Origin of the sequence: Burkholderia sp. lig30 (genome assembly GCF_000687455.2) — a bacterium.
Lineage (GTDB): Bacteria > Pseudomonadota > Gammaproteobacteria > Burkholderiales > Burkholderiaceae > Burkholderia.
On the sequence record NZ_JGVW01000076.1, the window covers coordinates 1 to 115,343 of the forward strand.

Sequence of the window (115,343 nt, forward strand, 5' to 3'; positions counted from 1 at the left end):
TGGGCGGGCGCGATCGACGCGGTACGGGCCGCGATCGAGCCGATGATGCACGGCGCGGCGGAGTGACCGGATAGCCGTGTCGCACGGGGCGAGGAAGAGCGAGCGCGGGGGCGGGGGCGGGGGCGGATCGCGTCGATCCCTTTGCCGCCAAATGGTTCGTAACATTCGTCATACGGTTGTTACGGCTCGTTCGCTAGTCTGAATGCCGCGACGATGCGCCGGCCCGTGCGGGCTGCGGGTCTGGCGCACGGTATGCGCCGGTGATCAGGAACCGAATCCCGCGCGAGCGCCGCGCCCGCGGGGCCGTGGTCGCCGATGACGTCCACGCCGCCCGCATTGGCTCCGGTGCCGGCACGCCAGTTTCTGGATCCGTCGCGCCGCATCACCGAAACCGATGGCCACCGGCCACGCCATGCAACAGGACATCGTAGCGACAACAGGGGCCAGACGATGAGTTCGAATGGGGAAAGGGCCGGATTCGCGAGCCCTGAAGCCGCGCCGTGTCCGACGGCAATCCACTCGCCCGACGCCGAACAGCTCGCGCGGCTGCTCGGGCGCGCGCGCGTCGCGCATCACGACGGTGCGCTCCAACAGGCGGAGAAGGCCTACGCCGAACTGCTCGAACTCGATCCCGACCATCCGGAGGCGTTGCATCTGCTCGGGGCGCTGCGATTCCAGCAGGGACGGCTCGAGGACGCCGAGCCGTTGATGCGGCGCTCGATCGAACGTCAGCCGGTGCCGCTGTCGCTCGCGAACTATTCTGCGGTGCTCGCGGGGCTGGGCCGCGAACAGGATGCGCTGGCCCGGCTCAACGAGGCCCTTTCGATCAATCCCACGCATCCGCGCGCGCTGTTTCAGCGCGCCGGCCTGCTGGCGCAGCTCGGGCGCCACGACGACGCGTGCGCGAACTACGACGCGTTGCTCCGGCAGGCGCCCGGCTTTGCCGACGGCTACGTGAGGCGCGCTGAATCGCACCGTGCGCTCGCTCGCCTCGACGATGCGCTCGCGGATTGCGATCGCGCGCTGGCACTGGCCGGACGCACGTTCGATGCGCTGCGCGCGCGCGGGCTCGTGTTGCGCGACCTCGGGCGTTACATCGACGCGGTCGACAGCTACGGCCATGCGCTCTCCATCACGCCGGGCAGCGCGGACGTATTGTTCCTGCGCGGCGTCGCGCATCTCGACCTGCACGAGCCCGAACGCGCGCTCGCCGACTTCAACACGGCGATCGCCGCCAGCCCTGCATTCGTCGACGCGCTCTTCAACAGCTCGATCGCGCTTGAACTGCTCGGTCGGCATGACGAGGCGCTCGTGCGCTGCGACCGCGTGCTCGCGATCGATCCGCATCACGTGCGCTCGCTCGCGAATCGCGGCAACGCGGCGAGCCACCTCGGCCGCCATCGCGAGGCGGCGGACAGCTATGCGCGCGCGCTCGACATCGAGCCGGACAATCTCGGCGTGCTGTGCAACCACGCGCACGCGCTGATGCGCATCGAGCGTCACGACGACGCGCTCGACGCATGCGACTGCGCGCTGCTGACCGATCCGCGTTACGTGCCCGCATGGTCGACCCGCGCGCAGGTTCTGCTGGACCTGCACCGCTACGACGACGCGCTCGACGACCTCGAGTACGTGATCGACGCGACGCCGCGCGACAAGCTCGCGCATTTCCATCGCGGTCATGCGCTGCGCGCGCTGCGGCTTCACGAGGAAGCTCGCCAGGCTTATGCCGACGCGATCGACATCGATCCGGACTACGTGCTCGCGCACTGCATGCGCGCGTTCCTGTGCCTGTCGATCGGCGATTTCGAGGCGGGCTGGGCGGAATACGAATGGCGCTGGCGCGACAGCCAGCTCGACAGCAGCCGGCGCGCGTTCGCGCAGCCGCGCTGGACCCGCGACCTGCCGCTCGACGGTCGCACGATCCTGCTGTACGCGGAACAGGGGCTCGGCGACACGCTGCAATTCTGCCGCTACGTGCCGCTCGTGAAGGCGATGGGCGCGCGCGTCGTGTTCGAGGTGCCCGCGGAGCTGAAGACGCTGCTCGCGACGCTCGACGGCGTCGACGTGCTCGTCACGCGCGGCGCGCCGCTGCCCCCGTTCGACCTGCATTGCCCGCTGCTGAGCCTGCCGCTCGAATTTCGCACGGACCTGTCGTCGATTCCGGCCGACGTGCCGTACCTGCGGGCGGACCCGGCACGCGTCGAGCGCTGGCGGCAGCGGCTCGGCGCGCGGCAGCGGCCGCGCATCGGCCTCGTCTGGACCGGCAACCCGCTGCACCTGAACGACCGCAACCGCTCGATGACGTTGACCGATCTGCTGCCGCTGCTCGACGATCGCTACGAGTGGATCAGCCTGCAGAAAGTGGTGCGCGACGACGACCGCGCGGTGCTGGAATTGACCCCGATCCGCTTCGTCGGCGACGCACTCGGCGATTTCGCGGACACCGCGGCGCTGGCCGAGACGATGGACTGCGTGGTGAGCGTGGACACGTCGGTCGCGCACCTCGCGGGCGCGCTCGGCCGGCCGCTCGTCGTGATGCTGCCGCACACGCCGGATTTCCGCTGGCTGCTCGATCGCGACGACAGCCCGTGGTATCCGCGCGCGCGGCTGTTCCGCCAGCCGGAAGGAGGCCAATGGGGGCCGGTCGTCGAGCGGATCCGCGCGGCGCTGCCGGACATCGTCGCGGGAGGTGCGCGATGAGCACGCGTTCGCGGGAGCACGCGCGGCTGGGGCCGATCGACGCGCCGGGCGCGGGTGCCGACGCGTTGCGCGCGGCGCTCGACGGTGCGTTGCGCCAGGCACGCGCGCGGCTCGAACAGCGCGATTTCGCCGGGGCACGGCGCCTGTACGAGGGGGTGTTGACGATGATGCCCGACAACGTCGAGGCGCTGCACCTGCTCGGGCTTGCCCATCTGCGTCTTGGTGAGCCGGCGCGCGCGGAGCCGCTGATCGCGCGCTCGATGCAGCTCGGGCTGAATCAGCCGTGGAACCTCGCGAATCACGCCGCGGCATTGACGGGCGTCGGCCGCCACCGTGAGGCGCTCGCGCTGGCGGAACGCGCGCTCGCGCTGGTGCCCGGTCACGTGGCGTCGCATGCGGCGCGCGGCGATGCGTTGCTCGCGCTCGGCCGGCACGGCGACGCCATCGCCGCGTACGAGCGCGCGCTGACGCAAGAGCCTGCCAATGCGCATGCGTGGAACCGGCGCGGCGAGGCGCTGCGGCTGCTCGGCCGGCCCGCCGACGCGCTGATCAGCGTCGAGCGCGCGCTGGCCATCGATCCGAACGATTCCGCCGCGCACATCGAACGCGGCCACGCGCTGCGCGCGCTCGACCGTCGCGAGGAGGCGCTGCACTGTTTCCAGCTCGCGATGGTCGTGCGCGGCAAGACGCCGGAACTGGTGTACGCGTGCGCGTACGTGCTGACCGAGCTGGGGCGCCCGGCCGACGCGCTCGGCTATCTGGACGAAGCGCTCGAGCGCGTGCCGGACGACATGCAGCTGCTGTTCGCGAGCTGCGTCGCGCTCGACCTGCTGCACGCGCGCGACGAACTGCTGAAGCGCAGCGACCGGCTGCTCGCGCTGAACCGCAATCATGTCGGCGCGTGGGTGGGGCGGGGCAATGCGCTGCTCGGCCTCGAACGCCATGCCGAGTCGGCGCGCGCGTTCGCCCAGGCGCTCGCGCGCGCGCCGGACGACGTCGATGCGCTGCGCAATCGCGCGGCCGCGCTGCGCGGGCTCGGCGAGTACGGCGACGCGCTCGCGCATTACGATCGTGCGCTCGCGACGACAGGGCCGCATGTCGAGGCGTTGTACAACCGCGCGCTGACCTTGCAGCAGCTCGGCCGCTACGACGATGCGTTCCGGAGCCACGCGGCGGCGGCGGACGCGCCGGCCGAGACCGCGCAGGCCCTGTTCACGCGCGCGGTCGCGCGCCAGCAACTGGGCGAGCACGACGCGGCGCTCGTCGATTACATGCGCGCGTGCGAGCGCGATCCGCACCACGGCGCCGCGCGCCGTTCGGAGGCGTTCTGCCGGCTGCTGATGGGCGATCTCGACACCGGCTGGCGGCAGCACGAGGCGCGCTGGGAAGCGGCCGACGTGATGCTGCACCGCCGCCACGGCGATCGGCCGCAATGGCGCGGCGATGCCCCGCTCGCGGGCCGCACGGTGCTGCTGCATGCGGAACAGGGTTATGGCGACGCGCTGCAATTCTGCCGTTATGCGAGCCTCGTCCACGACAAGGGCGCGACGGTGCTGCTGGAAGTGCCGGAGGCGCTCGGCGAGCTGGCCGGTACGCTGCGCGGCGTGAGCCGGGTCCTGACCGAAGGGCAGCCGACGCCGGCGTTCGACCTGCAGTGTTCGCTGATGAGCCTGCCGCATGCGTTTCGCACGACGCTCGACACGGTGCCGGCCGAGGCGCCGTATCTGCGCGTCGACGCGCGACGGCGCGACGTGTGGGCCGCGCGGCTCGACGCGCTCGGGCCGCCTGGCCGTTTGAGAGTCGGCCTCGCGTGGTCCGGCAACCCGCGCCACGCGAACGACGAGAACCGCTCGATCCCGTTTTCGTTGCTCGCGCCGCTGCTCGCGCTCGACGCGACCTTCGTGAGCCTGCAGCCGCAGGTGCGCGCGCGTGATGCGGACGCGTTCGCCGCGAGCGGCGTCGTGTCGTGCGGCGACGCGCTCGCGGATTTCGCCGATACTGCCGCGCTCGTCGACCTGCTGGACCTCGTGATCAGCGTGGACACGTCGGTGGCGCATCTGGCGGGCGCGCTCGCGCGTCCGCTGTGGGTGCTGTTGCCGTGCGTGCCGGACTGGCGCTGGCTGCTCGATCGCGACGACAGTCCGTGGTACCCGACCGCGACGCTGTTCCGGCAGACCCGCCCCGGCGACTGGCCGGCGGTGATCGCGCGCGTCGCCGCGTCGCTGGCGGCGCGCGAACCGGCGTAAGCCGACCATGACAAAAGGTACGGACCTTTCGGATACCGGCGGAATGGTCCGTAACACCCGCCACGCCGCTGCCTTTCGCGCTTCGTATGTTCTCGTGCGTCCAACACTGTTTCGGACGCAACGATACGCGCGACAGCGGATCGACGCCGACCTCGGCGCGATCGCCGCCATGCGCAACTTCATAGGATTCGGGGTGGAGAATGGCAGCACGCGCAACGACGACACGACAATCTGATGCGGCCCGCTCGCGGCCGGTTCTGAAATCGGAGCTGCGCCCGCTATACCGGGCGGTTGCGCTGATGCTGGCGGCCGGCGTGACCGCGCATGCGCACGCGGCGGGCATCATGAACCTTGGGCAGGCGAGCGCGCGCGCATCGGGCGGCGGTGCGGGCGGCTTGGGGGGCTTGCCGAATCTGGGCGTGTCGCCGCAGCAGGCGCTGCAGGCGAGCCAGCCGTCGATCCGCAACCTCGGCCATGCGGCGCAGGCGATTGCCGCGCAGATCGCCGCGCAGCAGAGCGCGGCGGCCGCCGCGGCCGGGATTGCCTCCAGCGTGCCGAACGGGCTTGCCCCGGGCGGGCTGCAGGTGGCGCCGGGCGTGACGTTCGTGAGCGACGGCAACGGGAATCTGGTCAGCCAGAATACCGATCCCACCAATGCGGTGCTGTGGATCAACGCGCACGGGCCGCAGCAGAGCGTTGATTCGAGCGGCCATGTAACCGTCGACATCCAGCAGACCGGACAGAACGCGGTGCTGACGTGGCAGACGATGAACATCGGGCGGCAGACGACGCTGAATTTCGATCAGTCGAAGGGCGCGCAGACGACTGGCGCCAACAACTGGGCGGTGCTGAACCGGATCAACGACCCGAGCGGCCTGCCGAGCCAGATTCTGGGGAACGTGACCGCGCAAGGGGCGGTGTACGTGATCAACCGCAACGGCGTGCTGTTCGGCGCGGGCTCGCAGGTCAACGTGCATTCGCTGGTGGCGTCGTCGCTGAACCTGCTGGACATGAAGAACCAGTCGATGCCGACGTCGGACGGCATCGCCGCGAGCAACCAGCAGTTCCTGAGCCTGCCGGCCGGCACGACCGGCGGTCTCGCGTATCCGGAGTCGGGCAGCTCGACCAGCCTGACAGGCACCACGGGGCGTCCGAACGAAGTGCTGGGCCTCGGCAACCAGACATTGGTCGCGCCTTCGTCCTATCAGTCGCCCGGCGACATCACGATCGAACCGGGCGCGTCGATCACGACGCACACCAACGGCACGGTCAGCGATGGCGGGTTCGTGATGATCGCCGCGCCGAACGTGACGAACGGCGGCAGCATCACGGCGACGGCGGGGCAGGTCGTGCTGGCGGCAGGCGTGGGCGTGAGCCTGCTGCCCAATTCGTCCGCGACGAAGAACCCGCAGGTGCTGCTGCCGCAATTGAGCGGAACGATCATCACGGTAGACCCGCAAACCGGCACGACGATCGACATCACGCCGGCCGGCACGCTGACCAACACCGGCATCGTGCAGGCGGCGCGCGGCAACGTGAACCTGCTGGGCAGCCGTGTCGCGCAGAATGGCGTGGTGGGCGTGACGACCAGCGTGAACATGCCCGGTACGATCACGATCTCGACCGTCGACGAGTATGCGTCGAACAATCCGCTGGGGAACGCGTATCCGGGGCAGCCCAATCTCGTGACGAACTCGACCGCCGTGAGCCGGTCCGGCCTGCTGAGCTTCGGCCCGGACTCGGTGACCACGGTGCTGCCGGACGATAACGGGCAGACGACGCCATCGACGCCGGGTGCGGTGTTTACGCCGGGCAGCATCGCGATGACGGCGGGCTCGGTGTGGTTCCAGGGCGGCTCGCTGATCGAGGCGCCGGGCTCGGGTGTCACGGTGACCGCGCTGACGCCCGCGCAAGCCGGCGCCGTGCCGCCGGGCCAGACCGCAGTGCCCGGCCGGATCTATCTGGACAGCGGCGCGACGATTGACGTATCCGGCCTCGCGAACGTGGAGCTGCCGGTCGCGAACACGCTCGTCACCGTCGCGCGCATCGGCCAGAACGAACTGGCGGATTCGCCGCTGCTGCGCAACAGTTTCCTGTACGGACTCCAGAACGTCGTGTTCGACAGCACGCTGACGGGTACGCGCAGCGACGGCGTGCAATGGGTCGGCAGCCCGATCCTGAACCTGTCGGGCTACGTGAACCTGATTCCGCGCACGGTCGATCAACTGCTGACCAACGGCGGCACGATCACGCTGTCGGGCAACGAGGTGATGACCGCCACGGGTTCGTCGATGAACCTGAACGGCGGCTACGTGCATTACGACGGCGGCTACGTGAACACGACACGGCTCGTCGATGCGAACGGGGCAATCGTGCCGATCGGGCAGGCGAGCCCGTACGATACGTATGTCGGGATCGCCGGGCAGTTCATCGAACGCCATCCGCGCTGGGGCGTGACGAAGTCGTGGTACAACACGCTCGAGACAGGCAGCATGTACGAGAGCGACTATATCGTCGGCGGCAATGCGGGCACCCTCGACATTTATGCGACGAAGGCGCTGGTGCTCGACGGCGACATCAGCGCGCAGGCGTTCGGCGGCGCGAAGCAGATGCAGGGCAACAGCCTGCCGTCGGGCGGCACGTTCAATCTCGGCGTCGATCCGAAGCTGGCCAGCAGCGCGTTGATCGACCTCACGTGGAACGCCAGCAGCGGCGCACCGTCCGGAGTGTCGGGACTCACGATCCTGCAGGACCAGGCGCCGCAGCTCGCCGGCCTGATGCCGGGCTTTTCGATCGACACCCCGCTCGACGCGACCGCGCTGCAAGCCCTCTCCAGCACGGATCCGGGCAACGTGCTGACGACGATGGTGGTGCCGGTCGCGACGCTGAACAGCGGCGGGTTCGCAAACCTGACCGTCACGCAGGACATAACCGGCGGCAAGGGGATCACGGTCGCGCCGGGCACGCAGTTGAGCCTGCAGCCGGGCGGCGCCATCACGCTGAAGAGCGGCGGCGTGTCCGACGTGAACGTCGCGGGGAGCCTGAGCGCACCGTCCGGTTCGATCACGATATTGAGCCATGGCAATGTGATCGTCGGTCCGCAGGCGGTGCTCAGCGCGGCCGGCCAGTGGGTGAACAACGACGTGCAGGCTTCGCCGGGCACGACACCCGGCAACAGCCAGTTCATCAATGGCGGCAGCATCTCGCTGTCGACGGGGCAGTCGTCGGCCCTGTCGAGCGACGGCAGCTACATGGACACGTCCGGCTCGATCGTGCTGCAGCCCGGCAGCGTGCTGGACGTATCGAGCGGCGGCGAGCTGCTGGCGAACGGGCAGATGCTGATGCGCAACGGCGTGCCGGCCGGACGCGGCGGCAACGTGACGTTGCAGACGTACGCGGCATCCGTGTCGAGCCAATTCGGTAACACCGCCAACGGCGGCGCACATCTGCCCGGCACGCAACCGATGGCCGGCACGATCGCGATGGACGGCACGATCCTGAGCGAGGGTTTCTCCGGCGGCGGCACGCTGACGTTGCAGGCGCTCGGCTTCCGGATCGGCGGCGATCCGTCGGCGGCGTCGCCGTGGGACGTGACCCTGCCGGAGAGCTTCTTCTCGCAGCAGGGTTTCGGCAATTACGTGCTGAACGCGTATTACGACACCACCGTGGCGCCGGGCGCGACGATCGCGTTGACGCAACAGAACCGAATCCCGCAGGTGCCGGCGCTGCAGCAGGCCGGTACGGACACGAACCTGTCGGCCACGGGGCTGACGACGAGCGGGCAGCTCGATGCGTATCACCGGCAGCCGACGGGCCTCGTGATGACGGCCGGCGCTGCCGTCGGGTGGGTGAACGAGGTGACGAAGACGGTGCCGTCGTACCCGGGCGTGACCGGCGCGGTCACGCTGTCGGCGGGCGCGTCGATCGTCGCGGATGCCGGCGCCAGCGTTGGCCTCGGTTCGCCGACGCAGGTGACTGTGCTGGGATCGATCGCGGCGCCGGGCGGCTCGATCACGCTGAGCGCGGATTCGGAAGGTACCCATGCGGTGACGGGCCAGTATTCGAATGGCTATTTCAGCATTGACAGCAAGTCGGTGTGGCTGGGCCCGAACGCCGTGCTCGACGTGTCGGGCGTCGCGCTGACGAATCCGCTCGCGGCGCCGGTCAGGATCGGCGCCACGGTCGCCGTGCCGAACACCGGCAAGGTGCTGCCGGGCGGCTCGGTGGTGCTCTCCGACGATTCGGGCTATGTGGTCGCGCAGGCGGGCTCGGTGATCAACGTATCGGGCGCGTCCGCGAACTTCGACCAGCCGCAGTCGAACGGCATCTATGCGTCGCAACCGGTCTGGAGCGATGCGGGCTCGATCACGCTGGCCGCCGCGAACGGCCTGTTCGCGGATGCGACGCTTGCTGCGCAGCCGGGCGCGGCGCAGGCACACGGCGGCACGCTGGCGATCCTGCCGGAGCAGAACAGCGGGGCAGCCGGCGCGACTGCGCTGGTCGTGCGGCAGAGCGGCCTGCTGGTACCGGCCGGCCTCGCGCCCGGCCAGGATTTCTCGACCGCGATCGATCCGACGACGGGGGCGCCGATCGGGCAGCCGACCGGGGTAATCCAGTTCGCCGCCGACCGCCTGAGCGGATCGGGAATCGCGAACCTGGTGCTGGGCAGCAGTGCGCCGTCCACTCACTACCATCTGCCCGTGCCGACAATTGCGTTCGCTGGCAACGTGAACCTGACGCTGCCGGAATCGGTGACGCTGAATAGCGGCCAGATCGCGGCGATCGGGATGGACCAACTCGCGACGGTGCTGTCGACGGCCGCACAGTTTTCAGGCGGCAATCCGTTGACCTCGGGGGCGCTGTACACGCCGCTCTCCCAGCCGCCGCAGAATCCGCTCGGCACGACGGTCACGATCGACGCGCCGTACGTCGCGGTGGCGGGACCGACGCTCACGTCCCAATCGCCGGCGTTCACACAGGTCGCGACGGTCGCGGATGCGACGCTGAACGTCAACGCGTCGTTCATCGACCTGATGAACCAGTTCCAGCTGAACAACTTCGGCCAGGCGAACTTCACCAGCAGCGGCGACATCCGGCTCAGCTCGACGAATCCGTCGCAATCGGTAGCGAACGCGCTCGCCCCCGGCGTGCTCTACACGCCGGGCAACCTGACCTTCATGGCGGCGGACCTGTACCCGGCGACGGGCAGCACGTTCATTGTCGCCGCAGTCGGTCCTGCCGATCCGGTCACGGGCACGCCGGCGCCGACGACGGTCACGTTTGCGTCGAACGGCACGTCGGGCACGCCGCTGTCGGCGGGCGGCACGCTGCTGATCGATGCGACCGACATCGTGCAGGGTGGCGCGGTGCGCGCGCCGTCCGGCACGCTGGTGTTCGGCGTCGGCGACCCGACGAACAGCACGACACAGGCGCTGTTCACCCCCCTGTCTTCGCTGGTGGCGACGGATTCGGTGAGCTTCGCGAACGGCAGCGTGACGTCGGTCTCGAACGGTGGGGCGATCATTCCGTACGGCACGACGATCGACGGCGTCGAATGGCAGTTCAACCAGTTCGGAGGCAATACCGCACCCGACCTGACCGCGCCGCCGGCGAAGACTATCGGCGTGAACGCCGGCAACGTCGCGTTGAACAAGGGCGCGACGATCGACCTGTCGGGTGGCGGCAACCTGCAGGCGGCCGAATGGGTGCCGGGCACGGGCGGCACGCGGGACGTGCTGTCGCAGTACAACGTAAGCTATGCCAATAGCGCGACCGGGGTGGCCGTGCCGGTGACAGTGGGCGCGGGGAACGTGTATGCGATCCTGCCGGGCACGCAGTCGCCGGTGGCGGCATATGACCCGGTGTTCGCGCAGAGCGTGCAGCCGGCCACGAATGCGAACGGCACGGCGACGACTACGACGGCGACGCTCGGCGTTGGCCAGGCCGGCCTGAACGATGCGATCGGCAAGGCGGTGTACCTGTCCGGCGTGCCGGGACTGGTGGCCGGGTATTACACGCTGCTCCCGGGCAAGTATGCGACGCTGCCGGGCGCGTACCGGGTGACGGTGTCGGCCACGACCGGCAACGTCGCGGCGGGCGCGAGCCAGGTGCTGCCGGACGGCACGGTGATGACGGCAGGGTATTTCGCCGATGCGGTGACGGGCGGCCGCAGCGCGACGCCGACGGTGTTCAACGTGCAGTCGGGCGCGGTATGGCAGTCCTATTCGCAATACACGCTGAGCGGCGCGAACAGCTTCTTCACGACGCTGGCAGCCGGCAAGGGCAACGTGACGCCGCCGCTGCCGGTGGACGGCGGCCAACTGGTGCTGGCGGCGACGAAGGCGCTGACGCTCGGGGCGACGCTGAACACGGCCACGGGCACGGGCGGTGCGCCGGCCGAGGTCGACATCGCGTCGCAGGACATCCAGATCACGGGCAATGGCGGCACTGCGCTGCCGGGCTACCTGCAGATCGGCGCAAGCGATCTCGATACGCTGAACGCGGGGAGCCTGCTGATCGGCGGCACGCGCGCGGCGACGGCGATCGGCGTCACGATCACGCCGATCGCGAACAGCGTGGTGGTGTCGAACGACGCGAGCACGTCGCTGACCGGCCCGGAAATTCTGCTGGTGACGAAGACCGACGCGAGCGCCACGGATCCGGGCGCGGCAAACGGCTTGCAGATCGGCGCGGGCGCGTCGGTCACGGCGTCGGGCGCATACCCGGCGGCGAAGGATCTGCCGATCGCGATCGCGGGCGACGGCGCGCTGCTGCGCGTGTCGAATGGCGCGCCGGCGCCGCTCACGCGCACGGGCGGCACGGGCACGGGCCTGCTGACGGTCGGCGCGGGCGCGACGCTCGCGGGCGGCCAGGCACTGACGCTCGACTCGTCGGGTAACCTGAAGGTCGATCCGACCGCCGTGCTGTCGGCGCAGTCGATCATGGCGGACGGCGCCGCGATCACGTTCACGAACGCGAATGGCGCAGCCGCGGCGAGCCTGCCGGGCTTCGTGATCGATCCGGCGGGGCTCGCACAACTGGCGAACGCGCAGCAGGTGACGTTGCGCAGTTACGGCGCGATCGGCTTCGTCGGCGACGTGAACGCGACGTTCGGCAACAGCGTGGACCTGAGCGCGGGCACGTTCACGAGCGACGGCGGCCACGTGACGTTGAACGCGCCGCAGATTGCGTTCACGAACGAGACCGGCGCGCCGAACGGCGCCGCGACGCCCGGCAGCGGCACGCTGTCGGTCAACGCGGGCGAGATCGATTTCGGCACCGGCAGCAAGACGCTGAGCGGCTTCGGCAGCGTGTCGATGAGCGCGAGCGGCGGCGTCGTCGGGCAAGGCACCGGCACGTTCGATTTCGGGGCGCTGCCGGTGACGTTGTCGGCACCGGTCTTCCTTGCCGACACCAGTTCGGCGTCGACCGTGAAGACGACGGGCGTTCTGGCGCTGAATGGCGCGTCGGGCACGGCGCTGATGAAGGTGCCGGTGGGCGGTGCGTGGCGCTTCGTCGGCGGGACGATCGCCGACAACGGCGCGACGATCAGCGCGCCGGCGGGCAACGTGAGCCTGGAGGCGACGAGCGGCAACCTGACGATCGGCAGCGGCTCGACGGTGAGTGCGGCGGGCGTGTCGAAGCAATTCTTCGACGTGACGGAATATGCGCCGGCGGGCGCGATCACGCTGACGGCCGATGCGGGCACGGTCGACGTGCAGCCCGGCGCGACGCTGGACTTCTCGGGCGCGAACGGTGGCGGCGCGGCAGGCAGCCTCACCTTGTCGGCGCCGCAGCAGGTCGTGAACCTGAACGGCGTGATCAAGGGGAATGCGGCGAGCGGCTACGCGGGCGGCTCGCTGTCGCTGAACACGGGCGGCGCGGCGAACCTCGACGCGCTCGCAGCAACGCTCGCGTCGAGCGGCGTGAACCAGTCGATCTCGATCCGTACGAAGGCGGGCAACCTGACACTGTCGGCCGGCAACACGCTGGCGGCGCGGAACGTGTCACTGACCGCGGATGGTGGTGCGGGCAACGCGTCGGATACGGCGAACGGCAACGTGAACGTGTTCGGCACGATCAACGCGTCGGGCGCGGCGGGCGGTGAGATCGACCTGTACGGCCGCAGCGGCGTGGATGTCGAGGGAACGTTGCTCGCGCTCGGGGCCGATCCGACACAGCGCGGCGGCAAGGTGAACATCGGCACGAGCGCGACATTCGACCCGACCGTGGCGAATCCGTACAACGCGACCTACGGGTACGAAAACATCGATCCGTCGCGCTCGGGGCTGATCCGGGTCGGCGCGAACGCGCTGATCGACGTATCGGGTGGCACGGCGGGCGGATTGTCGGGCGGCACGGTGAATTTCCGCGCGCCGCTGCTCGCGGATGGCAGCGTCAATGTCCAGTTGCCGGCTGCGTTCAATAGCGGGAAGGGCATTGCCGGTTCGCGGGCGACGACACTGGAGGCGTATGCGGTCTGGAGCACGACGGATGCGACGACGGGTGCGCAACACTTCGACGGCATCGTGGATCCGGCCGGCTGGTTCGACAGCAGCGGGCATCTGCTGGCCGGCACGTTCACGGCCCAGGGCGCCAATGGCACGACGTTCAGCTTCATGCCCGACGCGAGCGGCGACGGCGGCGGCACGCTGACGAACAACGCGACCGGACAGCAGGCGACGCTGAGCGGCGATGCGGCGGATCTCGCGTCGCTGTATTCCGGCGTCACGTCGATCGGGTTTCCCGGCATGGACAGCACGTACTTCGTGCCGACCAGCCCCAATACCGATCACCAGTCGTATTACGGCGGGCAGATCGTGACGGACAGCAACGGCAAGTCGACGATAACGCCCGGCACGCTGATGGGATTCATCCAGAATGGCCTCGGTGCCAACGGGCCGACGCTTATCGGCCAGATTTCGGACATCGCGAATTTCCGGATGGCATCCGGTATCGAGTTCGTTAATCCGAGCACGGCAATCAACAGCGGCAACATCTCGATCCTGTCGAACTGGAATCTCGGTGCGGGGCTACCGAACAATAGCGGAACGATAGTGCCCGTCTACCGCTACCAGACGACGATTGCGCCGATGCTGACGTTCCGGGCGGCAAACAACTTCGACGCGCAAGCGAGCATCACCGACGGATTCTTCCAGAACGAGGTGGCGACGATCCTTGGGGCGGCGGGGACTGCGACCCCTACTACGACTTACGGGGATGCGTCGTCGTTGTACACGAGCCTGATGTCTCTCGATGATCCGACGTCGATCGCGGTGCAATTTACCGACGGGACGAGCCGATCCCTGACTTCATTCAGCAGCAATCCGGTGGATCCGCTCTATGATCCGAATGTCGCATTGAGTGCCCCGCTCTCGAATCAGACGCATCAATACTATGCTGATTATCTCCAGTATGCGAATTCATGGGGAACGTATTACAGCGACTGGGCTGGTGGCAGGTATGCGTTCCATATTTTGAATTATATCCCATTGCAAACCCCGGCTCCCGTAATTTCCGGGTACTCGTCATATCAAAATTATTTGGCGGCGTATTATACCGGATCCAGTGGCTGGCTAAGCGGTTATTGGAGTCGCACTGTAGACGGCTTGATCTATAACGGCAGAGTTTATAATCTCCCGTTTGGCACGCCGACTCCGCCGATTCTTTCGTCGAATTCCGCAGATTATGGGCAATATATATCGACATATGGAAAATATCTTGATCAAGTATCTACAACATCAACGCCTTCGTTTTCGTGGTATACGCCGAAAGGGGCGTATAGCTTCTTCTTCGCGCCGACAGCCCCATTGACGATTCCTGACACGGGAGTGGTTAATATCGGCAATTTGCCGGGCAATGTGCCGGCGAACGTCGCGACGGCCGACAACCCGTTGCCGATCAGTTACGCGGCGCTGCTGGGTGGCGAGAGCGCGTCGTATCGAATCGTTGCCGGCGCCGACGTTACCAGCGCCAATCCGCTTGCGGTTCAGCCGATTGCGGTATTCAACTCCGGCAGCATGCCGGCCGGCACAGTGGTGCTGAGCCAGCATACCGCGTACGTCGAGGCGAACGGGATGACCCTGCTGCAGCCGACGACGATCCGTACCGGCAAGGGGGCGATCGACATTGCCGCGGGCGACGATTTCACGCTGTCGGATACGACCGCGCCCGGCGTGGTGTATTCGGCTGGCGCGCCCTCCCACAGTGCGCCCGCATTGGGTCTTGCCAACGGGGTCATGAAAGCCGGGACGGGGAAGCCCGACATTCTGGTCACGTCTGCCGTGAATCCGGATTCGGCCGGCGACATCACGATTCACGCGCAGGGTGACATCCAGGGAATCGAATATACGACCGACATCACGGGGACGCTGACCGGCCAGGCGGGCGCCAATACGAGTCAGTTCTGGTGGCAGTGGATGGAAATCACGCCCACCGCGACTTATATCTATAACGGCAGCGTCGCGACGCTCAAGCCGCTCGCCCGCACGTCGATCGACTTCGGCGCGTTTGACCAGGGCATCATGAGCGTCGGGGGCAACGTATCGGTCAGCGCGGGCGGCAATATTTCCGATCTGGCGGTGTCGTTGCCGACTACCTGGTACAAGGACGGAAACGGAAATCCGGTGACTGTGGGCGGCGGAAACCTGACGGTTCGGGCTGGCGGCGACATTCTGAGTGGCGGCTACTTCGTGGCCAGAGGGCAAGGTAATCTGACGGCCGGTGGCGGTATCGGGGCGGATATTACGCTGCAGTCCAGAAACCTGGGGCAGGCGCCCTTCGCGGTGTCGACGGTGCTTGCCGCGCAAGATGGCATATTCAATGTGACCGCGCGACAAGGTGCGAATATCGGCGCGGTGCTTGATCCGTCCTATGCGAGCGCCTTTCAGCAGGCGGGTGGCGTGCCGAACGGGACGATCCAGCCTCTCGACTACTTGCAATACCCGGACGGTCAAGGCTATTCGTTGACTTCCGCAGTGAACGTACTGTCGACGACGGGGGACGTTCAATTCGGCACGCTGGCCGGCATGTTGACGGGCGCCAATGGCGTGCTGCCCGCGAGCGTGAACCTGGTTGCGTTCGACGGCGGCGTCGATGTCGCGTCGGGCGGCACGATGTTTCCGTCGCCGACGGGTCAGTTGAACCTGATCGCGGCACAGTCGGTGAATCTGTCCAATGTCGCAGGCATTCGCACGGGTGCGGCCTTGGACCGCACGTTCGGGCTGTCCGATGCCGATCCTTCGCAGATGCCTTCGCCGACGAATCCGTTGGCGACGGTTCCGGCGCTGACGGACACGACGCTTGCCGCGCATGCAGTCGATGCGCTGCATGCGAATGATACGACGCCGGCGCGGATTTACAGCCTGGATGGCAGCATCGTCAACGGGACTCTGGAGACAAGCGGCGGTAACGCGGGTTTGTACGACAACCTCGTCACGCTGTCGGTCGACAAGCCGGCACTCGTGCAGGCGGGGCAGGACATCGTCGACCTGGCGTTCTGGGGCCAAAACCTGCGCAGCTCGGACGTGACCCGCATCGTGGCCGGCCGGGACATTTACGATACGCCGCTTCTCGGAAACGCCGGCGCAGTGCCGGTGCTGGAGATCGGCGGGCCGGGGTGGGTCGACGTGCAGGCGGGCCGCAACATCGGGCCGCTGACGAGCCAGGCGGAGCTGTACTACAACCACGTGAATACTGGCTCGGTTACGCAGGTCTTTACCGGCATCGATGCGGTCGGGAACGCGAACAACCCGAACCTGCCGCATGCGAGTGCGAACATCAACGTGCTGTTCGGGATTGGCCCTGGTGTCGACCTGCCGGGCTTCATCGCAACGTATATCGCGCCGGGCAGCTCGGTGGCGGGCGTGCCGAGCGCGATGCCGGCGCTGATCGCGTTCATGGAGCAGTACGACGCAGGGTTCGCGGTCAACACGGGGCTGCAGAGCGACCAGCAGGCCGCGCAGAACGCGGTGGGCCAGTTGAGCGCCGACGAAGCGTGGAAGCAGTTCCAGGCGTTGCCGACGCACGTGCAGCAACTGTTCGCCGAGAAGGTGCTGTTCAGTGTGCTGACGCAAGTCGGGGAGAACTTCAACGATCCGGCAAGCCCGTACAAGGGGCAGTACGCGCGGGGCTATCAGGCGCTCAACACGCTGTTCCCCGCCGCGTATGGCTATACCGCGAACAATCTGGGCGGTGGCACGAACGGCGCGAACCAGCTGGTCGGCACGGGCAATCTCGACATTCGCAACTCGACGATCCAGACGCAGCAAGGCGGCGACGTCACCATCCTCGGGCCCGGCGGGCAGGCGCTGGTGGGCAGCGCTTCAGCGCCTCCGCAAATCGTCGATGCCGCGGGCAACGTGATCGTCGGTCCGGGGAAGACGGGTATCCTGACGCTCGAGCAGGGCTACGTGAACATCTTCACGGACCAGAGCGTGTTGCTCGCGCAGAGCCGGATCTTCACCGAGCAGGGCGGCAACATGACGATCTGGAGTTCGAACGGCGACATCAACGCGGGCAAGGGCTCGAAGTCGTCGGCGGATACGCCCGCGCCGCAGTACGTGTGCGATGCGAACCACTATTGCACGGTGGATGCGCACGGCGAGGTGACCGGGGCGGGGATCGCGACGCTGCAGAGCGTGCCGGGCGTGCCGCCGGGCACGATCAACCTGATCGCGCCGCGGGGCACGGTGGATGCGGGCGACGCGGGGATTCGCGCGGGTAACCTGAACGTGGCTGCGCTGCGTGTCGTGAACGCCGACAACATTCAGGTGACGGGCAAGACGACCGGCGTTCCGATGGTGCAGGCGGTGAACACGGGTGCGTTGACGGCCGCAAGCTCGGCAGCTTCGGCGGTTAGCCAGATCGCGCAGGACCTCGCCCGCAACGGCGCAAACGGAACCGCGCCGCGGCGCTGGACCATCTCGGTGCAGGTCGAAGGCTTCGGAGATGCCGACAACGACGGAGCCAGCAAGAATCGCCGCAAGGATCAGGTCGGCTACGATCCGTCGAGTGCGGTATCGGTGCTCGGCTTCGGCCCGGCGGGGCGCAGCCAGCAAACGCAACTCAGCAGCGCGGAACTGGCGCGGCTTGGCAAGCTGTGATGTTGGCCGGCATGTGCCGGCCAATTTGCATCTGATGTGGGGCAGATCGGGCGCCGTGCGCGAATGTGCACGGCGCCCGATTTCCAATGAGCGATACCCGTATTGCCGGGGCCGCTTGCCAGGATCGAAATCCCGCCATGACGAATGAAGCGGACAAAAAAAACCGCACCCCGGTGCGGGGTGCGGCAATAGGGAATGCGTTTGCTGGGTGGCGGATGGATCAGCGACCCGCGTAGCCAGGGGCGCCGCAAACGTTCGAATCGTCGATGTCGAGATTCTTGCCGCTGGTATTGGTCAGGAAGTTCGAGGAGATCGCCGTCTCGAAGCCCGACGGCACGGTGTCGAAACCGTTGCCGTGGACGATCGACGCGAAGCTGGCGTTCGTGTAGTGGCTGTTCAGGAAGTCATGAACGGCCGTGCCCACCGACGAGCTGGCATAGCACTGGCTCACGATGATTTGGCTCGTGCCGGAGATCGGGTAGCCGGACGTCGGGTTGGCCACGTTCGGCACCCATTGCGTCGGGTCCGCGGCGTTGCCGCCGGTCGGCAGGCTGACCGTGCCGAGCGCCGTCGTCGCGTTCGCGTAGGTCGGTGCGTAGTACGCGCTGTTCTTCGCATTGACCAGGCTGGCCAGCGGGAGCTGCAGCGCGCCCGACGACGTCACGACCGTGCTCGACGGCGCGAGGAACGTGTTCGTGTAGTCCGGGCTCAGGTAGGCGATCGCCGCGGTGCCGGCCGACGACAGGCTCGTCAGCGAGTTGCGCACGCCGCCGCTGCCCGACGCGCCGACGAAGTTCGACGGCACGCCGCTCGGGAAGGCCGTCGTGTTCGCGAACGTCAGCGAATCGACGAACGTGACGCCCGTCGCGGTGTTGGCGGTCGTGCAGACGGCGGCCAGATGGCGGGTCAGCAGTTCCGTCGTGCCGCTGCCGTCCGTACGGTAGACGACCTTGATCGGCGCATTCAGCGAGTACGTCGTGCTCGTTTCCGGATTCGTGACCTGGTTCCAGTTCGTGAGCTTGCCCGAGAAGATGCCGCACAGGTCGTTGTCGTTCAGCGCGATGCTGTGTGCCTGACCCGGCGTCGTCTGCGGCGTCGTCGTGCTCGTCACGGCCGGCGCGTTGACGACCGGAACCGTGATCGGCGTGACGATGTACGGGATCTGGATCAGCGGGCCGTTCGTCGCGCCCAGGCCGTTGTTGTAGTTCGTGACCTGCGAGGCGCTCAGCGCCGCATCGCTGTTCGCGAAGTCGACGGTGCCGGTGACGGTGGTGCCGAAGTACGTCGGCTGGTTGTTCAGGAACGCGTTCTGGCCGGCGCCCGAGCCGACCGAGTAGTACGTGAACGAGCCTTCGCTGGTGCCGAACAGGCCGATTTCGGTGGCCGTGTTGCCGATCGCACCGATGGTCGGCGCGACGAGCGACGAGCCGCCGCCTTGAATCACCGGCGACGCCATCGCGATCGATGCGCCCATGCCGGAAATGACGAGAGCCAGGACTTGACAGATCTTGCGCTTGCTGGATTTCATGAGATTTTCCTTGAACGAAGATAAACGGGAAGCCTGTTGCCGCGGCCGACATGCGTTATCGACCGCCGAATAAATGTAGGATGAAATGCGTGCGGCACGTGTGAATTTTTCATAACCAATGGTACGGAACATTTGTGCTCGTGACCTGCTTCCATTTCTTTCAGAAGTAATTCGTGGAATTCGTAAATCTTGCAAAAAAGATCGATATTCCATGAATCAATTCAGGCGTGCCCGCATGGGCGATTCGAACATGCCATTGACGGCGCATGCGCGTGTGACACGATGCCGTGACGATGAAATGCATCGGCGCGTCAGCGTAAGAATTCGTCGGTTTCGGTCACGTCTTCGCGACACTGTGATGGCAAATGCTACGGAACATTTACGCCGCCGAGAATGTTCGCGCTTCAATCGGCACTTTTTGGTCGATATGCATGGCGAGAATTGAAATTCGCGTGGGTCTCTTTTTTTGAGTCAAGGCAATCCCCATGCTTTAATCGCCAAACATCGGAGTTTCGATCAATACAAAATCCGCAAGATCAATCCGCGCATCAAAAATCCGGCACAACATTTTTCACGAGCACGCTCCGGTCCACCATTTACTCCCGCTAGAAAATTTCTCGTCGCTCTATGCAATACCGGCGTCAACTGACTGTCACAGTCCCCGCTCACAATGCGGTGTTCGGTTGCTACGAGGCCGATTCCTGGGCCGGCTGCGCGAATGGCCGTGCCGCACCACACATGACCGGGAATTCATGACACGTTCACGGGCGCCGCGAGGTGCCGTGGCGCTGGCCGTCTGCATGCTGCTCGTCGGGTTGCCGATGCGCGGCGTGCACGCACAGGCGCCCCGCGGCCATCAGCCGGGCGTGCCCGCGCACTTCACTCTGCCCGCGCAGCCGCTCGCGAAGGCGCTGCAGGATTTCGCGCGGATCACCGAATTGATCGTGCTCGCGCCGGCGCCGCTGCTCGAAGGGCGGACAAGCGCTCCCGTGCAGGGCGATTTCCTGCCGCGCGATGCGCTCGAGCGCGTATTGCTCGGCACGGGTTTGAAAGCAGAATTTACGCAGCCGGACGAAGCGATCATCGTCGCCCAGCCGGCAACGGCGGAAGCGTCGGGCAGCGGAACGGACCCGACACCATCGAGCGACGAGTCGCCGATCGACGGTGTCGGCAATTCGGACCAGCGGCTCGCGTATGCGGGGTTGGTGCAGGCGCGTCTGATCGACGCGTTGTGCGCGCAGCCAGCCGCGGTACCGGGCCGCTATCGGCTCGTCGCGCAACTGCGCATCGACGACAGGGGGGCGGTGGTGGCAGTCAACATGGTGGCATCCAGTGGTCTTGCGGTGCGCGACGCGGCGATCCTCCGCGTGCTACGCTCGCTGAAGCTCGACGAGGCGCCGCCGGCCGGGCTGCCGCAGCCGGTCACGATCCTGCTGAGGCCGGTGGGCAACGGTGTGCATTTCCGCTGCCCGCCGGCAGCCGAACGGAACTAGGCGGCCATGTCCGAGACTACCCGCGCCGGCCTGAGGAAGCTGCTCGCGTCGCGCTACGCGTACCTGGTCCGACGGCTCGAACGCGTGACCGGTTCGAAGGACAGCGCGGCCGACGTGCTGCATGAAACCTGGCTGCGCCTCGACAACGCGAACGTGTCGACCCAGGTCGGCAATGCGGACGCGTATCTGCTCGGAATGGCGAGCAACGTCGCGATCGATCAGCATCGCCGCGAACGGCGCCATCTGCACGAGGACGACGCCGACGTGCTGCTCGAACTGCCCGACGAGCTGGCCGATCCGGAGCGGATCGTCGCCGCGCGCCGCAAGGTGGATGCGCTGAAGGAGGTGCTGCGCGGCCTGACGCCGCGACGCCGCGCGATCCTGATCGCCGCGCGCGTCGACGGGTTGCTCAACCGCGAGATCGCCGAGCGTTTCGGCATCTCGCTGCGCCTCGTCGAAAGCGAGCTCAGCGCGGCGATGAAGTATTGCCTGCAACGGATGCAGGAAGAAGGCGATTCGTACCCGGGTTCGCGCGGCGGGCCCCGAAAATTTTGAGCATCCCGACGATGATGAAACCCGAGCCCGATTCCGCCAACGACGCGCACGATACCGCCAGCGCGTGGCTGGTGCGGCTGCGCTCCGGGAACGCGAGCCCGGCCGAGGCCCAGGCGTTCGAGCACTGGTGCGACACGCATCCGCGCACCGCGCACGAGCTGCGCGACACGTGGGGCTCGCTGCGCACCGCCGCGGCGGAGATCGCGCAGGAGGAGCGCGCGCAAGGCGGCGCGTGGACGGGCGTCCCGAAGCGGGAGCGCGCGATGCGCACCGGCCGCCGCGCGTTCGTCGGTTTCGCGGTCGCGGCCGGCGCGTCGTGGCTCGCGTTGCGCCCTCCGCTCGGCCTGTGGCCGTCGCTTGGCGAGTTCGCCGACGATTACCGGACGGGCACCGGCGAGCAGCGGCAGGTCGCGCTCGAATCGAACGTGACCATCGAGATGAACACCCAGACGCGGCTCGACCTGCTGTCGTCGTCGGCCGGGCGCGGCATCCGGCTGGTTGCCGGCGAGGCGGAGATCGACGCCGCGCCGCGCGCGTCGGACGGCGAGGGCGGCATCCGGCCCGTCACGGTCGTGGCCGGCAGCGGCCGGCTGCGCGCGCGGGTCGCGCGCTTCAACGTGCGGCGCACCGACGGACAGGTGTGCGTCACCTGCCTGTCAGGCACGGTCGCGCTCGACCATCCGCGCGGGCGCCGCCTGCTCGATGCCAACCAGCAGGTAACCTACGACGAGCATGGCGTACAGACGGTGGCGCCGGCCGATCCTGCGGCCGTCAGTGCGTGGCGGCGCGGGATGCTGGTATTCAACGACATGCCGCTGTCGAGCGTCGTCGACGAGATCAACCGCTACCGGCGCGGCCGCGTGATCCTGCGCAGTGCGTCGCTCGGCGAGAACCGGATCCAGGCGCAATTCCCGCTCAACCGCCTCGACGACGCGATCGACATGGTCGGCCACCTGTACGGCGCGCACGTGACGCGTCTGCCCGGCAACATCGTGTTGCTGAGCTGATCCGTGCCGGCCCGGTTCGACCCGGGTCCGGCCTCGCCTGCCCGCGCGTGCCCGCGCGGCATTCCCGGCACATCTGCGGGTTTGGCCCGCTCGACCCGACATTATCCGTGGGGGCCGGCGCACGCCCGGCCGCGTGCCGTGCGCGCGGACCGGATGCGTGGAACTTCAGGCAATGGGCGTGGAGATGACCAGGTCGCAACCGGATCACTTGCCGGCGGCCGACGAGGCCGTGCGCGACGGCGCCGTTCGCTGGCTGCTGTGGCTGCGGGCCGGCGACGCGAGCGCGGCCGAGTTCGACGCGTTCGAGCGCTGGTGCGCGCAGAGCAGGCGGCACGCAGACGCCGTCTACGACGTGATGTGGCTGTGGGCCCTGCTCGGGATGCTCGGCACGCAGGATGGCGGGCCGATCGTGCACTGACGTGGTGCGTGCCCGTCCGCCGGGCTGGCCGCCACAACAAAGTCTGCGGGTTATCCGTGGGCGTTCCGACCTAGTAGATGAGGGCCGTGCAACGGGCCTGTGTGCCGAACGAGGTCGGCACGCAGCACCCCGCGTGTGGCATTGACCGGGAACGTCGGGATCACGACAACGCCGACGCGGTCAGTTCGGCGCCGGACCGTCGTCGCGTGCGTGCGCGCGCGCGGCGGCCCAGGCGGCGTCGAGCGGGTCGTCAGCGTGCCGGTAAGGCTCCAGCAGAAACGGAAAGCGCGCGGCGAACGGTGCGGATTCCTGCAAGGCCACGATATGGTTGACCATCCACTGCAACAGATCGCCGCCGTGCCGGATCTGCTCCGGCGTCCAGTCCGGCATCGCGGCGAACAGCTCGGCGAATGCCTGCCAGCGGGACGGGCGGTCGTTGTCGCCGGGCCGGAAATACGTGTTCAGGCACACGTCGTCGGCGTCGCTCAGCGCGCCGACGAACAGCCCGCGCGCGGTCGGCACCGCGACCTGCTTCCAGTGCTCGGCAAGCGCGAGTGCGCGCATCACGCGCGCGAGCACGAACGCGACCTGCGTCTCGTGCCCGATCGCGTCGACCGACGGCGCGCCGTTGCGCTGCATGCAGCGCGCGACCGCGTGCGGGCGGATCGCGGTCGACGCGAAGCTGCGCAGCACGAGGCCCGGCACCGTCAGATCGAGCTGGAATTCGCGCAGCCCGTGCTCGGCGCTCATCGTCGAAAAATTCACGAACAGCCCCTGTCGCGTGCCGAGGATGCCGACGTACGGCTCCAGTCCGAGGCGCGCGAGCTTCGGCGCGATCTGGCGCGCGAGAAGCCGCATCAGGTTGCGCGGCGTGCGCTCGCCGGCGAACGTGTCGAGCGCGTGCGTGATCACGTCGCTGATTTCCCACCGCCGCGCGTCGGCGAGCAGGCGCGGCGAGCGGCTCAGGTCGAACCGGGCGCGGCCGTGCGCCACGCGTGGGTCAACGTACATGCAGGGGCCTCGTGATGACGTTACGGGACGATGGGCCATATCGCGCGTTTGACGCCGATGCGGCCGTACCCGATGCTCATGCGCCGAAAGCGGCGCGTCAAGTGCGTCGGCGTGCGCCGATGCTCAATCCACACGATGAGGTGATCCGGTGATACGCACGGTGTTGGAGCGATTTGTCGAACACAGCCCGGTGGCGATCATGACGCGGCTCGTGATGCAGTGCGCGGTTCACGACGACTGGATCGACGATGCAGCCGGAATGGACGACGAAACGGACGCCGAGCTGCTGCGCGAAGCGCTGTTCGCCTGCGTCGTCGACGCGCTCGTCGCGCTCGCCGACCACGCGGGGTCGCGCAGCGGCACGCGTGCGGCGCCGGCCGCGATGCCGGCGGAATTCGCGCCGGCCGTCACGGCGCTGCACGACCGGATGAGCCGGCTGCGCGGCGGCTGGGGCCGCGCGTTAGTGAAGGACAGCGCGGACCTGCTGCGGCCGTTCGCGATGCCTCCGGCGGGTGAACGGGCGCTCGCCGCCGGCTGGCGGCTGCGGGTGCTGGGCGGCCGCGACCTGCCGGACGGCTTCGCGTGCGTGCAGGACGGGACGCATGCACTGCCGGTGCACGATCCGGAACTCGAGACGATCGTCGACCTGTTGCCATGCGAGCGCGGTCGCGCACACGAACGGGCGTTCGTCGGCGCGCTGATCGAATCGGTGCGGCCCGGCGAGCTGTGGGTCATCGATGGCGGCGTGAACACGGCGGCGATCCTTGCGGCGTGGCCGTGTCGCGGTGGCGCGCTCCTCGTGCGCGAGCAGGAGGGGGCCCCGGCGTGGCGCGTGCTCGAAGACGCACGTGACGCGGGCGTGTTCGAAGGCGGCCGCGTGTTCGAGCAGGCCGTCGCGATGGCGGACGACGACGATGCGGAGCTTGCATGCCGGCGCATCGAATGGCGTCAGGATGGCAGCGCGGGCGCCTCGATGCAGACGACGAGCGTGCTGACCAACGCGCCGGCTGCGCAGTTCGACGCAGTGCAGATAGTCCGGCTCGCGCAGAGCGCATCGCGCACCATGCTGCCGCCGCACGTCGAGGCCGCGTCGGACGCAGCCGCCGCGAGCGGCGTGCCGGCGCGTGCCGCGCTGCTCGCGCGCGGTATCGTCGCGGTCGCATACAACGTGTTCGGCATGATGTCGCGCGCGGCGTGCGCGGCGCTCGCGCTCGACGCGCGCGAAGCCGAACGGCTGCCCGCGCACATCGCGGCCGGGGTGCGTGCCGCGTACGCGGGAATGATGATCGCGCTGCCGCCGGAATGGTGGCGCCGCTACGACCAGGTGCCCGCAACCACGCTTGGCCATCTGGTGCATCTGCTCGCGACCCATGTCGATCCGCGCAGTGAGCGCCGCAAGCGACGCGACCACCGCGTTTCAGGGAAGTCGCACGCGCTGCGGCGCGCGGCGACGCTCGACCGGCTGTTGCACGACGACGGCGACGATCCCGCGTCGAACCCGTTCAGCCCGCGCACGATCTCGATGGCGACGCGCGATTTCAGCAGCAATCCGTCGAAGGCGCTGCGCGACGCGACCAAAGCGCTCGTGATGGTGACGAAGTACAACCGGCCGATCGCGCTGCTGGTATCGATCGACGACTGGAACCGGCTGTTATGCGAGGTGCGCGAATCGGGCATGAGCCGCTGGTCCGGCGATGACGCGGGCATCCCGACCGCGCGTGCCGAGCGATTGGCGGCGCGGCGCGCCGGTGCCGGGGCGTCCGATCTCGCCACACAGTGGGGGCCGGTCGCCACGATCGGCGGCGTCAGCTCGTGATCCGGTGCACCCAGATCACAGATGTCCACGCGAAATTGCCGGAACCGTAGCGCGCGACCAGCGTGTCGACCCGCATGTTGATGCGCGCGGAATGGATCCGGCAGTGCACGAGGAAATAGCCGCTGTTCACGGTGGCGATCGCGCCATCCGGCAACGTCGTGCTGCCCTGTACCGGCGTCAGGTATTCGGCGATGTCGCCGGTGCTCACGAAATACGCGCTGCCGCGCCGCTCGATCAGGCGTTGCGCCTGGCTGTCCGACAGTGACGGAATCGCCGCGAGAAGGACCGGCTTGAGCGCAGTGTTCACGTTGATCGCGGTGCGGTCGGGCAGCACGGTCACGAGCGGCGCAAGCGCCGCGATCGCCTGCGCGTCGTACCCGGGAACCCGCGCGAGATCGTCCACGCTCACGAGCTGCAGCGGCCAGCCGCCCGGCCCCTGCGCGTCGCGCAGCGAGCGCAGCATGTAGTCGGCGGTCGTTTGCGCGAGCGCGGGATTGAGCGAGAGCGCGCCGAGCAGGCGCCGGTACGCAAGCACGCCTTCGGCGTTGGTCTGCCACGGCTGGCCCGGGGCGATGCGCGACACGAGGTTCGACAGGTTGAAGCGTGCCTGCGCGTCTTCGACGCGGCCGGAGATCGACGCGCTCGCCAACTCCGCATTGAGCTCGGCGGCCTCGGGCGGCAGCAGGTCGGCGAGCCGCACCTCGTCGACGGGCGCCGACCATGTCTGGCCCACGAACGTGACGATCGACGTCGCGCTCTGCGCGCGCAGCAGCGCGCGCGCCCACTCGACCGCCGCGCGCTCGGCCCACATCGTCTGCGTGGCCAGCCGCTGATTCTCGACGTCGCGCGTCGCGACCTGCTGGCGCCACAGCACGCTTGCCGCGAGCGTCGCCGCGAGCGCGACGACGAGCAGCACCGTGACGATCGCGATTCCGCGTTCGCGGCTGGCGCGCGCGTGCGCGGCGCATGTGATGCGAGGACGGCGTTGTGCACCCATGTGACGGATCCCGGCGATGTGTAGCGCGTGACGCTCAGGCTTCGAAAGCGAGCCATGCGTGCAGCATGCTCGCATGCGCGGATGACGATATGCCGAAGCCGACGATCAGCGTCGCGATCCACGTGTCGAGTGCGGCGTCGCGCGCGCTGGCGGACGTTTCTGCGAGCGGCCTGACCAGTGCGTCGATCGCATGTGCGTTCCACATCAGCAGCGCGAACAGGGTGCATGACAGCAATATCGCGACCGCGAAGTAATGCGCGGCGACCGCCCGGCGGTTCGTGAACGGTGTGCGATGGTGGCGCTGGTTCGCGGCGACGATCGCGATGCCGTTCGCGACCGGCACGATCGCCATCGCGGCCGCCCAGAAGAACGGCGCGTCGCTCGACGGATCGATCAGCAGCAGCGTGCCGATCGCCCAGAACGGCGGCGCGAGCAGGGTCAGCGCGAGCCACGACAGCAGTTGCCAGTGCAGCCAGGGCGTGCGCCAGCGCAGCGGGGTGGCCCCGCCGTCGTGCGCACGCGTGTGCGCCGGGATCGCGTGAGCGGCCAGCTTTTCCGTTAGCCACCGCTTGAGCAGCGTCGCAATCGACATGAAACGTTCCCGCCATTGACGTCCTCGTTATTCATTAAGACGTTTTGGAGGCTGCAATACCGCAGCGTCGGGCACGCATCGCGTAGCGAATGATGAATCTTCAGACAAGTGTCACAAAAAATGACCGATTGGGAGCCGACGATGTGCGCCAACAGACCACCGCCCGGCCGAACGCGTCGCGCCAGTGCCGGCGCGGCCGCCGTGCCAACGGCGAATGCGCCGCTGAACCGGCGGTCGACGCGCGCGCGGGAGAGGGCGTGGCGCGACATCATGGTCACCATGCGGGCTGTCTGACGGCGGTTCGCATGCGCACGCATCACTGACGTGGAACGCCGCGGCGACGGGCGCAGCCTGTCCGACAAGCGTTCGGCAATGCACCCATTTCCGGCCTCACGCGCGCGGCAACCGGTGCAGGCATCACACGTCCGTTTGGCATTTCATTCCCTCTTCCGATGCGAGACGCCGTCGCGATTGCGATGCGTCGGCGGCATCGTGCGTCGCCATACGTTGCTTAAGACACGTCTTTGCCGCAACGCAAAAAAATTTGCGGTAATGCGTGAGTCGTTCCGTCTAGGTAGTTGTGAGCGCTGGAGAGGCCCCGTTGCCAAGCGGACCCGCCCGCCGGCGCATGACGACATGCCGCGCAACCCGTTGCGTAGTCAACAAGGTGGATGGATGAACGTGAAACACCTCGAACACAGTCGATCGGCGAATGCACCCGCGGCCACGCAAGCGGGCGCGGCCACGGCTTCGCTCCCCGCGGACGACGATGTCGCGGCACCGTTCATCAATCTGCGCGATACCGGGCGCTTTCTCGAGGTGCTCGCGTCGCTGCGATGCTCGCTGGCACTGAGCCGTCGCCCGTCCGGCGTTGCGCTGCTCGGCGTCGACAACGGTGTCCCGACGCTGTCGGCATGCTTGCTGCCGCGTTCGATGGGGATGGCCGTCGCGGGCAACCGGCTCGCGGTCGCGACGATCCACGAACTGATGATCTTCGCGAACGTGTCGACACTCGCCCCGCACTACCCGTCCTGTCCCGGGCACTACGACGCGCTGTTCGTGCCGCGCCAGTCGTATTTCACGGGCGATCTCGACCTGCATGACATGGCGATCGACAAGCAGGTCGTGCTCGCGGTCAACACGCGTTACTCGTGCATCAGCGTGATCGACGGCTATTTCAATTTCACGCCGATCTGGCAACCGCCATTCATTACGGCACTGGCGCCCGACGATCGCTGTCACCTGAACGGCATGGCGTTCGTCGACGGCACCGTCCGTTACGCGACCGCGCTCGGCCATTCCGACATGCCGTTCGGCTGGCGCGCGGGAATGGCCGACGGCGGCATCGTGATGGAGGTGCCGTCCGGGCGCATCGTCGCGTACGGCTTGTCGATGCCGCATTCGCCGCGCGTGTTCGGCGGCGAGCTATACGTACTCGAAGGCGGGCGCGGCCAGGTGCTGCGGATCGATCCGCGCACCGGCGACAAGCGCGTGCTCGCGAAGCTGCCCGGCTTTACGCACGGGCTCGCGGAATACGGCGGTGTGTTGTTCGTCGGTCTGTCGAAGCTGCGCCAGAAGCGTGGACCGCAAGGACTTCCGATCGAAGGCGAGGCCGACGCGCTGGTCGCGGGCGTTGCCGCGCTCGATGCGTCCAGCGGCGAGGTGCTCGGCATCCTGCAGTTCTTCAACGGCGTCGACGAGATTTTCGACGTGCAGGTGATGCCGAACGTGCTGCGCGCCGAGATCCTGAGCCCGCAGCAGTGGAGCGAGACGCCGTCGATCGTGACGATGACGGGCGGGTTCTGGCAAACGCATCCGCGTGAAGCGGACGAGACGATGAACGCAGAAGCGTCGAACGCACGATGAACGTCACGCATTGCGGGTTTGCACGATCCGTTCCGTCCTTAACGGAGGATGCATGCGATGACGGCGCGGTGCAAGGCGGCGTGTCGTGGCTGACCGTCGATGCGTGCGGCGATGCGCTGCTGCACGTCGCGATCGCGACGTTCGGCATAGGCCGCGCCGGGCGCGCGAGGCCGGGCGCGCACGGCTGAGGAGGATCATGCAGCGAAAGTTGAACATGCAGACATCGTATTAAGGATCACTGATCGAATGTCATCGAAGTGAAATGTTGCCTTGATAGCGGGGCGTGCGAGGTAAGTGCCTCGCGCCCGGACGACACGCAATAAGAAGGGGAATGGCGCATGCCGCCGAGAGTAGACCGAAAACCACACGACGAACGCCGATCGAGACGGCGCCGCCTGGCCGGCATCGCACTGGCCGGCGGGTTGAGCCTCGCGGCCGGCGCGCGTGCGCAGGCGCAGACGCCGCCCGCGTCCGGCGCACCGCAGACGTTCGACGTCAACGAGTTCATCGTGCGCGGCAACACCACGTTGCCGGCCGTCGACATCGAGAAGGCGGTATATCCGTTCGAGGGGCCCGGCCGCACGCTCGCGGACGTGAACGCGGCACGCGAAGCGCTGCAGAAGGTCTATCAGGACCGCGGCTACCAGTCGATCGTCGTCGAGCTGCCGCAGCAGCAGGTGAAGAACGGCGTGATCCTGCTGCAGGTGGTCGAGGCGAAGGTCGGCCGGCTGCGCATAGACGGCGCGAAATACAACTCGCCTCAGAACATTCGCGACGCAGTCCCGGCGCTCGCCGAGGGCACGGTGCCGGACTTCAACGCGGCGCAGCAGCAGCTGACCGACCTGAACCGCTCCGCCGACCGGCAGGTGATTCCGGTGCTCAAGCCGGGTGCGCTGCCGCAGACCGTCGACGTGGACCTGAAGGTCGACGATCACAGCCCGCTGCACGGGACGCTGGAACTGAACAACGACAACAGCCCCGGCACGTCGACGCTGCGCACGAGCGCGACGCTCAGCTATTCGAATCTCTGGCAGCTCGGTCACGTAATCTCCGCCACCTATGTGGTGGCGCCGCAGCATCCGACCGACGCGCGGGTGTACTCGTTCTCGTACCTCGCGCCATTGAAGGACACGCACTGGAGCCTGCTTGCGACCGTCGTCCACTCGGACAGCGACGTCTCCTCGCTCGGCGGCACCAGCGTGCTCGGCCGGGGCACGAGCTATGGCCTGACCGCGATCTACGCGTTGCCGTCGACGGACACCTATGCGCACTCGGTGAGCGTCGAGATCGACCACAAGCATTTCAACGAGGACGTGAGCCTCGTCGGGCAGACGTCGTCCGCGCCACTGACCTACGTGCCGGTGACGTTCTCATACAACGGCCAGCTGAGCCTGAAGGCATCGCAGACGTCATTCTCGGCGGCGCTCACGACCACTATCCGCGCCTTCGGCAGCGACTGGAACGCGTGGGACAACAAGCGCTACAACGCGACGCCTGACTTCGTGTACGGCAAGTTCGACGTGAATCACACGCAGCACTTCACGAACGACATCCAGGCCAACGCGCATGTGAGCGCGCAGCTGTCGAGTGCGCCGCTGATATCGAGCGAACAGTTCGCGGCGGGCGGCATGACGAGCGTGCGCGGCTACATGCAGGCAGAGGACACCGCGGACAGCGGCGTGGTCGGCTCGCTCGAGCTGCGCACCCCGTCGCTCGCCGGCCATCTTGGCAGCGGCGTGAACGAGTGGCGCTTCCACGCGTTCGTCGACGCGGCGCACCTGTGGCTGTTGAGTCCGCTGCCGGAACAGACATCGAGCTTCAACCTGCTGAGCGTCGGGTTCGGCACCCGGCTGCAACTGTTCAAGTATGCAAGCGCGGATTTCGAGGCGGGCTGGCCGCTGAAGGCGGGCGTGTACACGAAGCAATACAGCCCCCGGTTCGATTTCTACGTGCGACTGGGTTTCTGACGGATTTTTGTTCGGGCCGCGCCGGGCGACCGGGCGGGTCCATACGGGGAGTGGATCGTGAAGCGAGTCATGGTTTTACTGTTGGCGGTGCTGCTGGGGGCGCTGCCGGGTATCGCGAACGCGTGGTGGCAGAACGACTGGTCGTACCGCAAGGCGATCACGATCGATGCGAGCCCGAAAGGCGCGAATCTCAACGAATCGGCCGGCCGCTTGCCGGTGCTGATCCGCCTGCATTCGGGCATCTTCCAGTTCGACGGCCTCGCCGAGAACGGCGCCGACATCCGCTTCGTCGCGGCCGACGACAAGACGCCGCTGAGCTACCACATCGAGCAGTACGACCCGGTGCTCGGCGTCGCGCTGATCTGGGTCGACATACCGGGCATCAAGGCCGGCACCGCGCAGTCGATCTGGATGTACTACGGCAACAAGAAGGCGCAGGACGGCGGCAAGCCGGCGGATACCTTCGACGCCGACTACACGCTCGTCTATCACTTCGACGGTGCGTCGGGCAAGCCGCCCGCGGATGCGACCGCGTACGCGAACAACGCACCGGCCGCGTCGGTGCGCACGATCGAGGACGGCATCGTCGGCAAGGGCGTGCGTTTCGACGGCAACGGCTCGATCACGCTGCCGGCATCGCCGTCTCTGAGCGTGACTGCCGCTGGCGCGTTGACGTTCAGCGCGTGGGTGAAGCCGTCGGCGCTCGCGCCGAACGCGCTGCTGTACAGCCGCCGCGATGGCGCGAATGCGCTGCTGATCGGGCTCGACAACGGCGTACCGTTCGTGCAGGTCGACACGGCCGGTGTGCCGCTGCGCACGCCGGCCGCCGCGCCCGTCGCGGCGAACCAGTGGACCCACCTGGCCGTGACGGCCGACGGCAGGAGCCTGACTGTCTACGTGAACGGCAAGCAGGCGGCGCAGGTCGCCGCGACGCTGCCCGCGCTGTCGGGCGCCGCCGTGATCGGCGCCGACGCGCCGGGCGCGCCGGCCGGCTTCGGCGGGTACGCGGGCGCACTCGACGAGCTGCGGCTGTCACGCATCGCGCGTTCGCCGCAGACGATCGCGATCGACGCGCTCGCGCAGGGCTCGGAATCGAAGCTGGTCGCGTATGGCGCGGACGAGAAGCAGGCGGGTTTCGGCTTCGGCTACTTCGGCGTGATCGTGCAGTCGGTGACCGTCGACGCCTGGGTCGTAATCACGATCCTGCTCGGCATGGCGGTCGTGTCGTGGATCGTGATGTGGCAGAAGGCCCGCTATGTCGGCACGGTCGACAAGTCGAACACGTACTTCGTGGAGCGCTTCCGGGAAGTCGCCGGCACCCATCTGGTCGGGCTCGAGCATGTCGACGAGGCCAGCGACGAAGGGCGCTGGCTTCGCCAGTCGTCGTTGTACCGGCTGTACCGCGCGGGCGTGCGCGAAATCAACCGGCGCGTCGACGGCAACGGCCGCACCGTGATCACCAGCGAGTCGATCGAGGCGATCCGCGCGTCGATGGACGCGACGCTCGTGCGGGAGAACCAGCGGCTGGCGAAATCGATGGTGCTGCTGACGATCGCGATCTCGGGCGGGCCGTTTCTCGGGCTGCTCGGCACGGTGGTCGGCGTGATGATCACGTTCGCCGCGATCGCCGCGGCCGGCGACGTGAACGTGAACGCGATCGCCCCGGGTATCGCCGCCGCGCTGCTCGCGACGGTGACGGGCCTGTTCGTCGCGATTCCGGCGCTGTTTGGCTACAACTACCTGCTGATCCGCAACAAGAACGTGACGGCGAACATGCAGGTGTTCGTCGACGAATTCGTCACGCGCCTGGCGGAAGTGCATCGTGCGCCGGATCGCGCGGTGCTGGCGGACTGAGTCCACAGGGGGAACCACCATGCAGGTTCAGGACGACGACAAGCCGTACGACGACATCAACATCACGCCGATGCTCGATCTGGCGTACGTACTGCTGATCATCTTCATCATCATGACGACCGCGTCGGTGCAGGGCATCAAGGTCGATCTGCCGAAGGCAAGCTCGTCCGCGAGTCTCGCGAAGCCGAAGACGAAGGCGATCACGGTCGCCGATTCGGGGCAGATCTTCCTCGACGCGTATCCGGTCACGATGGACGAGCTGGAGAGCCGGCTGCGCACCGAGAAGGCGAGCAATCCGGCGTTTCCGATCGTGTTGAAGGGCGACGCCGCGGTGCAGTACCAGCGCGTGATGGACGTGCTCGACCTGCTGCGCCGGCTCGATCTGTCGCAGGTCGGCCTCGTGACCGGCAAGGCGAAGCAGGGCAGCTAGGGGCCGGCAATGGAAATGACCTACAACGGCGGCCCGCCGCGCAAAGGCCCCCGCCGCTATGTGAAGCCGGTCGTGCTGGCGCTGGCGCTGGCCGGCGTCGCCGCGCTGATCTGGCATTTCGCCGGGGATACCGCCGGCGTGAAGCGGGTGAGCGCGCCGCAGGTGACGACCGTGATCCCGCTGCCGCCGCCACCGCCTCCGCCGCCAAAGCAGAAACCGCCGCCCGAGACGGTGAGGGAGGAGGTGAAGACGCCGGTCGATCGGCCAACCGTTGCGCCGAAGCCCTCGGAGACGCCGAAGCCGTCGGACGACCAGCCGAAGCAGATGACGATGAACGCGCCCGCGCAGGCGGGCACCGACAGCTTCAACATCGGCGCGGGCGATGGCTCGGGCATGGTCGGCAGCGGCGGTGGCGGACGTTTCGGCAACGCGGGCTATTCGCAGTACCTGGGCAGCGTGCTGCAGCGCGCGGTCGAGCAGGACAAGCGGGTGCAGGACGCTGGCGGGTTGCGCTTCTCGGCCAGCCTCAATTTGTGGCTGGACCCGGCCGGACGCATCACCCGGGTGGCGATCGGCCAGTCGGCCGGAGATCCGAGGCTTGACGCGGCGCTGATCGCGGCCGTCGAGTCTCTCGGCAAGATCGACGAGCCGCCGCCGCCCGGCGTGACGTACCCGAAGTGGGTCAGGTTGTCTGGACGGAAGCCGGGCTAGGCGGGCGACGTGACAGGAATCATGGGGCAGGTCCGGCGAGAGGACGGTGCCGTAAAAATTCAGCAGATACGCGGAGAGCGGGAATGATTTGGAAGACGAAGATTCGTGGGACGCGCGACGGAGGCGGCGGCAGGCAGATGCAGCGCACCCGCATCAGCGCGGCGGCCGTGATGCTCGGCCTGACCTGCACGGGGGGCGCACATGCGCAATCGCTCGAGACGCAGGCCGCGATGGGGAAGGCGGCGCCGACGGAGAGCGTGGTGGTCAACCTGATCAACCTGCTCGTCAAGCGTGGCGTGCTCACGCAGCAGAACGCCAACGAGCTGATCAGCGAGGCGCGCGCCGAGGCCACGCAGGCGAGGGCCGCGCGCGCGTCCGGTGGTGGTGCCGCCACGGCGGTCGTCAACGCGCCGACGCAGCCGGGCGACGTCGCGGTGCCGTACGTGCCGCAGGTCGTGCGCGACCAGATCCGAGACCAGGTGAAGCAGGAAGTGGTTGCGCAGGCGAAGGCCGAGAACTGGGCGCTGCCGAACACGTTCCCCGACTGGGTATCGCGGATCAAGCTCGACGGCGACTTGCGCGTGCGTGACGAATACCACTTCTATGGCAGCCGCAACGCGAACAACGTCACGAATTTCAGCGCGATCAACCAGGGTGGCGGGTTCGACATCAACCCGAACACCAACATGACGCAGTTGCCGACGCAGAACACCACCGCGAACCGCAACAATCTGCTGCGCTACCGCGCGCGGCTCGGCGTCACCGCGCTGCTGTCCGACGAGATGTCGGCCGGCATCCAGCTCGCGAGCGGCAACGACACCGGTCCGGTGTCGACGACGGCGACCGCCGGCGGCGGCTTCGCGAAGAAGAACATCTGGCTGAACAAGGCGTTCTTCTCGTATCAGCCGACGCCGTGGCTGAACCTGAAGGCCGGCCGTTTCGACAATCCGTTCTTCCGCTCCGACCTGGTGTTCTCGGACGAACTCGAGATGGACGGCCTGGCCGCGAGCCTGCGCCATGCGATGCCGTGGAACCCGGACCTCACGCTGTTCGGCACCCTCGGCGTGTTCCCGATTCAGTACACGAGCGAAAACTTCCCGTCGAACAGCACCGGCAAGTCCGGCAGCGACACCAAGTGGATGTTCGGCGCGCAGGTCGGTGCAGACTGGAAGATCAATGCGCAGAACCGCCTGAAGGGCGCGGTCGCCTACTACGACTTCCAGAACATGCGCGGGACGCTGTCGCAACCGTGCGCACTGTATCTCGGCGCGACGAGCTGCAGCACCGACAACGAGGCGCCCGCGTTCATGCAGGGCGGCAACACGATGATCGCGCTGCGCAACATCGTGCAGAACCCGAACCTCGCGCCCGGTTTGACGCCTGAGCCCCAGCTGTTCGGCCTGGCGTACAACTACCGGCTGCTGGACCTGAAGGCGCAATGGGACACGGTCGTCGCGGACCGCTTCAAGCTGCGGCTCGACGGCGAATTCGTGCGCAACCTCGCGTACAACGAGAACAAGGCGTTCAGCGAGGCGTCGCTGCCGGTCAACAACTACGACACGACGTCGGTGAACGCGACCCGCGCCGACTATCGCAGCGGCCCGAACGGTTTCCTCGCGAAGGTGACGATCGGCGAGCCCGAGCCGTCCACGAAAGGCCAGTGGAACTTCTCGATCGCCTACAAGTACCTGCAGCCGGATGCGGTGCTGGACGCGTTCAACGATTCCGACTTCCATCTCGGCGGCACCAACGCGCGCGGCTACGTGATCGGCGCCGCGTACGCGGTCGCGCGCGATACGTGGGTGTCGGCCCGCTACCTGAGCGCGAAGGAAGTGTACGGGCCGCCGGTGTCGATCGACGTGCTGCAGCTCGAGCTCAACGCGCGCTTCTGACGGAGTCCCGCATGAAAACACTTCACCACGCGCTGCTCGCGGCGGGCCTCGCCGGTGCGCTGCTGTCGGCCTCCGGCGCCGCCGGCGCGCAGAGCGTCGAGGACAAGCTGCGCGGCCAGTTGCGCTCGACCGTGCAGCAGCTGCGTCAGTTGCAGGACAACCAGGCGCAGCTGGAGGCGGACAAGGCGGCCGCCGAGACCGCGCGCGACCACGCGCTCGCGCAGTTGAAGGACGTGCAGGCGCAGCTCGCGGCCGCGAAGGGCGAGTCGAGCGGCGAGGCGGCCGCGAAACGCGCGCTCGCGCAGGAAAAATCGACGCATGCACAGGATCAGCAGGCGCTCGCCAAATACAAGTCGTCGTACGAGGATCTGTTGACGGTGTCGCGCGCACGCGATGCGCAGCGCACGCAGCTGCAGCAGGACGTCTCGGCGCGCGACACGCAATTGCAAACCTGCCGTGCGCAGAATGCGGATCTGTATCGCGTCGGGCACGAGATTCTCGACGCGTACGAGCATGTCGGATTCGGCACGTTCCTGTCGTCGCGCCAGCCTTTCGCGGCAGCGGCCCGGGTGAAGTACGACGAAGTCACGCAGCGCTACGGCGACGCGCTGTACGCGGGCCGGTACGACCCGGCCGCGCACGCCGCAGGCGCGGCGCCGGTGGCCGCCGCATCCGCGCCGGCGGCGCCGCAATAAGTCCGAGGGCCGCCGGCGCGTCGCGCGCGGGCGGGGATGGCAACGTTCGAACAAGGAAAACGACATGCAGGACAACATTCAGGATCGCGCGGGCGAGGGCCTCGCGCATCAAACGCCGATCGACTCGATCGACATCGAACAGCTTGCCCGCGTGCTGCGCGATGCCGGCTATCGCGTGACGGCTGTCGAACAGAACGGCGTGGCGCAGCTGATGAGCGCCAGCCAGGGGGTGGGCTTTTCGGTGCGTTTCGGCAACGCGGCGTTGCCGTCGCAGCCGGGCGTCGCGCCCGACGCCGCGCGCTACATCGACTACACGCTCGTCTGCGTGCTGCAGGTGCAGGGCGAAATGCCGGCCGAGCTGGTCGCGAACTGGAATCGCACGAAGCGCTTCGCCCGGCTGGCGAGCCACGGCGCGTTCCTCGCGCTCGAGATGGACGTGATCGTCGCGGGCGGTGTATCCGAGCGCTACCTGCGCGGGACGATCGAGCTGTGGGACCGGCTGATCCAGGAATTCCTGTTGCATCTGCGCAGCCGGCCGGCGCTCGCCGCGCAGGAAGCGGACGCGCACGTTGCCCGGCCCGCGGCGGGTGAAACGGCCGACGAACCCGCGGACGACACGGAACGGTCGTCTCGCGAGAAGGCCGGGCACGCATGACCGCGGGCGGGCGCTTCGCGGCATTCGGCGCCGCGCTGATCAGGTGGCTGACCAACCGGCGCGCACCGGTGGCGGTAGGCGATGCGCCGGCCGCCTGGCTCGCCTATGCCGAGCGTGTGTCGAGGCGGCTTCAGGAAGCGCTCGACGGTGCAGACGCCGCCGCCCGCCGCGTGCGTGCGCAGCTCGATTGCCATGCCGACACCTGCGTTGCGGCGGGCGACGCGGCGCCGGCGCTGCGCCTGAGGGCGTGGCTCGACACGCGCGGCCGGGTGATGCGGGTCGAGACCTCGCCGCCGGCCGGGCCGGCGATCGACGCGGCGTTGCGCGCGGCGCTCGTCGGCAGGCCGGTCGGCGCGTCGCCTCCAAGGCGGATGCGCCAGCCACTGGTGGTGCGGCTGCGCTGCACGGCGGCGCCACCTGCACCCGACGAGCCCGACGTGAGCGACACACCGGCATGACGCCGTCGCGTGGCGAACGCGGGGCGCCCGACGGGCACGACACGAATCAAAACCGCAGTGAGAGGGGAACGGGAGCCATGATGAAGCAACTCGCAATGATGATGACGTGCATGCTGATCGGCAGCGCGCCGCTCGTCGCGCTGGCGGACGACGTGATCGCCAGCGCCGGGCAGGCGACGGTCACGCAATCGGATATCACGACCCAGATGAAGGCGCTGGAGCCGGAGGTCCGCACCCGCCTCGCGGCCGATACCGCCGCGATGGACCAGCTCGTGCGCGCGTCGCTTGCCCAGAAGGCGGTGCTCGCCGAGGCGAAGGCGAAGGACTGGGGCAAGCAGCCGAAGGTTCAGGCGGCGATCGAGCAGGCTCAGCGCGACATCATCGCGCGCAGCTATCTCGCATCGATCAGCGAGCCGCCCGCCGACTATCCGGCCGATGCGGAACTGCAGCATGCGTATGACCAGAACCCGGCGGCGTTCACCATGCCGCGCGCGCTGCATGTCGCGCAGATCTATCTCGCCGTGCCGGCGAACGCCGACGCGGCCGCTGTCGAGAAGGCCCGCAAGCAGGCGGAGGCGCTTGCGAGCCGCGCGCGCACGGGTGATTTCGCTGCGCTGGCGAAATCGAATTCTCAGGACAAGGCGAGCGCGGCGAAGGGCGGCGACCTGGGCTTCGTGCCGGAGCCGGTCATGCTGCCGGCGGTACGCGACGCGGCTGCTGCGCTGAAGCCGGGCCAGGTATCGGCACCGATCCGCACGCCGGCCGGGTTTCACGTGGTGAAGCTGATCGACGTGCGCCCGGCGAGCCAGCGCCAGTTTGCCGACGTGAAGGAGCAGATCCGCGTCGCGTTGCGCGCGCAGAGGACGCGCGAGAACTCGCAGGCCTATCTCGACAAGCTCGCCGGCAGCGCACCGATCGACGAAGGGGCACTGAAGAAAGCGCTCGCCGCCGTGCAATAGGCGCGCGCAGCCGAGCGTGCGATGCCCGCGCGCTTGCTCAAGCGTGCATTGCGCGAGGCGAATTGAATGCCAGCACCGCTTTATCGGGAGAACCATCGAAATGGCCATGCAACGGAACACGCTCGTGGCGCTCGCCGGCCTCTGGCTCGCCGCCGTCTCGTCTGCGCAGGGCACCGCCGGCGCGCAGCCGGGATCGGCGACGAAACCGGTTTGCGTCGACGTGGAAGTGGACGGCAAACGCGCGCTGTCGTACGACTGCCTGAACGCGAAGCTGCAGCCGAGCGTGCAGCCGGGGTCCGGCGCGTCGCAGCCGGCGTCGAGGGATCGTGCGAACGAACCGTCGAACCGTGTCGGCACGTTCAATCTGTCGACCGAGAAAAACCGCTTCGGCAAGAACTGGGGCAAATCGGTCAATCCGCAGCGGCCTGCGGCACCGGTTGCCGTGCCGCCGAAATGAGCCCCCGGCCACGGGCGCGACGAGGCGGCCGGCGTCCGGCCCGCGCACGGCATCCAACAGGAGCGAATACGTGAAACGGGACCATGTCAGGCGTGCGCTGGCGGTGCTGGCGGCGCTCGGCGCGCTGATGCTGGCGGGCGGTGGCGGGGCGCGCGCAGCGGACGGGCCGGCGCAAGGCGCGGCGGCCGCCGCGCTGCCGAACTTCGCCGCGCTCGTCAAGCGGTACGGCGCGGCCGTCGTCAACATCAGCGTGACCCGTGAGGTCGCGCAGGTCGGCATCCAGCTGCCGCCCGGCATCGCCCCGGACAATCCGCTCGCGCCGTTCTTCGCGCGCCGTGTGATCGGCAACCGTGAGGAAGTGAGCCTCGGCTCCGGTTTCATTGTCGACGCGGACGGCCTCATCCTGACCAACCGGCACGTGGTCGGCGATGCATCGAGCGTCGACGTGAAGCTCACCGACAAGCGTCAGTTCAAGGGCCGCGTGATCGGTACCGATGCGCTGTCCGATGTCGCGCTGATCCGCATCGACGCGCGCAACCTGCCGACCGTCGTGCCGGGCGACCCGGCGCGCACCGAGGTCGGCGACTGGGTGATGGCGATCGGTTCGCCTTACGGCTTCGCGAACACGGTGACGCAAGGCATCGTCAGCGCGAAGTCGCGCTCGCTGCCCGGCGAGCGCTACGTGCCGTTCATCCAGACCGACGTGCCGATCAATCCGGGCAGCTCCGGCGGCCCGCTGTTCGACCTGAACGGACGGGTGATCGCGATCAATTCGGTGATCTATTCGAAGACCGGCGGCTACCAGGGGCTGGCATTCGCGATTCCGATCGACATCGCACTCGACGTGAAGGACCAGTTGCTGCACACGGGCAAAGTCACGCGCGGGCGGCTCGGGGTCGGGATGCAGGAGGTCAGCGACGCGCTGGCGCGGTCGTTTGGCCTGCCGAATCCGGATGGCGCGCTCGTCACGATGATCGAGCCGGGCGGCCCGGCTGCGCAGGCGGGGCTGAAGGCGGGCGACGTCGTGCTCGGGCTCGACGGCCAGCCGGTCGCCGACTCGCTGGAACTGCTCGGTGCGGTCGCGCGGCTGCGCCCCGGGCGGCAGGCGGATCTGCTCGTCTGGCGCGCGGGACGGGCAAGCCACGTGGCGGTGACGATCGGCGCGCTCGACAGCGGCGCGGCGCCTCCGGACGGCGCGGCGGCGCTCGCACGCCTCGGTCTGACGCTGCGTCCGGCCACCGGGCAGGAGCGTCGCCAGCGCGACGCGAACCACGGGCTCGTGATCGAGGGCGCGAGCGGGCAGGCGGCACGCGCGGGGTTGCAGGCCGGCGACGTCGTGCTGTCGGTCAACGGCACGCTGGTCGCGAGCGTGGCCACGCTCGTCGACGGCATCAACGCGTCGCGCGGCGTGATCGCGCTGCTTGTGCAGCGCGGCGGCACACGGCTCTTCGTGTCGCTCGATCTTGGCTGACGTTGCACATTCATCCATCGAAACGGGAGGCATGCGTGCATCGCTCCATCGGACATTCTTCAGTCTCTCGCGCGCGGCGCCGCGCACAGGCAACGCGAAGCCTGCGGCGGATCGCGGCGCTGGCCGTCGCACTCGTGATGGCGGCCGCACTCGCGGACGCCGTGCCCGCCCGCGCGCAGACGGTTGACGTGCCGCAGTCGTGGATCAGCTACGCGCATCGCGCCGGACGGCAGTTCCAGGCATGGCTCGAGGCCGACGGCGATCCGGCCGACCGGCTCCATGCGTATCTGGAGGAGCGGGTGCTGAATGCGAGCGCGCCACCGCCCGCCATCGTCGTGCGCGCGTGGATCGGGGCGAACGGCGCGGTCACGCGCATCGAGTTCGCGTCGCTCGGCGATGCGGGGGCGGATGCGGCGCTGCGGCAACTGCTGACCGCGGCGCCGCTCACCGAGCCGCCGCCGCCCGACATGCTGCAGCCGCTGCGCGTGCGGTTGCGGCTCGCGCCGAATCCGGATGCGCCCGGCGCCACGTCGGGGGCGTCCGCGCGCACACCGTGATGGGGAGGCTTGTCCGGTCACGCGGAGGCAGAAGTGACTCCTGCCTCACTCCCTTGACCACGACAGACCGACAACCATTGCTGCAACCCGTTTTACGCTAGCCGCATGGAAGGGCGAGCTAGCTGTCTCGAATATCCAGGCAGTCGGACTGCTGAACTCCCTGCGCTTTGGCACGGGGCGACGGGCTGGTTCCCGCGGAACGGGAGGGCGTCGAGAGTTCGGGACGACCTGGGAAGATTTATGGTTAAAGCGTGTCGAAAATGGAAGGTATATGGGGTAACTGCCCCTTGTTGGGACTGGTTCCATTTGCTGGGTTTCGCCCCAAACGGAAGCTATTTGGTTGAATTTTCGGAAGTCAATTGAGCTCCTCCACATGTCTTCTAGCCCAACGTCGTGACTGGCCCAGACACGGCACATATCCGTCGACCGTCGCTCGTTCGGTGCGGTGGCGACTGACGGCATGGCCTGTACGCGAGGCCGGAAGCCAATCGGTCGCGAACCTGCCAACCCTTCAGCTGGAAGATCCGCTGCGCCGTGTTCTTGTTGAACCCCGGCAGGTGCGCCACGGTCCGGTAGCCAAACGACGGCGATTCCTCGATCAGTGCTTTGGTCGGTTCGGCAAAACGCGCCTGAATCTTGGGTGCAGACTGGACTGGTCGGTAATACACGGTGTGGCGCGGCACCTCGAACCAACGGCACGTTTCCAGATCGAGACGGTAATACCGCCGGCTTGCAGTTCCTGTCGGATCGGCTCGATCACTTGTCGTCCTCGCCCGGCAGGGACCGCAATCAATAAGATGGTCCGCCCCGCTCCCGGTAGGGCACACGTAGTTTTCGCAGTCCGGAACGGGAGAGTCCCCATGCGTATTCAGCCGGCACCAGCGCGCTCTTGCGCTTGGCTGTCCATCGTCTGATGTCTTGTTCCATTCTTGTGCTCATCGTCGACTCGTCCATTATGACGTGAGCAGGAAATCATTGGGTCGATGCATGCCGTTCCGATCGAGCGCAACGGCGTGATGCAGGCCTTTTACCGACGTCGACACCGACGAAGACATCGACGGCGTCATGTTGTTGAGTCTCTTGCATCGCAGGCTATGCAGATTGAACGGCTTGGCCTGCAACAATGGTGGCAAGTCCCGGCATCCACGTTACGGACAGGGGTGGGAAATTCCGGCCAAACTTCTATAGGCGATCCACCGGCCACCCGCGAGGCCCGGCGACAACGCCCCGGGATCATGGGCGACTGGGGCGGGAATCATATCGGGCCTGGCTGGCTTAAGCCCCGATTATCGTGGCAAGAAGATAGTGACAGGGCGCTTCACATTCTGCTTCGCCCATTATTCATGCCATTTATATCGAACATTCGTCCCCCCTGCTGGCTCGTCAAGGCGTTCCCGCCTAGAGTAATCACACACTAAGAACGCGTGCATTACTCGAGAGGAGATATTGGCGATGCTGGAGGGATTTATTCCGTGGTCTTCAGAGCTGGCAGAGAAATATATTGCTAACGGATATTGGGAAAACCGAACTGTAAGCGATATGGTGTATGCCTCTGCTGATCGTTACCCAGACAAGGCGGCTGTCATTCACGATGATCGACTAATTACTTATAGTGATCTTCGAGACAAGGTTGATTGCTTGGCATATCGCCTTGTCGGTGTGGGAATCAAGAAGCATGACCGTATCGTCATGCAGCTTCCTAATTCCATTGAATTTGTCATTTCATATCTGGCCCTGACGCGAATCGGCGCGATTCCGGTGTTGGCCCTGAGGGCGCATCGGCACACTGAAATTTGCCACTTCATCAATGCCTCCGGTGCAGTCGGCTACATGATTCCAGACGAATTCCATCGCTTCGACTATCGGCAGATGGCCAAAGACGTGCAGTTGGAGTGTTCGACGCTGAAGACGGTTTTTGTCCTTGGTCGTCCGCTGGATGGCCAGATTTCGCTGTTGAACCTGATCGACCGGACCACATCGCGGGAAGAAAGATCCAGAGGCCTCGCCGAAGTCCATCCAGATCCATGTGATGTCGCGACCATGCTGTTGTCAGGCGGGACAACCTCGATGTCGAAACTCATCCCGCGAACTCATAACGATTATGTCTTGAATGCAAGGCTATGCGCAGAGGCGGCCGGGTTTGGCCCTGATACGGTTTTTATGGCCATCTTGCCACTTGGGCACAACTACAATCTCGCAGCACCGGGCATGCTGGGTGTTTTCTATTACGGCGGCACGGTCCTAATCTCCCCTTCCGGAGATGCAGAAGTTGTCTTCCCGCTTGTCGAGCAGTATCACGTCACTGCTATTGCCACGGCCGTCCCGCTGATTACGAGCTGGCTGAGTTCCGGCATCCCTGCGTGCCATGACCTTTCTTCACTCAAAGTCATCCAGAATGGCGGAGCTCGACTGGCGCCAGAATTGCGCCAGCGCATTCGAGCCGAATTGCATTGCATCCCACAGGAAATCTATGGGACAGCTGAAGGGCTCATCAACATGACTCGCCTCGACGATCCCGATGATCTTCTGCTCGAGAGCTCAGGATCCCCGGTTTGCGATGCAGATGAAATCAAGATCATCGATGACGAAGGAAATGAATTACCGGATGGCGAGGCTGGGGAGCTGGTAACGCGAGGCCCTTATACCATCCAAGGCTACTACAACGCCGATGAAAAGAACAAGGAGGCGTTCACTGCTGATGGTTTTTACCGCATGGGTGATATCTGCCGCAAACAAGGGCGTTATGTCTTCGCAGAAGGAAGAACGAAGGATCTGATTAACCGTGGTGGCGAAAAAATCAGCTGCGAGGAAGTTGAGAACCTTATTTTCAAGTTGCAAAAGGTGCATCAGGTTGCTCTTGTTGCCATGCCGGATCCTGTCTTCGGTGAAAAGGCCTGCGCCTACGTATCACTGAAGCCCGGGGAAAGCCTGACTTTCGACGAGCTTATCGAATTTCTAAAGAAGCAGCGGATTTCGAGTTTCAAACTTCCCGAGCGCCTGGAGATTGTTGATGAGTTTCCGACCAGCCTGGTCGGAAAAATTCTGAAGCGGGAGTTGCGGGAAATGATCGTTAAAAAAATGGCTGGCGAATAAGTTGGGGTCGGCAATTATAAGATTTGTCTAATCAGAGGAGCGCGTCAAATGAAAATTCGAATTATTGGTGGTGGCCCGGCAGGTCTGTATTTTGCTTCATTAATGAAACGCCATGACCCGAGTCACGACATCATCATCTACGAGCGTAGTCCTCGTGATGCTACGTGGGGTTTCGGTGTCGTATTTTCTGACCGCGCCCTGGAGTTTCTGCGTGCAGATGACGAGGATATGTACCAGTACCTCACACCTCACATGCAGACCTGGCCGGATCTCACCATCGTACACAACGATACACGCATTCCGATTGCCGGTAATGGCTTCGCAGCAATCGGGCGCCTGGAAATGCTGACCCTCATGTATGAATTCGTCGAGAAACTGGGGGTGCAGATCAATTTCGAGACTGAAATCACCTCCCTTCAGGACGTCGGGGACGCTGACCTGATCGTGGCAAGCAATGGTGCCTTCTCCTGGATACGTACCGAGAACGAGGACAAGTTCGGATCAACCTATGATTGGCGTCCGAACCGCTTCATGTGGTATGGCACTAGTAAAACTTTCGACAGCCTGTCGTTGACCTTCCGCGAAACAGACGAAGGCGTTTTCTGCGCACACCACTATCGCTACAGTCCGACCATGAGCACGTTCCTGGTCGAGGTTGAGGAGGAGACGTGGAAACGGGCCGGCTTTGAGCACATGGATGCCGAAGACACCATCCTCTATTGCGAGAAGGTGTTCGCTAAAGATTTGGACGGTCATCGTATCATTTCCAACAATTCGTACTGGCGGCAGTTCCCGGCAATCTGGAACAGCCAGTGGAGTTTTGACAATGTCGTACTGGTCGGCGATGCACTGCGTACCGCACACTTTTCCATTGGTTCCGGTACCCGCCTCGCGATGGAGGATGCGGTAGCTCTTTTCAAGTCTTTCAACGAAAAGGGTAATAACGTCAAAGAGGCCCTGGCCTGTTACCAGGAGTTGCGCGAGCCGCCGATGAAAAAGATTTGGGATGCCGCCAATATCAGCCTGCGCTGGTACGAAAAGATGGACGAGCTAATGAAGCTCGCCCCTGTTGATTTTGCCTACAGCTACATGACCCGTACCGGGCGAGTCAATCACGCGGAAGTGCGCCGGCGCGATCCGAAATTGGCCGCCGAGTATGAACAGCTCCACCCGGAAATCGTGGCGAATACCTAAATCTCTGGTGTCGAAAGAGTGCGGGCGCAAGAATGCCTGCACTTTTTTCGCCGCTATCGACCGCACATAAATAGGAAGTCGTATGTTCAACAGATCGGGTCCATTCGAAACACGACGCAAAAACCTGGAGCGTCTCTTCGCACCAAAGTCCATTGCCGTCATCGGAGCCTCTTCCGATCCAGCGAAGGCTGGATCTCAGGCGCTGCAATCACTCAAAAATTTCCCTGGTCGCCTCGTAGCGGTTCATCCTCGCGAAAAAAATATCCAGGGTATCTCCTGCTACTCCAGCCTGACCGAGATTCCTGAGCCTGTAGACCTGGCCATACTTGCCATACCCGCTGAGCATTGCGTCACCGTTGCGGAAGAAGCAGCCGCATGTGGCGTTGGCGGCATTTTTATCATCTCGGGCGGGTTTGGAGAGACCGGTGAATCCGGTGCACGCTTGCAAGAGCGTTTGCAGGAAATTTGCCAGAGAACGGGTCTAAGGCTACTAGGGCCGAACACATCAGGGTTCATCAACCCCCATGTGAACTGCATGGCAAGTTTCGTCCCCGGCGCCAATCAATTGCGAAAAGGACAAATCGCGGTCGTCGCACAGTCGGGCGGGGTCAATCTTGCTATCAGTTTTCTCATTGACCGTCTGGGGCAAGGCGTATCGTTCGCGGCGGGCCTGGGTAACGCGGTCGACGTAGCCGCGGCGGATGTACTCGATTGGCTGGGCGACGATCCCAACACTGACGCAATTGCCCTCCACCTTGAAGGGGTTCCAAAGGGCAGGGAATTGTATGACACGTTGCGCCGAGTTACCGCCAAGAAACCTGTAGTTGCATTGGTGGCCGGCCGCTCGGATATTGGGGAGTTCGCCGTCTCCCACACCGGTAATTTGATGGGATCGCATAAGCGTACAGTCTCGAGCCTGACTCAAGCGGGTGCCGTCGTGGTCGATTCGACAGAGGCTTTGGCCCAAGGTGCAGCAATCCTCAAAGACGGGCGTCTTCCTCCCAAGGAGAAGGCTGGTTTTGCTCTCGTTACCGGCCAGGCCGGGCCGGGCCTCCTGATTGCCGATGGTCTAAAAAGCAATGGGCTTGAGCTGCCTCCCCTTGGACCCAACACGCTCTCAATTGTGAAAGACCTGCTTCCGCCACTGACCTTTATAAAGAATCCAGTCGATACAGGCCGGCCAGGGCCAACGTTCGCTGAAATCGTGGGGGTAGTGGCTCGAGATGAAGAAATTGATGCGGTCCTCGTTTTCGGTCTGCACGAACCATCAGTGCTTGATCCCGTGAAGGTACTCCCTCCAGTTGTGAAAACAGTTGGTAAACCCATTATTTTTGGAACGCTCGGGATTGCTGGCGATACCGACTTAACGAGAACCCAGTTGGCGGAGAAGGGGCTGCCGATGGTCGAAAGTCCAGAGCGTTTAGTCTGGGCTGCCTCCATCCTGGCAGCCGATGCGAAAGCTCGTTACCGGATAGAAAGGGAAGATGCGAAGCAAGTAGGCACAGAGAAGGGATATGCGAGGCTGCAAGGAAATTTCGATGAAGATCGAGCCAAGGCATTGCTGGCAGAATACGGAATCGCTACTCCTCAGCGCCGGTTGTGTGTCAATCGCGAAGAAGCAGTGTCAGCGTTCCATGAAATTGGAGGGGCGGTTGTGGTCAAGATTGCCTCTGCGGAGATCACGCACAAAACAGAGGCCGGTGGTGTCCATCTAAACATCGCCAATCTTGCGGACTTTAATAAAGCACTCGACGCTATCGAGCGTATCCCCACTCAGTCGCCAGCCGGCTTCCTCGTCGAGCAGATGGCGCCGCTTGGAGTTGAGTTGATTATTGGCGGTGTCCGTGATCCCTCCTGGGGACCGTGCGTAATGGTTGGCATCGGCGGTATCTTCACAGAAGCGCTAGCCGATACTGCGGTTCGCTTGGCACCGCTGTCGGCCAGCGATGTCAGCGAAATGCTGGACAGTCTGCAAGGACGCAAGCTCCTCGATGGTTTTCGTCACATGCCGGTAGTCAATCGTGTGGCCATCACGCAGGTAGCAACAGCAGTTAGCCGCCTTTTAGTCGAACACCCCGAAGTCCTGGAAATAGAGATCAATCCTCTTCGAGTTGATGATAAAGGCGCCCTTGCTCTGGATGCCTTGCTTGTTGTCGACTAAGTAAAATTAATTCTTGCGATATGTGTGCGTACCCTGTGGCGTACGCATGCAAATAATTGACCACATCCAACTCGATCCGTTAGTCGTCGGGTTGCCTCTCGATTTGCCTCAAAAAAGATTGAATTAAATGTTGCGGTATGGATCATTTTTAACCAGCCCGGTGCTTCCCGGCTGCCTTGACATATTCCCAACCTGTTTCCCTTGGGTGCCGGATCGTCAACAGGGAGCCGGTAGCAAGTGCCTGAAAATTTTCGTACAAAGGAGACACGTATGAATGACGAACTTGGTCGCATTGAAGATCTGCCGATCGATTACTACAACGGGCTTAAAAGCTCCAACCTGATGCCGCTCTGGCCGTCACTTCGTGCCGCGTTGCCTTACGGCCGGCCGGTCCATAATACCAAGCCGACCCTGTGGCGCTATGCTGATATCCGCCCACAGCTCATGCGTGCTGGCGAGCTGACTCCGATTGAGAAGGCTGAACGCAGGGTTCTCGTCTTGTGTAACCCCGGCCTCGGACTGGAAACCCTGCGGGCTACTCCAAGCATTTATATTGGCCTGCAACTCATTTTGCCTGGGGAGAGTGCTCCCTGTCATAAGCATTCCCCGTCAGCTGTACGCTTCGTCATCGAAGGTAAGGGGGGGTACACCGTTGTTCGTGGCGAGAGACTGCCCATGGAAAAGGGGGACCTTATCCTGACGCCACCGGGTCTTTGGCACGAGCATGGGCATGAGGGGAATGATCCTGTCGTTTGGCTTGATGCCCTTGACCTGCCTCTTGTTTATGGCATGGAAGCTTCCTACTGCACGGAGGGCAACTCACAGAAGATTACCGACCCCGAAAACACCTCGGTTGCCCGCTTCCGGCAAGGGGGCGTCGTGCCGTATTCCGCACTGGCCTTGCCACGCGAGACTTACCCCATGCTGCGTTTCCCGTGGCGCCAGGTGAAGCAGACTCTCTCCGAGTTGGCCGGTGTGACACCGAGAGACCAGTTGGTACATGTTGCGTACATTAATCCGGAAACCGGCCAGGAATGTCTGCCGACCTTGGGTTTCTCGGCCATTATGCTTCGCCCTGGAGAAGAGCGCCGACTGGTACGTCGCTCTGCGTCATCTGTTTTCCATGTCGTGGAAGGTGAAGGGGCTGCGTTGATTGATGGCATCGCCCATACCTTCTCTGAGTCGGACACCTTCGCGGCTCCGACGCATGCTGAAATTGTCCTCGCCAACCCGTCCAGTAGCTTGCCCGCGTACCTGTTTATGGCGGATGACGCACCGATGCACCGCAAGCTTGGCTTCTATGAAGAGTTTGTCGAATTAGATGCGTGAATTTTAAAAGTGCCGGCAACGCCATGCAGCCGTTATGTCTTGACGCGCAGAAACAAATCTGATGGTTTGGCATCATGCTCCATGAATAAAAAAGAGGAGATTGGCAATGATTCGTTCGCTTCATCACGTAGGCGTGACTGTCCCAAATCTTGAAGTGGGGCGCGCCTTCTACGAAATTTTTGGTCTCGATCATTTTGCTTCGGGCAATGATCTGGTTTTTCGCTGCGCTGATCGTGCCAACGACCAGATTCGTCTGATTGAGGGATCTAAAAAGAAGCTGACCTATATATCGTTTGGTACCAATGCAGAAGGTATGAAGGTTGCCAAAGGAAATCTTGGTCGATCAGGTGTGACAGTGATGGATTCACCCTTTCCCGGTGTAGAAGATGGAATTTGGTTCCAGGACCCGGACGGCCTTTGGGTTAATTTGCGTGAAGCTGAGCCGGCTCCATCGCTGCGTCAGGCTGCACGTGAGGTTAATGCACCAGGTCATTATCGTCGTCAACTAGACCGCGTCTTTGGGGCCGGTATGGCGGTTCAGAGGGTACGGCCTCGTCGCCTTGGACACTTAATCAAATTCACGCCGGATGTGCGCAGATCGGTTGACTTTTATACTCGTTTGCTTGGCATGAAAGAGTCTGACCGGTCTCGAGATATTATTTCATTTTTGCGTTGTTCTAATGGTGGCGACCACCATACCCTGGCTTTTGCGAAAAGCAGCCACGTGGGTTTTCATCATCTAAGCTTTGAAGTGGACGGCATTGATGAGATTGAGCTTGGTGCGCGCACGCTGATCGAAGCTGGGTATAAGGATTGTTTTGGTCTTGGTCGTCATGTCGCTGGTTCGAATTTTTTCCATTATATTCGAGATCCGTGGAATAGCTTGGTAGAAATGTTCTGGGATATGGACATGATTCCGGAGGATGATAGCGGTTGGGAAATCCTTGACGGTGACCCGGAAGACGTAACTGCTGTGTGGGCCAAAGCACCCCCACCGGAAGATTTTGTGGTCAACTTTGAGACAATGGATTGAGGAAAAAACTGATCGGCTCTAAAACATTGCTGAAATACCCCTCGGCGGCGATCAAATTTTCTTCTCCCGCTCGCCGAGCGGGTACGATATTCAGATAGACAGGCATTTGGGCTCCGTTTCAGAAAATTTCGATGGTTCGAGATGGGCTTTTGCGTGAATTCATTTTTTTATGGCACCGCGGGACGCACTGCTCCTGGCGAACCCATACACACGAGGTTGTCGGCGGCAATATTCAGCGCGAGCCGCTGGTCGACTCGCGAGCCCGCGCAGCATCCGTCCTGACCTACCCTGGAATTTTCGGAAATTTTCTCCCCGGAGGTTGCTCGGCCGGCATTGACTGGCTTGTAGATTACGTCCGGGGAGGCGTTATGCAGGGCGGGGGGCGTTCACGGTCTGAAAGTGCTGTGCAACAAGTTCTCGCAACCAGAGATTAGACGGGTCGCGGTGAAACTTCGAATGCCAGAACAGACTGATATCTATTGCCGGGAGCTCCACCGGGTGCGGGATATACCGCAGATTGAAGTGTTTCACACTCCTTCTCGCGAAAGTCTCTGGCACTGTCGCTATCAGATCTGAAGATTCCAAGATATCCGCCAGGGCCACGAAGTGCGGGACGCGTAGTCGAATCCGACGATGAATTCCGGCGCGTTCTATCAGTTCGTCGGCTCGACCATGTCCCGTTCCTGCCGAAATGACCACCGCATGGTCTGCTGAAGTGAAGTCGTCCAGTAATGGATGCTCCCGGTCCATGGCGTGCCCTTTGCGAAACAGGCAGACATAGCGTTGGGAGAAGAGCGTGCGACGATGAAAATCTGTCGCGAGTCCTGGGATGTGGCCGAGGGCTAGATCGACTTTGCCTTCTTCCATTTCGAATCTCAAATTGACTGCCGTGCTGCGTACAGTGCTAACAGTTACGCCAGGAGCAACAGTGGCTAGTTTCTGCGTTAATGGTGGAAGAAAATTGAATTCACCAATATCGGTCATCGCGAAGGTGAACTGACGAGTGCTCGTGGCGGCATCAAAATCTAGTGGCCGCGAAAGACTCTCCGAAATCATCGCGAGTGCATTAGTAATTGGCACCGCTAGTTGGTCAGCCAAAGGGGTTGGTCGCATCCCGCGAGGCGTGCGAAGAAACAATTCATCGCTCAGCAAGCGGCGCAATCGTTTAAGGGCACTGCTGACAGCCGGTTGTGATAGGCCGAGATTCTCAGCCGCCAGCGAAACTTTGCGGTCTTCATAAAGCTGCGCGAAAACCGTCAGCAGGTTGAGGTCGAGGTCCCTTGGATTCATGGCATGCCTTCCATCAATGCGTTTAGTGCTGCCCGTCTCACCGTGCGCCGAGGGACTCCCGACTTGTCTTCGGTAAAATCCCGGGATCTGGAGAGCATTTGTCGCCGCCTTTTTTGGCATCGGCACAATCGCCCGGGTTAGCGCTAGGGCCGCAGGAGTTGCGACGACTTCCGTTGCCCCGCGATCCACTTCGGATTGCTGTCGCACTACACAGTCCTTACGTTCCATTCCTTTTAAGGCCCCTGGACTTGCGCCTGCATGGCCGGACACGCGGTCACGCGGGGTTGGAGGCGGCCTCGCAGTGTTGGTTGACGGTGAACCCTTCTTTCGGTGCACTAGTGAGCGTGATTGAAGGAAACTATTCCTGAATCAGGAATCGATTGCGATTCTTGGCATCCTTGATCCATGCCGGCGCGCGCCCGCGGCCCGACCAGGTCGCGCCAGTCTTGGGATCTCGGTACTTCGCCTCAACCGGTGCCGGTGCCTTCTTTGCAGGTCTGCCTCGTCGAGCGCCGAAGATGTCTTTCTCGGTAATACCGTACTCGGCGACCTTGGCGCGGATGTCGTCGACGATAGCTTGGAATTCTGCCAAGCGGGCAGCTTCGGTTTTCGCGGCGAGTGCGTCCATTTGAGCTTTCAATTCCTTGTAAGTCGCCATGTATTCCTCCTCTGGTGGTGTTGCACACATGATAGCGGTTTCGACTTAAGAGAAGGAGCGAATCGAGACGTGTCTTCTACTCAATCGATGGCTCTCCCCGCCGTGCGCGCATCCATACAGGAAGCTTGGTGCTGGCCACTTTCGGTTGGGGATTTCGGTGGGGGCGACCGGTCGGCTCGACAACGTCCAGCGGAACGAGAACCGCGCGTAGCAGTGCTCCGACTGTACGGCGGTTCTCCTCATTCCGACGCCGAAAGAGTGAAGACATCTACAACCTGACCCACCTGGTGCATTTGGTCGGAAAGCGACTGGGTTGCGGCTGCGGCCTGTTCGACCAGTGCGGCATTTTGTTGGGTTGCGTCGTCTATCTGTGACACGGCCAGGTCGATGCGCTGGACGCCGTCTCTCTGTGCTTCGCATTCGGCCGAGATTTCGCCGACGACACCCGCCACTTGCGTCATTTTTCGTTGTACTTCATTGATTGCGCGACCCGCATCGGCAGCCCGTTCGGCACTTGCCTCAATGGCCGCAGTCGTCGTTTGGATGAGCGTTTCAATTTCCTTGGCCGCCACCGAGGTCCGTTGAGCCAGCGTACGAACTTCGCCGGCAACAACCGTGAAACCACGCCCTCGCTCGCCGGCGCGCGCTGATTCGACTGCTGCGTTCAAAGCGAGAATGTTCGTTTGGAATGCGATGCCCTCTATCACTGTGATGATTTCGCAGATCCTTGCCGCGCTTCGCCTCATATCACCCATGCTGATCACTAGCGCCTGAACCGTGTTGTTTCCGGAGTCGGCCGTGTGGGTCGCGGACTCGGCCAGCGTGTGGGCGTGACGGGCGTGAGATGCATTCTGGGACACTGCGTCTGTTATCCGTCGGACATTCGCTGCAGTTTCCTCGAGCGAGGCGGCTTGTTTTTCTGTTCGCGAGGAAAGGTCGGTATTTCCGGCCGCAATCTGTTGTGTTGCAACACTGGCAGTTGCCACCGATAGTTGAACTGTCCGAATCGCTTCATCAATCCGGCGCATGAAGCGATCGAACTCCATTGCGCATTTTCCGAACTCATCCGGACGCGGGCTTGCTGATCGCTTTGACAAATCCAGCGTATCTGCAACCTCGGAAAATTTTCGCTGCTGGCGGCGCAATCCCCCGCACACAAGGCTATGCAGGTGTCGTCCGCCAAAGACGGATGTGGTGCAACCCACAAGGGCACCGAGCAAGATCACCCATGGAAGTACGGCCCTGCCATGCGGAGACACGGTGCCCCCTACGCCGACGCCCATTGCGCCGGCGATACTCACCGTGATCAAGGATGCGACGAGCACCCCATGGAGGCATACCATCTTCCGGCTGATTGTCGCGGTGATTTTTTTCATTTCGGTCGACGTAAATCGTTGGTGCGGCCCGGACAATGCATGTAAGCCCCGTGCGGGTGCCTACGCGTAGCCAGTAGCAATCCGTAATGTCAGAATATTGGGGGAGGCGACGTGCAGGCAAGCGCGATCGCCTGGTTGTGTGATCGTGCGCCGTAAGAGACGTGAACCCGAGGCATGGCCTGGCAGAATCGGTGAATGACTTTGGCGTATTGGTACGATTCTTTGAGTGGAGTGGCATTTGAAAAGCATGGGCGGCGACCGATGTTCGGGAATACCGGCAATCGGTCGTCGCGCCGATGCGTCACTGCCACTAAAGAACTGCGGACCTATCGGTCACTCTGCCGCACCGCTTGCACCCGGAATGGACGCTGCGCTTGCGGGCTTGACCTTCTTCGGTTTCTTGGGGCGGGGAACCGGCTGATTTGCCGATGCGGCCGGATTTTCTGCGCCAAGGCCGTGTCGATACCCGGATGGATTAACCACGGTCGGCGTCGGTTCTTTCTCCGCGTGTGCGGAGAGGCTTGTTGCACATGCGGCAATGAGAAATGCGAGTTTGCGCTTCATGATGTTGTGATGCTCCGTCAGAACGAGTGGTGAATGCCGGCAAGAACGGCAACCTGCTTGTTGGTCGAGGATGGGCCGAACCCGTTAAGTACCGCGACCGTTCCATTCCCCGATGCCTTCTGGTACAAGACGGTCGCGTACAACTGGGTGCTCTTGGAAAGCAGGTAAATGTTGTTCAGGCCGAACAGGTTCCACTTGTGCGGGCCAATCTTGGAATAGGTCGTCGTGGCATTGATGAAATCGAACGGACTAAGCTGGTAGTTCAGCCCGGCGTCGATGTTGTTCATGCTATCGGTTCGGCCGTGCGCCGTGATCTTCGTCTGCGTAAAGAGGGTGTATACCTGAGCGCTGGTGAAGCGATACGTTCCGCCCACACCCCAGTTTTGTACCTTGTCTGTCGCGTAGAGAGACGTTGAGGTGACCGGCACGCCATTGAACGACGAAACGCCGAAGGCGTTTGCAAGGTTAAGGGATCGGTTGTGCTCGTTCGAATACGCGGCGCCGACCTCGACGGGACCGTTGATGTAGTTGACGCCAAAGCTATAGTTGCTGCCCGTCGAAAACTGACCGGGAACATTGGAAAAACCAAACATGGCGCCGACGCTGAGGCCACCGAACGACAGCGATCGGAACTTCACCGAATTGTCGAACTGGAATGTGTCGGCCAGATCGTCCAGATTTCCCGGGTGGAACGCGTAAAAGCTGTCAAAGAGGAACCCGGCACTGTAAAGATCGAGAATGTCTTCGCTGAAATTCTGCTGGTGTCCGAAGGTCACGTAGCCAACGGGTGTTCCGACGCCGACGAAGGCCTGGCGGTTGAAGATTGTGCCGCTCGAGATCAGTGCTCCCGTTAGCGGCGAGAAGCCCGTTTCAAGCTGGAAAATTGCCTTGTACCCGCCACCGAGGTCCTCGACGCCCTTGAATCCAAAGCGGTCCGGCTGGAGGTTGCTTTTCTCCGCGAGAACTGTGCTGCTTCCACGCACATTGTTCAGATAGGCAACGCCAGCGTCGAGCGAGCCGTACAGGGTAACGGTGCTCTGCGCATGTGAAAGCGAAGCGAAGAAAAGAAAAGATAAGGCGGCTCGCTTCTTCATCGAAAAAGGTCTCCATGATATGTCTTATGTTCTGCTGATCGCCTGATGCGCCGGTGAAGACCGAACGACAAGCTACGCCGAGAGTACACATGAAGACCGTTCGAACCCATAAATGGCACGTGATACTTTGCTATCAACCTCCTTTATAGCGTCGCCATCGACAAGGGTGGCGGACCGCCGATCGGGTGAGAATCGATTGGATGCGCATCGTCAGGGATTCCGCGACCCAGGTGGCGCAGAGCAATGGCGCCGTATGAGCTCACGGAACCATTTGTTCGCGGGATCCTTGTGATATCGGTCGTGCCAGTACATGCAGATCGGCGCGTTTTCGATGACGTAGGGACTTTCCCTCAGGACCAGTGGGTAGGTTTCGGCGACGGCGGTGGCAATTGTTTCAGGGGCGAGCCAAACGAGATCCGAACGGGAGACGATGTGCGCGGCGGACATGAATTGGGGAAGTCTGAGCTTGATCCGAGGCCGTGCCCCACTGTCAATCAGCGCCCGCTCAAAGATCAGGTGTTCGCTTCCCTCATATTCGACGAGCACGAATTCGAGGCGCTCCAGTGCTTGGGATGTCAAGTCCCGGGATGCGGCCGGATGGGCGTGGCGCATGACGAGAACGTGCCGTTGCTCAAATAGCTGGACACGATGAAGGTCTGTCTGGAGCGCGGGAAGATGTCCGATCGCGAGGTCTATGCGCCCCTTGGCGAGACCGGCCAGCGTCTCCTCATGCGGCAAAAATGTCGACCGCAGGCGAACCAGTGGCGCTTCCTCGCGGAGGCCATCCAGGATGGCCGGAAAGCAAACAACTTCGCCGACGTCACGGGTCCTGACCGTGAATGTTCGCTTCTCCGTGAGCGGCTCGAACACATCGGACTCCGTGCCGGTCTGACGAATTGCATCGAGCGCATCGAGCAGCTGGGATGAAATGGAAACGGCGAACGGCGTCGGATCCATCACCCGGCCGACGAGCGTGAACAATTTGTCGTTGTACTGCATCCTGAGGCGCTTCAGAGAGTTGCTGACGCCGGCCTGGGTCACGCCCAACGACTCAGCGGCCCCTGAGACGGAGCGGTATTTCCACATCGCTTCGAACACAAAAAGCAAATTCAGGTCTCTGAGCACTTCATTCTCCGTGATGCAAAGGTATCACCCACATTGTCTCGATTCCGCTTCCGTCTGGAAACATACTTGGCACATTGGTTGGCGCGCAAGGTTGCGGGAAGCGATCTCCTCGCTGCTGCGGCGACTGCTGAGATAACTGACGGAGACCTGATGAATTACGAATTGAATCGCCGTTTCCATGTGGCACTGGTGCTGCCGCTCGACCAGAGCGGCAAGCCTGACGAAGAGGGTATCCGGCGCCTTGTCCGCTACTTTTGTAAGAGTCCCGGATTTGCGGAGCGTGGTGGCTTAGTCGCCAACGCGGAAGCCGGCGACGTCTTTTACCTGACCAGGGCCGAGAAGCGACGTGTACTGGAGGTCGTGCTCGAAGAAGCAGGCGGTCAAGTGCCGGTTCTCGCAGGAACGTTTGGATGGACCACTTCAGAGTGCGTCAAAGTCGCGCGGGATGCGAAGGCTGTCGGGGCAAGCGGGATTTTTGCGATCCCGCCTGGTGGCGCAATGGACGTGACGACGAGTTGGGATCCTGTTCGCTACCCGGAAGTGTGGCTTGACCAGATTCGCTTGCAGGATCGCGCCGTGGATCTGCCGATTTTCACGCATCCTGTTGCTGCTCCGTCCAGCAAGTACGGTATCGGTTTGCCATTGGAAGCGACGCTGGCGATCTGCCGAGAAGTGCCGAACGTGGTCGGCTGGAAAATGACCTACAACTACGAGGGTTATCGAGCGATTACCCTTGGCCTCAGAAAGCGGGCACCGCACGTCGCAGTGCTAGGCGCAGCGGCACAGAATTTTCACGAAAATCTTGCGACCGGGGCACTTGATGGCACGATCTCCGGCTCTTGGTGTTATGCCTATGAGGCAATGGCTGAGCACATCCACGCGTGGGAGAACAATGACGTAGTGGCTGCGACGGCAATCTGGGATCGAGGTCTCAGGGATCTGCATGATTACATCTATTCGGAGTGGGGACGGCTTCACATCCGGTACAAGATTGCGTCCTGGCTTCGCGGTTTGGTCGATTCGCCTCTGATGACCGCGCCGATGCCGCTGCCCCGTGACGAAGAGGTCGAAGCAATTCAGTGCCGCTTGAACGCCATCGGCGTCGAGACCCTGTCACTCAAGGACGCCGCTGCTCAGCTCGTGAGTTTGCGAAACAGCGTCGCAAGCCGCCTATGACATAAAAACACGGCGTGACGTGGCGCTGCTTGTCGTCGCTTGGTAATGAAAGACATCTGCAAGCGCCACTACCTGGTTGTGCGCCGGGAGACGCGATGGACCATCGCGTCTGTCGTGCGTCCCGCGAGTTTCCAGTATCCGAGTGTGGCCAGTACCGAAGTACCGCCTCACTCAAACAGCGAAATGTCTATGCGCATCGAAAAAGCTGAACTTTCAGGCACCGCCAACTCAGGCGCCGAAGCATTGGTGTCGAGGCTCGAAAGAATACCTACATCCTTCTGGCACGTTCGCACGCGAATCATCGTCGGGATCGCAACGTTTTTCGATGCTTTCGATATCCTGGCGATTGCATTTGTCTTGCCGGCACTTATTCGGGAATGGCATCTGACCACGCAGCAGGCCGGATTTCTCATTTCGGCCGGGTTCGCGGGGCAGTTTGCCGGAGCATTCATCCTGGGTGCGCTGGCGGAGCGAATCGGTCGGATTCCGACGGTGACGATCAGTGTGGCCTTGTTTTCCGTGGCGAGCCTTTTTTGTGCCGCGACCAACAGCGTAGTGATGCTCATGGTGTTTAGAGCGATCCAGGGAGTCGGGCTGGGAGGCGAAGTTCCGATTGCGGCTACGTACATCAACGAGCTGACCAAGTCGCATAAACGGGGTCGCTTTATCCTCTTGTATGAAGTCATTTTCCCGGTTGGACTGGTATTTGCCGGGCTCGTCGGTTCGTGGCTTGTTCCGACGCTCGGTTGGCGATACATGTTCATCATCGGCGGCTTGCCCGCGATATTGGCTGTCTTCCTGACCCGGCTGCTTCCGGAGTCGCCGCGCTGGTTGATCAGAAAGGGCGAGGTGGATCGCGCAAGGGCCGTGATCGAACTGATCGAGCGCGCGTCGCATGGCGGCGTCAGCGACACGCCGCCACAAGATCCAGGCCTGGCTCACATTCATCCGCGCACCACGACGGATGTATCGAGAAGCGGATTCGGCGAACTATTTTCGTCTTTCTATATTGGCCGCACGGTCGTCGTATGGCTTCTATGGTTCTGTTCTGCGTTTGTTGTGTACGGGCTTGTCAGCTGGCTTCCCACAATCTATAGCTCAGTGTTCGGCGTTCCGATCAAGGAAGCGCTACGGTTCAGCCTGATCACAAACGTCGCGGGGCTCGTCGGGACGGTCGCGTGCGCTCTTCTCATCGATGTTGTGGGGCGCAAGGTATGGTTCATCGGTGCGTTCGGATGTGCTGCCGCGGTGCTCGCGTCGTTGTCGGCATATTCGACCAACATCGCAGTGATCGTCGCGCTGGCATCCGTGAGCTATTTCTTCGCCAACACGACTGCGTTGGCGCTGTATGTCTATACACCAGAGTGTTATCCGACTCGCATCCGCGCATTTGGAACCAGTGTTGGCACGGCGTGGCAGCGGGTGGCGGCAATCGTTGGCCCGCTACTCGTAGGTGGATTGATGACGGGACACCATATTGGGCGTGTATTCGCACTGTATTGCCTGGTCGCTGCCGTAGGGACGATCGTATCCTTCAAGATAACGGAGACGTCCAACAAGACGCTGGAAGATATCTCGCCTTGAGCTTTGTTTGCCAACGCCGTGTCGTCAATTTGCGGGACGCCGTCTCGGTGCGTCCAGAGCGCGTTGAGGGACGGAGACGGCGGATTTTGACGGCCGCGTGGCGAATCGAGTCCGACCGTTCCGTAGCGAGTCGACCGTCAGGGGGCTGCGACACGTCTGGTTGACCGTTCGATATCAATCGTCACCTATGGCATGATCCAGCAATCAAGCAACCGCCTTTCCTCCGAACGGAGGGGGCGGAATCGCACTGCCCCCGACCGCCGAAGCGTCACTGCCGGCGCCCATCGGCGAGATACTCCCGCTGGCCAGCGTCGAACTCGCGAAGGACGAGCCTTGCGCGAACATCCCGTGCCATTTTTGAGCGTGGGAGCCCCCGCATGCGCGATCACAATCGAGGCTCACTGGTGAATAGCGTTAACGCCAAGTGATCGCGTGACCCAAGAGAAGTATAAATAGCGCTTATGCGGGAAAGTGGCCACACCACATGTTGCCCTTCGCCTCTTTGGCGGATTCCTGCGCTTACTCACGAGTCGATGTGACGCCGTGTTCAGTCGGGGGGAGTGTGAAAGATCTGAATTTGCTCTACGTGTTCGAAGCGCTGTGGCGAGATCGCTCGGTGACGGTCGCATCGGAAAGCCTGGGCGTGACACAGGCTGCGGTCAGCAGCGCATTGAAGCGAATGCGGGACGCATATGGTGACAAACTGTTCATGCTTGTCGGTCGCAGAATGGAGCCGACCCCATTGGCGACCAACATCGCGCCATCGCTTATTGAGTCGCTGAATCTGGTACGGGGAACGACGGGTACGCCACCGCCGTTTTGCCCGGCCAGCGCACGCAGGACGTTCACGATCAGGACGCGCGATATCGGGGAGGTGACGTTTCTGCCGACGCTGCACCGAGAGCTGAAGATGCGTGCGCCCAATTCGTCACTGCACACCGTGTTTGTGCCAATCGAGGAAACGGTGGCAGGGTTGGCGTCCGGCCGGATAGACGTCGCGCTAGGGTATCTTCCTTCTCTGGAGCAGGACATTCACCGAAAGGCGTTGTTTACCCAGCGCTATGTCTGCGTGATGCGAAAAGGGCACCCACTCGATGGGCGAGATGTCGACAGAGAGACGTTTCTGGCCCAGGAGCACCTCCTCGTCGAGTATAGCGGCAGCGGCCACCGGATACTCGAGCGTACCCTTATCGAGGCAGGTGCCCGAGAGCGGATCAGGATCAGAACGCCGCAGTACCTTGCTGCTCCGCACTGCCTGCTGGGCTCGGACCTGGTTTGGATTGCCCCGGAGGTTCTGGCTATTGCGCTTAGCCGATACTATCCGCTGACTTACACCCCGGAACCCCTCGGGATGGAGCCATTTGAAATTGCTCTGTACTGGCATGATCGATACCACAAAGAGCCGGCAAGCATGTGGTTTCGCCATCTCCTCAATGAGTTATTCCACAAGGCGACCAACGAAACGATCCTCGGTGCCGGATCGGCGCGTCGAGAGACCGCGCAGACTGAAGGGGTGTGAGGTCACTTCGTACTATCGGAATGACAACGGGCGGTCCGCTGTCGCATGACTCGCCGGGTCGCGCATGCGCGAGCGCCGGCCGAAAGGACCGGCCACCCGTGATAACGTCGGCTGGGCTGAGCATCCGGATGGCGCGCGGCCGGCCCAGCATGCCTGTTAATTGATTGGCGAGAATGAAGCCGGTGTCAGGAGTTCATTGCGCTGCTCGACAATCAGCGGACCGATCTTCGCAAGAAGCGCTTTCCATTCGGGCATGGCGGAGAGTCGGGCGCGTCTTTCCTGACGATCTTCAAAAGATGCGAACTTCCAAAGCTGCACGATGCGATTGAGTTCGCCGACCTCCGAATAGAAATATCCAATGAGTTCGCCAAGGGCCGCTTTCTGGATCTGCAGACCTTCAGCCTCGTAGGTCTTGACGAATTCGTGCAATGCGCCGGGTTTGAGTTGATAAATTCGTTGTTCAATGATCATGGTGATGTGACTTCGTTAGTGCCTGAGGCTTTTGCGATTTGAACGTCTGAGCGTCCGAAGTGTGCCGCCCTCCGTTGTCACGGTGGACCGGAAGCGCGGCGATCGGAGCCCATTCTTTTCCGAACCGAGGAAAGACTCCATGCGTGCGCGGTGATACCAATGTATCAATTTGATTTATGTGCGAGGCGGCGAGCCGGTGCCCGGTGAGAGGGGCGGTGCCGCGTGCGTAAGATGCGGGTTCGATCGGGCAGGACACGGCGTCGTCCCGGATATTCATCTCATCACCGGAAAACGCGCTGTGCCGACGACACAATGATCGCCAGCACGCCAATCCACGATATCAGCCAGAAATACTCGACATATGCCATCAAGTTGGACTGGCGAGCGGTTTCCTGTGCGTAGTACGCCATGGCGATCTTTGACGATGTGGCGGGTTCATGCGTGAAGGCGAGGAATCGGCTCAAGTGCTGCAAAGCCTGCGTAAAAACGGGATCCGCGTCCTGAAGCCTCATATTGAGCTGGCTGTAGTGTACGGTGCTGCGCCATTGCGAAAAGACCGTGGCCAGCGCTACGCCCATTGCGCTCGCGACCTGAGCCGCCATGTTCTTGACCTGCTGCGCGTGAGAAAACAATACCTCGTCGCTTCCGACATCCTGGAACGTCTGCATGGCCGTCGTTGCCAGGACGAGCATGGTGAAGCACCCATTGAGCGCGAGCGCAGGCAAGACATGTGTCCGCATGTCCGCGTTGGGCGTGAGCGAGGAAAGCTGCCAGCCGACGGTGGCAAGTGCGAGAAACCCAAGAACAAGGAATTTCTTGGGCGCGGGATATTTGGGAACAATCCGGGACATCACGAGCCAGGTGACGAGCGACGCCAGAAGGGCTAGCGACTGGTAACGGCCTATGGTTTGCCAGGAGAAACCCAGCCCGGTTTGCATGAAGGACGGCAGGATATAGTTGTTCGCGCCGACGAGCAGGTAGCAGAAGCAAAACAAGAGTACGCCGTAGCTGTAGCGGGGTGCCAGGAGTTCGCGGATCTTCAGCAGCGGGCGTTCATCGCTGAGTTCGATGGAAAAGTAGATATAAACCGACAGCGCCGCCAGCAGTGCAAACGCGACAAGCACGAATGTACTCGTGTAAAACTCGTAGTACGACCGTTGCAAGCTGTAGAGTAAAGCGAACGAGCTCATGCTGAGCAGCAGTACTCTGCCCGCGGTCGTACGTGTACGTCCTTCTTCGGGAACCCGCGTGGCTGGAAGGAACGTAATCGCGAGCGCCCCGGCCAGAATCGAAATTGCGACGAGTGCCCAAAAAATCGATTGCCAGGTATCGTAAGTGACCGCGAGCGATGAAATGAGGGGGGCCGCAGCGGTTCCTGAGGCAAGGCCAACGGCGAAGACTTTGACGCCGACGAACCGGCCCGGACCAGGCGGAATCATGTTGACCATCACGCGTGAGCTGGTCAGGAACGATGCACCGCCCATTGCCATGACGACGCGTCCAAGTGCGAACGATTCCATTTGGCTGCTCGTTCCGCATATCAACGCGCCGGCAACATAGATTGCAATCGACCCGACGATATAGCTGCGCCACCCGACCCGTTCGACGAGCCAGCGCTGGACCGAGATGGCCACTACTGCGACGCAAGCGTAAAGCGAAGCGATGAAGCTGTATTCCTCCGGACTCGCCGAGATCTCGTTTCGAATGGGGACTGACGCGAATGCGAGCATTCCCGTTTCGAGAAATTCCAGTGCGCACAACAAGCAGACCGTACAAAGCAGCGCTGCGTGCTTACGATGCATCACGCATCTCCTGCCGCATTGCAGGCGCGTTCGAGGAACGGGGGCTGCCGCCTTCGTTCTTCCGGATGATCGTGTCCACCACGTCGTTGGCGTTCTTTAGCTCAGCATCGAATACGCGGGTTTCATAAGCTGAAGGCGTCGACGTGCCGCGTCGAAGGACGGACCCGCTGCGATCGTGAGTGTCGACGATGACACGCATCGACAGTCCAATTCGGAGCGGATGGGGGGCGATTTCGCGCGGATCCAGTGTAATTCGCACCGGAACGCGTTGCGTCACCTTGATCCAGTTGCCGGTTGCGTTTTGAGGGGGCAACAAGGCAAATGCGCTTCCGGTTCCTGCATCCACGCCGACTATTTTCCCGTGATACGTGACATCGCCGCCATAGGCATCCGCCGTCAGCTCAACGGGCTGGCCGATGCGCAAATCTTCCAGCTGAGATTCCTTGAAATTTGCCGTGACCCACAGCGCATCGAGCGGAACGACGGACATGAGCGAGGATCCCGGGCTGATGCGTTCGCCAACCTGAGCGCTTCGCTTCGTGACGGTGCCCGATACGGGGGCGAGAATCTGCGTCCGAACGCGTGCGATGTATGCGTCGCGCACATTCGCAGCAGCCGACAGAACGTCGGGATTGGTACGTAGTGTCGTGCCGTCGACGACAGCTTGTCGCTGAGCGAGTGCTTGCCGGGATGCCTCGAGTGCGGCTTGAGCGTTTCTGTAAGCATCCTGAGCATGACTGATTTCCTCGCGCGACACGGCGCCTTCTGGCAAGGCCAGTGTTCGCCGGCCGAGATCGGCTTTCGCTTTTTCGACATCATTGCGCCGCTGATCGACTTCGGCCTGAAGTTGATCTGCATCGTGATACTGGCCGCGTGCGGCGCGCGTCGCTTTGGCGAGGGCCGCCGACGCGCGTTCGAACTGGACTTCCTGATCCACGGGATTCAGCCGGACAAGCACTGAACCCGATTCGATATGGTCAGTATCGTCTGCCAGGATCGCGATGACGGTTCCGCTGATTTGTGACGTGACTTGTACCGCGTTCCCGTCAACATACGCATCCTCCGTTCGTTCCGTATGAATCTGGAAAACATATCGGATTGCCGCCGCAACGAGCAGAAGGAGAACGATTGCGAGCAGAATATAGTCCCGCATCCGCCCGCTCGTGGGAGGTCTGGATTGCGTTGAAGAGGAGACGGTACCCATGATGATTTAAGCCAATGCTCTTTCGTCAGAACAAGCCCGGTGCAATTGCCTCGCCATGGTGGCGAGGCGTCCGTATGGCTCAAGCGATGGTGTTTTCCAGTTCGCCGAGCCCGTCGATCCATACGCGCATTACGTCACCTCGAGCCAGGAACGTGCCGGTTTCCATTCCAACACCTGCCGGCGTACCCGTCAGAATGATGTCGCCGGGATAGAGTACAAGGCGCTTGCTGAGGTGAGAAATCTGATCGGCAACGGAATAGAGATGGTTGCGCGTATTCGAGTCCTGTTTAAGCTCACCATTGACCCATAGCTTGATGTCGAGCGTTTCCGGAGACTCAACGAATGCGGCCGGTGTGAGGAGTGGACCGAGTGGGCAGGACCCGGTGAAGCACTTGTGGCCAATCCAGTCGAACCGGAATGGAGAGGTCGGATCGACGTTCTGGCGCACAAGATGGTCGCGCGCGGATACGTCGTTCGCGCAACTGTAACCGGCGACGTAGTCGAGCGCTTCGTCAACTGAAACATCCGATGCGGTACGTCCGATGACGACAGCAAGTTCGGCTTCCCAATCCAGCTTTGTCGTGTTCGGCGGGAACGGGATGGGGGAGCGATGCCCGGTCAGCGTCGCCTTGGGCGCTTTAATGAAGTGCCATGGCGGGATGCCTTCGCTGCGCGGATCCAGCACAAGGTTCATATTGAACGCCCGGCTCATGGCCTCTACATGGTCGCGGTAGTTTGCGCCTGCGCCGTAGATCGCTCCGGCGCGCTGCAGCGGCGGCCGGAATTGAATACTGGCTGCGTCGCGTGCCAGCATCTCGAATCGAGGCGTGCCACCAGGCAGCGCCGCCGCCAGTTTCGTAAGCGTTTCGTGCGACTTCGCCCAGTCGTCGACCAATTCGTCGAGCGTCGTGTCGGGACTCAGGTCGCAATCCAGCATGCCTGCAACTGTATGCAAGTCATAATGCTTTCCGTCGACGACGATGCCAGGGCGAATTTCGCCGTCATCGCTCAGGTACGAGAAGAGTTTGTATTCCATACATTGTCCTGCAATCGGTACAGAGGCGGCCGGACCCTATAAGGATCCGGCCAGTTTTCGTACAGGGCCGAGCGTCAGAGCACTCGGGCCGTTTGATCGGAGAAGCGCACATTCATCGTGATGCTTCCTTCCATGAGAATCCACTTCCTGATTTCGGCCTTGAAGACTCGTTCTCGTATGAACGGGTCTGCCGCAAGGATGTCGGCGGCTTCTTCGGCCGACGCGGCGCGTACAATCGACATCCCGCCGGCGGTACCCGGTGCTGCGTTATCGGCAGCGAAAGGGCCCGATGCAAAAAGCTCGCCCCTCTGCTCGGCGCGAATGGCCCACTCGAGATGCGCGGGCAATAGCTCCGCCATCCTGGCTAAATCGACCGGTAGCCGTAGGGCGACATACAGGGGTTTGTTAAGCATCGCAGCGAGCATTTCGCTTGCGGAATCAGCGTGTGCCATCAATCTGCCTCTTCAAAGTTCTGAACGAACTCCGGCGGCGGAGGCGTGGTTGCCCACACTGCCGTAATCTGGTGCGGATCGACGTCCATGGGGCGCCAGGCTTCGTCATTCTCGGGGATCACGTCAATGTCCCAGAAGTACTCGACGAGGCTGTTCCACGGATCACGGATGTAGTGAAAGTAGTTTGACCCGCCGACATGGCGACCCAGGCCGAATCCGTCCTTGTATCCCGCCCGTAGCAGCGTCTGCGCACCGAGCTCGATTTCGTCGATGTCGCCGACTTCGAAGCTCATGTGGTGAAGGCCGGTATGGCTGCTCTTCGCGAATGCGATGATGTGGTGATCACCGCCGGCGCTTCCGCGGAGGAAGGCGAGTATGTCGTGCGCGCGGTCGCTCACCTTCATGCCGAGCACATGTGTGTAGAAGTCAACGGAACGGTTGACGTCCGGCGAGAACTTGATCAAATGCCCGAGTCGGCGTGGTCGAGTCTGTTTCTGCAAGCTGGCAAGGTCGCAGGCCCGTACGCCGATACGGCCGTACCGGCCCGGCGAATTCACGGCTGCGCTCGGAGCGAGTGTGGATTGAGCCGGTTCGGCTATCTGAACGTTCAGCCAGTCGCCGTGCGGATCCTGAAACCAGATACCTTCGAGATCCGCCGCAAACGGTGACTTCACGACGGAAACATCAGCCGATTCCAGCCTGCTCAGCAGCGTTTGCATGCCGTTCTCGTCGGTGCCGAGCGAGAGATAGCTGAGTTTCTTCTTCGCTCCGGCCATCAGCCGAAGCTGATCCTGCGCGAGCCCTGGGCAACGGAAAACAAGATCGTTTCCGCTGACTCGGCACTCGAGACCAAACAGTTCGTAGAATGCACGGCCTGTTTCCAGGTCTGGCACGGTCATCCCGATGTGCAAGAGGGAACGTATCATGATGGCTTACCGATTTTGATGGATGATGAGGTGTACGCCAGCGGCGCCCGGGCCGGGCGCCGGTGGATCGTCAGGCCATGGCCGCCGGTTGCGGCGTGCGCGAATCTGCATCGATGAGTTGAATGACGGCCGCAATGTCGAGCGCGCCCATCCCTTCGTCTTGGGCTCGGCTGAAGTAGGGGCTTGCCGCCGTAAAGAGTGGCGTCGCGCAGTGGAGCGCGTCGGCAAGGTTTTCGCCGAGCTTCAGATACTTGTCCAACGTATTGAACGCACCGAGTGCGGGCGAAAAACGCCTGGCTGCCATAAGCGGGCCTCGAATCGCGAGCATGGCGGAGGCGCCGGCACCTTGTTTGAGGACGTCGACGGCTTGTTCAGGATCGAAGCCGGCATGGGTTGCGAGGTTGATCGCTTCGGCTGCTGCCAACGTGTGGATCGTGACCAGGCAATTGGCGATGAGCTTCATCGTGACGGCACAGCCGAATCCGCCAAGATGGAAATGATGCGCGGTAATGGCGTCGAAGATGGGTTGACACTGATCGATCAGGGCTTTGTTGCCTCCCAGATACAGGGCAGCGCGCCGCTCGGCGACCATGGGTGGGGAGCCGCTTACCTCTGCTTCGACAACTCCCGCACCGAGCGCCTCGATACGGGCCGCCTGTGCCAACTTGAACTCGCGGGTGTAGGTTCCCAATTCGATAACCGTCTGGCCGGGCTTGATCGCCGAGAGAAGCCCGTTGGGCCCGTCAAGTACATCGAGCTGTGCTTCCTCTCCAGGCAGGCAAAGGAGGAGAACGTCAGCCGCGCGGGCAACTTCTGCGGGATTGGCAAGTGCTTCGCCGCCACGACTGACAAATTCATCCCGGTCATTTCGTCGATATCCGACCACCCGGAATCCAGCGGAGATGAGGTTGGCAGCGATCGGCAAACCTAGCTGGCCAATGCCTATCATCCCGACAGTTTGCTGCTGGGCCATTACGTGTGTCTCCTATAATATTTATAAATTTTTACCCACCGGGCAGGTGGGCGCCAGTAACGCTTGTTAATAGGTTTTCATAAGTGAGGTTTATTCTTTACTCGGCATCCGGCTGACGTGACGGATGTGCGAGGCGGAATGCCTCAATCGATTCGCAGTTTTTCTCGATTTCCCGGAGCGTCGGGTATCGATCGACGTCGACATCGAACCGCCGCGCATTGAACAGTTGCGGCATGAGGCAACAGTCGGCGAGCGTCGGAGAGTCTCCGAAGCAGAACGCGCCACGTGTCGAAGCATGGTCGAGCTGGGACTCAAGTGCTGCGAGGCCAGTCTCGAGCCAATGCGAGATCCAGGTCTTTTTCTGCTCGTCGGAGAGCTGTAGCGTTCCGGTGAGAAATTTCAGTACGCGGAGATTGTTCAGCGGGTGTATGTCACAGGCGATGTACTGGACGACTTCACGCACTCGCGCCCGCTCCACATCTACGCTCGGCAGTAGCGCCGGCGTCGGATAGTGCTCCTCGAGGTATTCGAGGGTTGCGATCGACTGCGCTACACGGAAGCCGCTGTCGTCCAGGACCGGGACAAGCTGTTGTGGGTTCAACGCGGAAAAATCGGCTGCAAACTGCTCGCCGCCGTTCCGATTCAAATGAATCGGAACATATTCGTAAGGCAGCCCCTTCAAGTTGCAGGCGATGCGCACGCGGTACGATGCGGAGCTGCGGAAGTAATTGAATAGTTGCATGGCAAGTGCAAGCAGAGAGGGCGGACCCTCGGATGAGATGTCCGCCCACGTGGGTTTCAGGCGTCGGATTCCTGGAGCTCGACGAAAACATCTCCTCCCTCGAGTTTCACGGGGAATGTGCGAACGTCTGTCGTGAGGGGTTCGCACATGGCTTTGCCCGTCCGTACATCAAATTTTCCCTGATGCAGCGGGCACTCGATCTCATGCCCATCGAGAAAGCCGTCGCACAGTCTGGCGAGGCCATGCGTGCAGATGTTGTCTGTCGCATAGACTTCTTCGCCGACGCGGTAGAACGCGATTTCCCGGCCGCCCACCTGCATTGCTGCGACATCGTCCTGCGGCAACGATGCAATAGGGATCACTTTCATCCATTGTCCAGCCATGTCAGACCTCAAATTGGATAGATGATGGAATTGGGGATCATTTCGCTATCGAACACGCACAGTCGGGACTCGAACTTGAGCCCGTCGGGGGTCTGGCGGATGACGTCGATGTAGCGGCCGACGTTGTACGGCGTGGTCATGCCGTCCGGTTTCGTGCGAAAGACTGCGTAGTTGGCCTCGGCCTCGATACGGTCGCCTTCGATTTTCAAGATGCGAGGAATGCCTACTACGTGACGCTGGTAGTAGGGATCGTGGAAAATCGTCTCGGTCGCGCCGTACACGCGGTCCTTGAGCATGCCGCGGCTTTCGAACGCGAGCGTAGCGAGCGGCAATCCGCGTTCGTGGTTTTCACGCGGCTGGAGCTTGTACGTGCAATTCTCTGTGAAGAATTCGGGCCACTTTTCCCATTCGCCGTGATCCAGCACGGCGGCATAGTCAGCGTACAAGCCAAGAAGGTCGGAATAGGTTGCAAAGTCGAGCATCTCAGATCTCCATTACACGTCGCCAGTAGTCGTACATGCCGCGAATCAGCGTCTCGGTCACCATGTGGTCCGTATTGCCGATTTCCCGGCCACCGAGCTCGGCGATGGTGCGATGGAACGGCTTTTGTTCGAAGCCTTCCTGCGAAAATTCGATGACTTCTCCATCGTCCGCCGAGACGAAGCCGGCCGGGCCGAACAGATTCGCCTGGCGCAGGCGACGCTGGGTCATCTCCGGCGTATCGTCCTCGAAGCCGAAATGCGTCCAGACAAAGTCGAATGAGTCGGGGCCGTTCGGCTGGATATGCCGTGTCGACACGGAGTTGACCTGCTGCTGGATGATCACGCTCGGGAACACGGTCATCATGACGGCCGTCGGCGCGCCCCACCATGGTTCGTGGACAACATCAAGGAAGCGATCGTCATTGAGTTTCATCTGCTCCTTGAAGCTCGTGACACCACTCGTGACTTCCCCTTTGCCACCCGAGCCGCGCGTCGAGATCATTGCGGCATGACGGAACTGTTCGTCCATCTTCAGTTCGGACTTGTTGTCTGCGCGCCAAAGGCCAAACGTCACGAACCACGTATGCAGCAACCCTGGGTGATACGGATCCTTGATGTTTTCCTGCATCAGCTTCCAGTTGCCGGGAATGCGCTGACGGTTGTAGCCAAGGACCTTCAGCTTTCGTCCATTGAATACACGATCGAAGTAGTCGAGGATGGTCGGGCCGAGATATTCCTCGAGTGACACGACGTCGTGGTCGAACGAGGCGAATATCACACCATTGCGGCGAGCAACCTTGAGTTTGGTCAGGCCGTGCTGCTTCGGATCGAAGTCTGCAGGCATGCCGCCGTTGACCTTTCCGTCCTGCTTGACGCCACGACGGAAAGGCACGCCGACAAGGTTACCCTTGAGGTCGTAGTTCCATTGGTGATAGGGGCAGGTGAAGTCCTTGCGATTGCCGAATTTCTCCCGGCAGAACTTTACGCCCCGGTGTGCGCACACGTTCTCAAAAACGTGAATTTCACCGTCTTCGGTGCGCGAGGCAATTACCGAGCGCTCGCCAATCACGGTCCGTTTGAAATCGCCCGCATTGGGGATCTCTGCGTCGAGTCCGATATAGCACCAGTGGCCCGAATAGAAAAAGCGGTCGAGTTCGCGCTGGTAGATATCGGCGTCGGTATAGGCCCGGAAAGGGACGCGGCTCGAGCCGTCGTCTTGCCATTCCAGTTTTCCGTCAGTCAGATGAGTGTCGGTCATCTTTGTCTCCTCAATCATCGAATGCTTGCGTCAGGTGTCGGACTCAGTCGGCGACACGAACGGAAATCTCGCCAAGGCCGTCGATCGATCCGCGCATCAGGTCGCCTTTTACGACCGCGCCAACGCCTTCAGGCGTTCCGGTCATGATGAGATCGCCCGGCTCGAGGCAGTCATACTGCGACAGGTAAGCGATGGACTCGGCGACAGACCAGATCAGCTTCGAGATGTTCGACGATTGCCGACTCTCGCCATTGACTTCGAGTTTGATGTCCGCGTGGTTAATCTCTTGCTGCGTGGCCGCGCGATGAATCGGGCCGACAGGCGCGGATTGAGGGAACGATTTTCCAAATTCCCACGGGCGCCCTTTGTCGCGTGCCTCGAGCTGGAGGTCGCGACGCGTCATGTCCAGGCCGACCGCATAGCCGAAGACATGTTCCAGTGCTTCTGTCACCGGGATGTTCGATCCGCCCTTGCCGATGGCCACCACCAATTCGATTTCGTGGTGGAAATTTTTCGTCATCGGCGGGTACGGGATCGATACCTCCTTCGCGCCGGCCTGGACAATGGCGTGAGCCGGTTTCATGAAAAAGAAGGGCGGGTCGCGATCCGGGTCCTTGCCCATTTCGCGAGCATGCGCAGCGTAGTTGCGGCCGACACAAAACACGCGATTGACCGGGAATCGATCTTCTTCACCGGCGATAGCGAGTGTGTACAGCGGGGGGGCGGCGAGTGCCAGTTTCATTAACGTCTCCAGTAGGTTCAGGACAGCTTTTCTTCGCGCCACAAGCCCAACGCCTGCTGGACGGGGCGATCCGAGAAACTGAATAGAATCGTGTCGCGCGACGCGCGGAACTGATGCGCCGCCCAGGACGGCACCACCAGAACGTCGCTTTCGGAAAAATCAAACGTCTTGCCGTCGATGACGGCACGCCCTTCGCCCTCAAGACAGACGAATACCGTACTGTCAGTGCTGCGATAGGGACGAGTCTCGACGTTGGCCTTCAGGCGCCGGGCAAACGCGCCGATTGTCGGCATCGGGGAGGCGCCCGTTGCTGGATTGACATAGCGGAACGCATGCCCATGCCACGGATCAGCCGGCGTGCCGGCGAGTTCGCAGAGCACCTTGCGGGTCTGGGCGTACGGATAGACGAAGACGCGCGTCGGATCCGAGGCGGCCTGGCGAAAATCGATCGGCACCATGTTGTGGCCGTAACGCAGCAGGGCATCGCCTTCTTGCCGCAGCTGGTCCTGGGAGTCGGTCGTTGCTTTTTCCGCGAAGCCGGCGTCGAGAAACTGCACGATCGGAATATCGAGACCGTCGAGCCAGACGACCGGTTCGTCGCCGAGGTTGCCGTGGTCATGCCAGGTCATCGACGGCGTGATGATGAAATCGCCGCGCCGCATCGTCGTACGCTCGCCATCGACCGCTGTGTATGCTCCTTCGCCATCAAGGACAAGGCGAAGCGCAGATTGGGAATGGCGATGAGCGGGGGCCACCTCGCCGGGCAGAATCAGCTGGAAGCCGGCGTAGAGAGATTGGGTAATTCGCGACTGTCCACGCACCCCGGGATTTTCGAGGATCAATACGCGCCGCTCAGCTTCCTCCGCGGTAATGAGATCCCCGGATTGCAGCAGCGTGTTGCGCAATGCGCTGTATTTCCACATCGCGGGAACGATGTTCGGCCGCGGACTCGGCGGGACAAGTGCGTGCAGTACCTCCCAGAGCGGCGTGAGATTGTCCTTGCCAATGCACTCGTAGTAACTGCGGCGCGCTTCGTGAGATTTCAGTTCGTGTGCCATGTCGGGTTCTCCTCCTGTTGTTTAAACACCGCTGGGATAGAAGGCGTCGGCATAGATGTGTCCCTGCTGGATGCCTTTGCGCGTCAGCAACATCGTCGCCGCGTCGACCATGAGAGGGGAGCCGGCAAGATAGGCACGCCACCCTTCCAGCGTTCCCCAATCCTCTTCGACCGCCTGCGTAACGACGCCACACCGCCATTGGCTGCTCGTGGACTCCGTCGCAATCACCACGTGCACATGCAGATCCGGATGCTTCTCCTGCAGCTCTCTCAGCCACTCGATGCCATAGACGTCGTTGGACGAACGAACGCCGAAGTAGACGTGAGTTGGATTGCGCATGCCGGCGTCGATTGCCCCGCGAAGCACCGAGAGAACCGGGGCAAGCCCGGTTCCGCCGGCGATGCAGATGACCGGGCCTTCATGTTTGCGGCGCAGGTAAGCAGTACCAAGCGGGCCGCTCACACGAACCTGGTCGCCGAGCTTCAATTCGGTGGCGATATACGACGTGACGCGACCATCCGGTACGAGCCTGACGTGAAATTCGAGTTCGTTCGTGTCATGCGTGCATGCCATCGAATACGGCCGAATGTGCTGCGGTGTGAACTGAAGTGTTGCGTACTGGCCGGGCGAAAACTCGAGTGGTTTCGCAAGGGTGAGCCTGAGGCGCTTGATGTCGTGCGTGAGGTCTTCAAGACCTGTAACGGTCGCCTTGATTGCCCGTGCGGGATGTACCACCACCTCGTCGGGCTCGGGAATTTCGATCGAGCAGTTTTCAACGATCGTCGTCTGACACGCGAGAACCGACTGACCGGCGCTCATTGGCGAGACGGACTGCTCCGGGCCGTTTTCGATTACCTTCCCGGCAACCAGCTTGCAGCGACATGTGCCGCATCGCCCGGCCATGCAGCTATACGAGATGGGGATGTCATTCGCTCGCAGGGTGTCGAGAAGGTTTGTCCCGGCCTGAACCTGCAGTGTCCGCTGCAGCGGCAAGATTGCGACTTCCATGGCTGACTGCGTCTCCAAGTTTCTTCATTTAGTGACGCTATGTTGCTGCAACTGCTACTATTGATAAATAGAAGTTTGTGAATTCGTCATATCACTGAAATCAATAAAGGTACGGGCATGGAACTCTGGGATGTGGATCTCAATCTTCTCGTCATATTTAACGAGCTACTGCATCAGAGGCGTGTGTCCGCAGTGGCGGGGACGCTCGAGATGTCGCAGCCTGCGGTCAGTAATGCGATGAACCGGCTGCGAAAGCTTCTTGGGGACGAACTGTTCCTGCGAACGGCGAACGGCATGGTTCCGACCCCGCTTGCAGAGCGCCTTGCCGAACCGATCGGATACGCGCTGGGTGCCATACACAGTTCGCTCAATGAGAAATCGATCTTCGAGCCGGCCACGAGCAAGCGAAAATTCACGCTGGCGATGACCGACATCGGGGAAATTTACTTCCTTCCCGGCTTGATGGAAAAAATGGAACGTTCGGCGCCCGGGGTCACGATCAGTACGGAATGGAACACCAGCGTCAACCTCCGTGAAGAGATGGAGACCGGCAAAGTCGATCTGGCGATCGGTTTCGTGCCGGACCTCAAATCGGGTTTTTTCCAGCGCAGACTTTTCAAACAACGTTACGTGTGCCTCTTTCGACGGGGGCATCCGCTTGCCGAGGAAGGGATTTCGCTAAAGGCGTTTCGTGCGGCGCAGCACGTGGCGGTGGTCGCCGAAGGAACGGGGCATGGAATGGTGGATGAGGTAATTCAGCGTGCGGGGGTGACGCGCAACGTGCGCCTTCGTGTGCCGCATTTCGTGGCGGTTGGGCACATTCTTCAGAATACCGACATGATTGCGGTAGTGCCGGAGGCATACGCGAACAGGACTCTCGAACCGTTCGGCCTCGAGTCGTCGGCCTGTCCGGTAAAGATCCCGGACATTGTCATCAACGTGCTTTGGCATGCGAAGAACCATCGGGAACCGGGAAATCAATGGCTGCGCCAGATGGTGTTCGATGCGTTCTCGTCGTGATACGAGCGCCGCTCCGGTCTCATTTGGATAGGCATGCGAAGATTCAGCAGATGGTAGGGAGCGGCGAGATTCGAAGATTGGGCAGCATCTTGGCTGGCGTGGCCAGTACTTCGTCCGCCAACGTCACTTGCAATTATGCGTCATCGATCTTGCCACATTGCACGTGAGTTGCTCCTGTTGCCTGATTGGCATTCGTCAATTTGATGATTTTTGCCTCGAATCTGGGTCGCTGCGTTTCGTGAGTGCAATGCCCTCGATGTATGTAGACGAAAAATCGATGAATGCGCGAGTTTTGGCTGGCAAAAAGGATCGGCTGCTATAGGCTATGCGCAAATCGATTTCGCCGTTCTCTATTTCAAAATCCGTTAAAATCTCAACTAATTTCCCGCTTCTTATCTCCTCTCTTGACATGAAGTCCGGGAATATTCCGATTCCGCCACCTTGAATCACCAGGCTCAGATTGAAATCTGCGTTGTTTGACGATATGTCGTAGGGTGTCTCTATGTTACAGGTTTGAGAATTTCGTACGAATGTGATCCTTGGTTTTCTTATGTATGGTGAGATTGCGATAAATTTGTGTGTTTTGAGGTCTTCGGGGGATTCTGGTGTTCCGTGTGCGTTCAAATATTGACTGCTCGCCGTAATTGTAAGCGGGATTCTCTCAAGTGACTTTGTAATCGTGCTGTCATTGGTGATCATGTAGGGAAACACAAGGCCGACATCATAGCCCTCGGAGACCAGGTCGATTGGGCGGTCGGTGGTGTGGATGTCTAATTTTATTTTTGGGAATTGTTTGCTGAATTCCGAAATTAGCGGTGCAAGCCTGTTCCGGACGATGCTCGAATGAGACGCTATTCTGAGAACGCCAGATGGGGCGATCGTTTGTTGACTTGCGGTGTGCTCGAGTAGGTCAATGTCAAGAATAATTTTCGAGCAGCCATCGAAGAAAATGCTTCCGGCTTCGGTGATCGATATGTTTCTTGTCGTTCGATTAAAAAGGCGGGTATCGAGGTGTTTTTCGAGATTCGAGATGGTGCGAGACACCGCAGCCGTGGTTATGCCAAGTGCGTCGGCCGCTTTGGTAAAGGATCCGGATTCTACTGCGCAGCAAAATACTCGCAGGGCATTTATATAATCCATTTGTAATGTCTCCTTTTGCGTTTTTATGGATAGTTTAAAGATTGTGGATGCCGTTGATATTCGCTGCTCGATGGTTGAGATCCAGGGCGGATCTGGAATCCTCAATGTGGTCGAGCGAGAACGGAGACTGCCGTAGCGATACCGGCTATCGAGCGCACGATTGGTGGGGTATCGGCAGTACGGGATTTTGCTTGTCGCATGACGGCGGGGGGCGCCATAGACGAGGCGCTAGAGGTTTCCGGGTTATCTGCAATTGTGATATGGATCACTGAATTACTGAGGTGCGAGCAAGGAGGTCGGCTCGAGCATCACCACATCATATCGTATGCATGGCAGAGTTAGTCGGTTCGAGTACGCGCGCGTTCGCTTCGGCAGACGCCCCGTAGACTTGCCCCTGTATGACCGCGTGTGCGGTCATACAGGGGCAAGGCCAGGAAGGTCAGGGGGCACTGAGTTCATTGTGCCTTCCCCGCGTGCTCGATGAGTGCGCGCCTCATGCAGGTGTAACGATTTCCACGCTGCGTTCCTGGATGCTGGCAGGTAAGTATACGGAAAGGTAGTCAATCAAGCTCCGAACTGACGGGAGCATGCCGCGCGGCGGGGGGTAGAGCAGGTGCACGACGTGGATGGCAGCCGACCATTGAGGAAGAACTACCTCCAATGCCCCGCTGCGCACGGATGCCGACACGATCGGCTCCGGCAGGAGTGCGACGCCGATACCATGTATGGCCGCCTCAAGTTGCATGCGCAGGTCGTCGGATGATAGTCGTGGGAAATGCCTCACCTCGGCTTCCCGTCCCGTTGAATCGCTGAGCAACCACCGCGCTTGCCCGTCGTGAATATCACTGAGGCGACTGAAGGTGTCCATTGAAGCAAGAGCCTGCGGCGTTTCAGGTCGCCCGATGCTGTTTAAAAATGCTGGACTGGCCACCAGAACCCGCCGCGCTTTCCCAAGTTCCCTTGCCACGAGCCCGGCAATATCTTCGATGTTGACGTTTGCTCGCAACGATAGGTCGAACCGGTCCTTGAGTGGGTCGACTTGCCGGTCGCCCGTGTCGAGTTCGAGTCTCACTTTCGGGTACAACGCCAGGTAACCCGGAAGGATCGGAGCCAAATAGCTTTGGGCCATGACTTGGGGGCAACTCAACCTCACTGTCCCGGCAGGCTCCTTGCGGAGGTCGGCAACGCTATCGAAGGCATTCTGCGCTCCTTCCACTAGGGCCTGAGCTTGGGCGAAAAAGCGTTCGCCAGCCTCCGTCAGCGCGATGTGTCGCGTATTGCGTTGAAGCAGGCGGACGCCCAGTTGCCCCTCCAGCGCGGCGATTCGGCGGCTAAGCCGAGTCTTCTCGATCCCGGTGGCACGGGTCGCGGCCGAGAAGCCGCCGTGCCGCACCACGGCGACGAAGTACGCCAAGTCGTTCAGATTTTCCATGCCCGGTCAGAATTGGTGCGTATACGCACTAGTCTTTGGTGATTCGCCCATCTAGTCGCCACAGTGTTGCATTTTTATAGTACCAGCATGAGCGTAGTGCGCCAACCAAGCGGGTACTCAAAAATGAACTTTGTTCTTTCCTCCGTCGTGAACGCCGATCCGGTCGCCCGCGGGGGCCATTTCGCGGCACGGCGCCTGGATCTGGACGGACTGGGCAGGTTCGCCGCACCGGTAATGGGTCTCGACCATTACCGGATGAGCGGCCCGACTTTCGCCGCACATCCACACGCTGGTTTTTCGGCGGTGTCCTATGTCCTTGAGGACTCCGCAGGTGGGCTGAGGAGTCGCGATTCATTACAGCACGACGTGGTGATCGAACCCGGCGCGATTGTCTGGACGCAGGCGGGTACCGGGATTGTCCACGACGAATTTCCGGCGCAGATGGGGCGCGAGGTGCATGCGTTGCAGGTGTCCATTAATTTGTCGCGTCAGAACAAGAGCCTGCCGCCGCGCATGTTCCAGCTTGCCACCACTGCAATTCCGGTAGTCAGCGATGCAAACGGAAACCGCACGCGGGTCTTGAGCGGCGGCTTCTCGGATACGAACAGTCTGCTGGAACTCGCTGAGCCGTTCGATTTCCTCGATGTCACTGTCTTGCGGCGGTGGAGCTTCCAGGTTCCGAAGAATCGCAATGTTCTTGTCTACGTTCTTAGCGGCAATGTCGAAGTTCGCGCATCCGGGCAGAGCAGGGCGTTGCGTCCGCTTCAAGCTGTAGCCGGTCGCTGCATCAAGCCGGACATTTTGCATGTGACGACCACGAGCCCTGCTCAAATTTTGTTGCTTTCTGGTACGGATCCGCGCGAGCCAGTAGCAGTCTATGGTCCATTCATTATGAATGACGAGGCTCAATTGACTGCTGCATTCGATCGATATCGAAAAGGGGAGATGGGCCGGCTGGCGCCACTTTCTTGATCGGAATTGTCGATAAAAAATAAATTCCGTGATTGGTTTGCGGTAATGGTGGCGTGCTTCGGCGGATTTTTATGAGTGCCGCGCCGCCGAGATTTTTATGCTCTGATTGCGCGACTGATGACATTCTTGGTTTTCGTCTTTAGCGTAGGTAGTGAATTAAAAAATTACGAATGCGGATCCCGAAAAAATTCATTTCTGGTCTGCTGGTGGGGTGATCGGGTCGCGGGGCGTGCTTGGCGGCATTTTATTTGGGATATTTCAATAGTGGGTGGTTTGATTTTCCTCGCGGTTGTCGGGGGGAGTAGACACCGGCCAGGGTTTGTGAATTTCAAAGGCAGCGCTCCGGCTCAATTTTGGGGTCGTTTCGATAAAACCATGCCGATCTGAATTGCCGGGTCGAGGTGTGGTGCTTAGCACTGTGTCGGTTGAAAATCAATCCGTTTTTGGCTGTCTATTATTCGCCAGATTTCTTTCGTGGCATTAACGTCGTTTATGAATGAAGTTGGTTTGTCGATTGATAATGTTGCAATGCCAATGCTGTCGGGTATCCGTCGACCAGCGGCGGTGGTTAAATTTTTCTATGCCAATATGATGAAGGCTAAGTTTGGCGCAATTGTGGTGCTTCTCGCGATAAGCACGGGCGCATCGGCACAATCGAGCGTGACTCTTTATGGCCGTCTGGACGGTGGCCTCGAGTATCTCAATCACATCGCCAATGCCACGGGCGGCGGCTCGAGCCGTTGGAGCGCCGAAGGTGGTGACTGGGGCACCAGCATGCTCGGTCTCAAGGGTACCGAGGATTTGGGCGGAGGGTTGTCTATGCTCTTCAATCTGGAAACCGCGTTGCAGGTGATGGACGGCAATTCCGGTGGTGGCCGCCTTTTCTCGCGGCGTGCCTATGTCGGCCTCAAGGACGCCGCCTGGGGGCAACTGCAGGCCGGCCGCAACCTGTTCATCGACAGTGATGGTGTCTGGGAATTCGATCCGCTGCAACAGCAGGCCGTGTCGTCGGCCTCGCTCGTGCGCGGGCGCAACTGGCCGCAGGCGAACAACAACGTCGAGTACCACAGCCCGGTGATCGGCGGACTCGACGTGCAGGGCCAGTATGCGTTCGGAAACCAAACGAATGGCTTCAACTATGGCCCTGAGGGCGACTTCGGCCGCTCGGACGGCGTCATGCTCACGTACCATTCGCCGATTTTCGACATCCGTGGAATCTACGACGAACTGCGCGATTCAAACGGGCGCTTCAGCAACATATTCACGGCATCGCGTGAGTACTTTGTTGGTGCGAACCTGAGGGTGCAGAAGTTCAAGATTCAGGCCGCATACACCCATTATGCAGCGCCGGACTCGCCGTTGGGCGTTGCCGATAGCGCCGATCATTACTGGCTCGGTGCCACCTATCAGCCGACACCACGCTGGAACATCACGGCGGCTGGCTTCTATATCCACGTGGGCGAGGGCAGTGGCGATGCCGCGCACGATCCGGGCAGCCACGCGATGCTTTATGCGCTCGGTGCCACCTATGACCTGAGCCCGCGCACGTTCCTCTACGGCACGGTCGCATATGTAAATAACAGCAAGAACGGGACGTTCTCGGTGTTCGCGACGCCCCGCGATTCGAGTTCGCCTACGAGTCCGACGGCCGGCGAATCGCAGACTGGTGCGTATGTCGGGATGATGCACTCCTTCTAGCGCAGTGGACTCCTGAGTTTCGCCGTTCGGGAGGCGGGATGCTGATCCTGGATTGGGCGGCATCGCTCCACCGACCGGGAGTCTCCTGGACGTCAGGGGAGGGACGCGTCGCGATCGTGTTGCCGCAGACAGGGGTTGCTGGTTTTCTTAAAAGGAAATGGTGAAATGATGACAAAACAATCTGCGTCACCGGGTATGGTAGGTGCGGTTACGCTGTTGTTTACAGTATTGACCGCGCTTTATCTGTTAATCGGAGGTGCGTGGCTGCTCGCCATTGGCGGCTCAGCGTATTACGTCGTGACTGGCGTGGTGCTGGCGGCGGTTGCATGGCTGATGTATCGCCGCAGTTCGGCATCGCTCGTCCTGTACGCGCTGGTACTGGTTGGCACCGGGATCTGGGCCGTGTGGGAGTCAGGCTTTGACTTCTGGGCGTTGGCGCCTCGCTCGGGCGTGCTGGTTGTTTTCGGGATGTGGCTACTTCTCACGAGTCGTCGCCTTGTAGGCGCACGTGGGCTTGGCGTGACATCGCTCGTGATCTCCCTGGCTCTCTGGGCGGGCGTGCTCGGTTATGCAACCGGGCACGATCCGCAACAGCTCAATGGCACGTTGGCTGCAACGACATCTGCGTCAGCAGCGCCGGCGCATGTGGCCGACGACGCCAATTGGCCGGCGTACGGTCGCACGCAAGAAGGCACGCGCTATTCGCCCCTTAATCAGATTACGACGGGAAATGCCAGGAACCTGCAGGTCGCATGGGTCTTCCGGACCGGCGATCATAAAGGTCCGAATGACCCGGGGGAGATTACAGACGAGGCCACGCCGATCAAGATTGGAGACATGCTGTATTTGTGTTCGCCGCACCAAATCCTGTTTGCGCTGGATGCAGCGACGGGCACTTTGAAGTGGAAGTTCGATCCAGGTTTGAAACCCGACCCGTCATTCCAGCACGTGACGTGCCGTGGCGTGTCGTATCGCGATCTGTCAACCGACGCTCCGCAGACGGCTTCAACAGATGCCGCAGCGAGCGCAGCCAATGCGAACACGCCGCGTGCGTGCATGCGCCGCATCTATCTGCCGGTCAACGACGGCCACTTGTATGCGCTTGACGCCCGGACGGGGCAGCGCTGCGCAGAATTTGGACGCAACGGTGACCTCGATCTGCAACACGCGCAACCCATCACGACCCCAGGCATGTACGAACCGACGTCGCCGCCGATCGTCACGGACAAGGTGATCATTATCGCTGGCGCGGTCGAGGACAATTTTTCGACGCGTGAGCCGTCGGGCGTGATCCGCGGTTTCGATGTGCATACCGGCAAGCTACTCTGGGCGTTCGATCCGGGCGCGAAGGAGCCGAACACGATTCCGGGGCCTGGCGAACATTACACGTTCAGCTCGCCAAACTCATGGGCGCCGGCGGCTTACGACGCGAACCTCGACATTGTCTATCTGCCGATGGGCGTGACAACGCCCGACATCTGGGGCGGCAACCGCACGCCGGAACAGGAGCGCTATGCGAGCGGATTGCTCGCGCTGCACGCGTCGACGGGCAAGCTCGCCTGGTTTTACCAGACGGCACACCACGATTTGTGGGATATGGATCAACCGTCCCAGCCGACGCTCGCCGACATCACGGACAAAGGTGGCAACAAAGTGCCGGTGGTGTACGCGCCGGCGAAGACCGGCAACATCTTTGTGCTTGACCGCCGAACCGGCACTCCGGTCGTTCCGGCGCCGGAGCTGCCGGTGCCGCAGGGCGCCGCGCCGGGTGACCACGTGTCGCCGACGCAGCCGTTCTCGGAACTGACGTTCCGGCCTTTGAAACGGCTGAGCGACGCGGACATGTGGGGGGCGACAATGTACGATCAGCTCGTGTGCCGCGTGATGTTCCATCGTCTCCGCTACGAGGGAACCTACACGCCGCCGTCGTTGCAGGGCACGCTCGTATTCCCGGGCAACCTGGGCATGTTCGAATGGGGGGGGATTGCTGTCGATACCGATCGGCAAATTGCAATCGCCAACCCGATTGCATTGCCATTCGTATCGCGTCTGATTCCGCGAGGGCCGGGCAATCCGATGGAGCCGGCGAAGGGCGCGAAGGGGAGTGGCACGGAATCCGGCATCCAGCCACAGTATGGCGTGCCGTTTGGCGTAACGTTGAACCCGTTCCTCTCGCCGTTTGGCCTGCCGTGCAAGCAGCCGGCCTGGGGTTACATCTCTGCCATTGACCTCAAGACGAATGAGATAGTCTGGAAGAAGCGCATTGGCACCGTGCGTGACAGTTCGCCTATTCCGCTGCCGTTCAAGATGGGCATGCCGATGTTGGGCGGGCCGATTGCCACCGCAGGCGGTGTCGCATTCATCGGCGCGACTGCGGACAACTACCTTCGCGCTTTTGACGTCAACACGGGCGCCCAGCTTTGGCAGGCACGTCTGCCGGCCGGCGGCCAGGCTACGCCGATGACCTACTCGGTCAATGGCCGGCAGTACGTCGTGATCGCCGCGGGCGGCCATGGCTCGTTTGGCACGAAGCTGGGTGATTATGTAATCGCGTACGCGCTGCCGCAGCAGTAACAACCATTGACGTGATGTTCCGGCATGGTGCGGCGAAAAATCGCCGCCCATGCCGCTTTTCTTCTTGTCGCCGCAGCGTGCGTGCCGCGGCACACCCTTTGTCCACGCATGAGCCATTCACCCTTTACATCGCCTGCCGTTCGCGTCGGCAGTCGGCGCTGCGGCCCCGCATCTTGCGCGGGAACGGCGACGCGCCTCGCTCATTTCAGGCGATTTGCGCCGCGTGCTTCCGCCGTGCTGGCCATGCTTGCGGCGCATGCCATGAGCGCTCACGCGCAAAGCTTCGTCACGCTGTACGGCGAGATTGACGCCAGTATCGAAATCACGAATCCGGGCGCGGGCTACGTCGCGCGCATGGACTCTGGCGCATACCGCGGCTCGCGGATTGGTCTGAGTGGCGCCGAGGACATCGGCGGCGGCATCAAGATTCTGTTTGATCTGGAAAACGGCTTCGGCTCCACCGACGGCACGTACGCGATGGCCAACACGATCTTTAACCGCCAGGCATGGATTGGCGTCGGTTCGCCTTATGGTGCGGTGCGAATGGGCCGACAGTACTCGCCAATCTACATCCCCTTCAAAGGGCAGCTGGATGCCTTCGGTGCAGGCACCATCGCATCAGGCCTCGATAATCTCTCCAAGATCACGCCTTACGAAAGTAACGCGATTACTTATCTTTCGCCTGAAGTCTACGGCTTTTCCACGACGATGATGCTCTCGTTGCGCGACGCCACCGATGGCGACGGCAATGGCCTCGCCGGTCGGATCGCAACGGTCGCATGGCACGACGGCCCGTTCCGCATCTCATACGCGAACCAGCAATCGCATGGCGCGGGCGCATTGCGCGCCAACCTGGGCGGCGTCTCGTACGAGTCCGGTCCGGTCACGGGCTTCCTCTCGTTCTTTAATGGCGACGGTGGCATGCCGCGCTACCACAACGATGGTGTCTCGATCTCCGCGCGCTATGCGGTCAACCCGCGCTTTCGCGCTTCGCTCGGCTACACCTATCTGCGCGACCGGTCTGGCGGCGACAACAACGCCGATCAGTTCAGCGCGGCCTGCGAGTACGATCTTTCGAAGCGCGTGCTGCTCTATGCGAGCGCGGGATGGCTGCGCAATCGCGGTGACGCCGAGTTCACCTTGCGCGGCGTGAACGTGACGGGGCTTGCGCCATCATGGCCCGGTGCATCGGTGCGAGGCATGCAGTTCGGCATGATCGAGCGCTTCTAGTTGCGGCAGTTGGGGGCCGGCCCGCCCGAGGGGCCGTGCCTTTCGTCAAGCGTCAGGGCCTGGCTTGGGGCGGAGCGGTGCCGTCGCGAAGGTGGGCGTCGCAGCGTCGCCGTGCCGGTACGGCATCCCCCCTATGGCTGACAGGTTTCCGTCCTGATACAGCTTGCGCCGGTGAAACAGCGGGTTCGGATTCACGCGGTGCTGGTGCCATCATACGCTCTCGCTTCGTGGCGGTCTTGCGTCGGCATCTCCAAGTTTGGCCAGAATCGAGTTTGTCATGTCAAGGAGCGTGGAATGGTATTCGGCAGGTAACTGAACATCGTCCATCAACGACATGGCCTCCTCAATGCCCAGCCGAAATGACCACGAGACCTCGGCGCGCTGCGTTCGCGTAAGGTGTGGCAAGGTTGCGTCAAGAAACTTGCCCAAAACCATGGCGCGTGCGCCAAGAACGCTCACTCTCTTCGAGTTGGCGATCAGGGACTCGTTCAGTTGATCCAGCGAATTATTAATGTTGTCCAATTTTGAGACTCACTTCAGACTGCCTGCCAGTCAACGGTACCGGAATCCGACATATCCGCAGCGTTCCTGGCTGGGTTGGCAATGCGCGTCTCCGTCTCCTGAACTTCGGCTGTCGTCGCAGCGCTAGCGACACGAAATTCGGAGATGCGCATCTGGCCAGGCTCCCCTTTCATCTGCAGCGCGCTACGCATGCTCGGTAACCAGTTGTCGCGCAGTTCCGCAACATGCGCGTTTTCAGCGCGGGCTCGACCAGAGCAAACCCGCCCACCACGACCAGCAGGACGATCACCGCCAAAAATCCCGGCAGCAACTGGGTGCCCGCTTTCATGTTCCTGAGAGACTGCACTGGGAATACCCCCTTTGTTCTGTTTTTTGGTCGCAGCTGGTGCCAGAAATAGGCGCCATATTTCCGGGCTATGGTACGGGTTAGCGGGTAATGAGAATCAATATTTATTTGCACTAGACTGGTGCTGATATGCAACAGTTTTTGCAAAGAAAGGGTGCGCCATTACAGCGGCTCAGCCGCGTGCTTGCTGCGCAACGCTTTCGGCGACGGGGCCGTGCTTCGAGCTACGGTCTGGCGGCGCAATACGTAGGATGAATAGGGGCGGTTGCGCTTGGCGCAACAATGAGTTGCGTGCCGATACGGTTGACTGTATCTGATTAGTCAACTATTGTTCATGCAGACAGTAGGAGGTTGTTCATGGCGCACTATTCGAAAGACGACTTTCATTTTGCGGACAACATCGGTTTTGCCATCATCAAGGCGCGGAATCTTATCGCAGCGGAAATGGACTCCGCAGTGAAGGGGTTTAACGTGCGGGCGCAACATGTTGGCATTTTCATGGCGCTGTTACGCGACGCCGACATGACAGCGGCGATGCTGTCGCGACATCTGGGTATCGACGCCGGTTTGATGGCGCGCAAACTCGAAACGCTCGAAACGCTCGGCATGCTGACGCGCTCACGCAGTTCCGACGACCGCCGTGTCGTGAACCTCAAGCTCACAGCGGCGGGCCGTGAGGCTGCGCTGCGTATCGCAGAGATCGCGCCGGATGTGCTGAATACGCGCCTCAAGCGCTTCACGAAGGCAGAATTCGACGAACTGCGGCGGCTGATTCACAAGTTTCTGAACGATTGAGCGCTTTTTTTTACTTGACTATCTGATAGGTCAGAAAATGGACAATCAATTAAATGCCGGGCGGCGCGCGTCGCGTGTACTGAAAGTTGCAGTGTCGACGGTGTTCGCGGCGGTGCTGTCTGCTTGCGCGAACTATGCGGGTATTCATAGCGACGCGAAACCGGCTGAGCCGCAGCAGTACGCAACGCAGCAAAGCCTTCGTGCGGAACAAGGCCATTGGCCCACCGCCAACTGGGCTGACCAGTTCGGCGATGCGCAACTGAAGGCGCTGATCGACGAAGCGCTCAAGAACAGCCCGACGCTCGACCAGGCACGTGCCCGCGTCGCAGCCGCCTCGGCGTATAGCGAAACGGCGAAGGCGAGTACGATGCCACGCGTCGACGCCAGCTACTCACTCACACGACAGCAATTCTCGAGCACCGCGCTGATTCCGTCCCCGTATGGTGGCTCGTGGCAGACGGAGAACAAGGGGCTGCTGAGTGCTTCGTACGATCTCGATCTGTGGGGAAAGAATCGTGAAGCGCTGAAGGCCGCCATCTCGCAGCTCCAGGCGAGCAAGGCCGATTCGGAAGTCGTCAAGCTGACGCTTACGACGTCGATTGCCCGCACCTATAACCAGCTTGCGCGTCTGTACGTGCTGCGTGACATCGCGCAACAGGAAATTACGCAGCGCGAGCAGATCGACAGGATCACCGCCGGCCGTATTGCGACGGGCCTGGATACGGAAGTTGAACGCAAGACGGCGCAAGCCAATCTCTCGACGAGCCGCGCTGCGCTGAAGTCGCTCGACGGACAGATTCTCAATACACGTTATCAGATCGCTGCGCTACTCGGCGCGGGGCCGGACCGTGGCCTGCAGATCGCACGGCCGACGCTCGGCACCGGCGATGACGTGCGTCTCCCCGACAACCTGCCCGCCGACCTCGTGGGTCGTCGTCCGGATATCGTGGCGGCGCGCTGGCGCGTCGACGCAATGACGCACGACGTGAAGGAGGCGAAGGCTGAGTTCTATCCGGACATCAACCTGAGCGCAGCGATTGGTCTCGATGCGTTCGGCTTCGGTCGATTTCTGACGGCGGTAAGTCGCACCGCATCGGCGGGGCCGGCAATCCATCTTCCGATCTTCGATGCGGGCGCACTGCGAGCCCAATTGAAGGGGCGCTACGCTGAATTCGATTACGCCGTCGCGACTTACAACCAGACACTCGTGACTGCGTTGAATGAAGTCGCCACGCAACTGGCCGACGTGCGTTCGACGGATGCGCAGCTGGTCGATGCCCAGGCCGCACAGGACGCCGCGCGCAAGGCTGATGAACTTGCACTTGTGCAGTACAAAGCCGGCCTCACGAACCAACTGACTGTGCTGAATGCCGACGTCAACGCGCTTTCTGCCGATCAGGCCGTCGCGAATCTGCGCATGAGCCGCCGCGACCAGCAGATCGCGCTGGCCGCCGCGCTTGGTGGCGGCTTTGTCGATACGTCAACCCCGGATCAAAACGCACAGACGCCTTCCGCGTCCGCGATGCCTGTCGCTGCCGCGCGTTGAGCGGCCATCCACCGAATCTGCCTGGAGAACTGAAATGAGCGAAATGAATACCCTGGAGCGTGAAGCGAGCGGCGTGGCGCACGCGAAACACGACGCTGCATCGGCGACGAATGCCGCCGATTCGAACGAGCCTGGCACCGGCAAGCGCAAGTTGCTGATTGCGTTGCTCGGCGTGGCCGTCGTTGCGTCGTCGGTGGCTTATGGCGCGTACTACACGATGTACGCCCGTTATCACGAATCGACTGATGACGCGTACGTGAGCGGAAACCTCGTGCAACTGACGCCACAGGTGACGGGCACCGTCGTCGCGGTGAACACTGACGATACGCAGATCGTGAAAGCGGGCGATCCGGTCGTCTCGCTCGACAATGCCGACGCGAAAGTTGCGCTCGGCAACGCGGAAGCGACGCTCGGACAGACGGTTCGGCAGGTGAGTAGTCTGTACGTGAACAACGATTTCTATGCCGCTAACGTCGCGCAGAAGCAGTCCGATCTCACGCGCGCGCAGGACGATCTGCGCCGCCGCCAGGCCGTTGCGAATACCGGCGCCGTGTCCGCTGAAGACATCGCACATGCGCGCGACGCCGTGACGGCCGCACAGGCTGCGCTCGACGCCGCGCATCAACAAGCCGAAGCGAACCGCGCACTGACCGACCATACGACGGTCGAGCAGCACCCGAACGTACAGGCTGCTGCGTCGAAGGTACGAGACGCGTACCTCGCATATGCGCGCAATACGTTGCCTGCGCCCGTCACCGGATATGTCGCCAGGCGTTCGGTGCAGGTCGGTCAGCGCGTGTCGCCGGGCACGCCATTGATGGCGATCGTGCCGCTCGACGGCGTGTGGGTCGATGCGAACTACAAGGAGAGTCAGTTGCGCAGCATGCGTATCGGCCAGCCGGTCACACTGACCGCGGATGTCTATGGCGGCAAGGTTCAGTATCACGGTCGCGTGGTCGGCTTCTCGGCGGGTACGGGCAGCGCGTTCGCGACGCTGCCGGCGCAGAACGCGACCGGGAACTGGATCAAGGTCGTCCAGCGTCTGCCTGTACGTATTGAGCTCGACCAGAAAGAACTCAGCGCCCATCCGCTGCGCATCGGTCTTTCGATGGATGTCGACGTGGACACGCGCAATGACACCGGCGCGCAGCTTGGCGCAGCCACGAACACAACTTATCGCACCGACGTATTTGCGAACTACGGAACGCAAGCCGATGCGGAGATCGAAAAAATCATCGAACAGAACATGATGAAGCCGAATGCCGGTTCGGCGGGCACCTTGGCAGCGCCGAAGACAGCCGCACAGCGCGATGCAGGCCGCACGGCTCCACGCGTGGGCTAAATCTCATTGGAGAACGCGGCATACACGCGTTCTTTTTCCATTCATTTTTCTGACAGGTCAAATTCAAGTGCGAGACCTGTCCAATAGTTCGGACTGGAAGCGAATGAATTCCTCGACTAAAGTTGCACCGCCACCGCTCACGGGCGGCAAGCTGGTGCTCGCGACACTGGCGGTCGCGCTGGCAACCTTCATGAACGTGCTCGACTCTTCGATCGCCAACGTGGCGATTCCCACTATCTCCGGAAATCTTGGGGTGTCCGTAGACGAGGGCACCTGGGTGATCACGCTGTTCGCGGCAGCGAACGCAGTGGCGATTCCGCTGACGGGCTGGCTCACCCAACGCATTGGACAGATCAAGCTCTTTGTCACGGCCATTCTGCTGTTCGTCTTTTCGTCGTGGCTGTGCGGCGTGGCACCTAACCTGATGATCCTGCTGGCCGCACGCGTGCTGCAAGGGGCGGTGGCGGGGCCGCTGATCCCGCTGTCGCAGGCGATTCTGCTTGGCTCATATCCAAGGGAAAAGAGCTCGACGGCGCTTTCGCTGTGGGCGATGACTGCGACTGTCGGTCCGATCGCGGGGCCGGCACTGGGCGGCTGGATTACCGATAGCTATAGCTGGTCATGGATTTTCTACATCAACATTCCCGTTGGCCTGTTCGCGGCGGCGGTGACGTGGATCATCTATCGTGACCGCGAATCGGCGACGCGCAAGCTGCCTATCGACAAGGTGGGGCTGCTGTCGCTGATCGTATGGGTCGCGTCGCTGCAAATCATGCTCGATAAGGGCAAAGACCTCGACTGGTTCAGTTCGCCGGTGATCTGCATACTCGCGGTGATTGCTGCAGTCAGTTTCGTGTTCTTCCTGATCTGGGAATTTACCGAGAAAAACCCGATTGTCGACATTCGGCTCTTTGCCGCACCCAACTTTCGCGGAGGCACGATCGCGATCTCGGTCGCGTATGCCGTGTTCTTCGCAAACCTGGTCATTTTGCCGCAATGGATTCAGGGTTATCTCGGCTATCGCGCAGTGGATGCGGGCCTTGTGACTGCGCCGCTTGGCATCTTCGCGGTGTTGCTTGCACCCGTCATGGCGAAGCTCATGCCGAAATCTGACCCACGCGTGCTGGCGACGCTTGCATTCGTCGGCTACGCAGGTGTTTTCTTCATGCGCTCGCACTACACGACGGGCGTCGACCAGTGGACACTCGTCCTGCCGACGCTCCTGCAAGGGATTCCGACCGCGCTCTTTTTCGTGCCGTTGACGGCAATCATCCTGTCCGGCTTGCCCGCCGACAAGATTCCTGCTGCAGCGGGCGTGTCCAATTTTGCTCGTGTATTCGCGGGTGCCGCAGGCACGTCGCTCGTTACAACGGGCTGGAACAATCGGACCATCCTGCACCACGCACAACTCGCGGAGCAGTCGAGCGTGAATAACCCGGTGTATACCGGTGCGATTGCAGACGTGCATGCGACCCTTGGCGGCAGCATGAGTCAAGCCGTTGCGTTCTTCGAGCAGTCACTGAACGCGCAAGCCGCGATGCTCGGCCTGAACGATATCTTCTGGTTGTCGTCGGTGATTTTCATCACGATCATTCCGCTGATCTGGCTGACGAAACCCGCCAAAGGCGGTGGTGGCGGGGCAGCAGCCGCCGCTGCGCACTGACCGAGCCACCTCGAGCGCGAGCCGGCTGGATGAAATGGCTGGCTCGCTCATCGCGGATGCAACATCTTTGGTCTGCGACCGTCTTGCCAACCGGACTGACGGAAGGCGCCGCATCTTGCGGCGCCGTTACCCGCTTCGCGCTTTCCATATCAGCGCGCCATCACTACGTCACTATCGTGCCTCATGCCCGCGAGGCATCGCGAACGCCACGCGACGCGCTCACGTGGCAACGAGGGAGGCATCAATACCATCCAGCGCGCTTTAATCCAGCGATAGACCTCTCCGCAAAACGACAGGCTTGCCTCCAAATCGAAGCTTCGACATCCAGTGCGCGAGCGCTGAGTCGAGGTGGTCGGCGTGGGACGGAAACCAGTTCGCCAACTCGTTGACCAAGTCACGGCAGATTGCCGTGTTTCCGGCGCGCAGCAGTTCGTGCACCTCTCTAACCGATTGCAACACGGCTGCATGCTCTTCTATGTGGCAATCCCTGGGGGGGAAGTCGGTCTCCACCATCCACCTGTCCTCCAGTTCGAAGTGATGCTTGAGATGCATCGCGAGAGCGTCGAAAAGATCAGGCAATGCTGCGTCTTCGGCCGCCTGCATCCGCCCGATCAGGTTGACGAACTCTTCGTGCACGTCATCCATCGGCGTAAAGCCCAGGAGAAATGAGTCGGACCACTCCATGGCGTGATGGTTGTCGGTCATGATTTGTACGTCTCCAGGTTGTCAGGCTTGATCTTCGAAAAGAGTGGGCTGTCGATGGATTCGATTATCGGCAGCGGCCCGTGGGCGAGGTGGGGAATCTGGCTCTCCGGCACGCGTAGTCCGCGCAGGATTGCCTCGACGAGAAATTGCGGGTGTTGGCTATGACTCGGTTCGCTGACCATCGTGCCAATGCCATAGAAAATCGAGCCAACAACCATATCGCGAGCCACGAGGATGTCATCTATGACGATCAATCCCTCGTTCTTTGCATCAGTCAGGTCGCGGGTGATGTATCCCTCGATTGGCTGCCCACGCGCGGCGATACGGACACCAACGCGACTGAGAAACGTGCCCCAGATCGGGTATCGGAGTGCCATGCTCATGTAGAGCCGCACGCCGGCCGATAGTCTTTCCAGCGGACTCTTGCAGGTCAGGATGTAGTCGTTGACTGCAGCCACGAACTCGTCACTCATCGCCGACGCGAGCGCCAGCAGCAGGTCTGGGAGCGTCTTGAAGTGGTTATAGAACGTTCCGCGCGAAACCCCTGCCGCAGTGATGAAATCGTCAATAACCACGGCATCGGTTCCCTTCTCATAAATGACGGCGAGTGCGGTCTCGAGCAACTTCAGGCGTGTTCGCTCCTTGCGCTGGGCGGCGACTCTGACCCGATGATCTTCTCCGGGGGCGGATTTCTGTGCGAGGGGCGGCATAAATTCAGAACGTTAGTGCTTTTGATCGGCCGGCACGAAAGACGTCATCGAACCCGGCTCGGAACAGCTGATGTTACAGCACCGTCACGCAGTTTACGGATTGGCTCTTGGCCCGGCCATGGGCTTATCCCCCAGAGCCGGCAAGGTCCCTTTCACGTCACTGGTAGGGGAAATCCCCAGCGTGCAGGCAACCATCATTGTGACATTATGTTCAACATGAACAAAACGTCAATATGAAGGGTGGGCATCGGCACGCCGGGCGCTTCGCCCACGCCCAAGGGGCGTGGCGCTGGTTGCGTGCCATGCGGGAAACATGAGTTCGCACGATGCGAGAGGAGCGTGGGATGGCTTGTTTGAAGGGTAACGTCGCCTTGATTACCGGTGGAGCATCAGGTCTGGGCCTGGCGCTTGCCGAGCGATTTCTCGAGGAAGGTGCGAGTGTTGCGGTGCTGGACCGGGATGCCGCTCGGGTGGCAGACACTCAGGCACGATTGGGGGACCGAATCGAAGCGATCGTGGGTGACGTCACGACGTGGCGTGATAACGAGCGTGCGGTCCGGCAAGTCGTCGATCGTTTCGGTCGACTGGATACGTTTATCGCGAACGCCGGCGTCTTCGACAATTTCGAGTCTCTCCAGGCGATCGATCCCGACAAGCTGTCGAGTGCGTTCAAGGAGCTTTTTGCGGTGAACGTCGAGGCCGGTCTGCTGGGCGCGAAGGCTGCGATGGCGCCCTTGAGCGCGTCGCGTGGAAGCATGATTTTCACGCTGTCGAACGCGGGGTTCTACGCGGGCGGTGGTGGGGCACTGTACACCGCATCCAAGCATGCTCTCGTCGGGGTGGTGAAACAACTCGCGCACGAGTTGGCCCCCCGGATACGCGTCAACGGCGTCGCTCCAGGGGGAATGCGCACGAACCTTTCGGGTCTCGTTGCGACAGGTACGGCTGACACTCGACCCAATCAGGGCGCGAATTTCGAAGAAATGCTGGCGTCGATTACCCCTTTGGCCATCGCCCCAACGCCGAGCGATTACTGCGGCCCCTATGTGTTGCTTGCTTCCAGGGAGAACGCCGGTCCCATGACGGGGGTAATCATCAATACGGACGGCGGCTTTGGTGTGCGCGGAATCATGGGCGTGCGCGGCGGCGACGCAAATTGAGATTTAGCAGTCCAAATCGAATGGGGAAAAGATGACTTTCATGCCTGCACTGAACTGGATCAATGGTGAATGGATTGATTCGGGAATTCACAAGGAATCCGTCAATCCCGCCACAGGCGAAGTGATCGGTTTGTATGCCGATGGTGGCGAGAATGAGGCTCTCGCGGCTATTGATGCAGCGTCTTCGGCTTTCGAGTCAAGCGCATGGCGGACGGATCGGGCGCTACGCGCTCGCGCGCTTAACGAACTGGCCGACCTTTTCGATCGGAACCAGGATGCCCTGATCGAAGCCGTAGTCCGCGAGAACGGGAAAACCCGCTATGAGGCCGGTTTCGAGGTGTCCATGAACGCTTCGAAACTGCGCTACTACGCGTCGCTCGTGCGTACGAGCTATGGGCGCTCTGTGCAGCCTGCGGAGGGCAGGCTTTCTGTCGTGGTCCCCGAGCCGATCGGCGTTGCCGGGATCATCGTGCCCTGGAACGCGCCGACCGTTCTGCTGGTGCGCTCACTCGCTCCTGCTTTGGCCGCCGGTGCGGCGGCAGTCGTGAAAATGCCGGGACAGACGGCACTGGTGAATGCATTGCTGGCAAACATCATGTCCCAAGTGAAGTCACTGCCGCGCGGGATCGTGAACATGTTCACTGAGTCCGGGGACGCGGGAGCGCGGAAGCTGGTTGATTCGCCGGACGTACCCGTTATCAGTTTTACCGGAAGCACGCATGTGGGGCGCGCCATCGCGTCAGCGGGTGGACAGCGATTGAAGCGGCTGAATCTGGAGTTGGGGGGCAAGACCCCGATGATCGTCTTCGACGACGCCGACCTGGACAAAGTCATTCCCACATTGGAGAAGGGCATCACGGTGTTCGCGGGGCAGTTCTGCATGGCGGGTTCCCGCATCCTCGTGCAACGCGGTATTGCGGAAAAGGTCGTCCGTTTGCTCAAGGCGCGTCTGGAGGCAGTGAAGGTCGGTCCCGGATCGGACCCGGCGAGCGACATGGGGCCGCTGATTGACAAGGCCTCCGTCTCCCGTGTCGACGCTGAAGTCGAGAAGGCCATCGCCCAAGGGGCGACTGTGATCGTGCGCGGTGGACCCTCACGTGACGAGAGGCTTGCGTCGGGCGCGTTCTACCAGCCGACGCTGCTCGAAATCCACGATAGCGGAGCCGATATCGTTCAAAGGGAAACCTTCGGGCCGGTCGGGACACTGGAGGTGTTCGATACGGAAGCTGATGCCGTTGCATTGGCAAACGCGACTGAATTTGGCCTGGCCGCGAGCATCTGGACCTCGGATGCGGATCGCCCATGGAGAGTCGGATGCGCGATCGCCGCAGGGACAATCTGGATCAATCAGTGGGCAGTCATTTATGACGAAATGGAAGAGGGCGGCCAGAAGCAGTCCGGTATCGGTCGGTTGAATGGGGTTGCTGCGCTGGCCCCATTCACCGAATACAAGCACTTCACGATTTCACACGGTAGTCAGTTCTGAGTGTCGTGGCAGACGCGGCTTGACCTTTCTTGCGTTGTTAATCTAACGAGATGGAGACAAACTTGAGTACAGGTTGCGCAACCGGGCTGGAGACGCTGGCCCAAAAATACCCACGCGTCCACGATTTGGTGGCGCGCGGACGGGAAGTCATCGATCAAGGCTTCCTTCCTGCGAAGATCTTCAACGATCCGCAAGTCTACGAGGTCGAGCGGGAGCGAATCTTCGGCAAGGCCTGGATTTATCTTGGTCATGTGACCGAGTTGCCGAACAAGCACGACTACGTTCTTCGTAATATTGCCGACAATCCACTGATCGTAACGCGTGGCGCAGACGGCGAGATTCGCGCCATGCTCAATGCGTGCACGCATCGCGGCGTGCAGCTGGCGCGCGGCGATAAAGGCAACGCGAAGATGTTCCGTTGCCCCTATCACGGCTGGACGTTTACGAATAACGGCAAGCTGGCGGGCATCCCCCAGAAGAAAGAAGCCTATGGAGACGCGATAAACGAAGCCGAGTGGGGGCTCAAGCAGGTGCCGCGCCTGGAAATCTTCCAGGGCATGATTTTCGGAAATCTGGACGCCGACGCCATGCCGCTCGATGAATACCTGGGCGATATGAAGTGGTATCTGGAGCTTCTGACGAAGCGTTCGGAAGGTGGCCTCCAGGTGGTCGGTGCTCCACAACGCTGGATCGTCAATGCCGACTGGAAGTTGCCAGCGGACAACTTCATTGGCGATTCGTACCATACCCAGACTGCACACCAGTCCATCGTGGAACTGGGTATGTTGCCCGACAACCCGTTTTACGCGATGTCCGGAGACCTGATCGACGCGGGCAATGGTCATGGCATGGGGCTGACGGGCGCGCCACCGGGCATTCCTTTGCCACCGTACCTGGGGCTGCCCGAAGAAGTTGTCAGTTCGGCAAAGAAGCGACTTTCGCGGGAGCAGTTGCAAGTCATGGAGAAGAGCAACTTCTTCCACGCGACCGTATTCCCCAACCTGTCCTTTCTGAACATCATGACGGCAAAGGATGCGCAAAGCCAGCTGACTCCGATGATTACGTTCCGACTCTGGCAGCCTGCCGGTTTTGGAAAGATCGAAATCTGGTCCTGGTGCCTGGTCGATGCCGATGCGCCCGAGTCATATAAGAAGGAAGGTTACGAGGCGTATCTGCGTACATTCGGGATCTCGGGGACGTTCGAGCAGGATGACGCGGAAGTCTGGCAGACCTCCTTCAGCATGACCGGGGGCGAGATGGCTCGGAACATGAACTTCAATTATCAGATGGGACTCACGACACAGAAGCCGCGTGAGGACTGGCCCGGTCCCGGCAGGGCATACAACCTCGGCTATGGCGAGTTTCCGCAACGCGGGTGGCATCGCCGTTGGCTGCAGTACATGAGTGGCGAGATCTGACCGGAGGCTGAATCGTGAAAAACATCGACCAATATGACGCAGGTCTCCACGGCCAACTGTCCTGTTTTCTGAATCGAGAATCCGAGCTGCTGGACAATTTTCAGCTGAAGGAATGGCAAGCGACTTGCGTGGACGAGTCGATTCGTTATGTCGTTCCGCTGCGCCAGACAGTCATGCAGGAGGATGGTGATGGATTCAGTGAAGATTCCCACCTCCAGAGTGATGACTGGAACGCACTGACGATGCGGATCAAGCGTTTCGATTCCCGGGCGGCCTGGTCCGAGAATCCGCAAACGCGACTCCGTCACTTTGTGACGAATGTCCGTGTCGGCGACAGAGTCGCAATCGGCGGTAATTCGAAAAATTACGAAGCGACGGTGAAGTCAAACGTGCTCATTTACAGGTCGCGCGGACCATCGCCGGATCATGATCTTTTGTCCGCTGAGCGAATCGACACGATCCGTTGTGTCGATGGCGACATCAAGCTCCTTCGTCGTGAAGTTCGAATCGATAGTGCGGTAGTCGGAACCCACAATTTTTCGTTTATTTTCTGAAACATCATTGATGAGACCGGTGATAACCGGTCTCATCAATCGAGTCCCCAAAGCGGGGGCGAATCGGAATTGCAAGATGGCAAAGATTACCTATATCGAACATGGCGGAGCTGAGCACGTTGTCGATGTGCCGGAGGGGTACTCCCTGATGGAAGGTGCAACGAAGAACAGTGTTCCCGGTATCGTTGCAGAATGCATGGGCGGCTGTGCCTGTGCGACCTGCCATATCTACGTCGATCCCGCCTGGCGTGGGGCCGTGCCAAATGCCAACGATGACGAGATCGCGATGCTGGAGTACGCATCCGATGTGCAGGAGGGGTCTCGTCTTTCTTGCCAGATCAAAGTGACGCGCTCCATGGATGGAATGGTTGTGAGAATGCCTGCGTCGCAAGGCTGATTGTCGGTCGTGAGTTAAATGGAAGGTCGGTATGAGTCATTTCGATATCCTGATCGTCGGATCCGGGCATGCGGGAAGTCACGCTGCCATATGTCTGCGTCAGCTCAAATATGAAGGGTCAATTGGCGTAATCGGCGAAGAAGAAAATTTTCCGTACGAGCGTCCGCCGCTTTCCAAGGATTATTTAAGCGGAGAGAAAAGCTTCGACCGGATTCTGATTCGGAGCGAAGACTACTGGGCCGAGCAAAGGATCGGCATGCTGCTGGGCCGGCGTGTTGGCGAACTCATGCCCGAACAGCATATCGTTCGTACGGTATCGGGCGAATCGTTTGGCTACGGCAATCTGATCTGGGCTGCGGGCGGGGTAGCGCGGCGGCTCGCTTGTGACGGCGCCAATCTCGCCGGTATCCACTACATCCGCCACGTCGGCGATGCGGACGGGCTGTTGAAGGAATTGCCTGGTGTTCGACGGATCGTGGTAATTGGCGGCGGCTATGTCGGGTTGGAGGCCGCGGCATCGCTGAGAAAGATGGGCAAGGACGTGGTGTTGGTCGAAGCGGCCGCCAGAACCCTGGCGAGAAGCACCTGCGAGACGGTTTCCCGTTTTGTCGAGGCTCAGCATCGCCTGCGTGGTGTGCAATTTCGTCTTGGCGTCGGTGTCGCGCGGATAGAAGGCCGGTCCGGCCGTGTCGCATCCGTCCATCTCCTTGATGGCACCAGCATTGACGCGGACTTGGTCATCGTGGGCATCGGTATCGTCCCGGCCGTCGAGGTGCTGGCCGCCGCCGGAGCAAAAGTGACGAATGGCGTTGAAGTCGACGAGCAATGTAGAACGAGCGTGCCGAACGTTTTTGCGATTGGCGATTGTGCGTTTCACAAGAATCGATATGCAGATTACGCGATGGTCCGGCTTGAGTCGGTCCAGAACGCACTGGATCAGGCGCATGTCGTCGCCAGGACTCTCGTGGCTCAGGGCGCTCGCTACGACAGTTTGCCCTGGTTCTGGTCGAACCAGTACGACATCAGGCTGCAAACGGCCGGGTTGTCGATCGGCTATGACCGGACCGAAATCCGTGGCGACATATCGACGTCTTCGTTTGCGGTCGATTACTACAAGGGCGACAGGCTCATTGCGACCGACTGCATAAATTCGCCGAAGGATTTCGTGGCGGCGCGCAAGAAACTCACCGAGCAGTTTAAAGAGACGGTCGACTAGTGAAAGCAGTTTCGGCGTTTCACGAGAAATGTCGTTGATCGGCAAATCTTGTCCTGAGAGAACCTTTTCGTAACAAATCATAAGCCCCAGGAGCGAATGACCATGATTCATCCAAAACTTCGTATCGACGCCTCAGGTATCAACGGACTCTGGCCTATTTTGCCCACGCCGGCGAAGCCGAATGCTTCCGACTGGCGTGAGCGAAGCACCGTCGATCTGGATGAAACCGCGCGTATTGTTGAATCGCTCATCGACGCTGGCGTTGACGGACTCTTGAGTCTCGGCACCTATGGTGAGGCTCACAGCCTCCTGTGGGAGGAAAAGAAAGCGTTTGTCGGCTGTGTCCTGGAGACTATTCGCGGCCGTATTCCATTCTTTACAGGGACGACGGCACTGAATACGCGCGAGGTCGTCGAGCAGACTCGCGCGATGCACGACATGGGCGTGAGCGGGACCATGCTCGGCGTACCCATGTGGTGCAAGACCGATCTCGCTACCGCCGTTCAATTCTTCCGGGATGTGACGGAGGCCTGCCCTGACACCGCTCTCGCCATCTATGCGAACACGGAAGCGTTCAAATTCGAGTTTCCGCGTCCGTTCTGGGCGGAGATCGGAAAAATGCCGCAGGCAGTAGCGTGCAAGTACCTTGGTATCGGCATGCTGGCCGTGGATCTGGAGCTTGCTCCAAATATGCGGTTTCTCCCGAATGAACAAGACTACTACGCGGCCGCGCGCATCGACCCGGAGCGCGTCACGGCATTCTGGTCCAGTGGTGCATTGTGCGGGCCGCTTCCGGCGCTGACGTTGCGGGATCGGGTTGCGCGGGCCAAGTCGAGCAACGACTGGACGTCAGCGAAGGAAATCGCCGACAGGATGCGGGCCTGTGACGTGGGCTTTTTTCCCAAGGGCGAGTTCTCGGAGTTCTCGAAATTCAACGCGCCGCTCGAAAAGGCCCGGATGAACACCGCCGGATATGTGAATGCCGGACCGTGCCGCCCTCCCTATCACGTTATTCCACAGGAATACCTCGCGGGCGCAGAACGCTCAGGGCGTGCACATGCGGCTTTGAATGCTGAACTGAAGCAGGCCGAACATTCGATTTGATTGCAAGGGGGGGCGCGTGAGCATCTACACGATGGAGCGGGTCTTGTGGGATTTGCATGCCGATCCCGTCAAGGTCGCACGATTTCATTCGAACGCCAGTGAATTCTTGTCTGCTTATCCGTTGTCTGGCGAAGAGCGGGTTTTGCTTGAATCAATGGACGTGCGCACTATCGCCGATATGGGGGTGAGTCAAATGCTCTTGTTTTGCTCATGGCAGGCGATTCATGGTGGACCGCCTTCAGTGCCGGAGTACATGAGCAGGATGAACACCCGATAAGGTGAGCGCTGCGGAGATTTTTACCTTTTCAGATAGGAAATGCTATGGCCGAAATCGTTGCGGGCTTCATGTTGCCGCATGATCCGCTCATCCCGTCGATGCCCGACGCGCCGCCCTTGCAGAAACGCAAGACATGCATGGACGCGTACGCCACGATCGTCAGGCGTATCAAGGAACTAGAGGTGGACACCGTGATCGTGATCGGTGACGACCATTACACGATGCATAGCCCTGCGTGTATTCCGCGTTGCCTTATCGGTATTGGCGACGTTGAAGGTCCATGGGAGGAGTGGCTAGGGATTCCGCGCGCAAAGATCGAGAATAACGAGGCGCTCGCCCGCCACATCATGCAGACCGGATTCGACATGGGGGTCGACTGGGCGGTGGCCAAGTCTCTCGTCATCGATCACTCGACCGCCGTCCCGATCCACTACGCGGTTCGGCCGGCCGACGGTGTGAGGGCCATTCCGGTTTACCTGAGCGCGGGGTTTGAACCGCTCATCTCCAGCAGGCGCGCCCACGAGATCGGAAAAATTATCCGGGAGGCCGTGACGTCGTGGTCCGGAACCGAGCGTGTCGCCATTTACGGTACCGGGGGGCTAAGTCATTGGCCCGGCATGGCGCGGATGGGACACGTCAACGTCGAGTGGGATCAAAAAATCATTGCTCATGTCGCGGATGGAAATGTCGAGGCGTTGATCGCGCTGACTGACGATGAAATCCTGCGTGATGGCGGCAATGGCGGGCTGGAAATCAAAAACTGGATTTGTGCGATGGGTGCGTTGGGCCCTGTTCACGGCGAGTTGATTGCTTACGAGGCTGTGCCGGAGTGGGTGTGCGGGTGTGGCTATCTGGAAATGAAGCAGGCCGCTTGAGCGATTGCGTAGAAAGCAGACTTAACAGACCACGTGCAGATATGGAATCAATCGATTTTTACTTCGACTTTCTTAGTCCTTTCGCGTATTTGGCATGCCATCGGTTAGGGCAGATCGCGATAAAACACCAGTGTGTCGTAAATTATATTCCGATTGACCTCGCTGCTGCAAAATTGGCGATCGGGAATACGGGGCCGACTAACAGGGAACTTCCCGTCAAACTGAAGTATTTGATAGACGATCTCGGGCGATGGGCCAATAGATACGGGATTCCGTTTCAGGGTGCAAAGAACCATAACTCGAGACTGCTGAATCTTGGGACTTTTTTTGCCCAGGACCGCGGTGAAGGCGCGGCGTATGTGGCCGATGCATATCGACGAACCTGGGGCGAAGGTGGCGCGCCGGACGACGAAAATCTGTTGAGGAAAATTGCATCGGAATTTGGATGGAATTCCAGTGAATTTCTCGATTTCATCGCTTCGCCGGACGCAAGTGACCGCTACGAAGCCAGTACGGAAAATGCGATTCGAAGAGGAGTGTTTGGCGTGCCGACCATGATGGTGGGTGACTGTATGTGGTGGGGTAATGACCGCCTGTTTATGGTCGATGAATACCTGTCGCAGGTGTCATTACAAAAAACCTCGTGATATACGTCTTTTGCTCGTATTTTGAATTTCGAGTGTGTCAATCCAGGGCGAAAAGACACAAAGAAATAGCAACAAATAGAAAAAGCAGAGTCAGGAGAAACGAATGTCGAATACACAATCCGCGTCGCGTCGAGCTTACTACGGTGAGATCGCAAGGCACAACCTGTCGCCTCTCTGGGAATCGCTGCACGCACTCGTGCCGAAGGAACCCTGCCCGCAGGCTATTCCGGCGATCTGGAAATACGCACAGTTGCGCGAGCTGGTGATGGAGTCTGGCAAGGTGATCAGCGCGGCGGAAGCGATTCGCCGCGTGCTGATCCTGGAAAATCCCGGGCTGCCAGGCAAGGCGAGCATCGCGTCGAATCTGTACGCAGGCCTGCAGTTGATCCTGCCGGGCGAAATCGCACCAAGCCATCGTCACACTCAGTCGGCGCTGCGCTTCATTGTTGAAGGCGAAGGTGCATGGACTGCTGTAGACGGTGAGCGTACGACGATGCACCCGGGAGATTTCATCATCACGCCGTCGTGGACATGGCACGACCATGGCAACCCAACCATTGAATCTGGTGGTGAGCCGGTCGTGTGGCTTGATGGTCTTGATATTCCGCTGCTGGTCCAGCTCGACGCCGGTTTTGCCGAGAACTTTCCCGAAGACACGCAGCCGATTAACCGCGCCGAAGGCGACAGCTGGGCACGCTATGGTTACAACATGTTGCCGGTTCGTCACGAGGTGAGGAATGGCAACTCGCCGATTTTCAACTATCCGTACGCGCGCAGCCGCGAGGCGCTCTACTCGCTGACCCGCACCAGCGAAGCCGACGCCTGGGACGGTTTCAAGCTGCGCTATGTGAACCCCGCCACGGGCGGATACCCGATGGCGACCCTGGCGACCTTCATGCAACTGCTGCCTAAGGGCTTTCGCGGCAAGCCGTACCGGTCAACCGACTCGTCGGTGTTCAGTGTAGTCGAGGGGAGGGGCAAGGTGAAGATTGGTGAGCAGACGTTCGAGTTCGAACCACGTGACGTGTTCGTCGCACCATCATGGCAGCCAGTCAGATTCGAGACCGACGAGGATGCAGTCCTCTTTAGCTACTCGAACCGTCCGGTGCTGGCTGCGCTCGGTTTGTTGCGTGAAGAGCGCAAGTAACTAGCCGCGAATCCATTACTCTACTGCGAGAATTTGCATGGCATTTGTATTTCCGCCCGAAGCCCCGATCGCCGCCCCGGTCGCCGGAACGAACGATTCGATTGCGGTGCGGCGCGTCTACTGCGTCGGCCGCAACTACGCCGCCCACGCGCGCGAAATGGGTTTCGATCCAGATCGCGAGCCGCCGTTCTTCTTCCTCAAGCCGGACAACACCGTGGTGCCGGTCGGTTACGGCGAGACGCTATCGCTCGAATATCCGTCGGAAACGCAGAACTACCACTACGAGGCCGAACTGGTCGCCGTGATTGGCAGGAGCGGTTCGAACATTCCGCTCGAACAGGCGCTCGACCATGTCTGGGGGTACGCGGTCGGTCTCGACATGACGCGTCGCGACCTGCAGATGAAGATGCGCGAAATGGGCCGTCCCTGGGAAATCGGCAAGGCTTTCGACCGCTCGGCGCCGCTTGGCCCGATCCACCCTGCAGCGACTGTCGGCCATTTTGACAAGGGTGATATCTGGCTGACCGTAAACGGTGAATTCAGGCAAAAGAGCAACGTTACGCATCTGATTTGGTCAGTGGCCGAAACCATTGCGTATTTGTCGAAGTTCTTCAAGCTCGAACCGGGCGATCTGATCTACACCGGAACGCCGGAGGGCGTCGGGCCGGTCAAGGTTGGCGATGCAATCAAGGTCGGCATCGATCGCCTTGGCGAGCTGTCGGTCGAGATCGTCTGACGACACCGCTATCCTCACACAGGAATGCACTGCGTAAGGGTTGCGATCCCGGTGAGTTCCCATGCGCCTTGTCGGTCTTTGAGCATGCGAAACAGCATCCGGCATTCGTGAAGGCTGAACCAGGGAATCAGCCGGATTACACCACGCCTTAAGTACTGAGCTACTGAATGGCATGGGACGCACAAGTAGCGCCATATGGCTTTGCTGAAACGTGATTGAGTTGCAAGGCGTTCAGGCGGGCGGGAAATTTCATATTCCGCGACGGATTTCCCGCTCCTGATCCAGCCATGAGGCGACGGGGTCGTCGACGCCGGATGGACTTGACAGTATCTAGCTTCAGTTCATTGATTTGCAGTGCATACCACTTTGAGTGGTGGATGAATTTGGCTGTATGAAGGGGCGCCTTTCCTGGCTTTCGACCACTCTGGCCCCAAGAAAATCTAAAGAGGCGAAGTTCAATAGAGGCAAAAGAGGAGACGTTTACTTATGTTGATCACGACACGAAAATTGCTTCCCCGCGTTTGCAGCGTAGCCGCATTGATTGCGAGCTTGCCTGCACATGCGCAAAGCAGCGTTACGCTGTACGGCGTATTGGATGCCGGTCTGCTGTACATGAGCAAAACGGCGACACCAGGCACGAACGTCAACGCCGGCAAGTACATCGGTTTTGCGGACAGCGGATACTCCCCGTCGCTGTTCGGCCTGGCGGGTGTTGAGGACCTGGGCGGCGGCCTCAAGGCGGAATTCAAGCTCGAAAGTGGCATCAACCTGGGTACAGGAGGGTACAACAACTCGAACGGGAATCTCTGGGGGCGCCAGGCATGGCTTGCCCTTGACAGCGACAAAGCCGGTCGACTCAAACTGGGTCTGCAGTTTTCGCCATTCTTCGAAAGCCTGTTCGACCTCGATCCGCGTCTCTCGCTGACAGGTTCCACGCTGCTGCCGTATTTGAACAACGTCGCGGGTACCGGCATCTTCACGCCGAATGCGGTCTCGTACACGAGCCCGACGTTTTATGGGCTGCAAGGAAGTGTCATGTACGCGTTCGGCAATCAGCCCGGGGACATGCAAGCAGGGCGCCAGGTCTCGGCGCGTCTCAAGTACGACGCTCACAATTTGCTCGTAGAGGCCGCATACTACGACGCGAATCCTGGTGGCGCAGTCCAGACGGTGCCACCGACCGACGTGCCGTTCGAGGGACGTATGATTGGCTTTGGCTATACGTTCGAAAAACTCACCGTGAAGGCGTCCTTCACTAACTATAAGGTGAAGGGAAGCGGCAACAATAACAACGTGTATGGCATCGGCGCTTCGTACATGGCAACGCCGACGCTCAACCTCAACGGTGCGACATATTACGAAATCAATCGCAATGACAGTTCAAGCCACGCACTGTGGGGTATTGTCGGCGCGTCCTATTTCTTGTCGAAACGCACCACGCTCTACAGCCAGGTCGGCGTGATCAGCAACAAAGGCGGGATGCGTCAAGGCATGGTGACGGGGGAAAACGCGCCTCCAGCGAACTCGTTGTTCCTGCCGGAGGGGACGGCGGCGATCGTCAATCTCGGCATACGCCATACGTTCTAAACGATACGCCTGCTCGCGTGTACGGCTGACCGAGCAGGCGGCCGACAGGCTGATCCTGGCGTGTTGTCTCGGGCAACAAGAAGGCCGAACGGGTCGCCTGTGGGGCTGCGTTCGGATTCGAAGACATCCTGCGGGCCGGCACTCCCGCGCGTCGCCGCCCGTTGGGAGATCCGCTCGCGCTTCCAGCGCAGCTGTCTCTGACGGATTCCGGTTGCCAGGTTATACGGACGCCCCCCGGTGCGATGGCCGAGCCGTCGTCATCGGATGAATGGCTGCCGGGGAACGTGCATGGCCGAAGGGCGGGGTATCGAGAATTGCGCTGCTGACGATCTGAATTTCTTGAGCGTTAGTAATGTCAGTTGCTGACACAACGTATCTTCTTGAAGAGCGCGCGCTCCGTACGCGCGGTTGAAAAGCGAAATATCAGTCAGCGGTTGCGGATATAGTTAAATATCGTGGTGGAGTTGCCTCACATGAGTGGTTCCCTTAGCCTCAAGACTCGACTGACCTGCGTTCTTTTTTTGCTTGGCGTGCTATGTATCGTCATTGCCGGAATCGGCATCAAGGGCATTCAAAATGCGAACGCTCGGGCGCAACGCACCTACGACACCCTTACACGACCTGCACAGGCAATCGAATCGTCCTATATCATGACGTTGACTGAGGGGATTCAGCTCATGGAAGGGCTGGCGTCCAATGACGAGTCGACGAAGCAGCAGCGTCTGGATTTCATTGCGCAGCTGCAAAAGGATAGCGATTCACAGTTCGCCGAATTCAGGAACAGTCCGAAAGACGATTCCATCAAGGATGTTTCTTCCCGGATCGAGCAGGATCACGCGAAGTTCACCGAAGTATTGCAGAGAGCCGTGGAGCTGTTCAGGGAGGGCAAGACGGCCGATGCGCTCTCTGTCGAGGGGAGCGATTTGCGTCCGTACGGTATTGCGCTTTTCAAGGGGGTGGTGCAGATTAGTTCGACCCTGCGTGGCCAGGAGAAGGCGGCGAACGAGCACGATCTTGCTGCCTATCGGCACATGATGACTATCATGACGGCTATTCTCGTCGTGGGCGGACTGATTGCCGGCGGGTACGCGTGGGCGCAGTTGAGGGGGGTGGGATTCAGTATCGGCGGCATCCAGAAAGCGTTGCAGGAGGTCAGCGAGACACTGGATCTGACGCGCCGGGCGCCAGTCGAGCGAATGGACGAAATTGGCCTGATGGCGCGTGCGTTCAACCACCTTATGGATCGCGTTTCGGGCGTCATGACCACGGTGCACGGGGCAGTGGAATCCGTTGCGACTGCCTCAAGGGAAATTGCTTCGGGCAATACCGACCTGTCATCGCGTACTGAGCAACAGGCGGCATCGCTGGAGGAGACCTCTGCGAGCATGGAGGAGCTGACCGGTACAGTCCGGCAGAATGCGGAAAGCGCGCGCCAGGCGGCCGTGCTGGCAGCCAGCGCGTCCGAGGCCGCGAATCACGGCAACGACGTGGTGTCGTTGGCGGTCGGTACGATGCAGGAGATCAGTGAAAGCTCCGCAAGAATTGCGGACATCACCGGGATGATCGAGGGCATCGCCTTCCAGACTAATATCCTCGCGCTGAACGCGGCGGTCGAGGCGGCACGTGCAGGTGAGCAGGGGCGCGGCTTTGCCGTGGTGGCGGGCGAGGTACGCTCGCTTGCACAGCGTGCGGCTGGCGCGGCGAAGGAGATCAAGGATCTGATTGGCGCGTCGGTCGAACGAGTCGAGGCCGGTGCAAGGCAGGTTCACGAAGCTGGCAATACGATCAACGAAATCGTTCAGTCAGTCACGAAGGTGACGGATCTGGTGCGGGAAATTGCCGCGGCGTCGGAAGAGCAGAACAAGGGGATCAGTCAGGTTGGCCAGGCGGTCACACAGATGGATCAGGTCACCCAGCAGAACGCTGCGCTGGTCGAGCAGGCTGCGGCTGCAGCTCAGTCGATGGAAGGCCAGGCGCGCAGCTTGCGCGAGGCGGTTGCCGTATTCAAGGTGGGCATCGTCGGCTGACAGAATGAAATTACTTCTCCCTGGCACTGAGCGCTCGATAGTGCTTGCCGGCACGCCTTGCCCGGAGGCTTCGTGGACAATCGTATGAATCAGGCGGCGCTTGGGAAGGTTGCAAAGTTCGGAACCTCTAGAACGCGAACAACCGGGAGAATCTCAATCGCCGATGAACTTGTGCAGCAGGCGGCACAACTCGTCAAACTCTGTCTTGTCGAAGTTGCGTAGCCGACTGTTTAGCACCTTCGGCGCAATTTCCGGGATCTGGCCAGCAATTTCCTCCCCTTTAGGGGTAAGCGCCAAATTGACCACGCGGCGATCGTCGATGCTGCGGGAGCGTTTCAGCAGGCCTTTCTCTTCCAGCTTGTCGAGCATGCGCGTCATCAAGCCGGTATCAATTCCGAGCAGTTTGGAGATTTCGAAAGGCGTGGAGGCCACGCCTTTCCGAAGTGCAAGCAGAATGCCCATATGATGGCTGGAAATGCCGAGATCCTTGACGGCCGCGTCCATTTCCGTAGTGATCAGGTTGCGCGCCTTGGCCAGCATGAACCCGACACTTTCTGTGAGCATAAAATTCTTTGGTGTGTAGTGTTCCATGAGCGCCCTGATTTGGTTGGTGAAAATAATAGCTGATTTATCAGATATTGTCAAGGCTTGTTTGTTGTGCGGCGATTTTCCGTGATGGTGCTCCTGCCCAGGGGGCGGTGTTGACGTACTGGTTCGGGCCGGGGGCTATGGTAGCTGCGTGCTCGAAAAGCGACCTGATGTGTAAAACGACGTTTCAGCCTGAATGCTGATTTCTCAATGCATCGACCGGTTTCCAAATTCCGAAATCAGTTTTTGGGGCACTGACCTTACCGCGCCGACCATCGAGTGAGTTCCTCGATCAGGGGAGCGGGCTTCGCACGCGTGCGGGTTTGGAGTCGAGGACCGGGTATTCGCTGACGTCCGCGTGTGTCAAAAAAGTGGCTTATTGCACCACCAACGCGAGAATGCGGACACATGCTTTTAAGTGTATTAGCCGGAACTCGATCTGACAGGTAGTCGGGCCGATAGAGAAGGAAGGATCAATGGGGAATGAGTTTCTCCCTGGCGAGCTCCAGTGAATCGAGGAAGGTGCGCATGGGTGTCTTGCCGTGGCACCCGCGTCCCTGAAGCTCCCGTTCATTGTTGTGTACTGGTCGAGCCACGCATCCAGATCCGTCTGCAAGGTGTCAATCGATTCGTGGATCTTCTTGCGGAAAGCGATGCGATAGAACTCGTTGAGCATGGTCTTGTGCGGCCGCTCGACGATCCCGTTGGTCTGCGGCGACTTGGCTTTTGCGGGTATGGTCGAAGTCTTCCACGGCCAAATGCAGCTCATATTCGTGATGCTCGGGGTTGCCGCAGTATTCGGCGCCGCGGTCCGTCAGCACGCGCAGCACCCTGATGCATTCACGAAATGAATGATCGCTGATTCAATAAATAAATTTTAAAAATGCAAATGTGCTCGCTAAGCTAGACGCATCTGACCTGGTGAGCATGCGATGGCTGAACTCTATCTGGTGCGGCACGGACAAGCGTCCTTCGGCACGGGCAACTACGACCGGCTCTCCGCGTGCGGCGAACAGCAGGGCGTGTGGCTCGGCGAATACTTCGCGCAGCAGGACATCGTCTTCGATCACGTGATCTGCGGCACGCTGCAGCGGCACGCGCAGACGGTCGACGCGATCCTGCGCGGGATGGGCCGGGAAGACACCCGCTACGACCGGCATCCGGGCCTGAACGAATACGACTTCGACGGACTGTTTGCCGCCGCCGCCGACGACTATCCGGAGATTGCGCGGCTCGCTTCCGGAACGATGAAGGAGCACTTTCGGGCGCTCAAGCAGGTGTTGCATCTCTGGTCGGAGGACAAGCTGCGCGGGCCCGTCCCCGAAGCCTGGGCGCAATTCCAGCAGCGTGTCGCCAACGCGCGCGCCGCGATCCGGCACGGCGGTGGGCAGCGCGTGCTGGTGGTGAGCTCCGGCGGCCCGATCGCGGTTACCGCGCAGCAGGTGCTTGCGGCGCCCGCGTCGAGTGCGATCGCGCTGAACCTGCAGATCCGCAACAGCAGCATTTCGCAGTACTTTTTCAACGCCGATGCGTTCCATCTCGCGTCGTTCAACGGTATCCCACACCTCGAGGATCCGGAACGGCACGCGTTCCGGACCTACGGCTGACCCACGACACTGAGCGATCGGAACGATGACGAACACAACGCAGCAACTCGATATCGACAGACTGACGCGTTATCTGGAAGACCACGTACCCGGCTTCGAAGGCCCCGTCGAGGCCGAGAAGTTTGCCGGCGGCCAGTCGAATCCGACCTTCCTGCTGACCGCGCGCAGCGGCCGCTACGTGCTGCGGCGCCAGCCGCCGGGCGAACTGCTGAAGTCCGCGCATGCGGTGGATCGTGAATTCCGGATCCTGACCGCGTTGTCGGGGACCCGGGTGCCGGTCGCGCGACCGTATCACCTGTGCGAGGACCGCGACGTGATCGGCAGCCTGTTCTACGTGATGAGCTTCGAGGACGGGCGGATCTTCTGGAATCCCGCGCTACCGGACCTGCCGCGGCCCGACCGCGCGGTCTGCTACGACGCGGTGCTGCAGACGATGGCCGCGCTGCACGACGTCGATGTCGATGCGGTCGGCCTGTCCGATTACGGCCGCCCCGGCAACTATTTCGAGCGCCAGATCGGCGTGTGGACGAAGCAGTATCGTGCGGCGGAAACAGAGCGGCTCGACGCGATGGAAGCGCTGATCGACTGGCTGCCGAGCGCCTGTCCCGCCGACTCGGGCCGGCCCGCACTCGTGCACGGCGATTTCCGGATCGACAACCTGATGTTCGAGCGCGACAGCTACCGCGTGCAGGCGGTGCTCGACTGGGAGCTGTCGACGCTCGGCAATCCGCTCGCGGATCTCGCTTATTTCTGCATGTGCCTGCGGTTGCCGTCGGACGGCCATATTCCGGGGCTCGCGGGCCAGGATCGTGCAGCGCTCGGCGTGCCGCAGGAAGCGGAGATCGTTGCGCGCTACTGCGAACTGCGCGGGATCGAGCCGATCCGCGACTGGCACTTCTATCTCGCGTTCAGCTTTTTCCGGCTTGCCGCGATCGCGCAGGGCGTCAAGGCGCGCGGGCTGAAGGGTAACGCGTCGAGCGCGGCCGCGCTGCGCGTCGGCGAGATGGCCGGACGTCTGGCCGAGGAGGCGATGCGCGTGATCGACGCGCATCGCTGAAAGAACCGAAGCGGCACGCGCCGCACACACACAACGATGGAGGAGCGAAACATGGCAACGAATCTGTTCGACCTGGCGGGGAAGGTTGCGCTCGTGACGGGCGCAAGCCGCGGGATCGGCGAGGAAATCGCGAAGCTGCTCGCGCAGCAGGGCGCGCACGTCATCGTGTCGAGCCGCAAGCTCGACGACTGCCGCGCGGTGGCCGACGCGATCGTCGCGGCCGGCGGCAGCGCCGAGGCGCTCGCCTGCCACGTCGGCCGGATGGAGGATATCGCCGCAGCGTTCGAGCAGATCCGCGGCAAGCACGGGCGTCTCGACATCCTCGTCAACAACGCGGCGGCGAATCCGTATTTCGGTCACATTCTCGATACGGATCTGGCGGCCTACGACAAGACCGTCGAAGTGAACATCCGCGGCTATTTCTTCATGTCGGTCGAGGCCGGCAAGATGATGAAGGCGCAGGGCGGCGGCGCGATCGTCAACACGGCATCGGTGAACGCGCTGCAGCCGGGCGACCGGCAGGGCATCTATTCGATCACGAAGGCCGCGGTCGTCAACATGACGAAGGCGTTCGCGAAGGAATGCGGACCGCTCGGCATTCGCGTGAACGCGTTGCTGCCGGGCCTCACGAAGACCCGGTTCGCGGGCGCGCTGTTCGCCGATGAGGCGATCTACGAAAGCTGGAAGGGGAAGATCCCGCTGCGCCGCCATGCGGAGCCGAGCGAAATGGCCGGCACCGTGCTTTATCTCGTGTCGGATGCGTCGAGCTATACGAACGGCGAATGCATCGTCGTCGATGGCGGCCTGACGATCTGAGCGTGCGATGGCGACCGATTGCGACATTGCCGACAAACAGGATTTCGTCGCACGAGGCTCGTCGATGAAGCGCGTCGGCCGCCCGGCGGAAGTCGTTGCGACGATGCCGGTGTCGTGTGCAAAGGAAAATTCTTGTCTGACCGGGCAGACCGTCGCTGTCGACGGTGGTGTCCCGGCCTTCTGATCGAACGGAATCGAGGAAACGATCATGGACTTTGGCTATACCCCGAAAGTGGAAGATCTCCGCGGCCGCGTGCGCGCATTCATGGACGAACTGATCGTGCCGCGCATCCGGCAATGGCACGACGAGGTCCATGCGGGCCGCTACCCGGTGTCGTTCATGGAGGACCTGAAGGCGCGCGCGAAGGAGGAGGGGCTCTGGAACCTGTTCCTGCCGCACCTGAAGGACGACGAGCCCGGCACGCGCCTCACGAACCTCGAGTACGCGCCGCTCGCCGAGATCATGGGGCGCGTCGCGTGGGCATCGGAAGTGTTCAACTGCAATGCGCCGGACACGGGCAACATGGAGCTGCTGCACATGTTCGGGACGCCCGGGCAGCGCGAGCAGTGGCTGCTGCCGCTGCTGCACGGCGAGATCCGTTCTGCGTTTGCGATGACGGAGCCGGACGTGCCGTCGTCGGACGCGACGAACATCACGACCCGCATCGAGCGTGACGGTGGCGACTACGTGATCAACGGGCGCAAGTGGTTCATCACGAATGCTTCGCACCCGAACTGCCGGATCTTCATCGTAATGGGCAAGACCGACCTGAACGCCGAGTCGCATCGGCAGCAGAGCATGGTTCTCGTGCCGCGCGACACGCCGGGCGTGACGGTCGTGCGCAATGTCACGGTGCTCAATCACGTTGCGCCGGAAGGGCATTGCGAGATCACGTTCGACAACGTGCGCGTGCCGGTGCGCAACCTGCTCGGCGAAGAAGGCAGCGGGTTCGCGCTGGCGCAGGCGCGCCTCGGGCCGGGGCGGATCCACCACTGCATGCGTTCGATCGGCGCGGCGGAGCTGGCGCTCGAACTGATGCTCGACCGTGCGCAATCGCGCGAGACGTTCGGCAAGCCGCTGAACCGGCACGGTACGGTCGGCGAGTGGATCGCGCGCTCGCGGATCGAGATCGACCAGGCACGGCTGCTCGTGCTGAAGGCCGCGTGGATGATCGACAAGGTCGGCGCGAAGGCCGCGCGCAAGGAGATCTCGATGATCAAGGCGCTCGTGCCGACCGTGCATACGAACGTGTGCGACCGTGCGATGCAGGTGTTCGGCGCGATGGGCGTCAGCCCCGACACGCCGCTTGCCGATCACTGGACCTGGGGCCGCGCGCTGCGCTATGCGGACGGCCCGGACGAGGTGCACCTGCAGGCGATCGCGCGCATGGAGATCAAGGATGCGGTGCCCGGATCGACGGCGCCGTACCTGACCGTCCCGCCGCGCGCCTGAACGTCGTGCGCGCCGCTGCAGCGGCGGCGCGTGCGACGCCACGCCACGGCGTAGACGCACGCGTGGCACGCCCTTTAAGATGCCGGCAGGGGGAGCACGGCGATGCGCTTATCGAAGCTGGATCTGAATCTGTTTGTCGTATTCGAGGCAATCTACAACAAGCGCAACCTGACGCGCGCGGCCGAGGTGCTGAGCATTACGCAGCCGGCCGTCAGCAACGCGCTCGCGCGGATGCGCAGGACCCTGAACGATCCGCTGTTCGTGAGCACGTCGGCCGGGATGATGCCGACGCCGATGGCCGAGAACATCATCGGCCGCGTGCGCGAGGCGCTGCAATTGCTCGATTCGAGCGTGCACGAAGGCGATGTGTTCGATCCTGCGTCGTCCGGGCGCGTGTTCGGGCTGAGCATGAGCGATCTCACCGAGGCACTGGTGCTGCCTGCGCTCGGCGAGCTGCTGCAGCGGCTCGCGCCCGGCATGCACGTACGCAGCTACTACACCGACCGGGGCGAGGTGCCGACCGCGCTCGCGAACGGCTCCGTCGACATCGCGATCGACGCGCCGCTGCTCAGCGATCCGCACGTGCTTCAGGCGCCGCTGATACGCGACCGCTACGCGTGCATGATTCGTCACGACCATCCGTTCAAGGGCAACGTGCTGTCGATGGCCGACTATCTTGCGATGGGGCACATCCACGTGTCGAGCCGCCGCAAGGGCATCGGTCACGTCGACGCGGAACTGGCGCGCCTCGGGCAGCGACGCAACATCCAGATGCGCGTCCAGCACTACATGGTCGCACCGCTCGTCGCGATGCGCGGCGACCTTGCGCTGACAGCGCCGCTCGGGCTGCTGAAGCGCTATCCGGCGCGCATTCTCGAGCTGCCGTTCGAGGTGCAGGATCTCGAAACCTACTGCTACTGGCATCACAGCGCAGATCGGGACCAGGGAAACCGATGGCTGCGCGAACAGCTGATCCAGTTGATGCGCAATGCGGCCGACTGACGGAACGGGATGCGCGGCCACACGTCCTGATGTCGGCGCCACGCCGGCATTCGCCAGTGTCAAACCCTATCGCCGAATCAGACCAGCTTGCCGAGCACGCGCGCGTGTCGACGGGATGCGATGACGAGGAAGACGATTACGACACGGTCGGGGCGGCACCGCCGAACGCATCGACCGGCATCCAGTCGCCGAGCGACGCGGGAAAGCTGACGAACGGCAGGTTGTCCCAGAAAGACCATCCCGTTTCCTGCATCAATACCGCGTCCGCGACAGCCTCTGCGCTCGCGTAGGTTTTCGGGAGCGCGCATTGCTCGAGAATCACTTCCCCAGTGGCGGATGTTCGCCGCACATCGTGCGCGAGCAGCCAGCGCGGATTTCCCCCGGGCGTCTGGCGGATCGTCATCAGCCCGAACGGGGAGTGGTAGGTATAGATGATCGGCTTTTCAGCCATGGGCGCCTCTATCGTTGTCGGGGTGAGCGTACAAAAAGCCGATTCTGACACGATTGAGGGTTTTCCCTTATGAAGGCCGGCGCAGGGCCGGCGGCCCGTACGCGCTGCTTCTAGAAATCCGACGCACTGAGCAGAATGCGTTTGCCGTCCGCGTGCAGTTCGAGACGGGCAATCGCGCCGGAAATCCTCTCCTTGTTTTGCTCGAAGCCGGCGAGGATCTGATCGGCGGTCGCCCCGGCGGTGCCGAGCATGTTGCAGATGACGTCAACCGGCAGCTTGAACGCTGCATAGCCCCATCCTTGCCTGAACGCGGAGAAATGCAGGCTCGCGTCGTCGCAGAGAATAGGCGCCGTCAGGCGGGTGGTTTCATCGGGTGTGGCGTTTTGCAGGGAATCGTTCATCGCGCGTGACTTGAGTGTGGCATTCCAGCGTGAATGCAGGATGTGGCGAAGCGGTCACCGGATCAGCCCGGAACGGCATCGGCTTCCGGTGAGCCGGCCAAAGCGATGGCCCCGTGGGACCGAGCCTCGCCCTCGGTGGGGAAGGTCTCCTGACTGAACGCGATTACTTTGAAGCCAAAACCCTTTGACCGCGGGATGGTGATACCCCAATGCCAGCCCCCGTCCTGCTCGAACACGTGCAGAGCGGGCGGAGGCGCTTCATCAGGAGGTTGGGGGACAGTCATGGCATATCCTCCCGTCATGGAGCGAACGTCGGCGGATAATTTCAAAAAAGTAAACTCAGTCTAGGAGTGTTTTTGGTGCAGCGCAATATGTGATTGCTTCGGCGTTGTTTGCGGGTTACATGTCACATTTCTGAAAAACTTCCGTGCGTGTATGGGCCGTGCGACCACGACAAGGTCCGGATTTTAATATGAAGATTGGACTTGTTCGGAGAGCTCGGGATCGGAGCGTGCTCGTTCGGGCTCCGGAGCCACACGGCAGCGATGCTGCTTTGGCTCCAGCTCGCGTCGAATCCGGCTTCGTCAGGCGCTTCGCCGCGAGCGCCACGCGTGGCGCGCGGGGTGGGGGCGAGTCGACCCGGCACGCACGGTGCTAATCCTTGTTGAAGCGGTCCATCACGACGTACCACGCCATGATGAGCGCGATGCCGCCGAGAAAGCTCCCGACCGGCCACCACGAGTGCAGGTAAAACGACAGCCCTACTGAGACCAGGTACAGGGCTACGGTCAGCATCTTCAGTCTCCCGACAGGCTCGCGATGCGAGCGGGTTGCAATTGTCACCGCTGAGTGTACTTGCCCGCTTCATTTTTATCTCGGCCGGGAATTCCATAACCTCGGGAAGCGGCGTCTGGCGGGCACCGGCGATGGCGAACGTCATCGATGCCGCCGACGCAGCCGATCGGGGCGTTTGCCGGCGTCATGCGACGGGCCGGGCAGTGCGTTCGCGAATAGCCGTTGCGGCGGCGGACTAAAGCTCTTCGCCGACGCGTCGTAAACACAGGTGGACATTGCCTCCGTAGTGTCCAACTCTCAAGCAGTAATTCGTTGCCCGCTTGCGCTTTGCGTGAGCGGGCTATTTTTTTGTATTCCGGCCGAAGCCGTCGAGCATTTGATCGCGATTGCGCAATTCTCCACCCGGCTTGGCGGCGGGAAAAAGGAGAAATTGCCTGATCAACGCACGATTATAATCAGCCCGAACGCATATATCGGAAAAACACGCCCATGATTCCGCGTGGCGCCGGCAAAGCGCCGGGCGAGACACGGATGCCTGGGCGAAGCTTCGTGCCGCGGCGCTGTTCCGCCGCGCGCAATACCTCAATCAACGGGAATCGGGAAAATGAAGAAAGCGGGAATCGCGGCTGGCGCGCTTGTCGTGGCAATGAGCGCTGTCGTGCCTGTGCATGCGGAGATGCGTTGCGGATGGATTTCGAACGTCATGCCGTCGAGTCTGTCGATCGACGACCGTGACGCGACCTGGAGCATTGCGACCATTGACCGCACGGCAGACGATTTCGAGAAAATGCCCGATACGAATCGCGGAGACACGTGCGGTTGCGTGACGGGGACGACCGACAAGCAATCGCATCGCTTCACGAAGATCACCGGCGGGAAAATCCTGCCGGCGGCCACATGCCAGCGAGACAAAAGCCTGGCGCAAGCGATCGCCAGACGAGACGGCCGCTGAGCAGGCGCGGCGGGTTCGCCGATGAACGGGTGAGCGGAACCGAAGCGGCGGAGGCTCGCGTTGTCAGGCGATTCATGCGCCGCATATGAGAAAGCCGCCATATGGCGGCTTTCTCATATGAAGCGATCGCGCCGATGCACGTCGCAGCCGGCATTGCCGGATCGACGCGTGCTTGCCCGATCCGGCAATGCCGATGCGTGCGCCCCGCTTGAAAGCAGGGCGCGCATGCGGGCTCAGTTGCCGACTTCGTGCACGGTGAGCAGGTTGTTGACCGATGCCACGCCCGACACGGCCGTCGCGGCATCGCCTGCGATCTTGATCTGATCCTGGGTGGGAACCGTTCCTTCCAGCGTGATCTTGCCGCCCTTTGCCAGGACGACCGTGTGCGACGAATCGAGGCCCTTCGCATGCGTCAGTGCCGCGCGCACGGCCTTCTCGAGCTTCCAGTTCGCGGCATGCTGCGCCTTCGATTGCTGACGGTGCTCGGCGCGCTTCGCCTTGGCGGACGGTGCGGACGCGGCTTGCGCGGCCTGAGCGTCCGGCGCGCTGGCTGCTTGCGCGAAGACGTTCGTCGAGAGCGTTGCCAAAACGATTGCGCCCAATCCCAGCAGTGAATTCGTCGATTTCATGTCGGTCCTTTCCTGGTTGTTGTGGTTGCTAAAGCAATAATTTTCCAGCACCTGCATGGCAAAGCCCGATTGCCGAGTTTCGCTCGTGTCGC

General features: G+C 61.8%; 97 protein-coding genes and 1 pseudogene. 62 read left to right on the forward strand and 36 right to left on the reverse strand.

Going from position 1 to position 115,343, the window contains the following annotated elements; translation table 11 throughout:
• Positions 1 to 450 precede the first annotated feature (450 nt).
• The 4 genes from LIG30_RS12420 to LIG30_RS12435 are packed head-to-tail and all read left to right on the forward strand — an operon-like array spanning position 451 to position 18,052.
• A complete protein-coding gene (locus LIG30_RS12420) occupies positions 451 to 2,703 on the forward strand; it encodes a tetratricopeptide repeat protein (RefSeq protein ID WP_038712563.1) in 2,253 nt (750 codons plus the stop codon).
• Entirely contained in the window at positions 2,700 to 4,949 is a 2,250-nt protein-coding gene (locus LIG30_RS12425) for a tetratricopeptide repeat protein (protein ID WP_038712565.1), read from the forward strand. Before LIG30_RS12420 ends, LIG30_RS12425 begins: the two co-directional genes overlap by 4 nt.
• Before the next feature lie 43 nt (positions 4,950 to 4,992).
• Complete coding sequence (locus LIG30_RS26235; RefSeq protein WP_038712568.1) at positions 4,993 to 5,184, forward strand: hypothetical protein; 192 nt, start codon at positions 4,993 to 4,995, stop codon at positions 5,182 to 5,184.
• Complete coding sequence (locus LIG30_RS12435; protein WP_083494008.1) at positions 5,150 to 18,052, forward strand: filamentous haemagglutinin family protein; 12,903 nt, start codon at positions 5,150 to 5,152, stop codon at positions 18,050 to 18,052. The genes LIG30_RS26235 and LIG30_RS12435 overlap by 35 nt, the downstream gene beginning before the upstream one ends.
• 220 nt (positions 18,053 to 18,272) lie before the next feature.
• Here the strand turns inward: LIG30_RS12435 and LIG30_RS12440 are convergent, their stop codons facing one another.
• Positions 18,273 to 19,580, reverse strand: coding sequence for a substrate-binding domain-containing protein (locus tag LIG30_RS12440; RefSeq protein ID WP_038712571.1), 1,308 nt, complete (start codon positions 19,578 to 19,580; stop codon positions 18,273 to 18,275).
• 752 nt (positions 19,581 to 20,332) lie between these two features.
• Between LIG30_RS12440 and LIG30_RS12445 the strand changes: the two genes are divergently transcribed.
• The 4 genes from LIG30_RS12445 to LIG30_RS12460 all read left to right on the forward strand — a co-directional run bounded on the left by LIG30_RS12445 (position 20,333) and on the right by LIG30_RS12460 (position 23,053).
• Entirely contained in the window at positions 20,333 to 21,073 is a 741-nt protein-coding gene (locus LIG30_RS12445; protein ID WP_038712572.1) for a secretin and TonB N-terminal domain-containing protein, read from the forward strand.
• Between the two features lie 6 nt (positions 21,074 to 21,079).
• Positions 21,080 to 21,628, forward strand: a complete 549-nt coding sequence (locus LIG30_RS12450; protein WP_038712574.1) for an RNA polymerase sigma factor — start codon at positions 21,080 to 21,082, stop codon at positions 21,626 to 21,628.
• An 11-nt stretch (positions 21,629 to 21,639) separates the two neighbouring features.
• On the forward strand, positions 21,640 to 22,635 hold the full coding sequence (locus tag LIG30_RS12455) for a FecR family protein (protein ID WP_038712575.1): 996 nt from the start codon (positions 21,640 to 21,642) through the stop codon (positions 22,633 to 22,635).
• Positions 22,636 to 22,792: 157 nt separating this feature from the next.
• Positions 22,793 to 23,053 carry a FecR/PupR family sigma factor regulator gene (locus tag LIG30_RS12460; protein WP_235510292.1) on the forward strand — a complete coding sequence of 87 codons (261 nt, stop codon included), beginning with the start codon at positions 22,793 to 22,795 and terminating at the stop codon, positions 23,051 to 23,053.
• 180 nt (positions 23,054 to 23,233) lie between these two features.
• Here LIG30_RS12460 and LIG30_RS12465 read toward each other — a convergent pair whose 3' ends face one another.
• The gene (locus tag LIG30_RS12465) at positions 23,234 to 24,064 is read right to left on the reverse strand and encodes a hypothetical protein (protein WP_038712578.1); all 831 of its coding nucleotides are present in this window, start codon (positions 24,062 to 24,064) and stop codon (positions 23,234 to 23,236) included.
• A 160-nt stretch (positions 24,065 to 24,224) separates the two neighbouring features.
• Here LIG30_RS12465 and LIG30_RS12470 point away from each other — a divergent pair, with 160 nt between their 5' ends.
• Positions 24,225 to 25,880: a type II toxin-antitoxin system Phd/YefM family antitoxin gene (locus tag LIG30_RS12470; protein WP_152986076.1), complete on the forward strand. Its 1,656-nt coding sequence runs from the start codon at positions 24,225 to 24,227 to the stop codon at positions 25,878 to 25,880.
• Here the strand turns inward: LIG30_RS12470 and gspK are convergent.
• Together gspK and LIG30_RS12480 are read right to left on the reverse strand one after the other, a co-directional pair.
• The gene (gene gspK / locus LIG30_RS12475) at positions 25,870 to 26,877 is read right to left on the reverse strand and encodes a type II secretion system minor pseudopilin GspK (RefSeq protein ID WP_051994994.1); all 1,008 of its coding nucleotides are present in this window, start codon (positions 26,875 to 26,877) and stop codon (positions 25,870 to 25,872) included. The genes LIG30_RS12470 and gspK overlap by 11 nt on opposite strands.
• A 34-nt stretch (positions 26,878 to 26,911) precedes the next feature.
• Positions 26,912 to 27,469, reverse strand: coding sequence for a hypothetical protein (locus LIG30_RS12480; RefSeq protein WP_038712580.1), 558 nt, complete (start codon positions 27,467 to 27,469; stop codon positions 26,912 to 26,914).
• A 675-nt stretch (positions 27,470 to 28,144) separates the two neighbouring features.
• On the opposite strand from LIG30_RS12480, the gene LIG30_RS12485 reads away from it, so the two are divergent.
• The 19 genes from LIG30_RS12485 (at position 28,145) to LIG30_RS12575 (ending at position 50,251) form a co-directional block, all read left to right on the forward strand.
• On the forward strand, positions 28,145 to 29,335 hold the full coding sequence (locus LIG30_RS12485; RefSeq protein WP_083494009.1) for a TIGR03032 family protein: 1,191 nt from the start codon (positions 28,145 to 28,147) through the stop codon (positions 29,333 to 29,335).
• Entirely contained in the window at positions 29,332 to 29,523 is a 192-nt protein-coding gene (locus LIG30_RS26240) for a hypothetical protein (RefSeq protein ID WP_152986077.1), read from the forward strand. The genes LIG30_RS12485 and LIG30_RS26240 overlap by 4 nt, the downstream gene beginning before the upstream one ends.
• A gap of 150 nt (positions 29,524 to 29,673) precedes the next feature.
• Entirely contained in the window at positions 29,674 to 31,302 is a 1,629-nt protein-coding gene (locus LIG30_RS12490) for a ShlB/FhaC/HecB family hemolysin secretion/activation protein (protein WP_083494010.1), read from the forward strand.
• 69 nt (positions 31,303 to 31,371) lie between these two features.
• Complete coding sequence (locus tag LIG30_RS12495; protein WP_083494011.1) at positions 31,372 to 33,156, forward strand: DUF2341 domain-containing protein; 1,785 nt, start codon at positions 31,372 to 31,374, stop codon at positions 33,154 to 33,156.
• 19 nt (positions 33,157 to 33,175) lie between these two features.
• Positions 33,176 to 33,586, forward strand: a complete 411-nt coding sequence (locus tag LIG30_RS12500) for an ExbD/TolR family protein (protein ID WP_038712584.1) — start codon at positions 33,176 to 33,178, stop codon at positions 33,584 to 33,586.
• 9 nt (positions 33,587 to 33,595) lie between these two features.
• A complete protein-coding gene (locus tag LIG30_RS12505) occupies positions 33,596 to 34,297 on the forward strand; it encodes an energy transducer TonB family protein (RefSeq protein ID WP_051994995.1) in 702 nt (233 codons plus the stop codon).
• An 83-nt stretch (positions 34,298 to 34,380) separates the two neighbouring features.
• Positions 34,381 to 36,189, forward strand: a complete 1,809-nt coding sequence (locus tag LIG30_RS12510; protein WP_051994996.1) for a putative porin — start codon at positions 34,381 to 34,383, stop codon at positions 36,187 to 36,189.
• An 11-nt stretch (positions 36,190 to 36,200) separates the two neighbouring features.
• A complete protein-coding gene (locus LIG30_RS12515) occupies positions 36,201 to 36,884 on the forward strand; it encodes a hypothetical protein (protein ID WP_038712587.1) in 684 nt (227 codons plus the stop codon).
• 64 nt (positions 36,885 to 36,948) lie between these two features.
• On the forward strand, positions 36,949 to 37,539 hold the full coding sequence (locus LIG30_RS12520) for a YbjN domain-containing protein (protein WP_038712589.1): 591 nt from the start codon (positions 36,949 to 36,951) through the stop codon (positions 37,537 to 37,539).
• Entirely contained in the window at positions 37,536 to 37,997 is a 462-nt protein-coding gene (locus LIG30_RS12525; protein ID WP_051994997.1) for a hypothetical protein, read from the forward strand. Before LIG30_RS12520 ends, LIG30_RS12525 begins: the two co-directional genes overlap by 4 nt.
• A 77-nt stretch (positions 37,998 to 38,074) precedes the next feature.
• Positions 38,075 to 38,956, forward strand: a complete 882-nt coding sequence (locus LIG30_RS12530; RefSeq protein WP_038712592.1) for a peptidylprolyl isomerase — start codon at positions 38,075 to 38,077, stop codon at positions 38,954 to 38,956.
• Between the two features lie 106 nt (positions 38,957 to 39,062).
• Complete coding sequence (locus tag LIG30_RS12535) at positions 39,063 to 39,413, forward strand: hypothetical protein (protein WP_235510293.1); 351 nt, start codon at positions 39,063 to 39,065, stop codon at positions 39,411 to 39,413.
• Positions 39,414 to 39,540: 127 nt separating this feature from the next.
• Positions 39,541 to 40,884, forward strand: a complete 1,344-nt coding sequence (locus LIG30_RS12540) for a Do family serine endopeptidase (RefSeq protein ID WP_083494024.1) — start codon at positions 39,541 to 39,543, stop codon at positions 40,882 to 40,884.
• A 137-nt stretch (positions 40,885 to 41,021) separates the two neighbouring features.
• The gene (locus LIG30_RS12545) at positions 41,022 to 41,441 is read left to right on the forward strand and encodes a hypothetical protein (RefSeq protein ID WP_051994998.1); all 420 of its coding nucleotides are present in this window, start codon (positions 41,022 to 41,024) and stop codon (positions 41,439 to 41,441) included.
• A 1,452-nt stretch (positions 41,442 to 42,893) separates the two neighbouring features.
• Complete coding sequence (locus LIG30_RS12550; RefSeq protein ID WP_038712596.1) at positions 42,894 to 44,534, forward strand: (2,3-dihydroxybenzoyl)adenylate synthase; 1,641 nt, start codon at positions 42,894 to 42,896, stop codon at positions 44,532 to 44,534.
• Between the two features lie 48 nt (positions 44,535 to 44,582).
• Positions 44,583 to 45,728 carry an FAD-dependent monooxygenase gene (locus LIG30_RS12555; RefSeq protein ID WP_038712598.1) on the forward strand — a complete coding sequence of 382 codons (1,146 nt, stop codon included), beginning with the start codon at positions 44,583 to 44,585 and terminating at the stop codon, positions 45,726 to 45,728.
• Between the two features lie 82 nt (positions 45,729 to 45,810).
• A complete protein-coding gene (locus LIG30_RS25285) occupies positions 45,811 to 47,889 on the forward strand; it encodes an acetate--CoA ligase family protein (protein ID WP_083494012.1) in 2,079 nt (692 codons plus the stop codon).
• Positions 47,890 to 48,159: 270 nt separating this feature from the next.
• Entirely contained in the window at positions 48,160 to 49,218 is a 1,059-nt protein-coding gene (locus LIG30_RS12570; protein WP_038712600.1) for a cupin domain-containing protein, read from the forward strand.
• Positions 49,219 to 49,324: 106 nt separating this feature from the next.
• Entirely contained in the window at positions 49,325 to 50,251 is a 927-nt protein-coding gene (locus LIG30_RS12575; protein ID WP_038712602.1) for a VOC family protein, read from the forward strand.
• Between the two features lie 366 nt (positions 50,252 to 50,617).
• On the opposite strand, the gene LIG30_RS25290 is transcribed toward LIG30_RS12575, so the two are convergent.
• The 6 genes from LIG30_RS25290 to LIG30_RS12595 form a co-directional block, all read right to left on the reverse strand.
• Positions 50,618 to 51,541 (reverse strand): LysR family transcriptional regulator, encoded by a 924-nt coding sequence (locus LIG30_RS25290; RefSeq protein WP_083494013.1) that lies wholly within the window; start codon positions 51,539 to 51,541, stop codon positions 50,618 to 50,620.
• Between the two features lie 358 nt (positions 51,542 to 51,899).
• On the reverse strand, positions 51,900 to 52,199 hold the full coding sequence (locus LIG30_RS12580) for an H-NS histone family protein (protein ID WP_038712603.1): 300 nt from the start codon (positions 52,197 to 52,199) through the stop codon (positions 51,900 to 51,902).
• 239 nt (positions 52,200 to 52,438) lie between these two features.
• Entirely contained in the window at positions 52,439 to 53,575 is a 1,137-nt protein-coding gene (locus tag LIG30_RS25295; protein WP_083494014.1) for a methyl-accepting chemotaxis protein, read from the reverse strand.
• Between the two features lie 333 nt (positions 53,576 to 53,908).
• Positions 53,909 to 54,139, reverse strand: coding sequence for a hypothetical protein (locus LIG30_RS26260; RefSeq protein ID WP_152986078.1), 231 nt, complete (start codon positions 54,137 to 54,139; stop codon positions 53,909 to 53,911).
• Positions 54,140 to 54,156: 17 nt separating this feature from the next.
• Entirely contained in the window at positions 54,157 to 55,233 is a 1,077-nt protein-coding gene (locus tag LIG30_RS12590; RefSeq protein WP_038712606.1) for a porin, read from the reverse strand.
• 210 nt (positions 55,234 to 55,443) lie between these two features.
• Entirely contained in the window at positions 55,444 to 56,358 is a 915-nt protein-coding gene (locus tag LIG30_RS12595) for a LysR family transcriptional regulator (protein WP_038712607.1), read from the reverse strand.
• A gap of 150 nt (positions 56,359 to 56,508) precedes the next feature.
• On the opposite strand from LIG30_RS12595, the gene LIG30_RS12600 reads away from it, so the two are divergent.
• From LIG30_RS12600 to LIG30_RS12610, 3 genes are all read left to right on the forward strand, one after another.
• Positions 56,509 to 57,534, forward strand: coding sequence for a dihydrodipicolinate synthase family protein (locus tag LIG30_RS12600; protein WP_083494025.1), 1,026 nt, complete (start codon positions 56,509 to 56,511; stop codon positions 57,532 to 57,534).
• A gap of 45 nt (positions 57,535 to 57,579) precedes the next feature.
• Positions 57,580 to 59,118 carry an MFS transporter gene (locus tag LIG30_RS12605; RefSeq protein ID WP_083494015.1) on the forward strand — a complete coding sequence of 513 codons (1,539 nt, stop codon included), beginning with the start codon at positions 57,580 to 57,582 and terminating at the stop codon, positions 59,116 to 59,118.
• Between the two features lie 562 nt (positions 59,119 to 59,680).
• Positions 59,681 to 60,637, forward strand: coding sequence for a LysR family transcriptional regulator (locus LIG30_RS12610; protein ID WP_038712719.1), 957 nt, complete (start codon positions 59,681 to 59,683; stop codon positions 60,635 to 60,637).
• A gap of 156 nt (positions 60,638 to 60,793) precedes the next feature.
• Here the strand turns inward: LIG30_RS12610 and LIG30_RS12615 are convergent, their stop codons facing one another.
• The 14 genes from LIG30_RS12615 to LIG30_RS12680 form a co-directional block, all read right to left on the reverse strand.
• Positions 60,794 to 61,108, reverse strand: coding sequence for an NIPSNAP family protein (locus LIG30_RS12615; protein ID WP_038712610.1), 315 nt, complete (start codon positions 61,106 to 61,108; stop codon positions 60,794 to 60,796).
• A 281-nt stretch (positions 61,109 to 61,389) separates the two neighbouring features.
• Positions 61,390 to 62,910: an MFS transporter gene (locus tag LIG30_RS12620; protein ID WP_038712611.1), complete on the reverse strand. Its 1,521-nt coding sequence runs from the start codon at positions 62,908 to 62,910 to the stop codon at positions 61,390 to 61,392.
• Positions 62,900 to 64,114, reverse strand: a complete 1,215-nt coding sequence (locus tag LIG30_RS12625; protein ID WP_038712612.1) for an HlyD family secretion protein — start codon at positions 64,112 to 64,114, stop codon at positions 62,900 to 62,902. The genes LIG30_RS12620 and LIG30_RS12625 overlap by 11 nt, the downstream gene beginning before the upstream one ends.
• Positions 64,115 to 64,193: 79 nt before the next feature.
• On the reverse strand, positions 64,194 to 65,150 hold the full coding sequence (locus LIG30_RS12630; protein WP_038712614.1) for a fumarylacetoacetate hydrolase family protein: 957 nt from the start codon (positions 65,148 to 65,150) through the stop codon (positions 64,194 to 64,196).
• A 74-nt stretch (positions 65,151 to 65,224) separates the two neighbouring features.
• Positions 65,225 to 65,602, reverse strand: coding sequence for a YciI family protein (locus LIG30_RS12635; RefSeq protein WP_038712616.1), 378 nt, complete (start codon positions 65,600 to 65,602; stop codon positions 65,225 to 65,227).
• Entirely contained in the window at positions 65,602 to 66,501 is a 900-nt protein-coding gene (locus LIG30_RS12640) for a VOC family protein (RefSeq protein ID WP_235510295.1), read from the reverse strand. Before LIG30_RS12640 ends, LIG30_RS12635 begins: the two co-directional genes overlap by 1 nt.
• Positions 66,502 to 66,598: 97 nt before the next feature.
• The gene (locus tag LIG30_RS12645; protein WP_038712619.1) at positions 66,599 to 67,501 is read right to left on the reverse strand and encodes an NAD(P)-dependent oxidoreductase; all 903 of its coding nucleotides are present in this window, start codon (positions 67,499 to 67,501) and stop codon (positions 66,599 to 66,601) included.
• Between the two features lie 97 nt (positions 67,502 to 67,598).
• The gene (gene maiA, locus LIG30_RS12650) at positions 67,599 to 68,243 is read right to left on the reverse strand and encodes a maleylacetoacetate isomerase (RefSeq protein ID WP_038712621.1); all 645 of its coding nucleotides are present in this window, start codon (positions 68,241 to 68,243) and stop codon (positions 67,599 to 67,601) included.
• Positions 68,244 to 68,299: 56 nt separating this feature from the next.
• On the reverse strand, positions 68,300 to 68,626 hold the full coding sequence (locus LIG30_RS12655; protein ID WP_038712623.1) for a non-heme iron oxygenase ferredoxin subunit: 327 nt from the start codon (positions 68,624 to 68,626) through the stop codon (positions 68,300 to 68,302).
• Between the two features lie 8 nt (positions 68,627 to 68,634).
• Positions 68,635 to 69,108, reverse strand: coding sequence for an aromatic-ring-hydroxylating dioxygenase subunit beta (locus LIG30_RS12660; RefSeq protein WP_038712624.1), 474 nt, complete (start codon positions 69,106 to 69,108; stop codon positions 68,635 to 68,637).
• A gap of 1 nt (position 69,109) precedes the next feature.
• On the reverse strand, positions 69,110 to 70,366 hold the full coding sequence (locus LIG30_RS12665; RefSeq protein ID WP_038712627.1) for an aromatic ring-hydroxylating dioxygenase subunit alpha: 1,257 nt from the start codon (positions 70,364 to 70,366) through the stop codon (positions 69,110 to 69,112).
• Between the two features lie 43 nt (positions 70,367 to 70,409).
• The gene (locus LIG30_RS12670; RefSeq protein ID WP_038712721.1) at positions 70,410 to 71,108 is read right to left on the reverse strand and encodes a fumarylacetoacetate hydrolase family protein; all 699 of its coding nucleotides are present in this window, start codon (positions 71,106 to 71,108) and stop codon (positions 70,410 to 70,412) included.
• 17 nt (positions 71,109 to 71,125) lie between these two features.
• Positions 71,126 to 72,166, reverse strand: a complete 1,041-nt coding sequence (gene gtdA, locus LIG30_RS12675; protein WP_038712629.1) for a gentisate 1,2-dioxygenase — start codon at positions 72,164 to 72,166, stop codon at positions 71,126 to 71,128.
• A 21-nt stretch (positions 72,167 to 72,187) separates the two neighbouring features.
• Entirely contained in the window at positions 72,188 to 73,174 is a 987-nt protein-coding gene (locus LIG30_RS12680; RefSeq protein ID WP_038712630.1) for a 2Fe-2S iron-sulfur cluster-binding protein, read from the reverse strand.
• Positions 73,175 to 73,291: 117 nt separating this feature from the next.
• Here LIG30_RS12680 and LIG30_RS12685 point away from each other — a divergent pair, with 117 nt between their 5' ends.
• Complete coding sequence (locus LIG30_RS12685) at positions 73,292 to 74,194, forward strand: LysR family transcriptional regulator (RefSeq protein WP_038712632.1); 903 nt, start codon at positions 73,292 to 73,294, stop codon at positions 74,192 to 74,194.
• A 195-nt stretch (positions 74,195 to 74,389) separates the two neighbouring features.
• Here the strand turns inward: LIG30_RS12685 and LIG30_RS25300 are convergent, their stop codons facing one another.
• Positions 74,390 to 75,334 (reverse strand): LysR family transcriptional regulator, encoded by a 945-nt coding sequence (locus tag LIG30_RS25300; protein WP_083494016.1) that lies wholly within the window; start codon positions 75,332 to 75,334, stop codon positions 74,390 to 74,392.
• Positions 75,335 to 75,827: 493 nt separating this feature from the next.
• On the reverse strand, positions 75,828 to 76,766 hold the full coding sequence (locus LIG30_RS12690) for a LysR substrate-binding domain-containing protein (RefSeq protein ID WP_038712634.1): 939 nt from the start codon (positions 76,764 to 76,766) through the stop codon (positions 75,828 to 75,830).
• Positions 76,767 to 76,889: 123 nt separating this feature from the next.
• Between LIG30_RS12690 and LIG30_RS12695 the strand changes: the two genes are divergently transcribed.
• The 4 genes from LIG30_RS12695 to LIG30_RS12710 all read left to right on the forward strand — a co-directional run bounded on the left by LIG30_RS12695 (position 76,890) and on the right by LIG30_RS12710 (position 83,240).
• Complete coding sequence (locus LIG30_RS12695; protein ID WP_160326694.1) at positions 76,890 to 77,738, forward strand: pirin family protein; 849 nt, start codon at positions 76,890 to 76,892, stop codon at positions 77,736 to 77,738.
• A gap of 591 nt (positions 77,739 to 78,329) precedes the next feature.
• The gene (locus LIG30_RS12700; RefSeq protein ID WP_038712725.1) at positions 78,330 to 79,436 is read left to right on the forward strand and encodes a porin; all 1,107 of its coding nucleotides are present in this window, start codon (positions 78,330 to 78,332) and stop codon (positions 79,434 to 79,436) included.
• A 168-nt stretch (positions 79,437 to 79,604) separates the two neighbouring features.
• Positions 79,605 to 82,010, forward strand: coding sequence for a glucose/quinate/shikimate family membrane-bound PQQ-dependent dehydrogenase (locus LIG30_RS12705; RefSeq protein WP_038712727.1), 2,406 nt, complete (start codon positions 79,605 to 79,607; stop codon positions 82,008 to 82,010).
• A gap of 243 nt (positions 82,011 to 82,253) precedes the next feature.
• The gene (locus tag LIG30_RS12710) at positions 82,254 to 83,240 is read left to right on the forward strand and encodes a porin (RefSeq protein ID WP_038712636.1); all 987 of its coding nucleotides are present in this window, start codon (positions 82,254 to 82,256) and stop codon (positions 83,238 to 83,240) included.
• 210 nt (positions 83,241 to 83,450) lie between these two features.
• On the opposite strand, the gene LIG30_RS12715 is transcribed toward LIG30_RS12710, so the two are convergent.
• Positions 83,451 to 83,762, reverse strand: coding sequence for a hypothetical protein (locus LIG30_RS12715; RefSeq protein ID WP_038712638.1), 312 nt, complete (start codon positions 83,760 to 83,762; stop codon positions 83,451 to 83,453).
• Positions 83,763 to 84,465: 703 nt separating this feature from the next.
• On the opposite strand from LIG30_RS12715, the gene LIG30_RS12720 reads away from it, so the two are divergent.
• From LIG30_RS12720 to LIG30_RS12735, 4 genes are all read left to right on the forward strand, one after another.
• Positions 84,466 to 84,903, forward strand: a complete 438-nt coding sequence (locus tag LIG30_RS12720) for a MarR family winged helix-turn-helix transcriptional regulator (protein WP_038712640.1) — start codon at positions 84,466 to 84,468, stop codon at positions 84,901 to 84,903.
• 37 nt (positions 84,904 to 84,940) lie between these two features.
• Positions 84,941 to 86,449: an efflux transporter outer membrane subunit gene (locus LIG30_RS12725; protein WP_038712642.1), complete on the forward strand. Its 1,509-nt coding sequence runs from the start codon at positions 84,941 to 84,943 to the stop codon at positions 86,447 to 86,449.
• A 34-nt stretch (positions 86,450 to 86,483) separates the two neighbouring features.
• A complete protein-coding gene (locus LIG30_RS12730) occupies positions 86,484 to 87,791 on the forward strand; it encodes an HlyD family secretion protein (protein WP_038712643.1) in 1,308 nt (435 codons plus the stop codon).
• Positions 87,792 to 87,894: 103 nt separating this feature from the next.
• Positions 87,895 to 89,454 carry a DHA2 family efflux MFS transporter permease subunit gene (locus tag LIG30_RS12735; protein ID WP_038712646.1) on the forward strand — a complete coding sequence of 520 codons (1,560 nt, stop codon included), beginning with the start codon at positions 87,895 to 87,897 and terminating at the stop codon, positions 89,452 to 89,454.
• Positions 89,455 to 89,715: 261 nt separating this feature from the next.
• On the opposite strand, the gene LIG30_RS12740 is transcribed toward LIG30_RS12735, so the two are convergent.
• Complete coding sequence (locus tag LIG30_RS12740; RefSeq protein WP_038712647.1) at positions 89,716 to 90,159, reverse strand: bacteriohemerythrin; 444 nt, start codon at positions 90,157 to 90,159, stop codon at positions 89,716 to 89,718.
• Complete coding sequence (locus LIG30_RS12745) at positions 90,156 to 90,869, reverse strand: TetR/AcrR family transcriptional regulator (RefSeq protein WP_038712650.1); 714 nt, start codon at positions 90,867 to 90,869, stop codon at positions 90,156 to 90,158. The genes LIG30_RS12740 and LIG30_RS12745 overlap by 4 nt, the downstream gene beginning before the upstream one ends.
• Positions 90,870 to 91,213: 344 nt before the next feature.
• Here LIG30_RS12745 and hcaB point away from each other — a divergent pair, with 344 nt between their 5' ends.
• The 14 genes from hcaB (at position 91,214) to LIG30_RS27530 (ending at position 105,500) form a co-directional block, all read left to right on the forward strand.
• Positions 91,214 to 92,029, forward strand: a complete 816-nt coding sequence (gene hcaB / locus LIG30_RS12750; protein WP_038712651.1) for a 3-(cis-5,6-dihydroxycyclohexa-1,3-dien-1-yl)propanoate dehydrogenase — start codon at positions 91,214 to 91,216, stop codon at positions 92,027 to 92,029.
• Positions 92,030 to 92,069: 40 nt separating this feature from the next.
• Positions 92,070 to 93,515: an aldehyde dehydrogenase family protein gene (locus LIG30_RS12755; protein ID WP_235510297.1), complete on the forward strand. Its 1,446-nt coding sequence runs from the start codon at positions 92,070 to 92,072 to the stop codon at positions 93,513 to 93,515.
• A 62-nt stretch (positions 93,516 to 93,577) separates the two neighbouring features.
• Positions 93,578 to 94,933: an aromatic ring-hydroxylating oxygenase subunit alpha gene (locus LIG30_RS12760; RefSeq protein ID WP_160326695.1), complete on the forward strand. Its 1,356-nt coding sequence runs from the start codon at positions 93,578 to 93,580 to the stop codon at positions 94,931 to 94,933.
• A gap of 14 nt (positions 94,934 to 94,947) precedes the next feature.
• Complete coding sequence (locus LIG30_RS25305; RefSeq protein ID WP_160326696.1) at positions 94,948 to 95,487, forward strand: aromatic-ring-hydroxylating dioxygenase subunit beta; 540 nt, start codon at positions 94,948 to 94,950, stop codon at positions 95,485 to 95,487.
• A gap of 76 nt (positions 95,488 to 95,563) precedes the next feature.
• Complete coding sequence (locus tag LIG30_RS12765; protein WP_038712656.1) at positions 95,564 to 95,884, forward strand: 2Fe-2S iron-sulfur cluster-binding protein; 321 nt, start codon at positions 95,564 to 95,566, stop codon at positions 95,882 to 95,884.
• Between the two features lie 31 nt (positions 95,885 to 95,915).
• Complete coding sequence (locus LIG30_RS12770; RefSeq protein WP_051995005.1) at positions 95,916 to 97,100, forward strand: NAD(P)/FAD-dependent oxidoreductase; 1,185 nt, start codon at positions 95,916 to 95,918, stop codon at positions 97,098 to 97,100.
• A 102-nt stretch (positions 97,101 to 97,202) separates the two neighbouring features.
• On the forward strand, positions 97,203 to 98,204 hold the full coding sequence (locus tag LIG30_RS12775; RefSeq protein WP_038712734.1) for a dihydrodipicolinate synthase family protein: 1,002 nt from the start codon (positions 97,203 to 97,205) through the stop codon (positions 98,202 to 98,204).
• A 16-nt stretch (positions 98,205 to 98,220) separates the two neighbouring features.
• Positions 98,221 to 98,481 (forward strand): hypothetical protein, encoded by a 261-nt coding sequence (locus LIG30_RS12780; RefSeq protein ID WP_038712657.1) that lies wholly within the window; start codon positions 98,221 to 98,223, stop codon positions 98,479 to 98,481.
• A gap of 44 nt (positions 98,482 to 98,525) precedes the next feature.
• Positions 98,526 to 99,356: a protocatechuate 3,4-dioxygenase gene (locus LIG30_RS12785; protein ID WP_038712660.1), complete on the forward strand. Its 831-nt coding sequence runs from the start codon at positions 98,526 to 98,528 to the stop codon at positions 99,354 to 99,356.
• 41 nt (positions 99,357 to 99,397) lie between these two features.
• On the forward strand, positions 99,398 to 100,003 hold the full coding sequence (locus LIG30_RS25310) for a 2-hydroxychromene-2-carboxylate isomerase (protein ID WP_038712661.1): 606 nt from the start codon (positions 99,398 to 99,400) through the stop codon (positions 100,001 to 100,003).
• Positions 100,004 to 100,106: 103 nt separating this feature from the next.
• Positions 100,107 to 101,150, forward strand: a complete 1,044-nt coding sequence (gene gtdA, locus LIG30_RS12790) for a gentisate 1,2-dioxygenase (protein WP_038712663.1) — start codon at positions 100,107 to 100,109, stop codon at positions 101,148 to 101,150.
• 37 nt (positions 101,151 to 101,187) lie between these two features.
• On the forward strand, positions 101,188 to 101,886 hold the full coding sequence (locus LIG30_RS12795; RefSeq protein ID WP_038712665.1) for a fumarylacetoacetate hydrolase family protein: 699 nt from the start codon (positions 101,188 to 101,190) through the stop codon (positions 101,884 to 101,886).
• Between the two features lie 486 nt (positions 101,887 to 102,372).
• Positions 102,373 to 103,473: a porin gene (locus tag LIG30_RS12800; RefSeq protein WP_051995006.1), complete on the forward strand. Its 1,101-nt coding sequence runs from the start codon at positions 102,373 to 102,375 to the stop codon at positions 103,471 to 103,473.
• 473 nt (positions 103,474 to 103,946) lie between these two features.
• On the forward strand, positions 103,947 to 105,500 hold the full coding sequence (locus LIG30_RS27530; protein WP_038712667.1) for a methyl-accepting chemotaxis protein: 1,554 nt from the start codon (positions 103,947 to 103,949) through the stop codon (positions 105,498 to 105,500).
• 153 nt (positions 105,501 to 105,653) lie between these two features.
• Here the strand turns inward: LIG30_RS27530 and LIG30_RS12810 are convergent, their stop codons facing one another.
• A complete protein-coding gene (locus tag LIG30_RS12810) occupies positions 105,654 to 106,091 on the reverse strand; it encodes a MarR family winged helix-turn-helix transcriptional regulator (protein WP_038712669.1) in 438 nt (145 codons plus the stop codon).
• A gap of 470 nt (positions 106,092 to 106,561) precedes the next feature.
• A pseudogene (locus tag LIG30_RS25315) lies at positions 106,562 to 106,924 on the reverse strand (integrase core domain-containing protein); the annotation flags it as partial.
• 96 nt (positions 106,925 to 107,020) lie between these two features.
• On the opposite strand from LIG30_RS25315, the gene LIG30_RS12820 reads away from it, so the two are divergent.
• From LIG30_RS12820 to LIG30_RS12840, 6 genes are all read left to right on the forward strand, one after another.
• The gene (locus LIG30_RS12820; RefSeq protein WP_038712673.1) at positions 107,021 to 107,695 is read left to right on the forward strand and encodes a histidine phosphatase family protein; all 675 of its coding nucleotides are present in this window, start codon (positions 107,021 to 107,023) and stop codon (positions 107,693 to 107,695) included.
• A gap of 25 nt (positions 107,696 to 107,720) precedes the next feature.
• The gene (locus LIG30_RS12825; RefSeq protein WP_038712675.1) at positions 107,721 to 108,752 is read left to right on the forward strand and encodes a phosphotransferase; all 1,032 of its coding nucleotides are present in this window, start codon (positions 107,721 to 107,723) and stop codon (positions 108,750 to 108,752) included.
• Between the two features lie 51 nt (positions 108,753 to 108,803).
• Positions 108,804 to 109,568, forward strand: a complete 765-nt coding sequence (locus LIG30_RS12830; protein ID WP_038712677.1) for an SDR family oxidoreductase — start codon at positions 108,804 to 108,806, stop codon at positions 109,566 to 109,568.
• Between the two features lie 7 nt (positions 109,569 to 109,575).
• A complete protein-coding gene (locus LIG30_RS26265; protein ID WP_235510298.1) occupies positions 109,576 to 109,752 on the forward strand; it encodes a hypothetical protein in 177 nt (58 codons plus the stop codon).
• Positions 109,753 to 109,776: 24 nt separating this feature from the next.
• Positions 109,777 to 111,021 (forward strand): acyl-CoA dehydrogenase family protein, encoded by a 1,245-nt coding sequence (locus LIG30_RS12835; protein ID WP_038712678.1) that lies wholly within the window; start codon positions 109,777 to 109,779, stop codon positions 111,019 to 111,021.
• Positions 111,022 to 111,123: 102 nt separating this feature from the next.
• Entirely contained in the window at positions 111,124 to 112,023 is a 900-nt protein-coding gene (locus LIG30_RS12840) for a LysR family transcriptional regulator (RefSeq protein ID WP_038712681.1), read from the forward strand.
• 136 nt (positions 112,024 to 112,159) lie between these two features.
• Here LIG30_RS12840 and LIG30_RS12845 read toward each other — a convergent pair whose 3' ends face one another.
• From LIG30_RS12845 to LIG30_RS26805, 4 genes are all read right to left on the reverse strand, one after another.
• Entirely contained in the window at positions 112,160 to 112,474 is a 315-nt protein-coding gene (locus tag LIG30_RS12845; RefSeq protein ID WP_038712682.1) for a hypothetical protein, read from the reverse strand.
• A 110-nt stretch (positions 112,475 to 112,584) separates the two neighbouring features.
• A complete protein-coding gene (locus tag LIG30_RS12850) occupies positions 112,585 to 112,875 on the reverse strand; it encodes a hypothetical protein (protein WP_083494021.1) in 291 nt (96 codons plus the stop codon).
• A 62-nt stretch (positions 112,876 to 112,937) separates the two neighbouring features.
• A complete protein-coding gene (locus tag LIG30_RS12855) occupies positions 112,938 to 113,159 on the reverse strand; it encodes a hypothetical protein (RefSeq protein WP_038712739.1) in 222 nt (73 codons plus the stop codon).
• A gap of 370 nt (positions 113,160 to 113,529) precedes the next feature.
• The gene (locus LIG30_RS26805; RefSeq protein WP_160326697.1) at positions 113,530 to 113,670 is read right to left on the reverse strand and encodes a hypothetical protein; all 141 of its coding nucleotides are present in this window, start codon (positions 113,668 to 113,670) and stop codon (positions 113,530 to 113,532) included.
• A 286-nt stretch (positions 113,671 to 113,956) separates the two neighbouring features.
• Here LIG30_RS26805 and LIG30_RS26270 point away from each other — a divergent pair, with 286 nt between their 5' ends.
• Positions 113,957 to 114,163, forward strand: coding sequence for a hypothetical protein (locus tag LIG30_RS26270; RefSeq protein WP_160326698.1), 207 nt, complete (start codon positions 113,957 to 113,959; stop codon positions 114,161 to 114,163).
• Positions 114,164 to 114,274: 111 nt separating this feature from the next.
• Positions 114,275 to 114,622, forward strand: coding sequence for a DUF4087 domain-containing protein (locus LIG30_RS12860; protein WP_056405846.1), 348 nt, complete (start codon positions 114,275 to 114,277; stop codon positions 114,620 to 114,622).
• A 233-nt stretch (positions 114,623 to 114,855) separates the two neighbouring features.
• Here the strand turns inward: LIG30_RS12860 and LIG30_RS12865 are convergent, their stop codons facing one another.
• A complete protein-coding gene (locus LIG30_RS12865; protein ID WP_038712742.1) occupies positions 114,856 to 115,251 on the reverse strand; it encodes a BON domain-containing protein in 396 nt (131 codons plus the stop codon).
• Positions 115,252 to 115,343: the final 92 nt, after the last annotated feature.

What these genes read in the sequence shown, in the direction of transcription:
- LIG30_RS12420 (WP_038712563.1), top strand. Translation starts at nt 451, where the DNA reads ATGAGTTCGAATGGGGAAAGGGCCGGATTCGCGAGCCCTGAAGCCGCG.
- LIG30_RS12425 (WP_038712565.1), top strand. Translation starts at nt 2,700, where the DNA reads ATGAGCACGCGTTCGCGGGAGCACGCGCGGCTGGGGCCGATCGACGCG.
- LIG30_RS26235 (WP_038712568.1), top strand. Translation starts at nt 4,993, where the DNA reads ATGGTCCGTAACACCCGCCACGCCGCTGCCTTTCGCGCTTCGTATGTT.
- LIG30_RS12435 (WP_083494008.1), top strand. Translation starts at nt 5,150, where the DNA reads ATGGCAGCACGCGCAACGACGACACGACAATCTGATGCGGCCCGCTCG.
- LIG30_RS12440 (WP_038712571.1), bottom strand. Translation starts at nt 19,580, where the DNA reads ATGAAATCCAGCAAGCGCAAGATCTGTCAAGTCCTGGCTCTCGTCATT.
- LIG30_RS12445 (WP_038712572.1), top strand. Translation starts at nt 20,333, where the DNA reads ATGACACGTTCACGGGCGCCGCGAGGTGCCGTGGCGCTGGCCGTCTGC.
- LIG30_RS12450 (WP_038712574.1), top strand. Translation starts at nt 21,080, where the DNA reads ATGTCCGAGACTACCCGCGCCGGCCTGAGGAAGCTGCTCGCGTCGCGC.
- LIG30_RS12455 (WP_038712575.1), top strand. Translation starts at nt 21,640, where the DNA reads ATGATGAAACCCGAGCCCGATTCCGCCAACGACGCGCACGATACCGCC.
- LIG30_RS12465 (WP_038712578.1), bottom strand. Translation starts at nt 24,064, where the DNA reads ATGTACGTTGACCCACGCGTGGCGCACGGCCGCGCCCGGTTCGACCTG.
- gspK (WP_051994994.1), bottom strand. Translation starts at nt 26,877, where the DNA reads ATGGGTGCACAACGCCGTCCTCGCATCACATGCGCCGCGCACGCGCGC.
- LIG30_RS12480 (WP_038712580.1), bottom strand. Translation starts at nt 27,469, where the DNA reads ATGTCGATTGCGACGCTGCTCAAGCGGTGGCTAACGGAAAAGCTGGCC.
- LIG30_RS12485 (WP_083494009.1), top strand. Translation starts at nt 28,145, where the DNA reads ATGAACGTGAAACACCTCGAACACAGTCGATCGGCGAATGCACCCGCG.
- LIG30_RS26240 (WP_152986077.1), top strand. Translation starts at nt 29,332, where the DNA reads ATGAACGTCACGCATTGCGGGTTTGCACGATCCGTTCCGTCCTTAACG.
- LIG30_RS12490 (WP_083494010.1), top strand. Translation starts at nt 29,674, where the DNA reads ATGCCGCCGAGAGTAGACCGAAAACCACACGACGAACGCCGATCGAGA.
- LIG30_RS12495 (WP_083494011.1), top strand. Translation starts at nt 31,372, where the DNA reads ATGGTTTTACTGTTGGCGGTGCTGCTGGGGGCGCTGCCGGGTATCGCG.
- LIG30_RS12500 (WP_038712584.1), top strand. Translation starts at nt 33,176, where the DNA reads ATGCAGGTTCAGGACGACGACAAGCCGTACGACGACATCAACATCACG.
- LIG30_RS12505 (WP_051994995.1), top strand. Translation starts at nt 33,596, where the DNA reads ATGGAAATGACCTACAACGGCGGCCCGCCGCGCAAAGGCCCCCGCCGC.
- LIG30_RS12510 (WP_051994996.1), top strand. Translation starts at nt 34,381, where the DNA reads ATGATTTGGAAGACGAAGATTCGTGGGACGCGCGACGGAGGCGGCGGC.
- LIG30_RS12515 (WP_038712587.1), top strand. Translation starts at nt 36,201, where the DNA reads ATGAAAACACTTCACCACGCGCTGCTCGCGGCGGGCCTCGCCGGTGCG.
- LIG30_RS12520 (WP_038712589.1), top strand. Translation starts at nt 36,949, where the DNA reads ATGCAGGACAACATTCAGGATCGCGCGGGCGAGGGCCTCGCGCATCAA.
- LIG30_RS12525 (WP_051994997.1), top strand. Translation starts at nt 37,536, where the DNA reads ATGACCGCGGGCGGGCGCTTCGCGGCATTCGGCGCCGCGCTGATCAGG.
- LIG30_RS12530 (WP_038712592.1), top strand. Translation starts at nt 38,075, where the DNA reads ATGATGAAGCAACTCGCAATGATGATGACGTGCATGCTGATCGGCAGC.
- LIG30_RS12535 (WP_235510293.1), top strand. Translation starts at nt 39,063, where the DNA reads ATGCAACGGAACACGCTCGTGGCGCTCGCCGGCCTCTGGCTCGCCGCC.
- LIG30_RS12540 (WP_083494024.1), top strand. Translation starts at nt 39,541, where the DNA reads ATGCTGGCGGGCGGTGGCGGGGCGCGCGCAGCGGACGGGCCGGCGCAA.
- LIG30_RS12545 (WP_051994998.1), top strand. Translation starts at nt 41,022, where the DNA reads ATGGCGGCCGCACTCGCGGACGCCGTGCCCGCCCGCGCGCAGACGGTT.
- LIG30_RS12550 (WP_038712596.1), top strand. Translation starts at nt 42,894, where the DNA reads ATGCTGGAGGGATTTATTCCGTGGTCTTCAGAGCTGGCAGAGAAATAT.
- LIG30_RS12555 (WP_038712598.1), top strand. Translation starts at nt 44,583, where the DNA reads ATGAAAATTCGAATTATTGGTGGTGGCCCGGCAGGTCTGTATTTTGCT.
- LIG30_RS25285 (WP_083494012.1), top strand. Translation starts at nt 45,811, where the DNA reads ATGTTCAACAGATCGGGTCCATTCGAAACACGACGCAAAAACCTGGAG.
- LIG30_RS12570 (WP_038712600.1), top strand. Translation starts at nt 48,160, where the DNA reads ATGAATGACGAACTTGGTCGCATTGAAGATCTGCCGATCGATTACTAC.
- LIG30_RS12575 (WP_038712602.1), top strand. Translation starts at nt 49,325, where the DNA reads ATGATTCGTTCGCTTCATCACGTAGGCGTGACTGTCCCAAATCTTGAA.
- LIG30_RS25290 (WP_083494013.1), bottom strand. Translation starts at nt 51,541, where the DNA reads ATGAATCCAAGGGACCTCGACCTCAACCTGCTGACGGTTTTCGCGCAG.
- LIG30_RS12580 (WP_038712603.1), bottom strand. Translation starts at nt 52,199, where the DNA reads ATGGCGACTTACAAGGAATTGAAAGCTCAAATGGACGCACTCGCCGCG.
- LIG30_RS25295 (WP_083494014.1), bottom strand. Translation starts at nt 53,575, where the DNA reads ATGAAAAAAATCACCGCGACAATCAGCCGGAAGATGGTATGCCTCCAT.
- LIG30_RS26260 (WP_152986078.1), bottom strand. Translation starts at nt 54,139, where the DNA reads ATGAAGCGCAAACTCGCATTTCTCATTGCCGCATGTGCAACAAGCCTC.
- LIG30_RS12590 (WP_038712606.1), bottom strand. Translation starts at nt 55,233, where the DNA reads ATGAAGAAGCGAGCCGCCTTATCTTTTCTTTTCTTCGCTTCGCTTTCA.
- LIG30_RS12600 (WP_083494025.1), top strand. Translation starts at nt 56,509, where the DNA reads ATGAATTACGAATTGAATCGCCGTTTCCATGTGGCACTGGTGCTGCCG.
- LIG30_RS12605 (WP_083494015.1), top strand. Translation starts at nt 57,580, where the DNA reads ATGAAAGACATCTGCAAGCGCCACTACCTGGTTGTGCGCCGGGAGACG.
- LIG30_RS12615 (WP_038712610.1), bottom strand. Translation starts at nt 61,108, where the DNA reads ATGATCATTGAACAACGAATTTATCAACTCAAACCCGGCGCATTGCAC.
- LIG30_RS12620 (WP_038712611.1), bottom strand. Translation starts at nt 62,910, where the DNA reads ATGCATCGTAAGCACGCAGCGCTGCTTTGTACGGTCTGCTTGTTGTGC.
- LIG30_RS12625 (WP_038712612.1), bottom strand. Translation starts at nt 64,114, where the DNA reads ATGGGTACCGTCTCCTCTTCAACGCAATCCAGACCTCCCACGAGCGGG.
- LIG30_RS12630 (WP_038712614.1), bottom strand. Translation starts at nt 65,150, where the DNA reads ATGGAATACAAACTCTTCTCGTACCTGAGCGATGACGGCGAAATTCGC.
- LIG30_RS12635 (WP_038712616.1), bottom strand. Translation starts at nt 65,602, where the DNA reads ATGGCACACGCTGATTCCGCAAGCGAAATGCTCGCTGCGATGCTTAAC.
- LIG30_RS12640 (WP_235510295.1), bottom strand. Translation starts at nt 66,501, where the DNA reads ATGACCGTGCCAGACCTGGAAACAGGCCGTGCATTCTACGAACTGTTT.
- LIG30_RS12645 (WP_038712619.1), bottom strand. Translation starts at nt 67,501, where the DNA reads ATGGCCCAGCAGCAAACTGTCGGGATGATAGGCATTGGCCAGCTAGGT.
- maiA (WP_038712621.1), bottom strand. Translation starts at nt 68,243, where the DNA reads ATGCAACTATTCAATTACTTCCGCAGCTCCGCATCGTACCGCGTGCGC.
- LIG30_RS12655 (WP_038712623.1), bottom strand. Translation starts at nt 68,626, where the DNA reads ATGGCTGGACAATGGATGAAAGTGATCCCTATTGCATCGTTGCCGCAG.
- LIG30_RS12660 (WP_038712624.1), bottom strand. Translation starts at nt 69,108, where the DNA reads ATGCTCGACTTTGCAACCTATTCCGACCTTCTTGGCTTGTACGCTGAC.
- LIG30_RS12665 (WP_038712627.1), bottom strand. Translation starts at nt 70,366, where the DNA reads ATGACCGACACTCATCTGACTGACGGAAAACTGGAATGGCAAGACGAC.
- LIG30_RS12670 (WP_038712721.1), bottom strand. Translation starts at nt 71,108, where the DNA reads ATGAAACTGGCACTCGCCGCCCCCCCGCTGTACACACTCGCTATCGCC.
- gtdA (WP_038712629.1), bottom strand. Translation starts at nt 72,166, where the DNA reads ATGGCACACGAACTGAAATCTCACGAAGCGCGCCGCAGTTACTACGAG.
- LIG30_RS12680 (WP_038712630.1), bottom strand. Translation starts at nt 73,174, where the DNA reads ATGGAAGTCGCAATCTTGCCGCTGCAGCGGACACTGCAGGTTCAGGCC.
- LIG30_RS12685 (WP_038712632.1), top strand. Translation starts at nt 73,292, where the DNA reads ATGGAACTCTGGGATGTGGATCTCAATCTTCTCGTCATATTTAACGAG.
- LIG30_RS25300 (WP_083494016.1), bottom strand. Translation starts at nt 75,334, where the DNA reads ATGGATTATATAAATGCCCTGCGAGTATTTTGCTGCGCAGTAGAATCC.
- LIG30_RS12690 (WP_038712634.1), bottom strand. Translation starts at nt 76,766, where the DNA reads ATGGAAAATCTGAACGACTTGGCGTACTTCGTCGCCGTGGTGCGGCAC.
- LIG30_RS12695 (WP_160326694.1), top strand. Translation starts at nt 76,890, where the DNA reads ATGAACTTTGTTCTTTCCTCCGTCGTGAACGCCGATCCGGTCGCCCGC.
- LIG30_RS12700 (WP_038712725.1), top strand. Translation starts at nt 78,330, where the DNA reads ATGAAGGCTAAGTTTGGCGCAATTGTGGTGCTTCTCGCGATAAGCACG.
- LIG30_RS12705 (WP_038712727.1), top strand. Translation starts at nt 79,605, where the DNA reads ATGACAAAACAATCTGCGTCACCGGGTATGGTAGGTGCGGTTACGCTG.
- LIG30_RS12710 (WP_038712636.1), top strand. Translation starts at nt 82,254, where the DNA reads ATGCTTGCGGCGCATGCCATGAGCGCTCACGCGCAAAGCTTCGTCACG.
- LIG30_RS12720 (WP_038712640.1), top strand. Translation starts at nt 84,466, where the DNA reads ATGGCGCACTATTCGAAAGACGACTTTCATTTTGCGGACAACATCGGT.
- LIG30_RS12725 (WP_038712642.1), top strand. Translation starts at nt 84,941, where the DNA reads ATGGACAATCAATTAAATGCCGGGCGGCGCGCGTCGCGTGTACTGAAA.
- LIG30_RS12730 (WP_038712643.1), top strand. Translation starts at nt 86,484, where the DNA reads ATGAGCGAAATGAATACCCTGGAGCGTGAAGCGAGCGGCGTGGCGCAC.
- LIG30_RS12735 (WP_038712646.1), top strand. Translation starts at nt 87,895, where the DNA reads ATGAATTCCTCGACTAAAGTTGCACCGCCACCGCTCACGGGCGGCAAG.
- LIG30_RS12740 (WP_038712647.1), bottom strand. Translation starts at nt 90,159, where the DNA reads ATGACCGACAACCATCACGCCATGGAGTGGTCCGACTCATTTCTCCTG.
- LIG30_RS12745 (WP_038712650.1), bottom strand. Translation starts at nt 90,869, where the DNA reads ATGCCGCCCCTCGCACAGAAATCCGCCCCCGGAGAAGATCATCGGGTC.
- hcaB (WP_038712651.1), top strand. Translation starts at nt 91,214, where the DNA reads ATGGCTTGTTTGAAGGGTAACGTCGCCTTGATTACCGGTGGAGCATCA.
- LIG30_RS12755 (WP_235510297.1), top strand. Translation starts at nt 92,070, where the DNA reads ATGCCTGCACTGAACTGGATCAATGGTGAATGGATTGATTCGGGAATT.
- LIG30_RS12765 (WP_038712656.1), top strand. Translation starts at nt 95,564, where the DNA reads ATGGCAAAGATTACCTATATCGAACATGGCGGAGCTGAGCACGTTGTC.
- LIG30_RS12770 (WP_051995005.1), top strand. Translation starts at nt 95,916, where the DNA reads ATGAGTCATTTCGATATCCTGATCGTCGGATCCGGGCATGCGGGAAGT.
- LIG30_RS12775 (WP_038712734.1), top strand. Translation starts at nt 97,203, where the DNA reads ATGATTCATCCAAAACTTCGTATCGACGCCTCAGGTATCAACGGACTC.
- LIG30_RS12785 (WP_038712660.1), top strand. Translation starts at nt 98,526, where the DNA reads ATGGCCGAAATCGTTGCGGGCTTCATGTTGCCGCATGATCCGCTCATC.
- LIG30_RS25310 (WP_038712661.1), top strand. Translation starts at nt 99,398, where the DNA reads ATGGAATCAATCGATTTTTACTTCGACTTTCTTAGTCCTTTCGCGTAT.
- gtdA (WP_038712663.1), top strand. Translation starts at nt 100,107, where the DNA reads ATGTCGAATACACAATCCGCGTCGCGTCGAGCTTACTACGGTGAGATC.
- LIG30_RS12795 (WP_038712665.1), top strand. Translation starts at nt 101,188, where the DNA reads ATGGCATTTGTATTTCCGCCCGAAGCCCCGATCGCCGCCCCGGTCGCC.
- LIG30_RS12800 (WP_051995006.1), top strand. Translation starts at nt 102,373, where the DNA reads ATGTTGATCACGACACGAAAATTGCTTCCCCGCGTTTGCAGCGTAGCC.
- LIG30_RS27530 (WP_038712667.1), top strand. Translation starts at nt 103,947, where the DNA reads ATGAGTGGTTCCCTTAGCCTCAAGACTCGACTGACCTGCGTTCTTTTT.
- LIG30_RS12810 (WP_038712669.1), bottom strand. Translation starts at nt 106,091, where the DNA reads ATGGAACACTACACACCAAAGAATTTTATGCTCACAGAAAGTGTCGGG.
- LIG30_RS12820 (WP_038712673.1), top strand. Translation starts at nt 107,021, where the DNA reads ATGGCTGAACTCTATCTGGTGCGGCACGGACAAGCGTCCTTCGGCACG.
- LIG30_RS12825 (WP_038712675.1), top strand. Translation starts at nt 107,721, where the DNA reads ATGACGAACACAACGCAGCAACTCGATATCGACAGACTGACGCGTTAT.
- LIG30_RS12830 (WP_038712677.1), top strand. Translation starts at nt 108,804, where the DNA reads ATGGCAACGAATCTGTTCGACCTGGCGGGGAAGGTTGCGCTCGTGACG.
- LIG30_RS26265 (WP_235510298.1), top strand. Translation starts at nt 109,576, where the DNA reads ATGGCGACCGATTGCGACATTGCCGACAAACAGGATTTCGTCGCACGA.
- LIG30_RS12835 (WP_038712678.1), top strand. Translation starts at nt 109,777, where the DNA reads ATGGACTTTGGCTATACCCCGAAAGTGGAAGATCTCCGCGGCCGCGTG.
- LIG30_RS12840 (WP_038712681.1), top strand. Translation starts at nt 111,124, where the DNA reads ATGCGCTTATCGAAGCTGGATCTGAATCTGTTTGTCGTATTCGAGGCA.
- LIG30_RS12845 (WP_038712682.1), bottom strand. Translation starts at nt 112,474, where the DNA reads ATGGCTGAAAAGCCGATCATCTATACCTACCACTCCCCGTTCGGGCTG.
- LIG30_RS12850 (WP_083494021.1), bottom strand. Translation starts at nt 112,875, where the DNA reads ATGAACGATTCCCTGCAAAACGCCACACCCGATGAAACCACCCGCCTG.
- LIG30_RS12855 (WP_038712739.1), bottom strand. Translation starts at nt 113,159, where the DNA reads ATGACTGTCCCCCAACCTCCTGATGAAGCGCCTCCGCCCGCTCTGCAC.
- LIG30_RS26805 (WP_160326697.1), bottom strand. Translation starts at nt 113,670, where the DNA reads ATGCTGACCGTAGCCCTGTACCTGGTCTCAGTAGGGCTGTCGTTTTAC.
- LIG30_RS12860 (WP_056405846.1), top strand. Translation starts at nt 114,275, where the DNA reads ATGAAGAAAGCGGGAATCGCGGCTGGCGCGCTTGTCGTGGCAATGAGC.
- LIG30_RS12865 (WP_038712742.1), bottom strand. Translation starts at nt 115,251, where the DNA reads ATGAAATCGACGAATTCACTGCTGGGATTGGGCGCAATCGTTTTGGCA.